We start from the raw sequence: 113414 nt of genomic DNA, 5'->3' as shown, positions 1-113414 counted from the left end.
CGGCTTCTGCGAATCCGCGCGCCGCGACACCCGCCGCGCCCCGGATCGTCCTCATTGACCTGCCGATGGCCGACATCTTTTCCAGCGAGAGCGATGCGTTCTGCGCCGCCGCCTGGTCCAGGCCCTGGCGAACCCACCTCCTGGAGGCATCGCCCGAAGATGCCGGCTACGGCCTGCGCGCCACGTTGGACCGTCCCGCCGCCATCGGTTCGCTCGTGACGCCGCTTGCGCCAGGCCTTGGCGCGGTACGCGAACGGGCCGCCTTCATCGAAGTGGGCTTCCCGGACGCCGAGCTGGAATCGGTTTCGGACCTGCAACTGTTCGCCGGCGCCAATACCGTTGCCATCCAGGTGGAGGGTGGCAGTTGGGAAGTCCTGCAGTACCAGGATGCCGAGGAAATCCGGCCTGCCGTCTGGCGCCTGTCGCGTCTCATCCGGGGGCAGGCGGGAACCGAGGACTTGATGCGCGCCGGTGCGCCCGTCGGTGCGACGGCCGTCCTGCTCGATGATTCGGTGAAGCCTGCCGGCCTGCGCGCAGGGGAAGCCGGTCTGGAACTGTCCTGGCGCGCCCGTGCGCTTGTCGGTTTCGGCACTTCCGCCGACGCGACTATCATCACTGGGGCCGGTGGTTTGCGCGCGCGCATGCCGCTGAGCCCGGTCCATTTGCGCGCCATGCGGATGGAGGATGGCGGCGTCCGCTTTTCGTGGATCAGGCGGTCACGCCTGCGCGCCGACGGCTGGGATGAGGTCCCGCTGGGCGAGGAACGCGAGTCGTATCGCGTCGTCCTGACGGACGGGACGGGAGTCCCGCAGGCGCAGGCGGATGTCGGCGAACCGGCGTTTCTGTGGCCTGCCGGTTCCGTTTCGAATGCGCTGTCGGCCGGTATGGCGCAGATCTCGCTTGGCGTGCGCCAGGCGGGCGGACTGACCGGCCACGGCCTGCCGGCAACCGCAACGTTTGCCTTGCCTTCCCTCATTCCCCAAGCCTGAAGAAAAAGGAACACAGTCATGAACGACACCAAGCCCTGGTACCTGTCCAAGACCATCTGGGCGTCCCTTGTCACCATCGCCACCGCGGTGGCGGGAATGGCGGGACTTCCCGTCGCGGGCCTCGACGGGTCCGCGCTCGCCGAGACGATCCTGCAGGCCGTGACGGCATTGTCCGGTCTCGCCGCCATCATCGGAAGGCTGTCCGCGCAGACCGTGATCGACTGAACGCGTCCAAGGCCATGGAACGGTGTGACCCTTGCCGGACAGCCGGTCCATGGCCTATCCATTCATGTCGCGTTCAGACGAGAGCCGCTATACCGTCCATCATGATGAAGAAACGCACCCCGATCCGCTTTCTTGCCGCCGCAGCGTTGGGCCTCGCCGCCATTTCGCCTGCCGCCGCCTGGAACCTGCCGCGTCCCGCTTCCGGGCCCGCCATCCATGCCATGCCGGTGGCCGGCGGCTGTTATGCCGTGGGCCAGCGCGTTGCCGCCCAGAAGGGCGGACAGCTTGCCAAGGCCTCCCAGGAAACCCGTGGCGGACAGTCGGTCTGCGTCATCGTGGTCCTTGTGCCGCGCGGCGGCGGCCAGCGTCCGAGCCGCCAGGAGGTCGTCGTTCCCTATCAATAGGCCTCGTGGTCCGGCGGATTGATCGCCGGATGAATTCGGGCACAATGACGGGGACCTGAAAGGAGGGACGACATCGATGCGCATACTGGTCGTCGAGGATGACGCCGATCTCAACCGCCAGCTTTGCGAGGCGCTGGCGGAGGCCGGATACGTGACGGATTGCGCGTTCGACGGAGAAGAGGGCCACTTCCTCGGCGATACCGAACCCTATGATGCGGTCGTGCTGGACCTTGGCCTTCCCCAGCTCGACGGCCTTTCGGTCCTCGAGCGCTGGCGGCGCGAAGGCCGCACGATGCCCGTCCTGATCCTGACCGCCCGCGACCGCTGGAGCGACAAGGTGGCCGGCATCGATGCGGGCGCCGACGACTACGTCGCCAAGCCGTTCCATATCGAGGAAGTGCTGGCGCGGGTGCGGGCCCTCATCCGCCGGGCCGCGGGCCACGCCTCTTCCGAGATCACTTGCGGTCCGTTGCGTCTCGATACCCGCAATTCGAAGGCCGACGTCAACGGCCAGCCGCTCAAGCTCACCTCGCACGAGTTCCGCCTCCTGTCCTACCTGATGCACCATCCGGGCAAGGTCATTTCCAGGACCGAACTGGTGGAGCATCTCTACGACCAGGATTTCGATCGGGATTCCAATACCATCGAGGTTTTCGTGGGCCGCTTGCGCAAGAAGATGGGCATTGACCTGATCGAAACCGTTCGCGGCATGGGCTACCGCCTGCGCGCCGACGCCGGCTGACGATATCGTCCGGCTGATGGGACGCTTTCCCAAATCGCTTGCCTTCAGGGTGACGCTGCTTTCCACCGTGCTTGTCGTCACGGCGCTCTTTGTCATCGCCACCATCATCGACACGCTGTATGGCCGCGCGAGCGAGCGCAATTTTGACCAGTTGCTGTCTGCGCACCTGTTCAACCTGATCGGTTCGGTGGGACTGGACAGCGAAGGACGGCTCGACGGTTCACCGGATTTCGGCGACATCCGCTATTCGCAGCCTGGATCGGGCTGGTACTGGTCGGTGGAGCCGGTGACAGGTGGCATCGAGGCGCCGCTGTCATCGCCGTCGCTGACCGGCACGATCCCGTCGCCGTCTGCCGCCGAGGTCGCCTTCGATGCCTTTTTCCGCCGGTCCTACGTGACCGACGGCCTTGCCGGGGAAAAGGTCCGCGTTTTCGAAAGCGAGTTCGAACTCGGCGGAACCGGAGCGGCGGCCCGTTTCCGGCTGATGGGAAACGAGAGCGAACTTCGCGCCGACATCGCCGCCTTCCGGCATCAGGTGTGGACCTATTTCGCGATCCTGGGCCTGGCGCTCGTCGCGATCAATGCCGCGGCCATGCGCTATGGCCTAAGCCCGCTCGATCGTGTGCGAAAGGCGCTGGGCGACATACGCGAGGGCCGGGCGCAGCGGCTCGAAGGGCCTTTCCCCCATGAAATCGAACCCTTGGCGGACGAGATGAATGCGTTGATCGAGAACAACCGGCGCATTGTCGAGCGCTCGCGAACACAGGTTGGCAATCTCGCCCATTCGCTCAAGACACCGCTGGCCGTCATCGTCAACGAGGGGCATGCGCTGGGCGGCGGCAAGGGCAGGGTCATCGGCCAGCAGGCCGAGGCCATGCGCGCACAGGTGGACCACTATCTGCAACGCGCCCGCATCGCCGCGCAGCGCGAGAGCGTGGTCTTCCGTGCCGACGCGACCGCCGTCCTCGCCCGCCTTGCGCGTGTTGTCGCCAAGCTCCATCCCGCAAAGGACATCGCGGTCGATCTTCCCGAAAAGCCGCTGGTTTTTGCCGGCGAGGAACAGGATCTGGAGGAAATCGTCGGCAACCTGCTTGAAAACGCGGTGAAATGGTCCCGCGCCTCGGTGTTGCTCGCACTGCGCGAGGACACCGGGAGCAGGCTTGTCGTCACAGTATCGGATGACGGCCCCGGCATTCCAGAGGGACGGGCCGCCGAGGCCCTCAAGCGCGGGCGCCGGCTCGATGAACGCGTCCCCGGATCGGGTCTGGGTCTGTCCATCGTGGCGGAACTGGTGAATGAATACGGCGGCCGGTTGTCCCTCGGCGAGGCAGCCCTGGGCGGTCTCGAGGCAAGGGTCGAATTGCCAATGGCAAGGGCATGATGCATGTCCTATTTCGGACATAAGCTAGGGTTAACTGGAACGTCGGCCTGAAACGAGGATGGAGGGCCCGAAACGAGGATGGATAGAATGCGTTTGATGCCGCTTCTGGCATTGGGACCAGCCCTGTTGGCCGCCGGATGCGCCACCGGTGGCGTCACAAGGTCGGCATTTGCCCCCGCCGAGGTCCAGCCGCGCGGGGCTGCTGCCGTGGAACGAAACCTGCTGGCACCGCTCGGTGGCGGGCTATTGGCCCAGGGCGAGGTTATCAGGCCCGGATCCCGCGACCAGCGCCGCGCGCTGGAAGCCGAATACCGGGCGCTGGAATATGCCCGTGGCGGCGAAAGCATCGAATGGGAAGGATCCGGCGTTTCGGGTACGGTGACTCCGGCACAGCCCTACCAGGTCGGTTCGCAGAACTGCCGGCAATATACGCATGCCGTGGATGCCGGAGGAAAGCTCTCTGAATTCAGGGGTGCGGCCTGCCGCAATCCCGACGGAAGCTGGACCCTCCTCAACTGAGGGTTCGCCTGTGGCGAAATGTGCCACGCATTATCATCTTTGCACTGGTTGGCAGCGGCTCTGGCAATGGCTAAATGAACGGCATGACAATCTGGATTGTAGCCATCTTCCTCACACTCGCCGCCGCGGTGGCGCTGTTGAGGCCACTGCTTCGCAAGCCCGTTGCCGCGGGCAACGCTGCGGCCTATGACCGCGAGGTCTACAAGGACCAACTCGAGGAACTGGAGCGTGACGAGGCGCGGGGCCTCATTTCGGGCCGCGAGGCCGAAGAGGCCCGTGCCGAGATCGGCCGCCGCCTGCTGAAGGCGGACGCGGAGGTCAGGGCGGCGCGCAGTGCATCGGAGTCGAAGATGGCAGGCCTCGTTGCCGGGCTGGCGATCCTCTCGGTTCCCCTCGTCAGTTGGGGCCTTTATGCGTCCATCGGCTCGCCTTCGCTGCCGGACCAGCCGCTTGCTATGCGGATGGAGAAGAACCCGGCCAACAGTTCAATTGCGGAACTGGTTGCCCGCGCGGAGGATCACCTGCGCCGGAATCCGGACGATGCGACCGGTTGGGAAGTGCTCGGCCCGATTTACATGCGGCTCGGCCGGTTCGATGACTCGGCGAACGCCTGGCGCAACCTGATCCGCATCAAGGGCGAGAACGCCGCCCGGCTCAACGGGCTGGGCGAGGCCCTTGGTGCAGGAGCCCAGGGCATGGTGAGTGGCGCCTCGCTCGAAGCCTTCCGCAAGGCGCTGGAGCTGGAGCCGGGCAACGAGAAATCGCGCTTCTTCGTTGCCGTGGGTGCCGCGCAGGCCGGACGCATCGAAGAGGCGCGTGCTGAATGGAAGAGCCTGAGCGAGGAGGCGGCCGACGGTTCGCCCTGGCGCCTTGCCGCATTGAACGCAATCAGGGAATCCGGTGGAGAGGTGCCTTCCGCTCCGCAAACCGCGCAATCGGGCAGCGCAAGCGAGCCGCGCGGCCCGACCGCCGAGGACGTTGCCGCAGCGCAGGAAATGAGCGCGTCAGACCGTCAGGCCATGATCGAGGGAATGATCGCGCAGCTTGACGACCGGCTGAAGGAAAACCCCGACGACGCGCCGGGCTGGCAACGGCTGATCCGGGCCTATGCCGTCATGGGCCGCAGGGACGACGCGCAGGCAGCGCTCGTCCGCGGGCTGAAGGCGTTCGAGGGAAATCCCGAGCAGGCGGGACAGCTGACCGCTTTCGCTCAATCGCTTGGCATAGCGGCGCCGGCCGCGTCGCAGTGAGGCAGGAAGAATGGCCATGACCCGCAAACAGAAACGCCTTTCCGTCATCCTCGGTGGTCTCGGCTTCCTCGGCCTGGCCGCCGGTCTCGTGCTGGTCGCGCTGAACCAGAAGATCGTCTTCTTCGTTACGCCGTCCGATCTCACCTCGATCGAGGCCCAGGCCGGGCAGCGCATGCGCCTGGGCGGCCTCGTCAAGGAAGGCACGGTCGTGCGCGGCGAGGGCACCAGCGTCAGTTTCGAGGTGACCGACACGATCAAGGACGTGCCGGTGAGTTATAACGGCATCCTCCCGGACCTGTTCCGCGAAGGACAGGGCGTCGTGACCGAAGGGCTGTTCAACGCCGACGGCCGTTTCATCGCCGATACCGTGCTGGCCAAGCACGACGAGAACTACATGCCCAAGGAAGTCGTCGACAGCATGAAGGAAAAGGGCGTCTGGCAGCATACCGAAGACGCCCAGTAACGCGGCAGGCGGGGGAGACTTGAACATGGTTGAGATCGGACATTTCGCACTGGTGCTGGCCCTTGCCGTGTCACTCGTCCAGTCGGTCGTGCCGGTCTACGGCGCGCGCACGGGCGACGAGAGGCTGATGGGCATGGCCGGGCCGGCCGCGCTGACAGTCCTTGCGCTCATCGCCATCTCCTTTGCCGCGCTCGTCCAGGCATACCTGACGTCTGACTTCTCCGTCCTCAACGTCGTCGAGAATTCGCACTCCGCCAAGCCGCTGATCTACAAGATATCCGGCACTTGGGGCAATCACGAGGGCTCCATGCTGCTATGGGTGCTCATCCTCGTCCTTTTCGGCGGGTTGGTGGCGCTGTTCGGCGGCAATCTTCCATCCAGCCTGAAAGCGCTTGTCATTGCGGTCCAGGGCTGGATCGGGACGGCCTTCCTCCTGTTCATCCTGTTCACCTCCAACCCGTTCACGCGCGTCGCCAGCCCGCCGGTCGAGGGACAGGACCTCAATCCGATCCTGCAGGATATCGGCCTCGCCATCCATCCGCCGCTCCTCTATCTCGGCTATGTCGGATTCTCCATCAGTTTCGCCTTTGCCGTTGCCGCGCTCATCGACGGGCGCGTCGATGCGGCCTGGGCGCGCTGGGTGCGGCCCTGGACGCTGGCGGCCTGGGTCTTCCTGACAGCCGGCATCGCGATGGGGTCCTACTGGGCCTATTACGAACTGGGCTGGGGCGGCTACTGGTTCTGGGATCCGGTCGAAAACGCCTCCTTCATGCCATGGCTCGCCGGAACCGCGTTGCTCCACTCGGCCATCGTCATGGAAAAGCGCTCCGCGCTGAAGATCTGGACGATCCTGCTGTCCATCATCACTTTCTCGCTGTCGCTTCTCGGCACCTTCCTCGTACGTTCGGGGGTTCTGACCTCGGTCCACGCCTTTGCCACCGATCCTTCGCGCGGCGTCTTCATCCTGATGATCCTGATGGTGTTCATCGGCGGTTCGCTCGCCCTGTTCGCCTGGCGGGCCGGGAGCCTTTCCGCCGGCGGGCTGTTCCAGCCCGTTTCGCGTGAGGGCGCGCTGGTGCTCAACAACCTCTTCCTGACCACGGCCACGGCCACCGTGTTTATCGGCACGCTCTATCCGCTGCTGCTGGAATCGGTGACGGGCGAGAAGATTTCCGTCGGCGAACCCTTCTTCAACCTGACCTTCGGGCCGCTGATGATCCCGTTGCTGATTGCCGTGCCCTTCGGCCCGCTTCTCGCCTGGAAGCGGGGCGACCTCTGGGCGGTCAGCCAGCGGCTTTTCACCGCCTTCGCCCTTGCGCTTGCCGGGGTCGCTTTCGTCCTGGTCTTTGTCGACAGGACAGCCTTGTTCGCCGCACTTGGAACCGGCCTCGCGGTCTGGCTGTTTGCCGGCAGCCTGACCGATCTCGCCTTGAAGGCCGGGGTCGGAAAGGCTTCCGCATCGGTCATGCTGCACCGGCTTCGCGGCCTTCCGGGTTCGGTTTTCGGTACGGCGTTCGGGCATTTCGGCCTTGGCGTGACGCTGCTCGGCATCGTCGCCGTGACCGCCTTCGAGACAGAGAACATCCTGACGATGGACAAGGGCGACACGCTCCCCGTCGCTGGCTACACGCTCCGTTTCGAGGAAATGGTGCCTGTCCGTGGCCCCAATTTCCAGGCTGAGGAAGCGCGCTTCTCGCTGCTTTCGGCGTCCGGTGAGAAGGTCGCCGACATGGCTTCTTCCAAGCGGGTCTACAATGCCAGCCGCATGCCGACGACCGAGGCCGGCATCCATACCTTCGTCTTCTCCCAGCTTTATGTGTCGCTGGGCGATCCCGCATCCAATGGCGGCATGGTGGTGCGCGTTTGGTACAAGCCGCTCGTCACGTTGATCTGGCTTGGCAGCTTGTTCATGATGTTCGGCGGCATCCTTTCGCTGGCCGACCGCCGCCTGCGCGTGGGCGCGCCCGCCAGGACCGGCCGCAAGCAGGAACAGGCTGGCGTGGAGGCGCGCGCATGACCGCTGCTCCCCGGCGATGGCTGGCATTCTTCGCAGCCTGCCTTTTCCTGGCGTTGCAGGCCGTTCCCGCGCTCGCCGTCCGTCCTGACGAGATGCTGGCGGATCCAGGTCAGGAACAGCGCGCGCGCGAGATTTCCGCCGGCTTGCGCTGCCTGGTCTGCCAGAACCAGTCGATCGACGACAGCGATGCGGATCTGGCACGCGACCTTCGCGTTCTCGTGCGCGAGCGGATCAGCGAAGGCGACACCAACGAGGAAGTGATCGACTTCGTTGTTTCACGCTATGGCGAATTCGTACTGCTGAAGCCCCGTTTCACGGCCCGGACCGTCCTTCTCTGGGGCGCTCCGCTGCTCGTCCTGCTTTTCGGCGGGGCGCTTGTCGTCGTGAGCATGAAGAACCGCCGCCGTCCCGCGCCCGCCGGACTGAGCGCGGAAGAAGACGCGGAATTGAAAAAGATCCTCAACGACGGCGACTGACCGCCGGTCCGGTTTCCGTCCTGCCCGGAAAAGGAGCACGCGCCATGGTCGCCACGTGGAGCCGGATCGAGTTTCCCGGACATTCGGGAGCGTCCCTGGCGGCCCGTCTGGAAATGCCGGACGGCCCGGTGCGCGCCTTCGCGCTCTTTGCCCATTGCTTCACCTGTTCCAAGGACATTCTCGCGGTCCGGCGCATCGCCGCCGATCTCGCGCGCGAGGGGATCGCCGTCCTGCGGTTCGATTTCACCGGGCTTGGATCGTCCGAAGGGGAATTCGCCCATACCAGCTTCTCCTCCAATTGCGGCGACCTGATCGCTGCGGCCGGATGGCTGCGCGAGAACCATGCGGCGCCGGCCATAGTCATCGGCCACTCGCTTGGCGGCGCCGCGGTGCTGTCGGTTGCCAAGCGGATTCCGGAAGTCAAGGCGGTCGTCACCATCGGCGCGCCGGCGGACGCCGACCATGTTCTGCGTGCCTTTCACGCCTCCCTGGACGACATACGCGAGAACGGATCGGCAGAGGTCGTGCTGGCCGGCCGCCGTTTCACGATCTCCCGCGATTTCGTGGAAGATGTCGAGGCATCCAGGGTCCGCGATGCTGTCGGCGACATGCGCAAGCCGCTTCTGATCCTGCATTCGCCGCTGGACGAGATCGTCGGCATCGACAACGCCGCCGCCATCTTCCAGGCAGCGCGCCATCCCAAGAGCTTCATCTCGCTGGATCACGCGGACCATCTGCTCACCGATCCCCGCGATGCGCAGTTCGCCGCATCGGTCATTTCCGGATGGGTCTCGCGCTACCTGCCGCAGGATCGCGCCCAGGGCGATGCAGCCCGCGAACATGTCCGCGTTTCCGAGACGGGGCAGGGGTCTTTCCAGAACGCGGTCCTGGCCGGCCGCCATCGTCTCTTCGCCGACGAGCCCGAAAGCGTCGGCGGGCTCGACACCGGTCCCTCGCCCTACGATTTCCTCTCCGCGGCGCTCGGCGCCTGCACGTCCATGACGCTGCGCATGTATGCGGAACGCAAGAATCTCGACCTCGGCCGCGTGACCGTCGATGTCAGCCACGCGAAGGTCCACATGGCCGATTGCGCCGAGTGCAGCGACGAGGAAAAGGCCCGCGGCGGCCGTATCGACCGGTTCGAGCGCATCATCACGGTCGAGGGCGGCGTTCCGGAGGATCTGCATGACAAGATTGTCGAGATCGCCGGGAAATGTCCGGTCCATCGCACGCTGGAGCATGGCTCGAAGGTGGCGACACGGATCAATGGCGGCGGCTCGTGATACCGGCCCGCCCACATTACAAAAGTTTCATTCCGCGGAAAGAGCGAGGTAATGTGACGTGACCTAGATATCCTTGCGAGGGCGCTCCGACAGCGCCGAACGAGGAAAGGAAATCGTCACATGACCTCAACCAGTTCAAAGCTGCGCATCCGCTACATGGCCGCTGCCGCCGCGCTCGCGATTGCCGCGGGAACGGGCATGACGTCCCTGTCGCCCGTCGCGCACGCCGAAGCCGTTCGGGTGGAGACGGCGCAGGTCAATCCGGGCTTCGCCGACGTCGTCGAGAAGGTCTCGCCCGCTGTTGTCTCCGTGCGCGTGAAGAGCGACATCCAGCCGACCAGCAACAACGGCTTCTCCTTCAATATCCCCGGCATGCCGGGCATGGAGGACCTTCCCGACGACCACCCGCTGAAGCGCTTCTTCCGTGAATTCCGCGGCGATGGCAACGACCGCAACTTCAACAACAGGCGCAGCGACCGCAACCAGCCCCGCCGCCTGCGACCCACGTCGCAGGGCTCCGGCTTCTTCATTTCCGAGGACGGCCTGCTGGTTACCAACAATCACGTCATCCAGGGCGGTTCGGCCTATTCCGTCGTCATGGATGACGGAACGGAACTCGACGCCAAGCTGGTCGGAACCGATCCGCGTACGGATCTCGCCGTGCTCAAGGTCGAGGATGCGCGCAAGTTCACCTATGTGGCCTTCGGCGATGACAGCAAGGTACGCGTCGGCGAATGGGTCGTGGCCGTCGGCAATCCGTTCGGCCTTGGCGGGTCGGTCACCGCGGGCATTGTTTCGGCACGCGGCCGCGACATCGGCGCCGGCCCCTATGACGATTTCATCCAGATCGACGCGGCCGTGAACCGGGGCAATTCCGGCGGACCGGCCTTCAACCTGAAGGGCGAGGTGATCGGCATCAATACGGCCATCTTCTCTCCGTCGGGAGGCAATGTCGGCATCGCTTTCGCCATTCCGGCCTCCATCGCGAAGGACGTGGTCAACGACCTGATCGATGACGGCTCCATCGAGCGAGGCTGGCTCGGCGTGCAGATCCAGCCCGTCACCGGTGACATTGCCGAATCGGTCGGCCTTGCCGACGCCAAGGGCGCGATCATCGCGGAGCCCCAGCCGGGCAGCCCGGCGCTTGCCGCCGGCCTCAAGGCGGGCGACATCGTGACGGCCGTCAACGACGAGACGATCGACAGCCCGCGGGATCTTGCCCGCAAGATCGCGGCCATCGATCCCGGCACGGATGTCAACGTCGCGATCTGGCGCAACGGTGAGGCCAGGAACGTCACCGTCAAGCTCGGCGTCATGCCGAAGCCCGACGAGATGGCCGGCAACGAGAACGGCCAGCGGGCGATCCCGGCGGAACCGGGCACGATGGACGAGTTCGGCCTGACCATGACGCCGGCCGACGATGGCAAGGGTGTCGTGGTGACCGACGTCGAGCCCGGCTCCGACGCCGAGGATCGCGGCATCCAGGCCGGTGACGTCATCGTGTCGGTCAACTCCAACCCGGTCAGCAGCGTGGCGGATGTGGAGAAATCCGTCGAGGAAGCCGGCAAGGCCGGCCGCAAGGCCGTCCTTCTGCAGGTCGAACGCAACGGCCAGAACCGCTTCGTCGCGCTTCCGGTCCTGCGTGGCTGACAACGAAGGCCTTGCCGCAACCGTTGGCCGGCGGATATCCGCCGGCCGGCAGGGCGCGGCGGGACGCAGCCCGGTTCGTCATGTCTGACAGGCTGCGCGGCAGCGGGTTTCCCATCGCCCGCTGCCGCATTCATTTCGGGGAGTGTGCCGTGGCAAATATGCAGTCCCAAATCGGCCGGGAATCCGTTAAGACCGTCGCCATGAAGATACTGGTTATCGAGGACGACCGGGAAGCGGCCGACTACCTGGCCAAGGCTTTCGAGGAAAGCGGGCATGTCGCGCATGTCGCGGGCGACGGCGAGACCGGATTCGCGCTCGCGGAAACCGGCGGCTACGACATACTCGTCGTCGACCGCATGCTGCCGCGCCGCGACGGCCTGTCGGTGATAGCGGGGCTGCGCGCGCGCGGCGTCGAGACACCGGTTCTCATCCTGTCCGCGCTCGGCGAGGTGGATGACCGCGTGACGGGCCTGCGCGCCGGTGGCGACGACTACCTCACCAAGCCCTACGCCTTTTCCGAACTGCTGGCGCGCGTGGAAGTGCTCAACCGTCGGTCCGGCGCCCGCGACAGCGAGACGGTCTACAGGGTTGGCGACCTTGAGCTCGACCGTCTGGCCCATTCGGTCCGCCGTGCCGGACAGGACATCACGCTGCAGCCGCGCGAATTTCGCCTGCTGGAATATCTCATGCGCCACGCCGGGCAGGTGGTCACCCGCACCATGCTGCTGGAAAATGTCTGGGACTACCACTTCGATCCGCAGACGAACGTCATCGACGTCCATGTCTCCCGCCTGCGGTCGAAGATCGAGAAGGGGTTCGATACGCCCATCCTGCACACCGTGCGCGGTGCGGGCTACATGCTGAAGGCTGGATGAGGCCATGCGCCTGCCGGCGATCCTGAACACGACCGCGGCGCGCCTGTCGGCGCTGTTTCTTCTCCTGTTCATGGTCTGCGCCATCGCGCTCGTCACCTACATGACCGCGTTGTCGGTGCGGATGCTCACCGGCCAGACACGCGAGGCCATCGACCAGGAAATCGCCCAGCTCAACCAAGTCTACCAGATCGCCGGACTGCCGGGCCTCGTGCGCGCGGTCGATCGCCGTGCCCGCCAGCCCGGAGCCAACCTCTTCCTCATCGCCGATCCCGCCGGCCGCATCCTGGCCGGCAATGTCGAAAGCCTGGCCCCCGGCATCCTCGACGAGACCGGCTGGACCGAGCGGCCGTTTTCCTATGTCCGGTACGGCGATCCGGGCGCCGTGCGCGAAGGCGGCGGCCCGCATCAGGCCATTGCCCGCGTCTTCGAATTGCCCAACGGGCTGATCGCCCTCGTCGGCAAGGACCTTGGCGAACCCGAACGCCTACGTGTCGTCGTCCGCAAGGCCCTCATCCTGGCGCTCGGCATGATGGCGCTCGGCGGTTTCCTGATCTGGTTCTTTGTCGGACGCCGGGCGCTCAAGCGCATCGACGCGGTATCGGCGGCCAGCCGGCGCATCATGGGGGGAGACCTGGCCGGCCGCCTTCCGGTCAGCGGGTCGGGCGACGAGTTCGACCGGCTGTCGGTGAACCTCAATGCCATGCTGGCGAGGATCGGCGAACTCAATGACGGCCTGAAGCAGGTGGCCGACAACATCGCCCACGATCTCAAGACCCCGCTCACCCGGCTGCGCAACCGCGCCGAGGCCGCGCTGGCCTCGGGAACGAACGAGGCGGAACTGCGCGCCGGCCTGGAACAGGCCATCGCCGAATCCGACCAGTTGATCCGCACCTTCAATGCCATCCTGATGATCTCGCGGCTCGAGGCGGGCAATGGCGCGAGCGAGCGCGGGCCGGTCGACCTGGCCGGCGTGGCCCGCGACGTGTGCGATCTCTACGAGCCGCTGGCCGAGGAGGCGGGCGTCACATTGGCCTGCGGCACGCTGGACGATGCCACGGCGACCGGAAACCGCGAACTGATCGGCCAGATGGTATCCAATGTCGTCGACAACGCGATCAAGTATGCCGGCGGCGAGGGCAAGGCCGCCCGCGTCACCGTGTCGGTGGAAAACGGCCCGCAAGGCCCTGTCCTGACCGTCAGCGACAACGGGCCGGGCATTCCGCCGGACGATCGCGAACGCGCCACGGAACGCTTCGTGCGGCTTGAGGAAAGCCGCAGCCTGCCGGGGTCCGGGCTGGGGCTTGCGCTTGCCAAGGCGGTGATGAAGTTCCACGGTGGGCGTCTTGAACTCGGCGATGCGGAGCCGGGGCTTGCCGTGTCGATGATCTTTTCCAGGGGGGAGCAAACCAGATGAGTGCCGGTGTCGGACATGCCTTCAAACCGTGGTTTGGTGATGGCCAGGCCGAACTGACCCCGCTCGACCCGGACCAAGCCAAGGCCGAACTCGCCGACATCGCCGGTCGTGCCCGCGCGGCAGACCTGGGCTCCCTGGCCGATACCCTTTCCGGCACCGCCGATCCCAATGCTGCCTTCATCGCTGCGGCATGCGATCTCTCCCCCTTCCTTCGCGATACCATCCGCCGCGACCCGGCCATGCTGCAGCGTCTCGCCGAAGAGGGGATCGAGGCACGCCTCGACGCGATCCTGGCTGCCATCCGGACGGCGGGAAGTGCCGAAGGCCAGAGCGAGACCGGCCTGATGCGCGACTTGCGCCTGCTGAAGGCCGAGGCCCACGCGCTGATCGCGCTGGACGACCTGGCCCATGGCGGCAATGCCCGCGTCACGGTCGCCCGCCTGTCGGCGCTGGCCGACGCGGCCATCGGTTCCGCGATCCGCTTCCTCCTGCTGGAGGCCGCCGGACGCGGCAAGCTCGACCTGCCTGACGCCGCCGATCCGGAAACGGGCTCCGGCTGGGTCATCCTCGGCATGGGCAAGCTTGGCGCCTGCGAACTGAACTTCTCCTCCGATATCGACCTCGTCGTCTTCTTCGATCCGCAGGCCCCAGCGGTGGGCGATCCGTGGGACGCCGCCGACACCTTCGTGCGCATGACGCGCCGGCTGGTGCGCATCCTGCAGGACCGCACCGAGCACGGCTACGTCTTCCGCACCGACCTGCGGCTGCGCCCGGACCCGGGCTCCACGGCGCTGGCCATCCCGGTCGAGGCGGCGCTGATCTATTACGAGGGCAGGGGGCAGAACTGGGAGCGCGCCGCCATGATCAAGGCCCGCCCCGTTGCCGGCGACATCCGAGCCGCCGAAGCCTTCCTGAAGGAATTGCAGCCCTATGTGTGGCGCAAGTACATGGATTACGCGGCCATTGCCGACGTCCATTCCATCAAGCGCCAGATCCACGCCCATCGCGGCCATGATGCCATCGCCGTGCACGGCCACAACGTCAAGCTCGGCCGCGGCGGTATCCGCGAGATCGAGTTCTTCGTCCAGACCCAGCAGCTTATCGCCGGCGGGCGGTTCCCCGAACTGCGCGGCCGCCAGACCATCGCCATGCTGCACATGCTGGCCGAACGCAAGTGGATCGAACCCGAAACGGCGGCGGAGATGGAGGAACAGTACTGGTTCCTGCGCGCCGTCGAGCATGCCATCCAGATCGTCGCCGACGAGCAGACCCACATCCTGCCGGAGGATGACGAGGGCATCCGCCGCATCGCGCTGATGCTGGGCTTTGCCGGTGGCGAGGCCTTCGCCGACCGTTTCCGCGCTGCGCTGAAGACCGTCGAACGGCATTACGCGGCCCTGTTCGAGACCGCGCCGCAATTGTCGGGCGACATGGGCAACCTCGTCTTTACCGGCGAGGACGACGACCCCGGCACCCTGGAGACGTTGTCGCAACTGGGTTTCGAACGGCCGAGCGACATGGCCCGCGTCATCCGCACCTGGCATTTCGGCCGCTACCGTGCCACCCAGTCGGCCGAGGCGCGCGAGCGCCTGACGGAACTGACGCCCGCGCTGCTCAAGACCTTCGGTGCCACCCGCCGGGCCGACGAGGCACTGCTGCGATTCGACGAGTTCCTGGCCGGGCTCCCCTCCGGCATCCAGCTTTTCTCGCTCTTGCAGACGAATCCGGCGCTGCTCGACCTGCTCGCCACCATCATGGGCGCCGCGCCGCGCTTGGCCGCCATCATCACCCGCCGACCCCATGTCTTCGACGGCCTGCTCGACCCGGCGCTGATTTCGGACCTGCCGACCCGCGCCTACCTGGCTGACCGGCTGGACACCTTCCTGGCCGGTGCGACCCTGCACGAGGAGGTCCTCGACCGTCTTCGCATCTTCGCCGCCGAGCAGAAATTCCTCATCGGCGTGCGCCTGCTCACCGGCGCCATCGACGCAAGGCGTGCCGGCAAGGCCTTTTCCGATCTCGCCGACCTGACGATCAGCGCGGCGCTGGACGCGGTGCAGGAGGAGTTTGCCCTGCGCCACGGCCGTGTGCCCGGTGCCCGTGTCGCCATTCTCGGCATGGGCAAACTCGGCAGCCGCGAACTGACGGCCGGGTCCGATGTCGATCTCATCCTGCTTTATGACCACGACCCCGATGCCATGGAGAGCGATGGCGCGAAGCCGCTGGCCCCGTCGCAATACCATATCCGGCTGACCCAGCGCCTGATCGCCGCCGTTTCCGCGCCGACAGCCGAAGGCGTTCTCTACGAGCTTGACCTGCGCCTTCGCCCCTCGGGCAACAAGGGGCCGGTGGCGACCCATGTGGAGAGCTTCTCCAAGTACCAGCGCACGGAAGCATGGGTCTGGGAGCACATGGCGCTCACACGCGGACGCATGATCGCCGGCGACCCGGACCTTTGCCGCGAGATGACCGCCGTTATCGCGGATCTTCTGGACGAGGCCGGAGCCGATGGCGCGAAGATCGCCAAGGAAGCGCGCAAGATGCGCAAGCTGATCGAGGAGGAAAAACCGCCGCGCGATGCCTGGGACCTGAAACTCGTGCCCGGCGGCCTGATCGATCTGGAATTCATCGCCCAGGTGGCGCGCCTGACAGGCAATCTGGACCTGCCGGAAGACGGGCCTGTTCCCACCGCGACCGTGGACGTACTGTCCATCCTGGCGCCGGACTTCGCCGATCCGGCGGTCCGCGACGACCTGGTCGAGGCGGCCAATCTTTACATGGGGTTGACCCAGATCCTGCGCCTCTGCCTGACCGGACCCTTCGAGCGTGACGATGCGCCGCCCGGACTGGTCGACCTGCTGCTGCGCAGCACCGACCTGCCCGATTTCTCGGTGCTTGAGGCGCATGTCAAGGAAATGTCGGATCGTGTGCGTAGGCATTTCCAATCACTTCTTGGCGTGAATGGCGGCTGAGGGCCGGCCAATGCCGTTCGCGCTTTCCAACGGGGCGCAGATGAGGAGAAAACGACCATGAAGAAAACGACGACGATCGCACTTGCCTTCGCCGCGCTTGCCGGCCTGACCGGCACCGCTGCCCAGGCAGACGACGGCCGCTACGGACGCGGTCATGGATATGGGCATGGCGGCTGGCATGATGGCGGCCGCCACATGGGAATGGACCGCCGTGGCGATGGTCCGGGCTGGCACATGCGCGGCGACGGCCCGCGCGGGGGCATGCGCGGCGATGGTCCGGGCGGGCGCATGTTCGCACGCGCCGATACGGACAATTCCGGCGATATCTCGCTGGAGGAATTCTCCGCCGCCATGGGCGGGCGCATACTCGGTGCCGATGCCGACGGCAATGGCGAACTCAGCGTTGGCGAGGTGACCGACGCCATCATCCGCATGCGTGCCGAGCGCCGTGCAAGGCGCATGATCGAACGTCTCGACATGGATGGCGACGGCAAGCTGACCACCGCTGAAATCGAGAACCGCCAGAAGAAGATCTTCGCGCTGATGGACCGCAATGACGACGGCAAGGTGGACCGCGACGAGATTGCGCGCTCCAGCCGGCATCACGGCGGCTGGCATCGCGGCGCTGGCTGGGGGCATCATCGCGGCTGGGGCATGATGGGCAATCCCGGCGCAGGCATGAACGATGACGGCGGCAGCTTTGCCGATGACGGCATGATGGACGAAGACGGCAGCGAGTGACCGCATCCGTCTGCCAAGCAATGAAAATGGGCCCCGGTGGAATCATTCCGCCGGGGCTTCTCAGGTGACAGGGCAGGCGATCGGTTTGCGCTGCGCGGTCAGGCCGCCATCTTCTCGGCCTGTGCGTGCGGGATTCGCACCGAGACGATGGTGCCGCGGCCTTCCCGCGAGCGGATCTTCAGCGCGCCGCCGTGAAGTTCCGCCAGCGAGCGCGATATGGCGAGACCCAGGCCCGAGCCGTTGTGGTTCTTGGAAAACTGGTTCTGCACCTGCTCGAACGGGCGGCCGAGCTTGCGCAGTGCGGCGCTGGGAATGCCGCAGCCATTGTCCTCGATGGTCAGCGTGACCGCGCCCGACATGTTGCGCGCACGGACCATGACGCGCCCGCCTTCGCCGGTGAACTTGACCGCGTTGGACAACAGGTTGAGCGTGATCTGCTTCATCGCCCGCCGGTCGGCAAACAGCGTGAGGCTGTCGGAAATCCGCGTTTCCATCGTGATGTTCTTGGCCTTGGCCTGCAGGGCCACCATGGAGACGGTTTCCTTGATCATCGGACACAGGTCGAAGCTCTCGTGGTCCAGCGTGAAGCGGCCGGCCTCGATCTTCGACATGTCGAGGATGTCGTTGATCACGTTGAGCAGGTAATTGCCGCTCTGGTGGATGTCGCGGGCATACTCCTCGTAGCGGTCCGAGCCCAGCGGCCCGAAAAGCCCTGATTGCATGACCTCCGAAAAGCCGATGACGGCATTGAGCGGCGTGCGCAGTTCGTGGCTCATGTTTGCCAGGAATTCGGACTTGGCAAGGTTGGCGGCTTCCGCCCGGTCCTTTTCGGCCTGGTACTTGCGGTTCAGTTCCTCCAGCTCGCGCGTGCGCTCCTCGTCGGTCTTGCGCATCAGCGAGAGGTCGTGGATGGTCGCCATCAGCCGCCGTTCGCTCTCCTGCAGGCGTTCCTGGTGGATCTTGAGCGCGGTGATGTCGGTGCCGATGGACACCGCGCCGCCGTCGCGCGTGCCGAACTCGTTGACCTGGAGCCACCGCCCGTCGGCAAGCTGGCGCTCCCATGTCGCCCCGCCATGGCCGCTGGCCATGCGCTTCTGGACCGCGAAAGGCGCCATCTGCGCCTCCACGTCGTCGCGATGGGTGCCGGGCTGAACATCGGAGGCTGTCAGGCCCATCTGTTCCAGATACTTGGAATTGCACAGCACGAGGCGGTCGTTCGCATCCCACAGCACGAAGGATTCCGGCACGTTCTCGATGGCCGTGCGCAGCCGCATGTCGGCCTCTTCCGAAGCCCGCGCCAGCCGGTGCTGCTCGGTGACGTCCACCGCGATGCCGATCAGGTGGGCTTCCGGCGCTTCCGGGTCCACGACCTTGGCGCGCGCGCGCATCCAAACCCAGTGGCCGTCGGCATGGCGCATCCGGAACACCTGGTCGATCTGGTCGATCTCGCGCCCGGCGATTCGGGTGGCGATCTCGAACAGGTCGCCGTCGTCGGCATGGATGATGCGCGAAACCTCGCCGAAGGAGAGCATGCCCTCGCTGGGTGCGTAGCCCAGCATGTCGTACATGGACCGCGACCAGTACATGCAGCCGCGCGACATGTCCCAGTCCCACAATCCGCAGCGCCCGCGCATCAAGGCCATGTCGACATGATCATGGGCCTTGGCGTAAATGGCGTCGGCGGCGCGCGCGCGGGCCGCCTGGCCGAAATAGGCATAGAGAATGACGATGAGCACGATGGCCGTGGTCACGAACAGCGTCACGTTGAGCGAAACCGTCTGCTTCCAGTCCGAAAAGACAAGCGCTTCGGGAACGATGGCCAGCGCACCATGGCTGCGGCCCGGTGCAAACGACATGGCAGCCAGTTGACGGCGGCCACCCATGTCGACCGTCATCACCCCGGCCTTCTCGCCGAACAGGACCAGCGGCTGCCCGCCGGAAAGAACCGAATCGAGGCTTCGGCCGACCAGCGGCTGGTTGGTGCCCACGGCGGCGATGACAGTCAGCGAATTGTCGGTGACGATGAGCGCCGAGCGGTTGTCCAGTGCGCCGAGCGCGTTGACGTCCTCGATGGCCGCAAGGACCTGCGATACCGGCGCCTGGTCCTCCAGTTGGGCGAGTTGGCTCGCCAGCTTTCCGGCACTCATCTGCAGCATCACCCGGGCGGTCTGTGCGGTTTCCTCGCGCTGGTCGAGCACGTCGATGAGGCGCACGCCGGCGACCATCACGAGAAAGATCACGATGAGGACGGGAACGGAACGCCGCAACACCGGCTCTGAGGCAATCAGGCGGCGATAGGCCGGCTTGGCGAGCATCTGCGCGGCACCGGTCAGCGTGGCCGCCCGCCCGCGCCTGGCCCCGCCGCGATAAAAGGTCTCCCGTCCGGTCGCGCCGAACGCGTCCGCCTTGGCCATGTCTGGCCTCCCCGTCTCTTTTTTGGCCGCTCATCGATTCGGTACGCCGCACAACCGAATCGCCAATAAGGAATCACTGGTGATTCGGCTTGTCCAGTACCCGGCGCTTAAAAAAGTCTGAACGGGTTGAAACCACGGGCCGGAGGCTTACGCGAGCGTGCGGTCCAGGATGTCCTTGAGGTCGGTCGAAAGACCGGGTTCGCCCGCCATCCGGACCAGCGCCTCGCGCGCCTTTTCCCGCCGCTGCGGCTCCAGCGAACGCCATGACCTGAGCGCCGTGGCGAGCCGTGCGGCGACCTGCGGGTTCATCTGGCCGATGGCCAGCACCGTGTCGGCGAAGAAGGCATAGCCCGCTCCGTCGCGACGGTGGAAGCCGGTCTGGTTGGCGGTGACGAAGGTGCCGAAAAGGGCCCGCACGCGGTTGGGATTGGACAGCGAGAAGCGCCGGTGGTCCATCAGCCCGCGAACCCGGTCCAGGGCCCCGTCGCCCGGCATCATCGCCTGGATGGAGAACCACTTGTCGAGCACGAGGTGATCGTCGCCAAACCGCGTCTCGAAGGCATCGAGCGCCGAAATCGCCGCGTCCGTTCCACCCGCCCTCTGGGTCAGCACCGTCAATGCGCCGGCCATGTCGGTCATGTTGGTGGCGGTGTCGAAATGCGCCTTGGCGAGCGCGGTGTCGTCGGCATCCGTCAGGAAGCCGAGCAGCGTCAGGCGCAACGCGCGCCGTCCGGCCTGCGCCGCGTCGGGAGAGAACGGACCCTCGTTCTCCAAGCCGTCGTAGAGGTGGCGGAACAGGTCGCCATTGCCGAGCGCGATCGCATCGCTGAGCACGCGCCGCGCGGCGTGGATGGCGTCCGGGTCCACGTCCTGGCCGAGTTCGCGGGCGATGTCGGCCTCGCCGGGCAGGGTGAGCGCCAGCGACCGGTAGGCCGGCTCCAGCGTATCGTTGCCGGCGACCGCGCCGGCAAGCTTCACCAGCCGCGCGTCCGCCCTCATCGCCTTTCCGCCGCGCGCCAGGCGCGTCAGCCGGATCAGCTCGTCGCTGAACAGCCGGTCCAGCGCCTGCCAGCGGGAAAATTCGTCGCTGTCATGGCTGGCGAGGAAGATGCGATCCTCCTCGTTCTGTTCCAGGGCCATGGTGACCGGCGCCGAGAAACCGCGCAGCAGGGACGGGACCGGACGCTCCGTGATGCCGGAAAGGCGGATCGTGTGCTTGCGCTTCTTCAGGTGAATGACACCGTCGCGCACCTCCGCGCCGTCGATGGCGGTGGGCGTCATGTCGCCGCCGTCCGGCCCGACAAGCCCGAAGGCCAGCGGAATGTGCATCGGCTTCTTGCGGTTCTCGCCCGGCGTCGCCGGGACGGATTGCTCGATGTCGAGCACGAATTCCCCGGCCCGGGCGTCATGGCTGGCCTTGATGGAGAGATGCGGCGTGCCCGCCTGATGGTACCACAGCGCGAACTGCTTCAGGTCGCGTCCCGACGCCTCCTCGAAACAGGCGAGGAAATCCTCGATGGTCGCGGCGTCGCCGTCATGGCGCTCGAAATAGAGGTCCATGCCGGCCCGGAACGCTTCGGCTCCCAAGATGGTGCGGATCATGCGCACCACTTCCGAGCCCTTCTCGTAGACGGTCGCGGTGTAGAAGTTGTTGATCTCCCGGTAGGCGCGCGGGCGCACCGGATGGGCAAGCGGTCCGGCATCCTCCGGGAACTGGTGCGATTTCAGAAGCCGCACCTCGGCAATGCGCTTGACGCCGCGCGAGCGCATGTCGGCGGAGAATTCATGGTCGCGATAGACCGTCAGTCCTTCCTTGAGGCAGAGCTGGAACCAGTCGCGGCAAGTGATTCTGTTGCCTGTCCAATTGTGGAAATACTCGTGCGCGATGATCGCCTCGATATTGGCGAAGTCCGCGTCCGTCGCCGTTTCGGCGTCGGCAAGCACGTACTTGTCGTTGAAGATGTTGAGGCCCTTGTTCTCCATGGCGCCCATGTTGAAGTCGGACACGGCGACGATGTTGAACACGTCGAGATCGTATTCGCGGCCGAACGCCTCCTCGTCCCAGCGCATGGAGCGCTTCAGCGCGTCCATGGCATAGGCGGCGCGCGCGCCCTTGCCGTGCTCGACATAGATGCCGAGATCGACGATGCGGCCGCTCATCGTTGTGAACGTGTCGCTGACGCGTTCCAGGTCGCCAGCCACAAGCGCGAAGAGATAGGACGGCTTGGGGAAGGGATCGTGCCATTCGGCAAAGTGCCAGCCGCCGCCCAGATCGCCCGCCGCACCGGGATTTCCATTGGAAAGCAGAACCGGGTGGCCCGCCGCCGGCGCCTCGATTCGCACCGAATAGACCGAGAGCACGTCCGGCCGGTCGAGGAAATAGGTGATGCGCCGGAAGCCCTCCGCCTCGCACTGCGTGCAATAGGTGCCTGACGAGCGGTAGAGGCCGGACAGCGCCTTGTTGGCGTCCGGGTCCAGCCGCGTGACGATTTCCAGTTCGAACCGGGCAGGGGGATTGGCAAGGGTCAGGCTGTCGGGCTGCGCCGTGTACCCGTCGTTCAGCAACCGGCCGTCCAGCTTCAGCGAGACGAGATCCAGCCCGTCGCCGTCAAGCACCAGCGGCGCGCCTTCGGCCGCGCCGTCGCGCCGTTCCACGCTCAGCACGGTGCGGCAGGTCACGTTGCCGTCCTCCAGGCGGAAGGTCATCCGGGTCTGCGGGATGAGGTAATCCGTCGGCCTGTAATCGGATAGCTTGAAGACCTGTCCTGTGTCGGTGCGCATTGCAGCCCTTTCGTTGGCGTCCTGCCGGTGTTATCGCTTGTGCCCCGTGGCATGGACCGGCGTGTCGGCCGGCCGAGCCTGTTTAGCCAATCGGGAGCAATCGAAAAAGCCTTTTGCTGACCCAGATAGGGTGCTGGCTGAGAGAGCAAGGGAGAGGGATGGCCATGGGCATGGCAAACGTGAAATTCGGTTTCGGGGCGTCGGCGCGCCGCGTCGAGGATCAGGCCTTCCTGACCGGCAAGGGCCGCTATACCGACGATATCACGCCGGAAGGCTGCCTGCACGGCCATGTGCTGCGCTCGCCGGTTGCCGCCGGCGCCTTCACGATTTCCGGGGAATCGCTGGAAGCGGCGCGTGCCGCGCCCGGCGTCCACCTTGTCCTGACCGGCGAGGATACGGCGGAACTCGGCGACCTCACGTCGCCCATGTTTACCGTCCTGCCGCAATTGAAGGAGGAGACGCCGCGCAATATCCCCGTCCTGTGCCGCGATACGGTGCGCCATGTCGGCGATGCCGTGGCCTTCATCGTGGCCGACAGCCGCGCGCTTGCCATGGATGCCGCCGATCTGATCGAGGTGGACTACGATCCCGTCGAGGCGGTGACGCAGACCGCAAGGGCGCTGGACAAGGATGCGCCGCTTGTCTGGGCCGATGCGAAGAGCAACCATGCCTTCACCTATCATCGCGGCTCGAAGGAGGATGCCGACGCTGCCTTTGCCAAGGCCACCCACGTCACCAGGGTCGCCTTCGTCAACAATCGTCTCGTCTGCAATTACATGGAGCCGCGCGCGGCCATCGGCGACTGGCGCGACGACGGCATCACGCTGACCACCGGCTCGCAGGGCGTGTTCGGCATGCGCCGCCTGCTCTGCCAGAACGTGTTCCGCATCGACCCGGAGCGCATGCGTGTCATCACGCCGGACGTCGGCGGCGGGTTCGGGCCGAAGACATTCGTCTACCGGGAATATCCGCTCGTGCTGGAAGCCTCGCGCAGGCTGGGACGGCCGGTGAAATGGACCGGCGACCGCTCCGAGCACTTCCTGCAGGACGCCCAGGGCCGCGACAACGTCGTGGAAGCCGAGATGGCCATGGATGCCGAAGGCCGCTTCCTTGCCTTGCGCATCAACCTGACGGCGGCCATGGGCGCCTATGCCAACCAGTTCGGCCCCTTCATTCCCTGGGTGGGCACGTCCATGACGACCGGCGTCTACGACATCCCGGTGATCGACGTGACGGTCGAGTGCGTTTACACCAACACCGTGCCGGTGGACGCCTATCGCGGCGCCGGCCGGCCGGAAGCCGCGCTCCTGATCGAAAAGCTGGCCGACCAGTGCGCGCGTGAAATGAACATGACGCCGGACGCCCTGCGGGCGGTCAATTTCATCCGCCCGGACCAGTTCCCCTACACCACCGCGACGGGCCGCATGTACGATGTGGGTGAGTTCGAGGCCCACATGCGCGCCGCCATGGAAAAGGCGGACTGGGACGGCTTCGAGGCGCGGGCGAGTGAAGCCCGCGCGCGCAGCATGATCCGCGGCATCGGCATGGCCACCTATATCGAGGCCTGCGCCTTTGCCGGTTCGGAACCGGCGCACCTGAAGCTGGAGGAGACCGGCGACGTCACGCTGTTCATCGGCACGCAATCAAACGGCCAGGGCCATGCCACGGCTTACGCGCAGTTCGTCGCCGACAAGCTGAACCTGCCGCTGGAGCGAATCCATGTGCGCCAGGGCGACACGAACGAACTGGCCAATGGCGGCGGCACCGGCGGCTCGCGCTCCATTCCGCTTGGCGGTGTCTCCGCCTCGCGCGCCGGAGAGGACCTGGCGGGCAAGCTGCGCAGGATCGCCGCGTCGGAACTGGAAGCCGATGCCGCCGATATCGAACTCGACGACGGCGTCGCGCGCATTGTCGGCACCGACCGCTCCATGTCGTTCGCGGCCATCGCGAAGGCGGCGAAGGATCCGCAAGACCTGAAAGGTTTCGGCGAGTTCAAGCAGGACGAGGCGACCTATCCGAACGGAACGCATGTCTGCGAGGTGGAGATCGATCCTCAGACCGGCGCGACGGAGATCGTGCGCTACACCATCGTCGACGATTTCGGCGCCACCGTGAACCCCATGCTGCTGGCAGGCCAGGTGCATGGCGGCGCGGTGCAGGGCATCGGGCAGGCGCTGATGGAAAACACGGTCTATGACGACAGCGGCCAGCTCATCACCGCAACCTTCATGGACTATGCCATGCCGCGTGCCTCGGACATGCCGGATTTCGATTTCCAGACCCGCAACGTGCCTTCCACCACCAATGCCATGGGCATCAAGGGCGCTGGCGAGGCCGGCACCATCGGCGCCACGCCTGCGGCGCTGAATGCCGTGACGGACGCGCTGTGGCGCGCCTGCGGCGTCTCCCATGTCGAAATGCCGGCCACGCCGGAGCGCATCTGGCGCGCCATCGACCAGGCGGGCGGCGTGAAGTGACGGGCGGGTAGGGAAACCATGGCCGCGCCCGCAGCCAGCGAAGTCGCGGACGCGGGACGTCCGCTCGTCGGCATCGGATTGAAGATGGCCTCGGTCACGGCCTTCGTGACCATGTCGGCCCTTATCAAGGCTGCCGGGCAACTGCCGCCCGGCCAGATCGTCTTCTTCCGTTCCGCCTTCGCCATCGTACCGATTTTCATCTGGCTGGCGCTGCGCGGCCAGATGCGCGGCGTGCTGCGCACAACCCGGCTGAAATCCCACATCCTGCGCGGACTGTTCGGCGTCACCTCCATGGGGCTGGGCTTCTTCGGCCTGACGCGCCTGCCGCTGCCCGACGCGGTGACGCTGAACTATGCCGGCCCGCTGGTCGTCGTCATCTTCTCCGCGCTGTTCGTCGGCGAGACCGTGCGCATGTTCCGCTGGACGGCGGTCGTTGTCGGCCTTGTCGGCGTGATCATCATTTCATGGCCGAAGCTCACGCTGCTCACCGCACCCGGCGGCATGGCCAATGACGAGGCGCTGGGCGTCATCGCCATCCTGTGCGGCGCGGTGATGACCGCGGCCGCGATGATCCAGGTGCGGGGCCTGGTCAAGACCGAGCGCACACCCACCATCGTGCTGTATTTCTCGCTGACGGCCAGTGCCGTGGGGCTGGCGACATGGCTGTTCGGCTGGGCCGACCTGACCCGCTTCCAGGTGATCGTGCTGGTCCTCGCCGGTTTTTTCGGCGGCATCGGCCAGATCCTGATGACGCAGAGCTATCGCCACGCGGAAATGTCGACCATCGCGCCCTTCGAATACACCTCGATGATCCTCGCCGTGGTGATCGGCTATCTGGCCTTCGGCGACGTGCCGACCGTCTGGACGCTGGCCGGCGGCGCCATCGTCATTGGCTCCGGCCTGTTCATCATCTGGCGCGAACACCGCCTCGGCCTCGAACGCCGCGCCGCGCGCCGCTTCCAGCCACCCCAGTAGGGGTCTGCTGCCCGCCTCTCACGCGTTGAGACGTTCCTCTTCCGGGACGTCCTCGATGCGCGGGTCGAGTTGCAGGCTTTCGGGCGTTTGCGGCACAACGGGCGTGACGGGCTGGAAGTCCGTCCGGTCTTCCGCCGCGACCGCCTCGCGCCGCATGGAGCGCCAGAACGCATAGCCGCCATAGACGGCGAAGGCGGCGCCGAGGCTCATGAAGACGCCGGACTTGCCGACCGCGTCGATGACCGGTCCGCCGGCCAGCGGACCGGCCGTGGTGCCGAGCCCGTAGAAGATGAGGATGCCGCCGGAAATCTTCACGAAATCCTCGGGCTGGGCGATGTCGTTGGCATGGGCGCTGGCCAGCGCATAGATGGGGAATAGAACCATGCCGAGTGCAAAGGTGAAGCAGAAGATGACCCAGGGCGTGGTCGGGGCGAGCAGCGCCGCCGGAAGGCAGAGGGCTGCCCCGAAGACGCCCGCGCCCGCCATCACGTAGCGGCGGTCCATCCGGTCCGACAGGCGCCCGATGGGAAACTGCGCGATGATCCCGCCCAGCATGGCGAAGGCGAGCATGGTGGCGATGGTGAAGTCGGAGAGATCGGCCATCTTGCCGTAGACCGGCACGAAGAAGGACCAGATGGAAAACACCATGCCGGCCATGAAGGCCCCCACCATGGCCGCGGGCGAGGCCCTGAAGAGGCCCTTCAGGTCGATGGTCACCTGCGTGATCGGCCGGGGCGATTGCGCACTGGTCAGCGTCACCGGCAGCACGGCGGCGGCAAACAGAAGGGCGCAGATCACGAAAAGCGTCTGCTGCGCCGGATCGCCGGCCGGTACGAGATACTGGCCGGAGGCGACCGCCGCCATGGAAACGATCATGTAGGCCGACATGACCGCGCCGCGCGTCTCGTTCGTGACGCGCTCGTTCAGCCAGCTTTCCAGCACCATGTAGCTGCCGGCGACGGACGCCCCGGCGATCAGGCGGAAGCCGGCCCAGGCGAGCGGGTCGACGACGAGGGCATGGAACAGCAGCGAGGCCACCAGAAGCGTCTGCATGGCGGCGAAGACACGGATATGGCCGACCCGCAGCACCAGGCGCGGAACCACGACGCAACCCGCCGTGAAGGCCGCCGCATAGGCCGCGCCGATCATGCCCAGCGTCATTGTCGACCAGTTTTCCACCGTTGCCCGCAGCGGGATGAGGATGCCGGCAAGGCCGACGCCTGCCACCATGAAGAAGGCGCTGAGCATCAGGGCGGCAATCGGGCGAATCTGTGCGAACATGACAATCCGGTGCGGTTCGAGTACTGGAAAGACGGGTGTTTTACGGCGCGTGCCCGGCGATGGGTCCCACGATTTGCATGGTCCCGGTGACGCGATTGCGACGCCTGCTTTCATATTCCCGCTGCAGGCAGGAAAAACGCGATGCGCCCCTGCCGTCAAGGGTTGTCCGGGAAACACTTGGTTTACCAGTTTTGATTGTATCGGAACTCACTTAACTTCAAATCATGTCCCCGTGTTCCATCATCCGGCCCGTCAAGCGGGGACGATGCGGATGAGAACCTATTGGAAGATCCTGCTGGCCCTCGTCGTGCTGGCGCTGGTCATGTCCGTTCAGGGCATGGGGCTGATTGTCGTGCTGTTCACCTTCGGGCTGGGCTTTCCCCTTGTCTACGCTGCGACCGGCGCCCTGGCGCTCCTGTGCCTCTACCCTTTCATGCGCGACCGCAACACGCATCCGGCCCGCGGAGCGATGCTGTCGGCCCTGCTGGCGGCGGCGGTCTTTGCCGGGCCGGCGCTTCTCGGCGAGCATCAGGCAGGCGAACTTGCCTTGCAGGCTGCCCGTCACGACATCGCTGCTGCCGGTTCGGCGGGTCCGGTTCATTCACTGGAAATCCGCCGTTCCCCGTCTGATCACGGCAGGCTCTTCGACGGCACCGATGCCTGTGGCAACGAGTGCCGCGCCCTCCTGCGGTCGGGACGTGTCGATTGGGTGCGTGTCGTCATGCTCGACATGCGTGGTAAGCCCCAGGATGCGCGGCCGGTTCGCCTGCGCCTCGGACGGGGGCAGGCATGTGCGGTATCCGGTATGCCGGGCAAGGCCGCCGAGACCTGCATCCTGCAGGCTGCCGATGACGGTGGGCCCGCGGATCTGGTGCTTGCGTTCGAAAGCGGTGGACGGAAACTCGTCGAGGGACTGGATGACAGCCGCTTTGCGTCGGCACGCCGGGTGTGGCGTGCGACGGCGAGCAGGCCCGGCGGACAAACGCCCGTCATGCGCCGCACGGCGGTCGATATCATGCGTCCCGTGCTGCCCGCCGTGCTCGGCCCGGAATTCAACGGCATGAATTCCGAGGGTATCCGCCTGATGCGCAAGACGGTGCGGCATGGCGAGGTTAGCCTTTCCGCCGCGCTGGAAGAACTCGGGCTGGGTGTCGATGCGGCCGCCATCGATGCCGAGCGCACCGCCGCCATCCGGCCTCCGGCCGGTCTCGCAACCGCCGGCCAGACCCGTGCGATGCTTGCCGTGCTCGATCTTCCGCAGAAGGAACCCTTCAGCCGTGACCAGGCCAGACCGGTCGCCGACTGGATCATGCAGGTGCGCCAGACGGGGGACTGGACGCCGGAGCAGACAGCCCTGTTCCGCCGTGTGCTGCTGGATGGGCGCATCCAGTCGCCGACATTCGCCGACCAGGTTTTCGTCCGCAATGCCACCCTTGCCCGGCAGTTGATGCCGGACCTGCTGGCTGTGCTGGAAGCGGAAGACGGAAAGGCCGTCTACACGCAGGCGCGCAGCATTGCCTATCGCCTGCCTGGTCTCGATCCGGCCCTCCTTGCGCCCCATGCCGCCCGGCTTGCGGTACTGGCGCGCCGCAACGACCGCACGGGCCATGCCGTGATGCTGTCAGCCGGCCGGCTTGGCATCGATCCGCGCCCGCTCCTGTTGCCGCTTGCCGGTGACCCGGAGACGGCCATTGTCCGGTTGCGTGCCGCATGCCTTGCCCAGGACCGTTGGGCCGGCGTGCTCGTACCGCCCTTGCGCGATGCCCTTGAGACCGTCGAGGGGAAGCCGGGGTTGAAGCGCGATATCGTCGACCGTGCCGCCCGCGCCCTGGCCCGCTTCGGCGAGGCTGATTATTTGCGCGCCACGCTGCCTCGCCATGGCTGGGACGACCGCAGGATCGGGAAACTCCTTCGCCGCGCCGGCAGCGGCCGGCCGGATGCTCCCGCCTGCTGATCCGCTCAACCGGTTCCGCTCTCCCGCAGGCGCATCTTCAGCGCCAGGAAATCCTTCCAGGCAAAGGCCTTGTGGGCCGGATTGCGCAGCAGGTAGGCCGGATGAAGCGTTGGCAGCACGGGCACCTCGACGCCGGACGGCGTGCGGTGGAGAAGCCATGTGCCACGCATGCGCATGATGCTGTCGTTGCGTCCGGTCAGCGCCGCCATGGAAGGCCGGCCCAGCGCCAGGATGACATGCGGCGCCGCAAGTTCGATGTGACGTTCCAGGAAGGGGCGGCAGATTTCCGTCTCGTGCGGCGTCGGCGTGCGGTTGCCGGGCGGCCGCCAGGGAATGACATTGGTGATGTAGGCGCTGGTCCGGTCGCGCCCGATGGCCGCGAGCATCCGGTCCAGCAATTGCCCGGACCGGCCCACGAAGGGCAGGCCCTGCAGGTCCTCGTCGCGCCCTGGCGCCTCGCCGATGACCATGAGACCGGAGGCCGGATCGCCATCCCCGAAGACGAAGCTCTTGGCGGTGAATTTCAGGTTGCATCCGTCGAAGCCGGAGAAAAGCGTCTTCAACTCGTCCAGGCTTGCCGCCGATCGCGCCATGTCGCGCGCCCGCGCGACCTGCGCCTCGTCAGGCACGGCGGCGGTCGAGGCGGGAACCGCGGGCGGCGGCGGCGCAGCGGCGGCAGGGCGGGTTGCTGGCGAACGTCCCGGCCGTCCCCCAGGCGGCTCCTGTTCCGCCCTTGCAGCCTGCTGCGCCTGCTTGAGAACCGCTGCCTCGGCAAACCGGTCCGCCGGGGTGTCGTCCAACACCCAGTCCACACCCGCATCGCGGTAGAAATGCAAGAGACCGGCCAGATCGTTCATGCAAGGAGCAGTGCCACGCCGGACAGCCCGGCGCAAGCATGCATCCGGCCTCGTGGACAACAGGCGGACCACGTGAGATATTGACGTGAACGTAAAAGTAAATATTAATACCGGATGTCACATGCCCGAATTCCACATGGTCCTTGTCCGTGCGGTTTTCTCGGGCTTTTCCTTGCGTTAAGGGCAGGGGATGATAAGGCAGTGGCCGGAGCGAGACGAAGCCGGCGGAGGAACCGATGAGCGAAATTGAACGCGAAAGCATGGAATTCGATGTCGTGATCGTGGGGGCAGGCCCGGCCGGTTTGTCGGCGGCGATCCGTCTCAAGCAGGTCAATCCCGACATTTCCGTCGTCGTCCTGGAAAAGGGCGGCGAGGTGGGTGCCCACATCCTGTCCGGCGCGGTCGTCGATCCCATCGCCATCAACCGGCTCCTCCCCGACTGGAAGGACGATCCGGATCACCCGTTCAGGACAGCGGTCACTGACGACCATTTCCTCTGGCTCGGACCTGCCGGTTCGCTGCGCCTGCCGAATTTCGCCATGCCGCCCCTGATGAACAATCATGGCAACTACATCGTCTCGCTCGGCAATGTCTGCCGCTGGCTGGCCGCCAAGGCGGAAGAACTGGGCGTCGAGATCTATCCCGGTTTCGCTGCCGCAGAAGTGCTGTATGACGACAATGGCGCGGTCATCGGCGTCGCCACCGGCGACATGGGCATCGGCCGCGACGGCGAACCCGGTCCCAACTATGCGCCCGGAATGGCTTTGCTCGGCAAGTACACGCTGATCGGCGAGGGCGTGCGCGGGTCGCTGGCAAAGCAACTCATCGCGAAGTTCGACCTGGCGAAAGACAGCGAACCCGGCAAGTTCGGCATCGGGTTGAAGGAACTCTGGGAAGTCAAGCCCGAGAACCACCGGCCCGGCCTCGTGCAGCACTCCTTCGGCTGGCCGCTGGACGGACGCACGGGCGGCGGCTCGTTCCTCTATCACCTGGAGGACAATCTCGTCGCGGTCGGCTTCGTCCTGCACCTCAACTACCAGAATCCCTATCTTTCTCCCTTCGAGGAATTCCAGCGCTTCAAGACGCATCCGGCCATCGCGCCGGTCTTCGAGGGCGGCAAGCGTCTTTCCTATGGCGCCCGCGCCATCACCGAGGGCGGCTGGCAATCGGTGCCGAAGCTCACTTTCCCCGGCGGCGCGCTGATCGGCTGCTCGGCCGGTTTCGTCAACGTTCCGCGCATCAAGGGCTCCCACAATGCCATGCTGTCGGGCATGCTTGCGGCCGAGAAGATTGTCGATGCGCTTGGCGAGGGCCGCGCGCAGGACGAACTGGTGGCCTACGAGGACGAGTGGCGCGCCTCCGACATCGGCAAGGACCTGAAGAAGGTGCGCAACGTCAAGCCGCTCTGGTCGCGCTTCGGCACCATGCTCGGCGTCGGTCTCGGCGGCCTGGACATGTGGACCAACCAGCTTTTCGGATTTTCCGTCTTCGGCACGCTCAAGCACGGCAAGACCGATGCGGCGGCAACCGGCAAGGCGAAGGATTTCAAGCCGATTGCCTATCCCAAGCCCGATGGCGTGCTGACATTCGACCGCCTCTCATCTGTCTTCCTGTCCAACACCAACCACGAGGAAGACCAGCCCGTTCATTTGCAGGTGAAGGATCAGGGCCTGCAATATTCATCCGAACTGAAGGAATTCGCCGGCCCGTCGACGCGCTATTGCCCTGCCGGCGTCTATGAATGGGTGGATGCGGAAGGCAATGCCATTCCTGCCGGCGAAATGACATCGGCCGGAAAGGAGGCGCGCTTCGTCATCAACGCGCAGAACTGCGTCCACTGCAAGACATGCGACATCAAGGATCCCAACCAGAACATCAACTGGGTGCCGCCCCAGGGCGGGGAAGGTCCGGTCTATCCCAACATGTGATCCCGCCGATCGGGACACACAGAAGGCAAGGCCCGGCTCGCGCCGGGCCTTTTCATTCCGGCAGGACGAGATCGGCGATGACCGGCAGGTGGTCGCTGCCCACGGACGGCCCCGCGCGAAAGGCCTGGATGCGTATCCCGCCGGAAACAAGCACGTGGTCGATGGGCAGGCCGGTCAACGGCCGCAGGACATCCGGCGCCGTGAGCGGCAGCCAGGTCGGCCGGTAGCCCGGCGCCACGCGCGTATGCGTCAGCCTGGCGACACGGTCGACCGAATGGCTCCACGGCGCCGCGTTGAAATCCCCGCCCAGCACCAGCGGGTGGGGCAGGGCGGCGAGCAGCGGCGAGAGCCGGTCGATATGGCCCGACTGGTTGATCGGCCAGGGCCATTTCAGGTGCAGGCTGGCAAAGGTGACGGGCGTGCCGCGAACGAGCAGGCGCACGGCGGCCAGACGCGAATCGGCGCTGCACAGCGTCGGCTCGCCTACGATGGCCGGCCAGCGGCTGAACACGAGAAGCCCGCCCTCCCATTCAGGGAACAGGCACGAAACCCTGACCGGGTAGTCGCCGGAAAGCAGTTCCGCAATCTGTCCCGGCCCGTCCCTGGCTTCCTCGACGAGGATCACGTCAGGCTTCGCGTCGCGCAGGAAGGCCGCGGCGCGGCCGATCTCGCCATTGTCCGAGCGCGCATTGAACTGGATGACGCGAAGCGGGTCCGACGCTGCCGCCGTGCCCGTTGTCGCGATACCTGGCAGGAAGGGCGCCGACGAAAGCGTCGCGGCGAGCACCACGCACATGCCGCCGGCAGCAAGGCGCCGCAAGCCGCTTGCAAAGGCCCATAGGCTCGCGAGCGCCAGCAGTGTGGCCAGATGCAGCCGGAAATGGGCAATCGAATCGAGCGCGGGATGAAGCGGGGCCGCCAGCGAGGCCAGGACGGCCAGGCAGAGCAACAGCATGAGGGCGCGCGGGAGGGGACGTGACGGGCTTGACGAGGCAGACATGGGCGCAACGGTTTTTCGGACGCCCGCATTCCTGCCATCGAAACCGGAACGAATGATGAGCCGCTTGATGCGGATTTTACCGAATGCGCCGGAAACCGGGCATCCTGTTGCGAGGCGGGGACGCTTGTGTTTTCATTCAGGCGTCGGAAAGGGACGTCGGGAGATTGCGCATGAGATTGCCCTGGTTGACTGGCCTCGCGGTCCTCGCCCTTGCCATGGGCGCTCCGGTATCGGCAGAAGCCAAGGCGCGCATCACCACCAAGACGAAGTATTATACCGTCCAGGGCGACACCGGCATGGCGCTGTTCAAGTCGATGAACCGGAACGGCCCGCGCCATGCCTTCATGAAGAAGGCCATGGCCCAGACGCAGTACAAGACCAGTCCGCGCGGCAGCATGACATGGAAGGACGGTGTCTGCCGCGTCGAGGATGGCGGCTACGATGCCGAGATCACCTATGTCTATCCGAAACCGCACAAGCGCCTGACCGGGGACATGGCGCGCCGCTGGAAGGCCTTCATGGTGCACACCATCGCCCATGAGAAGATGCATGGCCGAATTGCTGCGGAAATGGCCCATGCGCTGGACCGCCACATCCGCACCTTCGCCATGAAGGACACCAAGGGCTGCCGCAAGGCGCTTGCCCGGCTGCGCCGCGACGTCCAGGCCATCTACAAGCGTTACGACGACAAGCAGAATGCCTATGACGAGCGCGAGCACCGTGACGGCGGCGCGGTGGAAAAGAGCGTGCTTCGGCTGGTGAAGTAGGCCAAGGCCGTCAGCGCCCGTCGCGCCGTCTGCCAGCCCTACTGGAACGCGGTCTCGGTAAAGCTCCTGAGCTTTCTGGAATGCAGCCTTTCGCGCGGCATGGCCGCCAGCTTCTCCATGGTGCGGATGCCGATGTCCAGATGCTGCGCCACCTGCCGCTTGTAGAACTCCGTCGCCATGCCGGGCAGCTTCAGTTCGCCATGCAGCGGCTTGTCGGACACGCACAGCAGCGTGCCGTAGGGCACGCGGAACCGGAAGCCGTTGGCGGCGATGGTGGCCGATTCCATGTCCAGCGCGATGGCCCGGCTGACCGAGAGCCGCTGCACCGGGCCACGCTGCTCGCGCAGTTCCCAGTTGCGGTTGTCGATGGTCGCCACCGTGCCCGTGCGCATGATCTTCTTCAACTCGTAGCCCGACAGGCCGGTCACTTCCGCCACCGCCTCCTGCAGCGCCACCTGCACCTCGGCCAGCGCCGGGATGGGCACCCAGACCGGCAGGTCGTCGTCCAGCACGTGGTCCTCGCGCACATAGGCATGGGCGAGCACATAGTCGCCCAGCGCCTGGCTGTTGCGCAGGCCGGCGCAATGCCCGAGCATCAGCCAGGCATGGGGCCGCAGCACGGCGATATGGTCGGTGATGGTCTTGGCGTTGGACGGGCCGACGCCGATATTGACCATGGTGATGCCGCCATGGTCGCCCTTCTTCAGGTGATAGGCCGGCATTTGCGGCAGCCGCGCCAGCGCCGCGCCGGAGGAGGGCTCGCGTTCGCCAGCCAGCGTCACCGCATTGCCCGGCTCCACGAAGGCATCGTAGCCGCCGCCGCCCTGTGCCATGAGCTGGCGCGCGAACATGGCGAATTCGTCGATATAGAACTGGTAGTTGGTGAACAGCACGAAATTCTGGAAATGCCCCGGGCTGGTGGCCGTGTAATGGGCCAGCCGGTGCAGCGAGTAGTCGATGCGCTGCGCGGTGAACGGCGCCAGCGGCAGCGGCTCGCCCTCGCCGGCTTCATAGGTGCCGTTGACGATGTGGTCGTCGGTGGCGTTGAGGTCGGGAACGTCGAACAGGTCGCGCAGCGGCCGCGACACGCGCTCGGCAACGTTGGCTTCCACGTGGGAGCCTTCCGAAAAACAGAAGTGCAGCGGGATCGGCGTGTTGGATTCGCCCACGCTCACCGGCACGCCATGATTCTTCATGATCAGGCCGAGCTGGTCTTCAAGGTAGCCCAGGAACAGGTCCGGCCGCGTGATCGTGGTGGCATATTCGCCCGGCATCGCCATGTGGCCATAGGCCAGGCGCGAATCCACCTGCGCGTAGGAGGAGGTCGTGACGCGGATGTCGGGATAGAAGGCGCGCCAGCGCCGGTCGCTGCGCCCGGTCGTCGCGACCGTCTCGAAGGCGTCGCGCAGGAAGGTCGTGTTGCGCTCGTAAATTTCAGCCAGCGCCCTGACAGCGGCGGCGGGGTCGGTATGGTCGCGCCGCTGGATGCGTTCCGGCATGGCGACATCGGCAATGGGGGAGGGGTAGATTCGCTTTTCCATGACCCAGTCTAGTCAATCAAGTTGACAAGAAAAGGGGGACGGGAGCGGAAATCCGCGCCCGCCGCCGTGCTTTTTACAGGCGCGTCAGCGCGGTTCCGGACCGAACCGGTTGGGACCTTCGGTGCCGCGCTGGACGAAGAAGATCAGCAGCACGATGAAGCCGATCAGCGGGATGAAGACCAGGAGATACCACCAGCCGACCCTGTCGGTGTCGTGCAGGCGGCGCACACCCACCGCGATGGAGGGAATGAGCACGGCAAGGCTGAAGACGGCGCCGAGCAGGCCCGCTTCCGATCCTGCGCCAAAGAGCGCCATGTCGAGGAAACTTGCCACCATGGATCCCGCCAAGGTGAACAGCGCGAACCACCAGAATTCGGGGCGACGCGCCCGGCCCTCGAATGTGGCATACTTGGAGAAACAGGTCTTCACCGCGCCCATGAATGTGTCGGGGTCGGGTGCGTCCGGATCGCCCGCCATGCCCTCCTGCTGCGTTTCCTGCCAAGGGCCGCGCGCGGTTTGCGGCCCGCTGGCGGATGCATCCGCGCTTGTGGCTGGAGGTGGCGGTGCGCTGACCGGCGGCGGCGCCTCGCCGCCCCAATGGGCCGGCCGCACGCCGGAGGGAAGGGTTTCGGTGGCCTTCTGCCAGTTCTCCATGCCGGCCGTCCAGACCAGCGTCTCTGGCCGCACCAGGCCGCTCTCGGCCATGGCCCGCATCTGGTCCTCGCCCACCGGTCCGCGCCGTTCCTGTCCCTCGGCGTAATACCACTGCCGTTCATCCATGCCGGCTCACCCTCTCTTGCTTCGCCCCTTGCGCTACTGTGGCAGAAGTGCCGGCCGGGCCGCAAGTGGTGGTGTCAGCGGCACAATCCCCCGTCCACGTTCAGGCACGGCATCACGGCCGCATCCCAGGAACGGGCAGGGCGGGCGGTCTCGGCGACAAGGATGGACAGGCTGCTGCCGAGGGCGGCGGCAAGCAGGCAGACGATGGTGAAGCGGCGGGCAAGCATGAAACGGTGTCCCCTGACCTGATAGAATGCCGCATCCTGCCTGCACGGCGCTGAACCGGCCCTGATGGCGTCGTTCATCCACGGTTCAAGATGGTTGACGCCTGGCTTGCGCATTGCGCGCTTGAGGCGGGCCTGCGGCTGTGCTTGTCTCGGCCGCTATCCGGAGGACAAGAGCATGACCGCCATCCAGACCGCGCCGATCACGCTGCATTACTGGCCGACGCCCAATGGCTGGAAGATCACCATCATGCTGGAGGAACTCGGCATTCCCTATGAACTGCATTTCGTCGACATCCTGAAGGGCGAGCAGTTCGAGCCGGACTTCCTCGCCATTTCCCCCAACAACCGCATGCCGGCCATTGTCGATCCGGAAGGCCCCGGCGGCGCGCCGGTCTCTGTGTTCGAGAGCGGCGCCATCCTGCAATATCTCGGCCGCAAGTTCGGGCGGTTCTATCCGTCGCAGGAACGCGCGCGAATCGAGGTCGAGCAATGGCTGTTCTGGCAGGTCGGAGGCCTCGGGCCGATGTGCGGCCAGGCGCACCATTTCCGGGGCTACGCGCCCGAACAAGTGCCCTATGCCATCGAGCGCTACACCAACGAGGTCAACCGGCTTTACGGCGTGATGAACCGGCGCCTCGCCGACCGCGATTTCCTCGCCGGCGACTATTCCATCGCCGACATGGCCTGCATCGGCTGGGTGAAGCCCTACAAGCGGCAGGGACAGGACCTGAACGACTTCCCGAATGTCAAACGCTGGTTCGAGTCCATGATGGCGCGCCCGGCGGTCGAGCGCGGCATCAGGGCAGGCGAGGAGAAGCGGCTTTCCATCAACGAAATGACGAAGGACCGCGACGCCTGGAAGCTGCTCTTCACGCAAAAGGCGCGCTGAGCGCGCCGGGACCTCGCGCTCAGCGCTTCGTCCAGGTCTGCGTCTTGCAGAAGATCTTGAGCGCGCAGCCCTTCAGCTTCATCGAAGCGCCGGCGACCGTGGCCGAGCCGGAATAGGTCTTGTCATCGGCCGGATCGGTGATCGTGCCGGAATAGTCCCCGCCTGAACCGGACATCTTGCCGATGCGTTTGCCGCTGTGTTTTCCGCTCTTCAGCGTGATGCAATAGGCGCCGCCGCAGGGTGCGATTGCAGCGGTCTCGCCGCTTTGGGTGCGCCAGTTGCCCTCGATGGGATCGGCCATGGCCGTCACGGCCGTCATCGCCAGCATCGCGGCGGCAAGTGTAAGCATGCGCGTCATGTCATTCCTCCCGTGTCAGCCTCGTCGGGCACGTGTGCAAATTACAGCCAAGCCCGGTCCACAGGCAATCGGCCGGCGCGTGACGCTGCGTGAGGCGCGGGACGGGCGGTCTTGCGGTCTCCGCAGGACGGGAAAAACGGGTGCCGGCACCATCAGGCCGACTGTCTTGACCGCGATGTGCCTTGTTGCCGTGGTCAACGAATCCTTGATTTCCCGGAACGGCATTTTAGACGGATTTTGATCGAAAGCCCGCTTTGCCGCGGGTTCCGATGCTTAACGGAAACTGAGGTTTACGCCTTGTTTTCATTTTGTTTGTTTCAAATTAAGCACAAGTTTTTACGGCGGATTCAAGGCTCTGCGGCATCCTGAAAACCATGAAGCGCGGCCCTGGAATGAGGTAAGGCAACGGGTCGCGAACAGGGACACAGGGGATTGGAAAATGGCACGTTTTGACATGCACGAAGCCGGCGCCGGCGCCATGGATGCAACGACCCAGGCCGACATCCTTTTCGAGATGGGAATGATGTACGCCACCGGCCGCGACTGCGAGATGGACCTGGTTGCCGCCCACAAGTGGTTCAACATCGCCGCGATCAAGGGTTCGGCCCGCGCCGCCGCGCTGCGCTCCGAAATGGCCGGCCAGATGTCGAAGGCCGAACTCGCCCGCGCCCTGCGCGAGGCCCGCGAATGGATGACGATGCACTGATCGCCGGGCAGACAAGTTTCCAAGCCCCGCACCGCAAGAACGGGGTGGAACCGCCAGAAGGCGGAAACGGCCGGCCGGCAATACAAGAAGAAGAGGGCCTTCGCCATGCGAAGGACCCGGCCACGGACCGGCACTGCGAACGCGTATTTTCGGCGTGGGGACGCTCGGGGGACGCGCTTGGCAGGTGAAAGTGAGCCGCGACCGGCAGGGGACAGCCGGCGCGGCTCTTTTCTTTCCGGGCACCCAGTCGAGGCGCTCCGGCGTCAGTCCTGTTCCTCGAACCGCACAAGCACGGTGCCGTCCGTCACTTGCGCGCCCTGGGCCGCCACCTCCGCGATCACGCCGTCATGGGGCGCTGCGATGGTGTGCTCCATCTTCATGGCTTCCAGCACCAGCAGGGGCTGGCCCTTCGTCACAGTCGCGCCTGCCTCCACGTTCACCAGCTTGACCAGTCCGGGCATGGGCGCTGTCAGCCTGTCGGCACCGCCGCCGTCGCCGGCATCGGCGAACGGATCGCGCAGCGAGAAATCGATGGCATGACCGCCAGCGAACACCGTGACATGGCCGGGCCAGTGCACTGCCGACCGCGTGCCGAGCGGCAGCGTGACCGGCGGATGATCGCCCACAGAAACCCTGGCCGAGCGGCCGTCCGCCGGCGTCACCCGCGCCGGGATCGTCTCCTCGCCCCGCTTCAGTTCGACCGTGATGGACAGCGGATGGAAATGGCTGAATCCGGCCAGCGCGTCCCACGGATCACTGCCGGCCGCCGGCTTGAGCCCGGAAGCGGCAAGCGCGGCTTCCGCCACCATGGGCGCCGATGCGTCCGGTTGCGCTACGAGGCTCGCCTGGTCGCGCTCGATCAGCCCGGTGTCCACGTCCCCGGCGGCAAAGCCGGAATGGCGGGCAAGGGCGGCCAGGAAGCCGGTATTGGCGATCGAGCCGGCCACCTGGGTGGCCTCCAGCGCCTCTGCGAGCCCGTTGAGCGCGGCCGCCCGGTCGCTGCCTTGCACGATCAGCTTGGCGATCATCGGATCGTAGAACGGGCTGATGGAATCGCCCTGTTCAACACCGCTGTCGATGCGCACCAGCCCGCCCTTGACCGTAGCCGGGAAGGCGAGGTGATGCAGCGTGCCGATGGCCGGCAGGAAGCCGCGCGCCGGGTCCTCGGCATAGACGCGCGCCTCGAAGGCATGGCCGCAGAGCGCGATCTCGTCCTGGCGGCGGGGCAGCGGTTCGCCGGCGGCCACCCGCAATTGCCACTCGACGAGGTCCACGCCGGTGATGCATTCGGTCACCGGATGCTCCACCTGCAGGCGTGTGTTCATTTCCATGAACCAGAAGCCGTCGGGACGCAGCCCTTCCGAGCCGTCGACGATGAACTCGATCGTCCCCGCGCCGCGATAGTCGATGGCCTTGGCCGCCTTCACGGCGGCCTCTGTCATCGCCGCGCGCATCTCTTCGGTCATGCCGGGGGCAGGGGCTTCCTCGATCACCTTCTGGTGGCGGCGTTGCAGGGAGCAGTCGCGCTCGAACAGGTGGACGACATTGCCGTGGCTGTCGCCGAAGACCTGCACCTCGATATGGCGCGGCTTCTCGATGTATTTCTCCACCAGGACCCGGTCGTCGCCGAAGGCGGCCTTGGACTCGCGCCGCGCCGCCGACAGCGCGTCCTTGAAGTCCTCCGGCCGGTCCACCTTGCGCATGCCCTTGCCGCCGCCGCCGGCCGCCGCCTTGATGAGCACGGGATAGCCGATCTCGCTCGCCTTGGTTGCCAGCACCACCAGTTCCTGCGCATCACCGTGATAGCCCGGCACGACCGGCACGCCGGCCTTTTCCATCAGCCGCTTGGCGGCGTCCTTCAGGCCCATGGCGCGGATGGATGCCGCCGAGGGGCCGATGAAGACGAGGCCTGCCGCTTCCACCTTCTCCACGAAGCCGGGATTCTCGGACAGGAAGCCGTAGCCCGGATGGATGGCCTGCGCGCCCGTCGCCTGTGCCGCCGCGATGATGCGCTCGGCGACCAGATAGCTTTCCGCCGCTGCCGCCGGGCCGATAGGCACCGCTTCGTCGGCCATGCGCACATGCAGGGCACTGCTGTCGGCGTCGGAATGGACCGCGACGGTGGCGATGCCCATGCGCCGCGCGGTCCTGATGATGCGGCAGGCGATCTCGCCGCGATTGGCGATGAGGATCTTGGTGAACATGGATTATTTCTCCTCCATGGCAGCGCGATGCAGCGCTGCCGAATCATCATCGAAACAGCAGAAGGTGATGTGTTCGGGCAAGGCGTTCCGGGTCAGCCAGCCCTTTGCCTCGCGCATGGCGATGCGCGCCGCCTCGGCCTTCGGATAGCCATAGACACCGGTGGAAATGGCCGGGAAGGCGATCGTTCTCAGCCCATGGTCGCGGGCAAGGGCGAGGCTGTTGCGATAGCAGGCCGCCAGCAGGCCGGCTTCGCCATGGTCGCCGCCATGCCAGACCGGGCCGACCGTGTGGATCACGTGGCGCGCCGGCAGCCGGTAGCCGCCCGTGATCTTCGCTTCGCCGGTTTCGCACCCGTTCAGGCCGCGGCATTCCTCAAGCAGCGCCGGTCCCGCCGCCCGGTGAATGGCCCCGTCCACACCGCCACCGCCCAGCAGCGAGCGGTTCGCCGCGTTGACGATGGCATCGACATCGAGTGTCGTGATGTCGGCGGTGATGACGGAAATGCGCTCCATCCGGCTCACATCCTGAACACGCCGAACTTCGTTTCCTCCACCGGCGCGTTGAGCGCGGCGGAAAGCGAAAGGCCGATAACGTCGCGCGTCTTGGCCGGGTCGATGATGCCGTCGTCCCACAGCCGTGCCGACGAATAGAGCGGATGGCCCTCGCGCTCATATTTCTCAAGGATCGGCGCTCGGAATTCCGCCTCCTCTTGCGCGCTCCAGGTGCCGCCCTTGCGCTCGATGCCCTCGCGCTTGACGAGCGCCAGCACGGTGGCCGCCTGTTCCCCGCCCATCACCGAGATGCGCGCGTTCGGCCACATCCACAGGAAGCGGGGCGAATAGGCCCGCCCGCACATGCCGTAATTGCCCGCGCCGAACGAGCCGCCGATGATGACGGTCACCTTCGGCACTTTCGCGGTGGCCACCGCCGTCACCAGCTTGGCGCCGTCCTTGGCGATGCCGCCGGCCTCGTATTTGCGGCCCACCATGAAGCCGGTGATGTTCTGCAGGAACACCAGCGGGATCCGGCGCTGGCAGCACAACTCGATGAAATGGGCACCCTTCTGCGCGCTTTCGGAAAACAGCACGCCATTGTTGGCGATGATGCCGACGGGGATGCCGTGAACATGGGCGAAGCCGGTGACGAGCGTCGTGCCGTAATTGGCCTTGAACTCGTCGAACTCGGAACCGTCCACGGTCCGCGCGATCACCTCGCGCACGTCGAACGGCTTCGACAGGCTCTGCGGCACGATGCCGTAAAGCTCGCCTGGCGCGTGAAGCGGCGGAATCGGATCGCGAAGGACCAGGTTCATCTGCTTGCGCCGGTTGAGGTTTTTCACGATGCGCCGCACCATGGCCAGCGCATGGTAATCGTCCTGCGCGTAGTGGTCGGCGACGCCGGATTCGCGCGTGTGCAGGTCCGCCCCGCCCAGGTCCTCCGCCGACACGTCCTCGCCCGTCGCCGCCTTCACCAGCGGCGGGCCGCCCAGGAAGATGGTGGCCTGGCGGCGCACCATGATCGTCTCGTCGCTCATGGCCGGCACATAGGCCCCGCCCGCCGTGCAGGACCCCATCACGCAGGCGATCTGCGGAATGCCCCTGGCGCTCATGTTGGCCTGGTTGAAGAAGATCCGCCCGAAATGGTCGCGGTCCGGGAACACCTCGTCCTGGTTGGGCAGGTTGGCGCCGCCCGAATCGACCAGGTAGATGCAGGGCAGGTTGTTCTGCTCGGCGATTTCCTGGGCGCGCAGGTGCTTCTTGACCGTCAGCGGGTAATAGGTGCCGCCCTTCACCGTGGCGTCGTTGACCACGATCATGCACTCGGTGCCCTCCACGCGGCCGACGCCGCAGATGAGGCCGGCCGACGCGATGTCGCCGCCATACATGCCCCATGCGGCGAACTGGCCGACTTCGAGGAAGGGTGAACCCGGATCGATCAGCGCCGCCAGCCGCTCGCGCGGCAACAGCTTGCCGCGCTCCACGTGGCGGTCGCGCGCGTGGTCGGGCCCGCCGCGTTCGATGGTGGCGGCCTTGGCGGCAAGGTCGTCGACAAGCCCGCGCATGGCTTGCGCATTGGCCTTGAAATCGTCGGTGGCGGTTGCAACGGCAGAGGTAAGGGCGGGCATGTGGCTTTCCCTGTTCAGCTTTTCCTGCGGGCGATCCAGACCGTCTGGCCGACGGCCGGCAACGGTCCTTCCGCGATGTCGAAATGGGGTGTCAGCAGGCCGCGGACATAGGCATGGGGATGATAGGCGACGAAGGTGCGGCCGCCTTCCTTGACCCGGTCGCGCACGACCAGTTCGCCGGCATCGAAACGGGCCCGTTCCTCCGGCAGCAGACCGCCTGCCTGGTCGGGGCCGTGAAAGGAGGCCAGCAAGATGCCGCCGGGCTTCAGCACGCGCGCCAGTTCGCCGGCCCACGCCCGGTGTGCGGACTCCGACAGGTGCGTGAAGACAGAGATGCAATAGAGTCCGTCGAAGGCCGCGTCCGCGGCCGGCAGCGGCGGCATCAGGCCGTTGAGCGCGAAGGTGGCGCCCGGAACATGGGCCCGGCACCAGTCGATGGCGGCGGGATTGTAGTCGAAGCCGGTCATGCGGAAATGGCCCGGCATGGCCCGGACCAGCCGCCCCAGGCCGCAGCCCCATTCCGCCACGTCCAGGCCGGACAGGCCCGAATGGCGTTCGATCAGCGCCGCGATCTGGCCGGCATGGTTGGCCCCGCTCTCGGCATAGTGCCGGTAGGAGGTGTGGGCATACATGTCGTGCATCCACCACAAGGGCGGGGCAGCAAAGCCGGGATTGGCGCCGAGCCACGCCGCGTTGTCGCGGCGCGTGGCGAGCGCCGAGCGGGCGAAACGGAACGCCTCGGCCAGGGGCAGGAGGCCTGCCTTGCGCGCCGCCGAAACAAGTCTCTGCTTTCCCTGGCCCAAGGTTGCGGCTCCGTGTGAGGCGATTCGGCGAGGTTCCCACAAGGCCGGTGCCGCGTCGAGCCTTGCCGTTGTCTGCGATGCGCCAGACAAGCCCGTCACACCCCCTCCGCCATCATTTCGCGGCCGATCAGCATGCGGCGGATTTCCGACGTTCCCGCGCCGATCTCGTAGAGCTTGGCGTCGCGCAGCAGCCGCCCGGTCGGATATTCGTTGGTATAGCCGTTGCCGCCGAGAAGCTGGATGGCGTCCAGCGCGCATTGCGTGGCCTTTTCCGCCGCGAAGAGAACGCAGCCCGCCGCGTCCTTGCGTGTCGTCTCGCCCCGGTCGCAGGCAGCGGCCACCGCATAGACATAGGCGCGCGCCGCGTTCATCGTGGAATACATGTCGGCCAGCTTGCCCTGGACAAGCTGGAAATTGCCGATCGGCTCGCCGAACTGCTTGCGTTCGTGCACATAGGGGACCACGACGTCGAGGCAGGCCGCCATCAGGCCGATGGGCCCGCCCGACAGCACCACGCGCTCGTAGTCCAGCCCGCTCATCAGCACGGCCACGCCCTTGCCTTCCTCGCCGAGCACGTTCTCGAAGGGCACTTCCACGTCCTCGAACACCAGTTCGCCGGTATTGGAGCCGCGCATGCCCAGCTTGTCGAGCTTCTGGGCCACCTTGAAGCCCTTCATCTCCTTCTCGACCAGGAAAGCGGTGATGCCCTTCGAATGGGCGGCCATGTCGGTCTTGGCATAGACGACCAGCGTGTCGGCATCCGGCCCGTTGGTGATCCACATCTTGGAGCCGTTGAGCACGTAGCGGTCGTTCTTCTTGTCGGCGCGCAGCTTCATGCCGACGACATCGGAGCCCGCGCCCGGCTCGCTCATCGCCAGCGCGCCCACATGCTCGCCCGAGCACAGCTTTGGCAGGTATTTCTCCTTCTGCTCCACCGTGCCCCAGCGGTTGATCTGGTTGACGCAGAGATTGGAATGGGCGCCGTAGGAGAGGCCGACCGAGGCCGAGGCCCGGCTGATCTCCTCGATGGCCACCGTATGCGCCAGGTAGGTCAGGCCCGAACCGCCATAATCAGGGTCGGCCGTCACGCCGAGCAGGCCGAGCGCGCCGAACTCCTTCCACAGATGGGCCGGGAAGTTGTCCTCCCGGTCGATCTGCGCGGCCAGCGGCGCGATCTTGTCCTGCGCGAAACGGTGAACCATCTCGCGCAGTGCCTCGATCTCCTCACCAAGTCCGAATTTCATGGAATGATGATACATGGCGGTGCTCCTCCGAAGCGCCGACGAGGCGCAGGGTCATGGTCTGGTAGGTGTTGGTCACGTCGTCGATGGAAAGCCGGTCGTCGGGCCGGAACCACACGATGACGCCGGTAATCATCTGGATGATCGCCATCGAGGTCAGCGTCACGTCCTCGACGGCGAAGACCCCGGCCTCCTGGCCCTCGCGCAGGATCGTGCGCAGTTCCTTTTCATAGGCCGAGCGCATCTTCAGGATCTCGCTCAGGTGATCGTGCGAGAGGCTGCGCAATTCCATGTTGGAGACATGGGTCGCGTGCCGGCGCTCCACATGGAAGCGCACATGGTTGGCGATGAAGGCCAGCAGCCGGGCGCGCGGACCGCCATTGGCGGGCAGGGCGGCTTTCAGCGAAGCGGCCAGCCCCTCCATGTGGTCGCGCATCAGCTTGAAGAGCAGGTCTTCCTTGGCCGGGAAATAGCGGTAGAGCGCGGCCGCCTGCACGCCGACTTCCGCGGCAAGCTGGCGCATCGTCACGGCCTCGAATCCGTGCCGCGCGATCAGCGGCGCGGCCGCCTCGCGGATCGCCGCTTCCGTCCTCTCCCCGTCCGATCCGGCCGTGCGCGCCATGGTTCCTCCTGTCGACGGCATTAATAAAACGAACGTTCAATTATTTCAAGGCGTCTTCGCGGCTTGCCGCAATTTGCATGTGCGGTCATTGCGCCGTCACGGGGGAAGGGTTCACAATGGCGCTCCGACAAACCGCTGGCCGCGACACCCCATGAAGCCCGTTCTCGCCATCGCCCTCAATCCGACCATCGACGTGGCCTCGCAGGCCAGGCGGGTCCAGCCCACCTTCAAGATACGCACGCGCAACCAGCAGGTCTATCCCGGCGGCGGCGGAACCAATGTTGCCCGCGTGATCGCCGAACTGGGCGGTAGCGCGGAACTGGCTTACCTGTCGGGCGGCGCCACCGGCCCGGTCTTCGAAGGCCTGCTGGCGGGAACCGGAATCACGCTGCACGGCTTTCCGATGCAGGGCGCGGTGCGCATCTCGGTGACGATCTTCGAGGAGGAGACCGGCTTCGAATACCGCGCCGTGCCGGAGGGCCCGGAGGTGACCGGGGCCGAACTGGAACCGGTCTTCGATCTCGTGCGGAGCGTCAGGCAAGGCTACATCGTCGCCTCCGGCAGCCTGCCCCGCGGCTGTCCGTCCGATGCCTATGCCCGCATGGCCATGATTGCGGAGGCCAACGGCGTGCCCTTCGTGCTCGATACATCCGGCGATGCGCTGACGCAGACCCTTGAAAAAGCGAAGGTTTTCCTGCTGAAGCCAAGCATTGGCGAATTGTCTGCCCATGCCGGGCGCAAACTCGACGAGGATGGCGCTGTCGAGGTTGCCTCGGCCATTGTCGAATCGGGCGCGGCGGAGAACATCGCCGTGACCATGGGCCGCGACGGCGCCTTCCTGGCAAGCCGCGACGGCGTGATCCGCCGCCCGCCGGTGCACGTGAAGACCCAATCGGCCGTTGGCGCCGGGGACAGTTTCCTGGCCGCCATGGTGTTCAGGCTGGCTTCGGGCGCGGCCATGCAGGAAGCCTTCGAATACGGTCTCGCCGCCGGCGCGGCAGCCGCCATGACGCCGGGCACGGTGCTGTGCCGGAGGGCCGATGTGGAAGCCCTCTATGCCGGGATGCTTGGGCGCTGAACCGCTGCGTTCAGTCTGTTTTCTGCTGGTCGGCGAAATGCCGGTCGATATAGGCAAGCCAATGGCTGACATCGGCTTCCAGCGCGTGCAGGTCGCGCTCCAGTTCCTCGCGGACACCGCCCAGGACGCTGGTGCCGTCCTCCGGCAGTTTTTCCTGCAGGGCGCGTGCCCTGGCTTCCATGTCGGTCATCGAATAGGTGAGTTCGCCGTCCTTCACCAGTTGTTCCGCCGAGCGGGCCAACCGCTGGCGCAGCGCCTCGATCCGCTCGCCCAATTCCCTGATGCTTTGTTGCCCGGACATGATCGTCTCCTCTGCAGCCGTTCGGCGAAACCGCTACCCCCGCCGCCGTTGCCGCTCTCGTGGCGACCGGCACGGAACCACGCGGCTTCTGTTCCACATGGAGATCGTATGGCGGAACCATGGCAGGAATTGGAGCGGCACGATCCTGCATCCGGCAGGCCCGCAGGGTGCCGTTCAGGCGGCCGCCGCCGCCAGCGTGTCCGCGAGTGCCGCGGCGAACAGGTCGAGTTCGGCATCCGGCCCGCAGGAAATGCGGATGCAGCGGTCCAGCCCCGGCGCCATGGGCTTGCGCGCGAACACGCCGCGCTCCACCAGCCCGCTCATCACCGACAGCGCGAACGCGCCGTCGCGCCCGCAATCGATGGTGACGAAATTCGTCGCCGAGGGCAGGGCGGAGAGCCCGTTGCCGGCAGCGATGCCGGCGATGATGCCGCGCGCCCGCTCCACATTGGTGATGGTTCCGGCCAGGTGGTCATTGTCGCCGAGCGCCGCCAGGCAGGCCGCCTGCGCCATGCGCGTGATGCCGAAATGGTTGCGCACCTTGTCGAAGGCGGAAATGGCCTCCGCCTCGCCGATGCAATAGCCGCATCGCAGGCCCGCCAGCCCGTAAGCCTTTGAAAACGTGCGCATCCGCAGCACGTTCGGGCGGGCGGTGTCGAGCCCGGGCATGGTGCCGGCGGGCGCGAATTCGCCATAGGCCTCGTCCAGCACCAGCATGGTGGTCTCCGGCAGCGCCTCCATGAAGGTCTGCACCGCGTCTGCCTCGTGCCAGCTCGCCATGGGATTGTCGGGATTGGCGAAATAGACAAGGCCCGCGCCCTCGCGCTTCACCGCGTCGAGAAGCGCCTGCGGATCTTCCCGGTCGCCGGCATAGGGCACGGTGACGAGCCGCCCGCCGAAACCGCTGACATGGTAGTTGAAGGTCGGATAGGCGCCGAGCGAGGTGACGACCGGCTGCCCCGGCTCCACATATTGCCGCACGACAAGGCCGAGCAGCCCGTCAATGCCTTCGCCCACCATCACGTTTTGCGCCGCGACACCCAGATGCGCGGCCAGCGCTTGGCGCAGGTCGTGGTTTTCCGGGTCGCAGTATTTCCACATCCCGGGCGCCGCCGCCGCCATCGCGGCAATGGCCTTGGGCGAGGGGCCGAACCCGTTCTCGTTGGCGCCGAGCCGCGCCGCGAAGGGCCGCCCGCGCGCCCGCTCCTGCGTTTCCGGCCCCACGAAGGGCACGGTTGCGGGCAGGGATTGCACCAGCGGTGTGGTTTGCGGGCGAAGCGTCATGGCGTGATCCTCCTGGCCGCCTCCGCTTTACCAAGCCGCGCGCCGCGCCGGAAGCGCCAAATGAGAAATGGGATTGCCCCGAAAGGAAAACCGGGCGAACCCGGAATTCAATTGCGGCACACCGCAATCCAATTGCGGAACGAAAGACAACCGGGCGCCCCGAAAGAAAACGGCGCGCCCACGCCCAATTGAATTGGGCACAAAAAATCCGGGCGCCCCGAAAGGAACACGGCGCGCCCCAAAAAGAAAACGGGGCGTTCCCGCAATTCAATTGCGGCACAAAAAAACCGGGCGCGCCCAAAAAGAAAACGGGGCGCCCGAAAGCGCCCCGCAATCTGTTTCAACCGGACTTCTGATTAGAAGTAGCGGGTGAAGCGGATGAAGCCGGAGAACGAGCCGTCGACACCAGCAATGTCCACATCCTGGTAGGCCAGTTCCGAACGGACTTCGAAGTTCTGGACCGGGGTCCAGACCATCGACAGTTCAGCCGCCCAGGAGTCAACACCGGTGTTGATGTTGGTGGCGGTGAAGTAATGGTCGTTGTTGTACTGGAACGCCACGGACGCCGAGAAGGTCGACGTGAAAACGTGGTTGTACGAAGCCAGGATAGACCATTCGGCCGCACCGGCGCCACCGGGAACGGGGACCAGACGGGCAACGCCGTAGGAGTTGTCGCCGGAGGAGTAGTAACCGATCAGGCGCAGGTTGGAGCCGTTCATGTTCGGGATGTTGTACTGCATGCCGAGGGCAACGCCGAACTCATCCTGACGGCCAGCCAGGAGCGACATGTCGGAGTCGTAACCGACCGTGGCCCACACGGCGCCCCAACCGGCGTTGTAGGAGACCTTGCCGACCACATCCGGAACCCAATCGGCGGCAGCAGCAGCACCGGCGGTGCCGATGGCGCCATCGTCGTCATGCTCCAGAGAGAGCGTGGCGGCGAAGCCGTTGCCGGAGAAGGTGTAGGCGATCAGGTGACGCTGCTGGTAGCCGTAGTACATGCCCGTCCAGGAGTGCGAACCCCAGTTGGAAGCGCCGCCATTCTGCGAGTTGACGAAGGCCGACTCGGTGTAACCGATGCGCAGGCCGCCGAGCTCGAGGAAGGCCTGGTCGAACGTGACGTTGCCGTCAGCGTTGGTGCCCCAGGTGCCCTGCAGGCGCAGGTAGGAGCGCAGCGTGCCCCACTCGGTGTCCGAACGGGCGTCGATGTTCAGACGGCCGCGGGTCAGGACGTTGTAGCCCTGGTTGGTTGCGAGACCGTAGTGGTACGACGGGGAATCACCCAGGATCAGACCGTCGCTGTTGTGACCGCCAACCTGCATCCAGACATAGCCGGAGATGGACAGGCAGGTCTCGGTGCCCGGGATGTAGAAGAAGCCGGCGCCGTAGGCGTCGCAGACGCGGACATATTCAACCGGCTCGGGCTCATAGACGACAGCGTCGGCAGCCTGGGCGCCGGAAACCGCGACGAGAGCCGCAGCGGAGCCGAGAAGAAGGCTCTTGATGTTCATTGTTGACCTCCAGTCAAAGTTAAAAACGGGTCTGGGTACTTTAGCTGAAGGACAGCGTTTCCCTGCCCCATCCCCAATGTGCCGAAAAAGACGCGCTGTCCGCGCCCCTTCTTCGAGGCCGACAATACGCATGGCGTTTGCCCGTTCAACAAAGAACATCGCCTCGAAGGCCGGGCCGGATGCCGATGCACCCCTCTTGTTGCACAAAAGACACGCTTTCGGGGGTGGCGGTAACGCCTTGTTAACGAACGAAGCGATTTCCGGGCCTTTCCGTGATGGAGCGCCCTGTCGGCAAACCGGGCCTTTCCGGCGAGATTCCCGGAATCACTGGGGGAATCACGTGCCGCCCCGATGCGGTTTCCATTGCGCCTGGTCCGGCGTGTCCCCGAGGCTGTGGGCTTTGATGCAAAGCGGCGGCCCCGCCGCGCGGGCACAAGGAACGCGTGCGCGAGGGGTGCCAAGAAAATGGCGGGCGGGCGCAATGCCTTGTTGATTCTCCGGGGGCTTTTCTTTATCCACCGGCGCTGTGGAGAGGTGGCCGAGTGGTCGAAGGCGCTCCCCTGCTAAGGGAGTAGACGGGAAACCGTCTCGAGGGTTCGAATCCCTTCCTCTCCGCCATTTCGCAGGAGTTCGCGACTGTTCTCCGGACTTCGCGAAGATTCGCTGGAGCCTACTGCAGAACTACGTCCGCTTAGGATCGAGGCGCTAACCCTCGTCCCGCCTCCTTGACGCGTCGGCGATGATGTTCTCCAGCCGCGTCGCCCTAGGCCCAGTTCGCGACAGATTACGCAAGCCGAGGAAGCGAGGCTCTGGCTGCGCTGGCTCGAGAAAGGCGACACGCGGCTTGTCTGGCTTCGGGGCAAGGGCATGCCGTAGAAGCCGATCTGCTGGGAGCTTGGGATCAGTCGGGCAACAGCGAACCGACGCTGGCGATATGGCGTCACGGTCATCGTCTGACGGCTGAACGGGAAGCGGGTGCGGCGAAACCGGTCGATTAGCTTCCTGATAGAACGCGCTGAGCGCTCTGCAGCATCTTGAGGGAGGTCGGATCAATGTGTATCCATAACGAGACATGGCCAACAACTTGACTGCCGAAAAGGCTCTGATCTTCAGGATCACGCACAAAAAAAATCTGCCTTGGATCCTTAGGAATGGGCTGCACTGCAAGAATTCCGATGTTCAGGATCCCAATTTCGTTCGAATCGGGAACCTTGAATTGATTCAGCGCCGGACAGCACGGAATGTCCCCGTGCCGCCTGGCGGGACGCTGTCGGACTACATCCCGTTCTATTTCACGCCTTTCTCAATGATGATGTACAACATCAAGACTGGCTATGGGGGGATACGCCAGTTCCCGAACGCGGAGATCGTGATCATGGTGTCATCACTTCGGGGGCTTGCAGACCGCGGCGTAGCAACCGTGTTCTCGGATCGTCATGCGTACCTCCAGACTGCGCAGTTCTTCACCTCGCTCGACGACCTCGACAAGATCGACTGGGGCATCCTGCAGCGGAGGGACTTCAAACGTGACGTCGATGACCCCGAGAAGACGGACCGCTACCAGGCAGAGGCCCTTGTACACAGGCACTTGCCAGTTGAGCACCTTGCAGGCATAGTCTGCCTGAGTGAGAACGAAAAAGGAACGCTGGAACGGCAACGGGAGGAAGTTGGGCTCGATCTCAAGATCGTGGCGCGACCGGGTTGGTATTTCTGATGGTAACTTACACCCAAGGGAATCTTCTTGAAGCCGACGTCGACGCGGTGGTGAACACCGTGAACACGGTCGGAATCATGGGCAAAGGAATTGCCCTGATGTTCAAGGAGCAATTCCCAAGAAACTTCGAAGCCTATGCGCGCGCCTGCGATGCTGGCGAAGTGCGTATTGGGAAAATGTTTGTTACCGAGAACAAGGAACTCTTCGGTCCGCGCTGGATCATCAATTTTCCGACCAAGACCCATTGGCGAGTCAAAACCAAGATCGAATGGGTCGAGGATGGATTGAAGGATCTTGTCCGAGTAATTCGAGAGAAGAAAATTCATTCAATTGCAATTCCTCCACTCGGCTGCGGTAATGGCGGACTCGACTGGGGCGATGTGCGTCCTCTTATCGAGGTGGCATTGGCGGAACTTGATGGGGTCAATGCCATCGTCTACGAGCCAACTTCCAAGTATCAGAATGTCGCCAAGCGCACCGGTGTTGAGAAGCTCACCCCGGCACGCGCACTGGTGGCTGAGATGGTGCGTCGGTACTGCCTTCTTGGGATCGACTGCTCAATTCTTGAAGTTCAGAAGCTCGGGTGGTTCATCGAGCGCGGTGTCAGGCGATTTCAGGTGTCGGACCCGCTCAAGTTCGAGTTCCAAGCAAACAGGTACGGACCCTACTCGCACAATCTGACGAAGCTTCTCGATAGCCTCGATGGCAGCTATCTGCTGTGCGATAAGCGCCTTGCGGATGCTGATCCTCTGGACCTCATCTGGTTCAATGAGGCGAAGTACGACCGAGTGAAGGCATATTTGAATTCCGGTGAGGGCAAAGAATTCTCGCGCGTCTTGGAATGGGCCGCGACCACCATCGATGGCTTCGAGTCGCCTCTCGGCATGGAGCTACTGGCGACCATCGACTGGATGAAGCAGCACGACGGTATCGAACCAACCGTCGAAGGGGTTATGGAAGGTCTCAAGGAATGGGCTGGCGGCGAAGCAGCTGGCCAGCGCAAGTTGAAGATCTTCGACCCACGACTGGTTGCTATCGCCTTGGAGAAACTCGAGGCGTCGAACCGGCTGCCTGCCTGAAGATGCCTGTAGTTGTGGGGCAATAACGGCTGTCAAGTCTGCGCTGCTCCGCAGGACAATTTCTTGCGAGACAGCGCAAGGCAAGACGGATTGCCACTTCATCGTGATAAATAGCGATATACTTGGGAGAGGAGCGCGCCGGAAGACGCCGCGCCGCTGGCCTCCGGCGGCCAGCGAAGGGGCCGGCCGGGGTCCAATCCCCTAAACCACTGTTTTTGGCTTCTTCCTGGGCGTTTTCGTATGCTGGCGCGCAAAGCGCGGGACATGCCAGCGACAGGGCCGAATTTTTGGGACGCCACATGGAAGCCGCACCCACCCGAGCCCCGCGCAGACACCAACATACACGAGCCTTCCGGCCGGACATCGTTGGTGGCTGCGGGACCCACATGGAGTCCGGCGCGGCAAACCGGCGTCCGGAAGCCAACGGCATCCCCCTGACCGAGGCAGGCCCGTCACCACCACGATAAACGCAAGGGTGCGCATGCGGCAAAATGCGAAGGAATGGGCGGGAGTTGTTGGAGATACTCCTCCGCTTATCAGAGAGTTAGAGGGTGGGTCCTCCTACTCCGCCACTTCATCTGACCTTGCGCTGCCGCCCTGCGGGCTTCGCTCCGGCCGGGGCCTCGCAAAGGCTCGGACGGCCGTTGGCCTTGCGGCCCCTGCGGGTCCGAACGGTCTCTGACCTTGCGCTGCCGCCCTGCGGGCTTCGCTCCGGCCGGGGCCTCGCATCGGCCCGAACCGTCTCTGACCTCGCGCTGCCGCCCTGCGGGCTTCGCTCCGGCCGGGGCCTCGCGCTTTTGCCCAGCCAACCCGGATTTGACAGAAAGGCATGTGCATTCAGGCACCTGGCCGGCTGTTGCCTGTCCAGGGCGCTGTGTTGGCGTTCATCGTTGACTGGAGGTCAACAATGAACATCAAGAGCCTTCTTCTCGGCTCCGCGGCTGCCATGGTCGCCGCTTCCGCCGCCCAGGCCGCCGACGCTGTCGTCTACGAGCCCGAGCCGGTTGAATATGTCCGCGTCTGCGATGCCTACGGCGCCGGCTTCTTCTACGTCCCGGGCACCGAGACCTGCCTTGCCATTTCCGGCTATGTCCGCATGCAGGTTGGCGGTGAGACCTGGAAGGATGCCGGCGATACGGCGTCTTATCTCGCCAACGCATCCGGCGCTGCGGATGACACGACAGATGGTTACTCGATCCGTACCCGTGGCCGCGTGAACTTCGATGCCCGTTCGGATACGGAGTGGGGCACGCTCCGCTCGTTCGTTCGCATCCAGGGCACCTGGGGCACCAATGGTGACGGCAATGTCTCGTTCGATCAGGCCTTCATCGAACTTGGCGGCCTGCGCATGGGTTACTCCGAGTCGGCTTGGGCGCAGACCCAGAACGGCGGCGCCTCCAACTGGGGTGTGTCCGTTTCCGATACCGGCATGTACTACGGCTATCAGCAGCGTCACCTGATCGCCTATACCTTTGCCGGTAACGGCTTCGCTGCCACGATCTCGCTGGAGCATGATTCCGATACGCTCAATGCGGCGGGCACTGCTCTCGTTTCCAGTGCAGACGCGAACGATTGGATTCCGGATGTGGTTGGTAAGGTCTCCTACAATGCCGGCTGGGGCGCTGTGTGGGCCAAGGCTGCTTATGATTCGGACGCTTCGATTGTTGCCGGCCGTCAGGGTGAGTGGGCTGCTTCGCTCGGCATGCAGTACAACATCCCGAACATGAATGGCTCCAGCCTGCGTCTCGTCGGCTTCTATGCCTCTGATCCGAATGCCTATTCGGTTGGCTCCGAATGGTCCGTCGGCGCCGCTTACAACCATGTGTTCTCGAACACGTTCTCGGCTTCGCTCGGCTTCCAGTACTTGAACGATATCGATTTTGACGGCAATGGCCTTTATGACGGTGGCCCGGACGCCTGGGCGACGGAACTCTCCATGGTCTGGACCCCGGTCCAGAACTTCGAGGTCCGCTCGGAACTGGCCTATCAGCGCGCCGATACGCTTGACGGCACGTTCTCCGGCTACGTCCGCTTCACCCGCTACTTCTGATCTGAAGTCGGTGTGAACTGATCGGAGGCGCCGGCCGGTAACAGGGCCGGCGCCTCTTTCGCTTTTCAAATCAATGCGAAAGGAGACCGGGGGCTTTCGGCGAAAGCGCGCGGATGGTGCGAGGGAAGGGCCGGCGTGGCCGGGTGCCGGGCGGAACGATCCGCCGGACGGGACTCGACGCGGCCAGGCTTTGCCGCTAAGCGCCATGGCCGTGTGCGGCCCTGCAAGGGCGGAACCGGATCGGGCGTGCGGCCCGGCTGGCGTCCGGACGGGGCAAACGACTCTGCGTGGGGTGGACGCCGTGAGTGAAAGACGAAGCAATCCGCGGGGCCGCGCGCATGCGCCGGCCGTGCATCGGGCCATCATGTCCGGCCCGCGTGTCAGGATTGTCGAAAGCGTGACCGTCGGCGAACTGGCGCGCCGTTATCTGGACATTCTCTGGGAGGATGGACAGCACAAGCGCCATGTCGCCGCCTTCCTCGATGAAATCGACCTGCTCCTGAACCGTCAGGCGTTCAGTGTCTTTTCCGAGGACATGCTGGATGACGTTACCGGTCGCCTTCGCGCCAAGGGCAATTCCAATGCCACCATCAACCGCAAGATGGCGGCGCTGGGAAAGCTCCTACGCAAGGCGCGCAAGATGGGCGATGTCGTCGGCCTGCCGGAGTTCCGGCGCCAGAAGGAAAGGCAGGGGCGCATCCGCTTCCTCGAATGGGAGGAGGAGGACCGCCTGTTTTCGGCCATCCGCGCCCACGGCGAGGATGCCTGGCGGCTCTGTGTCTTCCTGGTCGATTCCGGCGCGCGCCTCGGCGAGGCGCTGGCGCTCACCTGGAACGACGTGCATGACGGGCGCGCCTCCTTCTGGGTCACCAAGTCGAACCGCAGCCGCACCGTGCCCCTGACCGCGCGCGCCCGCGAGGTGATCGCCATGCGCCGGGGCATGGGGCTGAAGGGGCCGTTCGCCATGCTCAACCAGCAGGCCTTCCGCTTTGTCTGGAACAAGGCGAAGAAGGAATGCGGGCTCGGCGCCGATCCCCATGTCGTGCCGCATATCCTGCGCCACACCTGCGCCTCGCGCCTCGTCAAGGGCGGGGTGGATATCCGCCGCGTGCAGATGTGGCTCGGCCACCAGACGCTGCATGTCACCATGCGCTATGCCCATCTCGCCGCCAACGACCTCGACGCCTGCGTCAACGTTCTGGAAGCCAACCGCATCGCCGCCGCCCGTGTCCCGGACACGGCGCGCGAAGACCGCGGCAGGGCATCGGCGACCGCCGGCTGACATTCTTCCGTTCTTTCCAACATGCTGAAATATGGTCAGGAAATGGGCATCTGCCTGAAAAGCGGGGAGCCGCCGGCCTCAAACTGTAGCGTCCGCGCAACACCGTCTGTTCCACGTGTTGAGCCGGCAAAAATATCGATTGCAAAGACCGCCGTCCGGGACCATCGGTTGATGAAACAGAGGCGTGTTGAAGCGCGTCCGGCAATTCGGGTGGCGACGTCCTGGAAACCAAGCACGGCCCGGCCTTCAAAGGCGGGTTTGTCGAGAATGGAGAGAGTGAACATGAACCTGAAGGGCCTTCTTCTTGGCTCCGCCGCCGCCCTGGTGGCCGTCTCCGGCGCCCGCGCCGCCGATGCCGTCGTCTATGAGCCCGAGCCCGTGGAATATGTGAGGGTGTGCGACGCCTACGGCGCCGGCTTCTTCTATATCCCGGGCACGGAAACCTGCCTGTCGATCGGCGGCTACGTCTATGTCCAGCTTGGCGCCACCAATGATCGCGGCCTGGTCACCGACACGCCGAACTATCACGGCTATGGCTTTGGCGGCTACAACGTCGCCACCCGCGGCCGCCTGAACATCGACGCCCGCTCCGACACCGAATGGGGCACGCTGCGCGCCTTCATCCGCCTGGAAGGCACCTGGGGCACCAATGCCGATGGCAATGTCGCCTTCAATCAGGCCTATCTGGAACTCGGCGGCCTGCGCATGGGCTACACCGAATCCGCCTGGGTGGATTCCATGAATGCCGGCGTCGCCACCTATGGCTCCCATTCCGATGGCGGCCTCTATTATGCCTACCAGCTTCGCCACCAGATCAACTACACCTATTCGGCCAACGGCTTTGCCGCCACGCTCTCGCTGGAGCATGACGATGACGGCTTCCTCGGCACCGCCGGTGCGGCTGCGGCCGCCGACTGGGTGCCCGATGTCGTCGGCGTCGTCTCCTACAATGCCGGCTGGGGCGGCGTCTGGGCGAAGGCCGCCTGGGACAGCGACTACATCCCGGTCGCCGGCCGTCAGGACGGCTTTTCCGCTCAGATCGGCATGCAGTACAACATCCCGAACATGAACGGCTCCAGCCTGCGCCTGCTCGGCTTCTATGCCGACACGCCGAACGCCTATGCGGTGGGCTCGCGGTGGTCGATCCTGGCCTCCTACAACCACGTCTTCACCGACACCTTCTCCGCTTCGGTCGCCGCGCAGTATTTCGGCGATACCAACTATGCCCTGGCCGGATCGCCCGATGGCTGGGCGGCGGAAGTCTCCACCGTCTGGACGCCGGTCGAGAATTTCGAGGTCCGCACGGAGACGGTCTATGCCAAGGCCGACGGCTTCGACGCCTCCGTTTCGGGCTTCGTCCGGTTTACCCGTTACTTCTGACCGGCGACGGCCTTTCTACCTTCAAGGGCCCGGCGCCATGCGCCGGGCCTTTTCGTCTGCGCCTGTGTCAGGGCGTGCACTTGCGCTTGCCCGTCCCTCCGATAAAGTCGAACCCATGGTGACGGGTGAGGGCGCCCGCCCGCAGCGACATGCCAGGGGTGACGATGTGTGACTGGAAGCGATGGACATGGCCGGGCATCATCGCCACGGTTTTCCTGACCGCGCTGGCCCTCTGGTTCCGCGCCGGGACCATCGAGAGCGACCTTGCCGCCAATATCGCCCATGCGCTCGGCAATGGCCATTGGGCCACCATTGCCATTGAAGGCCGTGACGTCACGGTTTCGGGCATCGCGCCGGATGAAGACCTCAGGGCCGAGGCCCTGCGCCTGGTGCGCGATGCCGGCGGCGTGCGCGCGGTGCATGACCGCACCGAGCTTGCCGGACGCGCCGAGCCCTACCGGTTTTCCGCTGTCAAGAACGCCACCGGGATCGTGCTGGCCGGCCATTTTCCCCAGGTTGACGCCCATGCCGCCGTGACCGGCGCAGCCGCCGAAGCCTTTCCCGGCTTCGCCGTCACCGACACCATGACGCTGGCCCGTGGCGCGCCTGACGGCTACACCAGCCAGGCCGAATTCGCTCTGGCGCAACTCGCCCGCCTTGCCACGGGCGAGGTGGACGTCACCGGCGACCGGCTGTCCGTGAAGGGGCGGGCTGCCGATGCTTCTGCCCATGCGGACCTCCGGCGCGATCTGTCGGGCATCCTTCCGGCAGGGCTGCAGGCCGGGTCCATCGAGATCGAACCGCCCGCCGGCGCCAGCGCCCCCGGAGCGGATGCAGGCAATGGCGGATAGGAAAGGAGACGGCACCATGTGGTATCTGGCCTCCCAGTTGTGGGTTTTCCTGGTTCTTGCGCTGTGCGCGGGCGCCGCTGTCGGCTGGATGACCTGCCGCAAGCAGGCCTGACGGACAAAGGAATTTCCTCCCATGACAGCGCTCATCGTCCAGTCCGCCCTGCTCATCGCCATCGCTTTCATCGTCGGCGCCATCGCCGGTTGTCTGGCCCGAAAGGCATTCGGCGCTGCCGGGAATGAGGATGGGGGCACCATCGTCGCGACCTATGGACTTGCCGGACCCGGTACGCCAGCGCCCGCCGCGCCGCCGCCGCGCCCGCAGGCACAGCCCGCGACCGCTCCCGAACCAGCGTCCGCGAAGGCCCCGGCGGCTCCGGCGCGGGAACGGGAATCGGAGGCCACGCCGGAGCCCGGCGCCGGTCCGGCTGCGGAACCTCCGGCGGAACCCGCGCCGCCTGCAGGCGGCGGGCCTGCACCCGACGACCTGAAGCGCATACGCGGCATCGGCCCGCAGAACGAGGCCCGCCTCCATGCCGCCGGCATCACCACCTTTGCCCAGATCGCCGGCTGGTCGAGGAAGGACCAGGCCGCCTGGGGCGAGCGGCTCGCCTTTCCCGGCCGCATCGAGCGCGAGGAATGGGTAAAGCAGGCCCGCGCCCTGGCGCGCGGTCAGGAAACGGCCTCCTCCGGGCGTTCCGCCAGCCGCAAGGCCGCATCGCCGGCAGATCAGTCAGCCGGTGGCGCCGCGCCGGAGGGCAAACCGCGCCTTCTCAAGGGCCCGCGCCGGGGCAAGGCCGACGACCTGACCCGCATTGGCGGCATCGGCAAGGCCATCCGGAACAAGCTGCATGAAACCGGCGTGTACCATTACGACCAGGTCGCGAAATGGAGCGATGAGGAAGCAGCATGGATTTCCCGTGCGATCGGCTTTCCGGGCCGCGTCGAACGGGAGGGCTGGAGGGAGGAAGCGGCACGGCTTGCCGCGCAACCGTCCGGATCGCCGCGTTCGGCAGGTGGTGCGGCGGCGCGCCGCCGCAAGCCGAAAGGCAAGTGAAGCGGCCGCCGGGCCGGTCAGGCCGGATCCTTGGCCGCCTTCGCCTTGCCCCGGTCCACGGACGCCAGGAAACCGGAGATGATACCGGGCAGTTCGCCGGTTTCCAGCAATGGCGCATGGCCCTGTCCTGCCACGGTCACGGTTTCCATTGACGGCGCATATTCGCGCATCCGTTCCATCGTGGACCTGGAAAACAGGCGTGAATTGGCGCCCCGAATCGCCATCAGCGGCATTGCCGTCAGGCCGACGAACTGCGGCCAGAGCACCGGCAGGGGCTTGGAAAGATCCAGCCCGGTCAACGTCTTGAGCAGGTTCGGGTCGTAGTCTGCGACTGGCTTTCCGTCCTCGTCGCGATAGATGGCGCGAGCGGAGCGCTCATGGTCGGCCGGCCCCAGCGCGGGAAAGGGTTCCTTCATCGCCCGGGCGACGATGGCGATGGCCTCGTCCCAGGTCCTGGGCTTTGGCGCCCGTTCCAGGTAGGTGCGGATCTGCGTCAGCCCTTCGCCTTCGATGACCGGGCCGACATCGTTGAGGATCCCGGCCTTCATCACGCCCGGGCGCATGCCGGCCAGGACATGCATGACAAGGCCGCCGCGCGAGGTGCCGATGAAGGCGCCATGCGCAATCCCCGCTGCCGCCAGGCCGGCCAGCACGTCGCCGGCCTCCACCAGGACGTTGTAATTGCGCCAGTCCGGGTCATGGGCCGATTCGCCGCGCCCGCGCAGGTCGAACACGATCACCTGCCGCGGTGCCTTGGGATGGGTGGAGAGATAAAGCGCCAGTTCATGGAAATCGCGCGCATTGCGGGTCAGGCCGGGAAGGCAGACGGCGGGCAAAGAATCGTGACCGGCTTCGCCATAGATCCGTGCATGCAGCTTCAGGCCGTCCTGCGCGCTGTAGAAAAGGTCGGCGTAACCGTCGTCGTTGGGCGTCATGAAAAGTCCGGTACCTGCTTTGGAATGTGGCGCGGAAAGGCGCCGCACGGCGAAGCGACTACCTAGCGCAACCGGGCCTTGAGGTCCAATCGTTCCTGAGAATCAGCCCGGAACGGACATATCAGCCGCCGCGGCCCGCCGTCAGGTCCTTCACCGGGTCCGTTCTGCCTGCAAGACGCTGCTTGTAGACCTGCAGGTTTTCGGTCACGCGCTGCACATAGTTGCGCGTTTCGCCATAGGGGATGCGCTCGATCCAGTCGACCGCCGCGTCGACGGTCATTCCCCGCGGGTCGCCATAGCGCCCGATCCATTCGGAGGCGCGGCGCGGACCGGCATTGTAGGCGATGAAGGTCAGCACGTAGGAGCCGGAAAACCGCTCCAGTTGCTGCGCCAGATAGGCAGCGCCCAGCGTTGCATTATAGGCCGGGTCGCTGGTCAGCCGGTCCCCGGAATAGGCGAGGCCGACATGGCCGGCCATTTCGCGCGCCGTCCCCGGCATGAGTTGCAGCAGTCCGCGCGCGCCCGCATGGGACACCGCCCCGGTATTGAACTCGCTCTCCTGGCGCGCGATGGCATAGGCGAGCGCCTTGCCGGCCGCATCGATGGCCGCCTCGTCGGGTATGGCGCCGGTGGGATGGGCAAGCCCGCCAACGTCAAGCCCCCGGCTGGCGGCGATCTTGCCGACGCGAAGCGCTGTATGGTGATCCTGCCGGCTTTCGGCCATGCGCGCCAGAAGCGCGATTTCGCCGCGGCTCTCCAGTTCGCCGGCCAGGTCGCGATAGAGCAATGTTGCGCGCCAGCCATGCCCCACCTCTTCCAGCCGGGCGATGGCCTGCACGGCCGCGCGCGCGGAAAACCGCCTGCGGTCATGCAGGTCCGCCACGGGCGGTTCGATGGCAAGGCGCGCCATGTCAAGCCGGGCCGAGGCAAGCTGGCCATAGAAGGTGGTGCCATACCGGGCAGCGAGACGGAAATGCGCTTCCTCGTCGCCCTCGGCGCCGGCCTCGACCGCCCGGCCTAGCCAGTATTGCGCCCGCGCATTGGAAATCGGCCCGTCGGCGATGGTCGCGATGGTGGCGAAATGGACGGCTGCCGTCTTCGGATCGTCGAGGAATGTGAGCGCAATCCACCCGGCATGAAACTCCGCGTCCGCCACGGTTCCCGGCCTGCCGCCACGCTGTCCCGCCGCGATCTGGTAGGCTGTACGGTATTTCTTCAGGTCCAGCATCTCGCGCGAAAGCGCGCGGCGCTCCACCCACCATTGGTCGAGGTCGATCAGTTCAGCCGGATCGGCCGGCGCACCGGCCATGACCTGCGCGGCTTCGGCGAAGCGGCCGGAACGCCGAAGGAAGCGGGCCAGCGCATAGGTGTAACCCGCGCTGCGCTCGCTCTCCGGCACCTTCTCCAGCAGGGCCGCTGCATTCGCATTGCCCCGGATGACAGCCGCCCAGGCCTCCTGCAGGGCAGGGCGGCCGCACAAGGGCGCCACCCGCCCCGCCGAGCGGATCCGGTCCTCGTAGAGCATGTATTCCTGCCTGTGGCAGTGGTCCGCCCTGGGGATCAGAGACCCGTAGCGGCCGAGAATCGCGAGTTCGTAGCGCGCGTCGAGCTTGGTCTCCCGCCAGAATTCGCCAAGGCGCCGGGCGGCCTCGCCGGCCTTGTCCTGGCCAAGCAGCGCGCCGGCAAGCGCCATCGCGCCCTCCGGCGTTTCCGGCTCCCTCGACGCGAAAACCCGCAGGATGGCGTCCGAGGATGCGCCCTCGCGCGCCAGCGCTCGTTCCAGGTGGCGGCGAATGGCATTGAGGCCGGGCCAGCCGTCCAGGTCGGCAATGGCCGATTGCAGTGCATCGGCGGAGAGATCCGACCCTCCATAGAGCGCGCTGGCCCAGGTCAGGATCGCCCGGTCGGGCGATTCCGCCGCCAGCGCGTCGCGAAAGCCGATGGCTCCGGCGGTATCGCCGCGCGACAGCGCATCCAGCCCGCTTCTGAGCGCCGGCATGTCCTCCGGCTGGGCAATCGGCGACGGCGAAGGCGCCGGAACCGTCCCGTCGCCAACCGTCATGGCACCGGTCACCGCGGCGGTCAGCGCGATCATTCCGGCCAGGGCCGGCAGGAGAAGCCGGGTGCTGAACATGGCGGCAACGCTCCTTCCCGATGGCATGGCGTCCGCGCGATGGATCCCATCGGAGCGCACACTGTGACGGATGCCCGTGAAAACAGGGTTAACGGGCGGTTACGCGGCCGCCAGGGCGAACGCTTTGCGGCGTGAAACCGCTCTTGCCGCACGCGCATGGCGAGACTATGGTGCCGCGCCTGTTGCCCGGCCGGAATTGTCCGTCCGCGCGCCGGCGCAAACCCGTAAAGTCATTCCTGGAGTCCACCGAAATGTTCAAAGGCTCGTTTCCGGCCCTCGTCACGCCCTTCACCGCCAGTGGCGCGGTGGACGAGAAAGCCTTTGTCGATCTGGTGGAATGGCAGATCGCGGAAGGCTCCAACGGCCTCGTCCCGGTGGGCACGACCGGCGAAAGCCCGACGCTCAGCCATGCCGAGCACCGCCGCGTCGTGGAACTCTGCGTCCAGACGGCGGCCGGCCGGGTGCCCGTGATCGCCGGCGCGGGGTCCAACAACACCCGCGAGGCCATCGGCCTTGTCGAACATGCCGAGGAGGTGGGCGCCAGCGCCGTGCTCGTCGTCACGCCCTATTACAACAAGCCCGACCAGCGCGGCCTCTATGAGCATTTCGCCGCGGTCGCCCGCGCCACCTCGCTGCCGATCATCATCTACAACATTCCCCCGCGCTCCGTCATCGACATGACGCCTGAGACGATGGGCCGCCTGGCGCACGACTTCAAGAACATTGCCGGCGTGAAGGACGCCACCGGCAAGATCGAGCGCGTCACCGAACAGCGGCTCGCCTGCGGCAAGGACTTCGTCCAGCTGTCCGGCGAGGACGCGACGGCACTGGGCTTCAACGTCCATGGCGGCGTCGGCTGCATTTCCGTCTCCGCCAATGTCGCCCCGCGCCTGTGCGCCGAGTTCCAGGCGGCCACGCTGGCCGGCGAATGGGACAAGGCCCTTGCCATGCAGGACCGGCTGATGGCGCTGCACAAGGCCATCTTCATGGTCTCCGGCGTGGCTGGCGCAAAATACGGCCTGTCGCGCATGGGCCGCATCGAAAACAACCTGCGCCTGCCGATGATGCCGGTAACCGACGCCGGGGCGGCGGCCATGGACGGTGCCATGCGCGCGCTCGGCCTGTTGAACTGACCGGCCGCAAGGCGCATTTAGACAGGATGAGCAAGGTCAAGTCGACAAACGGCAAGGTGATTGCCGAGAACCGCAAGGCGCGGTTCTCCTACGCCATCGAGGACACCATCGAGGCAGGCCTCGTGCTGACCGGCACGGAGGTGAAATCCCTGCGCCTCGGCACCGCCAACATCCAGGAGAGCTATGCCTCCATGGAGAAGGGCGAGTTCTGGCTGATCAATTCCTATATTCCCGAATACACGGAAGGGAACCGCTTCAATCACGAGCCGCGGCGCCTGCGCAAGCTGCTGCTCTCGAAGCGCGAGATGGCAAGGCTTGCCAAGGAAACTGACCGCGAGGGCATGACCCTTGTGCCGTTGAAGCTCTATTTCAACGAGCGCGGCCTCGCCAAGCTGCTGCTCGGCATCGCCAAGGGCAAGAAGATCCACGACAAGCGCGAGACCGAGAAGAAGCGCGACTGGAACCGCGAAAAGGCCCGGCTTCTCAAGCAGGGCGGCTGACCCGCCCGGCATCTCCGGCTCCTGCAAGCCTTCACGGACTCACCGCCCATACCGCGCCCAGGCGCCGCGCCGCGCATGGTCGCGGCATCCATTGTGGCCGAGTCCGCATGAAAAGACTTCCATATCATCATTTGTTCATGTATATGGTCTCCTGAATTCCTGTTGGAGGCCCCCCGCATGTTGTCCGGATTGATGAAGCGCTTCACCGCTGGTGCGTCCAATGTGATCGCCCATGACGATTTTGTCGCGGCACTCAAGGCGAAAACGCATGTCCTGGTCGATGTGCGCGAGGCCGGCGAGTTCCAGTCCGGACACATTCCGGGCGCCATCAATGTGCCGCTGTCCCGTTTCGACCCGGCCCGCATTCCTGCCGGCAAGCCGGTCATTCTGTATTGCGCCACCGGCGCACGCTCCGGCATGGCGGTCCGTTCGCTGCTCCAGGCCGGCCGCGAGGGCGTGGTCCATTACCGCCCGGGCGTGACGGGCTGGCGGCTCCAGGGCGGCAAGCTGGTCTGACCGGAGTTGACAGGCATCAAGGCGCAGGCGCGCGCCCTGCGCATGAATTGGCTACGGCGGCTGCGCGGCGTCGTGGCAGGCGTTTTGCCGTGCGGCTTTGACGAAGGAGGAAGCGATGGCGCATGTGGTGGTTCTCGGTGCCGGACTTGGCGGCACCATCATGGCCTACGAGATGAAGGATCAGCTCGGCCCGAATGACCGTCTGACCGTGGTCAACAAGGGCAGCACGTATTCCTTTGTTCCGTCAAATCCCTGGGTGGCGGTCGGCTGGCGAAAGCCTGAGGAGATCGAGGTCGATCTTGAGAAGACATTTGGCAAGCGCGGCATCGCGCTGGAACCGTGTGGTGCGAAACGCGTCCATCCGGCCGAGAACCGGATCGAACTCGAGGACGGCCGGTCGATTGACTACGACTATCTCGTCATAGCCACGGGCCCGGAACTGGCATTCGACGAGATCGAGGGCTTCGGCCCGGAATTCTTCACCCAGTCCGTCTGCCATGTCGACCATGCCTCGCAGGCCGCCGAGGCTGTGGAACGGCTGAAGAAAAACCCCGGACCGGTAATCATCGGCGCGGTGCAGGGTGCGTCCTGTTTCGGGCCGGCCTACGAATTCCTGTTCATTCTGGAAACGGCGCTGCGCCGCGCGAAGATCAGGGACCGCGTGCCGATGACCTTCGTCACTTCCGAACCCTATATTGGCCATCTCGGACTGGATGGCGTCGGCGATACCAAGGGCCTGCTCGAATCTGCCATGCGCGACAAGCACATCAAGTGGATAACCAACGCCAAGGTGAAGAAGGTCGAGGAAAGCACGCTGCACATTGACGAAGTGGGCGAGGACGGTCAGGTGAAGAAGGAAACGGCGCTGCCGATGGCCTTCACGATGATGCTGCCCGCCTTCCGCGGCGTCGACGCCGTGAAGGGCATCGAGGGGCTGACCAATCCGCGCGGCTTCATCCTCGTGGATGAGCATCAGCAGAACCCCACCTTCAGGAACGTGTTTTCCGTCGGTGTCTGCGTCGCCATTCCGCCCATGGGCCCGACACCGGTTCCGGTCGGCGTGCCGAAGACCGGTTTCATGATCGAATCCATGGTCACGGCGACGGCCCACAATATCGGAAACCTGATCAGGGGCGGCAAGCCGGACGCCAGAGGCACGTGGAACGCGGTCTGCCTTGCCGATTTCGGTGACAGCGGCATCGCCTTCGTGGCCCAGCCCCAATTGCCGCCGCGCAATGTCAACTGGTCATCGCAGGGCAAGTGGGTTCATGCCGCCAAGATCGGTTTCGAAAAGTATTTCCTGCACAAGATCCGGGCCGGCACGTCGGAACCGTTCTATGAGAAGCTGGCTTTGAAGGTGCTGGGCATCGACAAGCTCAAGGAAGTCCGCATGGACGACTGAGCGCCACGGATCCGTCATGGCGTTGAACACGGGCCGGGGGCGACACCTCCGGCCTTTTTTCGGTGCGGTCCGCAAATTCCGGTGCCGTCAGGCGAGATACCCGGCCACGTCCTCGAACACGCTGCGGAACATGGCCTCGGTGAGCCGTCCGGTATTCGTGTTGTAGCGGGAGCAGTGATAGCTGGAGAAGATGGCCGTCCCGCCGATCTCGCTGCGCGCGCCATGGCCGAAGGGATGCGCCGCCACGCGCCCGCCAAGCGCCCGGATCGTGGAATCATGGGCGATCTTGCCCAGTGTCACCACTGCCTGCAGGTTCTCGAACCGAGCGATGGTGGCAGACAGGAATTGCCGGCAGGTATTGATTTCCGCGCCGACCGGTTTGTTTTCCGGCGGAACGCAGCGCACCGCGTTGGTGACCGCCGCGCCGGTCAGTTCGAGGCTGTCGTCGGGCCGGGCCTCGAAGGTGCCGTTCGCGAAGCCGAATGCCTTCAGCGTGGTGTAGAGCAGGTCGCCGGCATAGTCGCCGGTGAAGGGACGGCCCGTGCGGTTCGCGCCGCGCAGGCCTGGCGCCAGCCCGACGACGAGCAGGCGCACATGGCTTTCGCCGCGCTGGTCGGCGAAGGTGGGAACCGGGGCATTATGCCAGTCCGGCTCGCGCGTGCGCCAGAGGGCAATGAAGTCATGCAGGCGCGGGCACAGCGCGCAATCGCGCGGCGGTTCGCTCCGCGCCGCGTAAGCGGCGGCCATCTCAGTAATCGTCGTCCTCGAAATCGTCCTCCGTCACCGGCGCGCGGCGCGGGGCGGCGCGCTCTGACGGATCGCGGCCGACCTTGTCCTTCAGGCTGGCCAGATCGATGAAATGGTCCGCCTGGCGGCGCAGGTCGTCGGAAATCATGGGCGGCTGAGACGTCATGGTGGAGACCACCGAAACCTTGCGGCCCTTGCGCTGAAGGGCATCGACGAGGATGCGGAAATCGCCGTCACCAGAGAAGATCACGAAATGATCGACGCTTTCCGACAGTTCCAGGGCATCAATGGTCAGTTCGATATCCATGTTGCCCTTGATCTTGCGCCGGCCCGAGGCGTCGGTGAATTCCTTGGCCGGTTTCGTGACGACCTTGTAGCCGTTGTAGTCCAGCCAGTCGATCAGCGGACGGATCGAGGAATACTCCTGGTCCTCCACCAGGGCGGTGTAATAGTAGGCGCGGAGAAGATACCCTTTCTCGTTGAAATGGGTCAGCAACTTTCGGTAGTCGATGTCGAAACCAAGCGCCTTCGAGGTTGCGTAAAGGTTGGCTCCGTCAATGAAAAGCGCGAGCTTCTCGCGGGGATCGAACATCTTGGTCACCTCGTTGTGGAATCGCACTTTTCCGGTGTTCGACGTTCCGGCGCATGCATGTCGTGTTTTTGTCTCTAGGGGCAGCACGTCACGCTTGAACTATCTGTTGTATCTTACGATGCCAAGGAAAATCGGATTTCCGCCATATTCTTTTCCGAGTTTGTGGCAAGGGAAGGGGTGCTGACGCCTTGCGTCGCGGACGTGTTTTCTGTATGCACCCGCTTTGCCCTCCCTCAGATGCACGGAATTGAAGAAAGAGGCATTCCATGGCCCGCGTCACCGTTGAAGATTGCATTGACAAGGTCACGAACCGGTTTGACCTGGTTCTGCTCGCCAGCCATCGCGCCCGCCAGATCTCGCAGGGTGCGCCGATCACGGTCGATCGCGACAATGACAAGAATCCGGTCGTGGCCCTGCGCGAGATCGCCGACGAGATGCTGTCGCCGGGCGACCTGAAGGAAGACCTGATCCACTCGCTGCAGAAGCATGTCGAGGTCGACGAACCGGAAGCCGACGTTCCGGCAGCCATCGACAAGCCGGCCGAAGAAACGGTGGAAGCGGCGATGGACGACACCGCGGACGAGCCGGTTGCCTTCGACCGGATGTCGGAGGAAGACCTGCTGGCCGGCATCGAGGGCCTTGTCGCGCCCGAGAAGAACGACGATTTCTGATGATGGGCGCCGCCGCGCGGCCTTCCGCCTGCGCGCCGGACGGATTATCACTGTGGCATGCGCCGCTCCGGAACCGGTGTGGCGCATGTTCTGTTTCGACTGTACGGGAACCTGAAAGCCCATGATGCGCCAGTACGAGCTTGTGGAACGCGTCCAGCGCTACAAGCCCGATGTCAACGAGGCCCTGCTGAACAAGGCCTATGTCTATGCCATGCAGAAGCATGGCCATCAGAAGCGCGCTTCGGGCGATCCCTATTTCTCCCATCCGCTGGAAGTCGCGGCCATCCTCACCGACATGCACCTCGACGAGTCCACCATCGCGGTGGCGCTCCTGCATGACACGATCGAGGACACCGACGCCACCCGCAAGGAAATCGACGAGCTTTTCGGCGACAATATCGGCAAGCTGGTCGAGGGACTGACCAAGCTCAAGAAGCTCGACCTGGTGTCCAAGAAGGCCGAGCAGGCGGAAAACCTGCGCAAGCTCCTGCTGGCCATTTCAGACGATGTGCGCGTGCTGCTGGTCAAGCTCGCCGACCGGCTTCACAACATGCGCACGCTGGACCACATGCGCGAGGACAAGCGCCGCCGCATCTCCGAGGAGACCATGGAGATTTACGCGCCGCTGGCCGGGCGTATGGGCATGCAGGACATGCGCGAGGAACTGGAGGAACTGGCCTTCCGTCACATCAATCCGGAAGCCTGGCGCATGGTCACCGAGCGCCTGGAAGGATTGATGAGCCGCAATGCCGGCGTCATCGGCGAGATCGAGCAGCAGCTTTCCGAGGTCTTCCAGAGAAGCGGCATCAAGGCGGATGTGAAGAGCCGGCAGAAGAAGCCCTGGTCGATCTTCCGCAAGATGGAATCCAAGGCGTTGTCCTTCGAGCAGCTTTCCGACATTTTCGGTTTCCGCGTCGTCGTCGATGCGCTGGACGACTGCTATCGCGCGCTCGGTGCTATCCACACCACATGGTCCATGGTGCCCGGCCGGTTCAAGGACTACATCTCCACGCCCAAGAGCAACGATTACCGGTCCATCCATACCACCATCGTCGGGCCGTCGCGCCAGCGCGTCGAATTGCAGATCCGCACGCGCGGCATGCACGCCATCGCCGAGTATGGCGTTGCCGCCCACGCCATCTACAAGGACAAGGCCACCAGCGCGCTGACCGACGGCCATGCCATTTCCCGTGATACCAACGCCTATGCCTGGCTGCGCCGCACCATCGAGCAATTGTCGGAAGGCGACAATCCGGAGGAATTTCTCGAGAACACCAAGCTGGAACTGTTCCATGACCAGGTGTTCTGTTTCACCCCGAAAGGCGCGCTGATCGCCCTGCCGCGCGGCGCCACGCCCATCGATTTTGCCTACGCCGTTCACACCGATGTCGGCGACACATGCGTCGGCGCCAAGATCAATGGCCGCATCATGCCGCTGATCACGGAACTGAAGAACGGCGACGAGGTGGAGATCGTGCGCTCCAAGGCCCAGGTGCCGCCCGCCGCCTGGGAGTCCGTGGTCGTCACCGGCAAGGCCCGCGCCGCCATCCGCCGCGCCACGCGCGCGGCCATCCGCAAGCAGTATTCCGGCCTCGGGGTCCGCATCCTCGAAAGGGCCTTCGAGCGCGCCGGCAAGACCTTCTCGCGCGAATCGCTCAAGCCGGTCCTGCATCGTCTCGGCCACAAGGAGATCGACGATGCGCTGGCCGCCGTCGGCCGGGGCGAACTGCCCTCCGGCGATGTCATGCGCGCCGTCTTTCCCGACTACAAGGACGAGCGCGTCACGCCGGCGCGCGCCGAGAAGGGGGCAGGCTGGTTCAACCTGCGCAATGCGTCGGGCATGGTGTTCCGCATTCCCGGCCAGAAGGACGCCGACGCCAATCCGCGCAACGCACTGCCGATCCGCGGCGTGCGCGGCGACCTGCCCGTCAATTTCGCGCCCGAGGGCGCGGTGCCGGGCGACCGCATCGTCGGCATCATGACGCCGGGCTCCGGCATCACCATCTATCCCATCCAGTCGCCCGCCCTGACCGCCTTCGACGACCAGCCCGACCGCTGGATCGACATCCGCTGGGACATCGACGAGGCCTCCGGCGAGCGGTTTCCCGCCCGCATCTCGGTCAATGCTATCAATGCGCCGGGCTCGCTGGCCGAGATCGCGACCGTCATTGCCGAATCGGACGCCAACATCCACAAGCTGACCATGGTGGAAACCGCGCCGGATTTCACCGAGATGGTCGTGGACCTGGAGGTCTGGGACCTCAAGCACCTGACACGCCTGATCGCCAGGCTCAACGAGACGGCCAGCGTCGGCCAGGCCCGCCGGGTCCACGGCTGACGCCGCGCCAAGGGGAACAGCGCCCATGACCATGACGACCGAAGACGTGCTTGCCATCTTCCGCGAGGCAGGCGCCGTCCTGGAAGGCCATTTCATCCTGACTTCCGGGCTGCGCAGCCCGGTCTTCCTGCAGAAGGCCCGCGTCTTCATGCATGCCGGAAAGACCGAGACCTTGTGCCGTGCGCTGGCGGAAAAGATCCGGCAGGCCGTGCCGGGACGCATCGACTACGTGGTCGGCCCTGCGATCGGCGGGTTGATCCCGGCCTATGAGACCTCGCGCCACCTCGGCGTTCCGGCCGTCTGGGTGGAGCGCGAAAACGGCGAATTCCGCCTGCGCCGCTTCGAGATGGAGGAGGGCGCCCGCGTCGTCATCGTCGAGGATATCGTCACCACCGGCCTGTCGATCCGCGAGACGGTGGAGGCAATGCGCAAGATCGGGGCCGAGGTCGTCGCGGCGGCCTGCATCATTGACCGTTCGGCGGGCAAGTGCGATGTCGGCGTGCCGCTCGTCGCCCTCGCCGAATACGAGGTGCCGGCCTATCCGGCCGACGCGCTTCCGCCCGAACTTGCCGCAATTCCGCCAGTAAAGCCCGGTAGCCGGAACATCTGAAAGCCTTGCCGGCCTTGCATCGGCAACAGGGCCTGGGCCGGCGGCTTTTTGCTTGCTCCGGCCGAACCGGAAAGCCTACATAGCGGCATCGGGTTCGGGTTTTCGCGCGGCGGGAAAGCGGCGGCCGAAAAGAAAGGTTTAACGGTCCGGATCTAAGGTCGGACCGGGGTTGGCGATGTTCGCCGGGGAATTGGGTGAATGCTATTCAGGCGGCGCAAGAAAGCGGATTTTATGGAACGTGCGCGCACGTTTTTCTGGCCCCGCCGGTCGTTCCTGCGCTCCGCCCAGTATTTCATCAAGCGCGTGCTGCGCCTGTCGGCCACGCCCCATGCCATCGCGGCCGGTGTCGCGGCCGGCGTGTTCGCCTCCTTCACCCCTTTCCTGGGTTTCCATTTCGTCATCGCGGCAGGTCTCGCCTGGCTGATTTCGGGCAACGTGCTGGCCTCCGCGCTCGGAACGGCTGTCGGCAACCCGCTGACCTTTCCCTTCATCTGGGCCGCCACGTTCAAGATCGGCCAGATCATCACCGATGGCGGCTTCGGCCAGGTCCACAAGCACATCAACCTGTTCAAGCTGTTCGCGGACCTCGAGTTCTCGCAGCTCTGGCAGCCGGTTCTCAAGCCCATGGCCGTTGGCGCCATTCCGCTCGGCATTGCCTTCGCCGCCGGCTTCTACTTCCTGACGCGCTGGTCCGTCGCCGCCTTCCGCGAGCAGCGCCGCAAGCGCCTGGCCGACCGTGCCCGCAAGCGCGCCGCGCGCATGGCGGCCCGCCATGCCGCCGGTCATCTGCCCCCCGACAACGCGGCGCTGGGCTGATGATCATCGGACTCGGATCGGACCTGATCGACATTCGCCGGGTGGAGCGCTCCCTGGAGCGCTTCGGCCAGCGCTTCACGGACCGCATCTTCACCGAGGTCGAGCGCGCGAAATCCGACCGCCGCAAGGAGCGCGCCGCATCCTATGCCAAGCGGTTTGCCGCCAAGGAAGCCTGCGCCAAGGCCCTTGGAACCGGCCTGTCGGGCGGTGTCTTCTGGCGCGACATGGGCGTGGTCAACCTGCCGGGCGGCAAGCCGACCATGAACCTGACCAATGGCGCGCTCGCCCGCCTGCGCTCCATGGTGCCGGCCGGCCACAGGCCGGTCATCCACCTGACGATCACGGATGATTTTCCGCTTGCCCAGGCCTTCGTGATCATCGAGGTGCTCCCCGACGCGCTGGAATCCTGACCCTGCGCGATGCGGGGCTCTTGCTGAGCCGGCGCGGGATGTGCGCCGTTGCAGCCGGCCTTTCGAGCCGCTAAGAGGAACGCCGGACTCAAAGAGGAAGACATGAGCGTGGCTGACAAATCCCAGAAGAAATCCGGTGGTCTCCTCGAGATCGTCAGCGTCATCGCACAGGCGCTGATCCTGGCCGTCATCATCCGTTCATTGTTCTTCCAGCCCTTCTCCATTCCCTCCGGATCGATGCGCCCGACCCTGCTGGAAGGCGACTACCTGTTCGTCAACAAGTGGGCCTATGGCTATTCGCGCCATTCCTTTCCCTTTTCGCCGAACCTTTTCGAGGGACGCATCTGGGCCGGCGAGCCCGAGCGCGGCGACGTGGTCGTGTTCAAGTTCCCGCCCGATCCCTCGCTGGATTACATCAAGCGCGTGATCGGCCTGCCGGGCGACCGCATCCAGATGCGCGACGGCGCCCTCTACATCAACGGCGAGGCGGTCAGGCGTGAAAAGGTCGGACAGATCGACAATCCGGACATCACCGAGATGAACCGCCCGGTGGATGTCTGGCGTGAGACCCTGCCAAACGGCGTCAGCTATGACACGCTCGACATAACCGCCAACGGCATCTCCGACACGACGCGCGAATTCACGGTCCCGCCCGGCCACTATTTCATGATGGGCGACAACCGCGACAATTCCAACGACAGCCGCATGAGCGTCGGTTTCGTGCCCTACGAGAACCTCGTCGGCAAGGCCACGGTGATCTTCTTCTCCGTCAGCGGCGGTTCGAGTCCGCTGGAAGTCTGGCGCTGGCCCTCTGACCTGCGCATCGACCGGCTCTTCACCGGCATCAACTGACCTGGCGGGAGAACGTATTGAGCCGCGCAAAAAGGACGGGGGAGGCACTGGCGGCTGAGATCGGGCGCCTGACGGGCCACCGGTTCGCCGATCCCGCCCGCCTGGAACGGGCCATGACCCATGCCAGCGCGCGCCGGACCGGCGGCGCCGATTACGAACGGCTGGAATTCCTGGGCGACCGGGTGCTGGGCCTGGTGATCGCCGAACTGCTGTTCAGCGCCTTTCCCTCCGCCAACGAGGGCGAGTTGTCGGTGCGCCTGAACCAGCTTGTCAGCGCGGAGACCTGTGCGGCGGTGGCCGAGGAGATCGGCCTGCACGAATTCATCATCACCGGTGCCGAGATCAGGTCGCTGGCCGGACGCAAGCGCATGAACCTGCGCGCCGACGTCATGGAATCGGTCATCGCCACCATCTATCTCGACGGCGGGCTGGATGCCGCACGCCCGTTCATCCTGAAACACTGGGCCGGACGGGCGAAGGCCGAAGGCGCGGGACGGCGCGATCCCAAGACCGCGCTGCAGGAATGGGCACACCGCCAGGGCGGCCTCGTGCCCGTCTATGTGGTTGAAAGCCGGGAAGGCCCGGATCATGATCCGGTCTTCGCCGTCAGCGTGACCGTCGGCAAGCGCGCGCCCGAACACGGGGCCGGCCGCTCCAAGCGGGCCGCGGAACAGGAAGCGGCCACGAAACTCCTCATTCGCGAAGGCGAATGGGAGGAGGAACAATGAACGAAGACACGTCCAGTCCCGCCGCGGAAACCCGCGAGACCCGCTCCGCCTTCGTCGCGCTCATCGGCGCGCCCAATGCCGGCAAGTCCACGCTTCTGAACCGTCTCGTCGGCGCGAAGGTCTCCATCGTCACCCACAAGGTGCAGACGACGCGCGCCCTCGTTCGAGGCGTCGCGATCAGGGATGCAAGCCAGATCGTCTTCGTCGATACGCCGGGCATCTTCAAGCCGCGCCGCCGCCTCGACCGCGCCATGGTCTCCACCGCATGGTCGGGCGCCCGCGACGCCGATATCGTCTGCTTCCTCATCGATGCCGAACGCGGCCTGAAGGGCGATGCGCTCGACATCCTGGAAAGCCTGAAAGAGGTGCGCCAGCCCAAGGTGCTGGTCATCAACAAGATCGACACGGTGAAGCGTGACAGCCTGCTGGCGCTTGCCGCGGCGGCCAACGAGGCGGTCGCCTTCGATGCGACCTTCATGATTTCCGCGCTCAACGGTTCAGGCTGCGACGACCTGATGTCCTGGCTGGCAAGCAAGGCCGTGCCGGGGCCCTGGTACTATCCGGAAGACCAGATCTCCGACCTGCCCATACGCCAGCTTGCCGCCGAGATCACCCGCGAAAAGCTTTATCTTCGCCTGCATCAGGAATTGCCCTATTCCTCCCATGTCGAGACGGAACGCTGGCAGGAGCAGAAAAACGGGTCCGTGCGCATCGACCAGGTCATCTATGTCGAGCGCGACAGCCAGAAGAAGATCATCCTTGGCCGCAAGGGCGAGACGATCAAGGCCATCGGCCAGGCCGCGCGCGAGGAACTGGCCGAAATCCTCGAACAGCCGGTTCACCTCTTCCTGTTCGTCAAGGTGCGTGAAAACTGGGGCGACGATCCCGAACGCTACCGGGAAATGGGGCTGGACTTTCCGGGCTGACGTGTGGAACGTCGGCCCATGAAGTGGAGAGACACAAGGAATTTCAGCGAAAGTTGCAGACTTTCGCGCTCGCGAAATTGCGTGGGGAAAAGCCGGTTTCAGCGAAAGTTGCAGACTTTCGCGCTCGCGAAATTTGCGTGGGGAAAAGCCGGTTTCAGCGAAAGTTGCAGACTTTCGTGCTCGCGAAATTTGCGTGGGGAAAAGCCGGTTTCAGCGAAAGTTGCAGACTTTCGCGCTCGCGAAATCGCGCTTGGGACAAGCGTCGTTTCCACTCTGGACTTCCCGCCGCATGAGGTAGATCGTCGGCCGATGGAGTGGAGAGACGAAGGCATCGTTCTGGGCACCCGCAGGCATGGCGAGACGAGCGTCATCCTGGAAGTGATGTCGCGCGCCCATGGGCGCCATCTGGGGATGGTGCGCGGCGGGCGTTCGCGGTCCATGCAGCCCGTCCTGCAACCCGGCAACCGGGTGGACCTGGCATGGCGCGCCCGCCTGGACGAGCACATGGGCACCTTCCAGGTGGAACCGCTGGAGCATCATGCCGCGCGCCTGTTTGCCAGCGCCACCGGCGTCTACGGCCTTCAGGCCTGCGCCGCGCATCTGCGCCTTCTGCCCGAGCGCGATCCCCATCCCCGTCTCTACGAGACGCTTGGCATCCTGCTCGGCCATCTCGACGACCCGCAGGGCGCCGGCGAACTCTTCGTGCGTTTCGAACTCATGGTGCTGGATGAACTGGGTTTCGGCCTCGACCTGGCCCGCTGCGCGGCCACGGGAACGGCCGAGGACCTGGCATGGGTGTCGCCGAAGACCGGCCGGGCGGTCAGCCGCGCCGCCGGCGAACCCTGGGCGGACAGGCTGCTGGTGCTGCCGGGTTTCCTGACGCGCGGCGCCGCCCGCCGCGCCGATGGCGAAGGCCTGGACCGCGCCCTGCGGCTGACGGCCCATTTCTTTGCCCGCCATGTCTGGGAGCCGAGAGGCATGACGGAACCGCAGGAAAGGGCAGGCCTTGCCCAGGCCTTGCGGAAGCATTTCGGCACGAATGAGGGCACGGCCGCATGAGCGGATGGCGCGAACGCTTGGATGAGGCGAGGCGGAAGCGCGAGTACGGCACGATACCGCTGGCCGATATCGCCCGCTATTCCGGGCTGGACCTGATGCGCCGGATGATCGAGGGAACCTATCCGCCGCCCTCCATCGGCGGCGCGCTGGATTTCGTGCTGACGGAGGCCGAAGAGGGCCGCGTCGTCTTCACCGGCTGGCCTTCCGAGGCGCATCTCAACCCGATGGGCACCGTGCATGGCGGGTGGGCGGCGACGATCATGGATTCCGCGCTTGCCTGCGCCGTTCACACCACATGCGCGCCGGGCGAGGCATCCACAACGGTGGAATTCAAGGTCAACCTGGTCCGTCCGGTCCTGCCTGGCATGGGCGAGTTGACCTGCGAGGGCAGGGTGGTCCATCGGGGCCGCAACCTTGCCGTTTCCGAAGCAACGCTGCGCGGCCCCGACGGCAAGACGCTGGCCTTCGGTACGGAAACCTGCTCAATTCTGCGCATGCCGGGTTGATCCGGTCGGCAACGGGAGGCGGGACCCGTGTTCTACATCGATTTCATGGAATTGCTCGTGCTGGCCGGTGTCTTGCTCGTCGGCTTCTGGGTGCTGCTCAACCGGTTGCGCAAGCTCGAACGCCGCGTGGCGGAAACCGAGAAAAGCCTGTTGGCAATCGCCGGCCGCTTCACCCCCGCCGGCCCTGTCCTTCCCGCCGCCCAGCGCGTTGCTGCGGACGCCGCCGCGCCGTCCGGCACCGGACCCGTGGCGGCAACGGTGCCGCCGGCCACGCCGCCTGACGCCGCCTTTCCGCCACCCCTTCCGCCGGACCTGCCGCCCGCGCGTGCCGAACCCGCCGAACGGCCCGCACGCTCCCTGGAGGAGACCATCGGCAGCCGCTGGGCCATCTGGGTCGGCGGTCTGGCCTTCGCGCTCGGCGGGCTCTTTCTCGTGCGCTACTCCATCGAGGCCGGCCTGTTCAGCCCTGCCGTGCGCATGGGCGTCGCCACGGTCGCCGGATTGGTGGCGCTGGCCGGCGGCGAATTCATCCGCCGCCGCGAAGGGCAACCCGGCCTCGCTACGGATCGCGCCGCCCATGTCCCCGCCATCCTGACCGCCGCCGGCCTTGCCATCCTCTTCGGCGTCGCCTTCGCCGCCCATGCCGTCTATGGCTGGGTCCCGTCTGCGGCCGGCTTCCTCATGATGGGGCTCGTCTCGCTGGCCGCCATCGCCTTGGCCATACCCCACGGCACCGCGCTGGCCGGCCTTGGCCTCGTCGGCTCTTTCGCCACGCCTGTGCTGGTGGCCTCGACCGAGCCCAATCCCTTCGCCCTGTTCGGCTTCCTGTCAGCCGTTCTCATCGCCGCCGCGGCGCTGGCCCGCCTGAAGGACGCGGCATGGGTGCTGGTGCTGGGTCTGGCCGGAACCGGTATCTGGCTCGTGCTCGACGGGCGCTTTTCCCCGTTGCCGTCGCCCTGGGCCAGCCTGATGGCGCTCGCCGCCATGGTCGCTGCCATGGGCGGGATCTGGCTGTCGCGCCGTCCGGCGCCGGAAAACCTCGGTCTTGCCATTGCCGGACGTACCGGCCTGCCGGTCTTCGCCGGTGCCCTGATCGCGCTGGTCGCCGCGCTGTACGGCCTCGGCCTGCAGGGCCTTGAGTTGGGTGCCGTGCGCCATGCCGCCGCCATCGCCGCCCTCCTGCTCGTGGCCATGGCGCTCTGGCGGCCGGGCGGCATACACGGTGCGCCGGCCGGCGCTCTATTGCTCTGCGGCCTTCTTGCCGGCTGGATGCTGACCCGCTTCGACGTGATCGGCATCGTCATCGACCTGTTCGACCTGCAGCAGGGCGGTCGCGTCGTCGCCATCGGCGCGGGACCGGGCGAGGGCGCGTTCCTCGCCTATGCAATCGGCTTCGGCCTGCCCGTGCTCGCTGCCGGCCTGCTCATGGCCTGGCGCCTTGCGGGCGCACGCCTGACCGCCATGCTGTGGGCCTTTTCCGCCGTTCTGGCTCCGCTTGTCACGCTCGCGCTCGCGGTGGGCAATTACGCCCGCTGGGACGAGGATTTCGCCTACGGCCCCGGCGCGCTGGCCCTGGCCGCGATCCTTGCCGCTGCCGCCTTCGGCATCTGGCGCCGCGAGGAAGGCGGACGCCCCTTGCTTTCCGCATCGGCCCTGCTGTTCCTTGCCGCGGCCCTGCCGCTCGGCGTCGCGGTCCATCTGCTCACCACCGCCGCATGGACCGGCATCGTGCTCGCCATCCTGGCGCTGGGCCTTGCCGCCTCGCTGGCGCGCGGCGGCCATCCCGTTTTCGCCTGGATCGCCGTCCTTGGCGCCGCCGCCGTGCTGGCCCGCTTCGGTCTCGATCCGTCCGTGGCGGGCCATGGCGACCTGTCGGCCACGCCGCTGCTCAACTGGCTGACACCCGGCTATTTCGGGCCGGCTCTGGCCTTCGCCGCCGCCGCGTGGATCCTGCGCCGCACGGATGCCGCGACACCGGCCCGCCTCATGGAAGCCTTTGCCCTGACCGCCGGGATGGCCGGGGCCGCCATGCTGGTCCGCCACGCCATGCAGGGCGGCGTCCTGTCTCTGGAAGGTCCGGTGACGCTCGGCGAACAGGCGCTCTATACGATCCTGCTGCTGGGCGTCTCGCTGGCGCTGGTGCGTCTCGATGACCGTGCCCCAAGCCCGGTCTTCCGTCTTGCCTCCATGGGCCTCGGCCTTGCCGGGGCGGCCATGGCGCTGGTCCAGCATCTCGTCGTGCTCAATCCCTATTTCACCAACCGCTTCGTCGGTGACTGGCCGCTGGTGAACCTTGTCGGGGCGGCCTATCTGCTGCCGGGCCTCATGGCCTCGCTCGTCGCCTGGCAGGCGGTCACGCGCCGCCCGCGCGTCTATGTGTTCGCCATGGCCGGCATGGCCGCGCTCATGCTCTTCGCCTGGCTCAACCTGGAAATCCGCCGCTTCTGGCAGGGGCCGTTCCTCGGCGACTGGAAGGGCGCCAGCGCGGGCGAGACCTACAGCTATTCCGCCGCCTGGCTTGTCGCCGGCCTCGCGCTGCTGGCCGCGGGCCTGCGCCTGGACCGGCAGGGCCTGCGTTTGGCTTCCGGCATCCTCGTGCTGCTGACCGTGCTCAAGGTCTTCCTGTTCGACATGGCCGAACTGGAAGGCGTGCTGCGTGCTGCCTCCTTCATGGGGCTCGGCGTCTGCCTCATCGGCATCGGCCTGTTCTACCAGCGGGTACTGGGCCGGGTGAGGGCGCCTACTGTGCCGGCTGAAGGGCAGGGCGGCTGACCGGCGCCTCGCGGATCGGCCAGTGCACCGCGGCGGCGAACAGGCCGAGCGCCACGCCGAGCCACCAGACGATGTCGTAGGAGCCGGTCGAATCGCGCAGGTAGCCGCCGAGCCATACGCCGAGGAACGAGCCGATCTGGTGCGACAGGAAGACGATGCCGCCCAGCATCCCCAGATGCCGGGTGCCGAAGAAGATGGCGACCAGTCCGTTGGTCGGCGGCACCGTGGAAAGCCACAGCAACCCCATGAGGATGGCGAAGGTGACGACCATGGCCGGGCTGTGCGGCAGGAGCAGGAAGGCCGTGACCAGCGCCGAGCGCGCCAGGTAGATATAGGCCAGGAAGACCGGCTTGGAGTGGCGCTGTCCGATCACGCCCGATGCCAGCGATCCGATGATGTTGAACAGCCCGATCAGCGCCATGGCGATGACCGCATAGCGCGCCTCGATGCCGATGTCGGCCAGATAGGCCGGGAAATGGGCGGTGATGAAGGCCACCTGGAAGCCGCAGACGAAGAAGCCCGCCACCAGCAGCACATAGCTCCTGTGCGCGAAGGCTTCCGCCAGCGCTTCCCGCACCGTCTGCTCCGCCTCCGCCTGGGCGATCGGCGACGACTTCGAATTACCTGTCAGCGGGATGGCGAGTACCGGGATGACCAGCATGAGCGCGCCCATCCACACCAGCGCATCGGCCCAGCCCAGTGCCTCGATCATGCCCTGCGACAGCGGCGCGAACACGAACATGCCCGCCGATCCGGCCGCAGTTCCCATGCCGAAGACCATGCTGCGGTGTTCCGCCGACACATTGCGCGCGAAAGCCGCCAGCACGATGCCGAAGGAACCCGACGCGATGCCCAGCCCGATCAGCACGCCGCCGCTGATATGCAGGACCGCGGGCGTTGTCGCCACCGACATCAGGACGAGGCCGGCCGAATAGAGGATGCCGGACAGCGCCAGCACCCGCCACGTCCCGAACTTGTCGGCGATGGCCCCGAAGACCGGCGTGCCGAGGCCCCAGAAGATGTTCTGGATCGCCATTGCCAGTCCGAAGGTCGTCCGGTCGAAGCCGCGATCCTCCAGCATGGGGATCAGGAAGAAACCCATGGCCGAGCGCGGCCCGAAGGTCATCAGCGCGATCAGGCAGCCACAGGCCACCAGGAGGACGGGAAAGGAACGTGCGGTGCTCGCGCTCGCGCTTTTGGCGGACATGGTCGGGATCTCCGGCATATGAGCGCCGGACAATTCCCGATCCCGGCCGTCAGGTCAAACGAAAAGCCGTGGGCGATCGGATCAGCCGTTTTGATCCGTTCGCCCGCCGGATCAGGCCGCGGCACCCGGTTTGGCTTGCGTGGGGATGTAGTGGATGTCGCGTTGCGGGAAGGGAATGGTCAGTCCCGCCGCCTCGAAACGCTCCTTGGCCAGATGTGTCAGGTCGCGGCTGGTCGTCCACCAGTCCGCTGTCGTCGTCCAGTAGCGGCAGGTCACATCCACCGCGCTGTCGCCCAGCCCGGAGACGAAGATGTAGGGCTCCGGGTCCGCCAGCACACGCTCGTCCTGCGCCATCAGGTCCCGGTAAATCTCCATGGCCTTGTTGATGTCGTCGTCATAGGCGATGCCGATGACGAGGTCGTTGCGCCGCGTCGGGTTGCGCGAGTAATTCGTCACCGCCTGGCTCCAGAGTTCGGAATTGGGCGCCAGCAGGAAGAGCCCGTCCAGCGTCTTGAACTCGGTGGCGAAGAGGCCGATTTCCTCCACCGTGCCCATGGTGCCGCCCGCCTGGATGAACTCGCCGTTCTTGAAGGGGCGCAGCACCAGAAGCATGATGCCTGCCGCCACGTTCTGCAGCGTGCCCTGTAGCGCCAGGCCGATGGCAAGGCCGGCCGCGCCGAGGGCTGCGATGATCGAGGCGGTCTGAACGCCGAATTGCGACAGTACGGTCACCAGAACGATGGCCAGCACGCCATAGCGCACGATCTTGGACAGGAACTTGCGCAGCGTCTCGTCGAAACCCTTCCAGGAGCCAAGGCCGCGATAGGCCCATCGCTCCATCATGCCTGCCACGATGAAGCCGATGATCAGGATGACGACGGCACCGATCACCGAGAAGGCGTATTGCACGACCAGCGCGGAAAGGCCGGTCATGGCCCCTTGCACGGCGGCGACCGTGCTTTCGGCGGAAAAGTCCATGAATTGCTCCTTGTGTCTGCCCGGACAAAGTAAATCGCCACGATAACGCACCACCGTCCGGGCGGTTCCGTCGCGGCCACAATTCAGCCGCAATGCGGGCGCTAACGCGTTTTGCTGCTTGCGCGGATGAAGGCCGCACGCAGGCGTCCGGCCCCATGCCGGTCCGACCGGCCTTGTACCCCACGCGTTGTACCCCTTGTGGCATCCATGACAACAGCCCTGCGCCGGGCCACGCAGTCCGATATCGAACAGCTGGTTGCCCTCGAAAACGCCGTTTTCGACGCGGACCGGATCTCGCGCCGTTCCTTCCGCCAGCTCATCGACCGCGAGACCGCCGAAACCATCGTCGCCGAGACCGGCGGGCGCATTTGCGGCTATGCCATGGTGCTGTTCCGCAAGGGAACGGCGGTGGCGCGGCTCTACTCCATCGCCGTCCTGCCGTCCGCCGGCGGGTCCGGGCTCGGCGCGCATCTGCTGGAAGCAGCCGAGGATGCCGCCTTCGGTCATGGCCGCATGGTGTTGCGGCTCGAGGTGCGCGAGGACAATGCCCGCGCCATCGGACTTTACGAGCGGCGGGGCTATCGCAGGATCGGCCGCTATCTGGACTATTATGCCGACCACACGACGGCGCTTCGCTACGAGAAGCTTCTGCGCGGTGCCACGCAGCATCGCACCTCGGTTCCCTATTACGAGCAGACGGCCGATTTCACCTGCGGGCCGTGCTGCCTGATGATGGCCTTGGCCCACTACCGGCCCGGCTTCCAGCCTTCCCCGCTCATGGAAATCCGCCTTTGGCGCGAGGCGACCACGGTGTTCATGCTGTCCGGCCCCGGCGGCTGCGAACCGCACGGCATTGCCGTCACCGCTGCACTGAACGGGCTCTCCGCCGAGGTCATCGTTTCGGAGGAAGGACCGCTTTTCCTCCAGTCCGTGCGGTCGCAGGAAAAGCGGCGCGTGATGGAACTCGCCCAGGCCGATTTCCGCCAGCGCGCCGCCGGCCTTGGCATTCCCGTGTCGGTGCGGACCTTCACCCTGGAGGATATCCGCACGGCATTGGCCGACGGCAAGCTGGTGGCCGTGCTCGTCTCGGGTTTCATCATGTTCGGCAAGAAGGTGCCGCACTGGGTACTGGCCATCGGCGATGACGGCGCCCACATTTTCGTTCACGACCCATGGGTGGAGGACGAGGCCGGCGAGACCGTTGCCGACGCGGCCAACATTCCCATACCCCATTCGGTCTTCATGGCCATGGCGCAGTTCGGCAAGCCGCCGCTGCGCGCGGCCGTTCTTCTGGGAGGAAAGCAGGCATGACATGGGTCATCCTGACCGGCAAGGCAAACGACATTGACCAGGCGCAGACCCCGCACAAGGTCATCACCATCCGCGATTACCTGACGCATCCCAACCTGTTTCGCGGCCAGCGGCCAAAGATCATCAATCTTGCCGGTTCCTATGCCTACCAGAGCCGCGGCTATTATGCCTCGCTGCTGGCCTCCTCGCGGGGCCACCGGGTCATTCCCTCCGTCGAGACCATGATCGACCTGTCGGAGCCCAAGCTCTACGAGAACGCATTGCCGGATCTGGAACAGGCGCTCAACGCCTCGCGCAAGGGTTTGGAGCCCTTCGCGGCCAACCGGGTCCGCTTCTTCTTCGGCATCGGTCCCTCGAAAGGCTGGGAGCGCTTCGGCCGCCTTCTCTTCGACTGGTTCCGCGCGCCCTCGCTGGAAGTGGTGATCGAGCCCGGCGAGTGGATCCGCATCCGCCGCATCGGCTTCCATCCGGTCTCGCGCATGGATGCCGGCGAGAAGGAGCGTTTCCTTGCCGCCCTGGAATCCCATACCGCGCGCGAATGGCGTGACCGCAAGTCGCGGACCCCGGCGCGCTATTCCTTTGCCGTGCTGGTCGATCCCAAGGAGGAATTGCCGCCGTCGAGCATTTCCTCGCTCAAGTACTGGGCGCGCATCGCCGCGCGCATGGGGGTGGAGGTCGAACCGATCACCAGGAAGGACCTGGCGACGCTGGCCAATTATGACGCGCTGTTCATCCGCGAGACCACGTCGATCTCCAACCATACCTACCGCTTTGCCCGCCGCGCCCAGCAGGAAAACATGCCGGTGATCGACGATCCGCTGTCGATGATCCGTTGCACCAACAAGGTCTACCTGCACGAACTGATGGGCGTGAACGGCGTGCCGGTGCCGCCGAGCGTCATCATCGCCGGCCCGGGCGACCTTGACCGGGCCGCCCGCGATCTGGGCTTTCCCATGGTGCTGAAAATCCCCGACAGCGCCTTTTCACGCGGCGTCAAGAAGGTCGCCGACCTGGATGCGCTGAAGGCGCTGGCAGCCAAGTGGCTGGAGGATTCCGACCTCATCATCGCGCAGAAATTCCTGCCCACCGCCTTCGACTGGCGCGTCGGCGTGCTGGGCGGCCAGCCGCTTTTCGTCGTGCAGTACCTGATGGCCAAGAAGCACTGGCAGATCGTCAACCATGAGACCGGCGGCAAGCCGCAGGAGGGCGGCTTCCGTTCCTTCTCGCTGGCCGAGGCGCCGCCCGAGGTGATCGACATCGCCGTTCGCGCCGCCCGCTGCATCGGCGACGGGCTTTATGGCGTGGACCTGAAGGAGACGCCGGAAGGTGTCGTCGTCATCGAGGTCAACGACAACCCCAATCTGGAACACGGCGTCGAGGATGCGGCCGAGAAGGACGCGGTCTGGATGAAGCTCACGCAATGGTTCATCGACCGGCTTGAGAGGCAGGGCTAGGCCCGGCGGCGGGGTTCAGCCTGCCACCAGCGCATCCACATCCAGCGGCAGCACGAAGGTCTGTCCCTGGTAGGCCATGTCGCCAAGGCCGATGGTTTCGATGGCGGTTGTCATCCGGCCTTGCCGGCCGAGCAGCGTGTCGGCCGTGCTGACCAGCAGCCGGTTCGGCGTCGCGGTCGTGGAATTGGCGCGGATATGGCGCGCAACCGTCATCTCGTCGAGATCGGGATTGAGTGCGCAGGCCGTGATGAACGCGCCCGCGGTGGAGCGCGATATGCCTGCGAAGCAGTGGATGACGAGCGGGCTGGAGCGATCCCAGGCACGCACGAAATCCAGCAATTGGCGCACATGCGCCTCGCCGGGCGGCGTCATGCCGTCCATGGCCATGTCGATGTCGTGCATGCCGAGAAACAGGTGGCGGTCCGCCGCCACCGAAACCGGTCGCGTGACAGGCGTTCCCTCGTTGATCAGCGTGACGATGTGGCTCGCGCCGTGCTGTTCGACGGTGTCGTGCAGCCTTGCCAGCGAAGTGACGACGATATGCGGCATGGCCGGCTCCTCCCCGAGGGCGCCCTGCGCCCGGTGCTCCCGCATTCCGCTGCGAATGGCAGCAAGGCGGTTCAGCGTTTTGTGTTGCGCGCCGCCTCGATGGCCTCGAAACGGGCGATGAATTCCCTTTGTACGATATGGGCGGGCTTCGGGTCGAGATCGAACTGTGCGGCAAAAAATCCGCGCGGCCGGCCGAAATATTTCACCGCTTCCCGTTCCGAGAAACCGGCCAGTTCGGTGGCCTCGAAATAGGCCGAGACGATGTCGGCGCGCTTGATGGCGGTCTTCAGCGTCCGCGCCATGCGCGCCGGCAGGCCGAAGCGCAGGTGGATGGCCTCCTGCAGGCGTTCCTCCACCACCTTGTAGCCGCCGCCCATCACCGCCTTGAAGGGCGAGATCATGTCGCCGATCACGTATTCCGGCGCGTCGTGCAGCAGCGCGGCCAGTTGCTGGTCGGCGGAAGCGGCAGGCACCATCGCCATGAAGACCTGTTCCACGATGAGGGAATGCTGCGCCACGGAAAAGGCATGGTCGCCCGCCGTCTGCCCGTTCCAGCGCGCCACGCGCGCCAGACCGTGGGCGATGTCCGCGATCTCGACATCCAGGGGCGAGGGGTCGAGCAGGTCGAGCCGGCGCCCCGACAACATGCGCTGCCAGGCCCTGGGCGGCGCTTCCGGCCGGTCAGCCATCGTCCGGCGTGTCCCCGGCCGTGTCGGGAAAGCGGTAGGTCACGTGCGGCGGAAGCGAAAGCGTCACCGCGACGCCGCCCGCGCTGACCGGTGAGCCGGCGTCCATGGCCGCCTTCACCCGGTCGATGCGCGCCAGCGCCAGGCCCGACGCGCCATCCACCGACCCCAGGGCGCCGACCGGCTTGCCGCCGGCCTCCAGCGCCGTGCCGGGCGCGGGCAGGGCGCCTTCGCCCGAAACGAGCAGGATGCGCCGGCGTGCGGTGCCGCGATGCTGCATGCGCGAGACCACCTCCTGGCCCACGAAGCAGCCCTTGCGGAAGGAGACGCCGCCGGTCTGGTCCAGCCCCGCGTCATGCGGGAAGGCGTCGCCCTCGGCGTAATCGCTCCCGGCTTCGGCGACACCATGGGCAATCCGCAGCGCTGTCCATTGCGCCAGGTCATCCTTGCCCTCCGGCGCGCCATAGTGGCGCCAGACCCCGATGCCGGGAAAACGCTTGTCGCGCAAGGCACCCGCAGGCGGTGAATCGGTTTCCCAGGAAACGGATGCAGCCGCCTGTTCCGCAACGCTGATCTCGACCTTTGCCCGCAGCTTGTAGAGCATCAGGCGCCGCGCGAAGTCACCTGCCGACGCGGCCAGGCAGTCCAGCCGGAAGGCATCGTCGCCGGCACGGCCGGCGAGGAAGTCGAACATGATCTTGCCCTGCGGCGTCAGCAGCGCGCCCGGCGCCAGGATGCCCGGTTCCAGGCCCTCGATGTCGCAGGTGACAAGATTGTGCAGGAAATGCGCCGCCTCCGGTCCCCTGACCGTGATGAGGGCGCGATCGTCCAGCAAGACGGATGGCATGGCGTGTCTCCGGTGTTCGGGAGCCATCATCTATGCGCCGCGCCCCCGTCCGGCAAGGGCAGGCAGGGCCGTTCAGTCGCCGGCCACGAAGAAGACCCAGCGTCCCTCCGGGGTGATGCCGGCACGGTAGAAGATATAGGCGCCGAAGGCCTGCATGTCCTCGTAGTCGCCGGCGGTCACCAGCTTGAACAGTTCCACCTTCTGCGGCGGCGTCAGCTTGTCCAGCGGCGTGGCGTAGAAATAGGGCCAGACATAAAGCTCCTGTTCGGTGCCCGGGTCCATGCGCACGAATCCCGCTTCCAGCACTTCCAGCAGGATGGCCAGGATTTCCTGTCCCTGCCCGTCGCCCGATGTGCCGCGCAGGAAGGCGATCGGGTCGCTTTCGATGCCGCCGAAGGACAGCGAGGTCATGTTTTCGCCCGTGCCCAGCAGCGGGCGCAACCGTTCCACCTCGCCGGTCCTGGCCGCTTCCATGATGAGTTCGCGCATCCTTTGCACCGGTTCCGGCAGGGCCGAGATGTCGCGCAGGATTTCCGGCACAGGAATGTCGCGGGGCCTTGCGGTTTCGCCACCGTCCGGATCGCCGGGTTCTTCCGTGCCGTCCGGCTCCGGTTGCGGCTCGTTGGAAAGGGCCGGCAATTCGTTCGGCAGGGGCACGGGTTCGACCATGACCGGCGGCGGCGCGGCCTCTTCGGCCGGTTGCGCGCCGTCGGAACCGGTTGCGGGCGCCTCGTCGCGCTTGAGTTCGCTCAGCGCGTTTGCCGGCAGGCCCGCGCACAGGAAGATGGACAGGGAAAGAAGAAACGCGATCGCCGCTCTGCCGGGACGAAGAGTCGAAATCATGTCAAGGATCTCCCGCTCAGGCGAGAGGAAACGACGAAAAGCCCGGCGCGTCAATGCCGCTGGATGTCGGGATCGAACCCGCCGTTGAGCGCCTGTTCGCGCATCCGTTCCAGCAGCGCCAGCACGGCCTGCTCGCCGGAATCGCGATGCAGTTCCTCGAGCGCGATGGCGACCGCGGTCTCCGCGATGATCTCGGGCTCGATACCCGCCATCAGCCCCGCGGCCCAGGCCTCGTCGTGGCATTCGGTTGCCGAAATCCGCTTTTCCTCGCGGATCATGGCGTCGATGTCGTTGGCTGATCCCTGCATGCTCTTGCCCCGGATTTTGACCCCAGCTTTTTAAGCCTCGGTTAAGACTTGTATCAGGGGCAGCGGCCTTGCACACCCCGTTGGTGAGGAAAAAGTTAACGGCGCGCCAAGATTCATGGTTTCCGGCCGGTTCACCCGCCGAATCGCACGACGATCTCTCGGCTGAGCGCCTCGCCTTCCTTCATGTAGTCCGCGATGGCCGCCATGGACGCATCGGTACAGGTGGTATGGATGGCCGCATAGCTGCGGTAACCCCGGTTGAAGGCCGCGACATAGCGTTTGCGGCGTTCCCCCTCGGGGGCTTCGGCCGCCAGCACCGCCTCCATCTGGTCGCGCCAGGCATTGCCCTTCTCGCCGCACAGGTTGCGCAGGTAGTGCAGTGAACCCAGCACTTCCGACAGGCGCAGCATCCGGTCGTCATAGGGCGCGGTCTGCGCCCCGGCGGCCATGGCGGACGCAAGCAGGAACAGGCCGGAAAAGGCGGCGCGGGAAAATCTCATGGGCCGGTTTCTGCACCGCTTTCGTGGCGCTGGCAAGGCATGCGGCATCACGCCATGCCTGCTATGGCGCGGGCCACCGCCAGCGTCGAATCGGTCACCGGCAGGCCGTCCATCTCGTCCAGCGTCAGCCATTCGGCGGTCTCGGCGTCGTCGCCGGCCAGCGGCGTTCCGCCCGCATAGGCACCGGTGTGGACGTGCAGCCGGTAGGTCACGCCGGCCCCCTCGCTGTCGAGATCGAGGACGGAGTGCAATGTCAGCGCACCGGCCGTCATGCCCGTTTCCTCCATCAGTTCGCGGCGCGCGGCCTCCTCCAGCGTCTCGCCTTCCTCCACGCGCCCGCCCGGAAAGGCATACTTTCCCCTGGCCGGGGCGTTGCCGCGCCGCACCAGCAGGAAACGGCCCTCGTTGTAGATGGCGACGGAAACAGCAGTGCGGATGGGAAGCGCGCTCATGCGCATCGTCTATCCCAAGCCGTGCGCGGATGCCACCGGCGCTTGACCGGAGCGGGGCCGTGGCGCAGTTTCGCGCCATGTGTGGACGCTTTGCATTGACGGCAACGCCGGAGGAGGTGGAGGCGGTCTTCGGCCTGGCCGGGATCGAGGCCTTTCCGCCGCGCTACAACATCGCCCCGACACAGCCGCTGCTCATCGTCGCCGCCGGTCCCGTGCCCGAACCCGGTTCCAACCTGCCGGACCGCGTTGCCATGCTGGCGCGCTGGGGCTTCACGCCCTCCTGGGTGAAGGACCCGCGCGATTTTCCGCTGCTCATCAATGCGCGCTCGGAAACGGCGGCGCAGAAGAATTCCTTCCGGGCCGCCATGCGCCACCGCCGGATGCTCGTCCCGGCCTCCGGCTTCTACGAATGGAAGCGCGACGGCAAGGCGAAGGCGCAGCCCTACTGGGTGCGCCCGAAAGGCGGCGGCGTCGTCGCCTTTGCAGGGCTCTGGGAGACCTGGGAAGGCCCGGAGGGCTCCGCCGTCGACACCGCCTGCATCCTGACCACGCGCGCGAACGCCGCCATTGCCCCGATCCATGACCGCATGCCGGTAGTCATCCGGCCGGAAGACTTTGCCCGCTGGCTGGACTGCCGCACGCAGGAACCGCGCGACGTGGCCGGTCTGCTCGAACCGGTGGAACCGGATTTCTTCGAGGCCGTCCCTGTCTCGACGAAGGTCAACAAGGTGGCCAATGGCGGGCCGGATGTGCAGGACGCCATTGACCTGCCCGATGCGCCGGAGCAGAAGCAGGAGGAGGCCGCGCCGGAGAAGAAGGACGGCGGCCAGATGTCGTTGTTCTGATCGCCGGAGTGTGCCCAGCGTGACTGCCGTTCTTCCTGCCGCCGTGTCGGGCTTCCTGCTCGGCGCGACGCTCATCATCGCCATCGGCGCCCAGAATGCCTTCATCCTGCGCCAGGGCCTGTTGCGCGAGCATGTCTTCCTGCTCTGCCTCATCTGCGCAATGGCCGACGCGGCGCTCATCGCCGCCGGCGTCGCCGGTCTCGGCACGCTGATCGCGCAGGCGCCGGTCCTGATCTGGTGGGTGACGCTGGGCGGCGCGCTGTTCCTGACGGTCTATGCGCTCATCGCGTTTCGCCGTGCCTTGAATCCGGGCGCGCTGCGTGCAGGCCCGGCGCCGGGCGGCAGCCTGAAGCAGGCGGTTCTCACCTGCCTGGCCTTCACCTTCCTCAATCCGCATGTCTATCTGGATACGGTGGTGCTGCTCGGTTCACTGTCGGCACGCTATGCCGGGCAGGCACGTCTTGCCTATGGCCTGGGCGCCGTCGCGGCCTCCTTTGCCTGGTTCTTCGCGCTCGGCTACGGCGCGCGCCTGCTCCAACCGTTCTTTGCCCGTCCGTCCGCCTGGCGTGTGCTGGATATCGTGATCGGCCTCATCATGGCCGGCCTTGCCGCAAGCCTCTATGCGCGGTTGTGAACGAACGGGAAGTTACGGGCAATCGCTGTCGCGCACATAGCGCGCCTTGACCCAGCCTTTCGTCACCCGGTCGCCGTCATAATGCGTCACGGGGCACCACCGGCTGCCCCAGGGCCGGGAAAGCGGAATGCAGGTGTCATCGAGGTGAATGATGCCGTGGGCCTGCGGTCGCAACCGGTCGACGATGCGCGCCGAGGCGGAAGGCCGTGCCCGCATGTTCAGCACGTCCCAAGTGGCAACGTTGACGACGTAAAGGCAGCCGGGCCCGGACGTGGCCTGGGCGGTGGCGGGCAGGGTGGCAAGGGCGAGAGCCATGGCAAGGCGTTTCATCGCGGTTCCTCCGGCAGTCTGTTCGCCCCATCGAAAAAGATACCACGGAGCCTGCCGGGAACAACGAAAAACACCCTTGCCTGGTGGTTTCGGCCGCCGCCGTCAGTGGCGCGGCTTGCCGCCCTTCGCAGCGCCGGTCCTGCCTGCATAGATCAGGGCGGCGGACAAGGCCGCGGGTCCGAGCTTGCCATAGCGCTCCGACAGGCCTGAATCGTTCCATCGGGCCTGTCGGGCCGGCGCTTTCGCCGTGGCGTTCTTGGTGCTTGTCTGTTTCATGGCGTCACCTGCATTTCGCTGGACTGGCTCCATCATGCGCGCCGGAATGAAACAGGTGGTTAATGGACCGGTTAACCGGGATTAACGCTTTTCGGATGCCGCGGGCTTCCTGGCACCCGCCTGCAGCGCCGCGCGAATGGCTGCCGGTCCGATCGCGCCGTAATGCATGAGCAGCTTGTCGGCGGGTTTCGGGCGGTCGGCGGCTTGTTTGCCGGACATGTCTTGTCTCCGTTGGTGTCAATGGCGTTACGTTTCGTCATGTGGTGGCCGATCTGGGCAAATCGGGGGCAAAAGCACGGCGTTTCGGAGAAATCGGAAAAGGGCGGTGCGGCATGCCGCGACTGTTGCGCAAACGCCACGCCCGCAGCGATTTTCCGGCTTGACCGGACCGTGTCCCTTGGCGATAACCCTCGGCCATGAAAACGGTTCTGCGCGTTCGCGCCATCTGCATTTGCGGGATCATTATCAGCTAGCACATCGCTGGCCGGCCGTTTTCGTCCTCACGACAAGCCCATGAGACAAACGCCCCGGCCAGCAGGCGGGCGGCATCGTGCCGTGCGCGAAGGGGAAAGAGGATCATGGCGGACAACGGCTTTCGCGGCCTTCGCATCACCAACACGCTGACGCGCCGGAAGGAGGACTTCGTTCCCGCCGACCCGGCCAATGTGCGCATGTATGTCTGCGGCCCCACGGTCTACGACTACGCCCATATCGGCAATGCGCGCCCCGCCATCGTCTTCGACGTGCTGTTCCGCCTGCTGCGCCATCTCTACGGGCCGCAGCACGTCACCTATGTGCGCAACATCACCGACGTGGACGACAAGATCAACGCCCGCGCGCTGCGCGATTTCGGCGCGGAGATCGACGCCGGCCGGATGACGCTGAACGAGGCCATCCGCCAGGTCACCGGGCGCACCTACGAGCAGTATCACAAGGATGTGGCGGCGCTCGGCTGCCTGCCACCGACCGAGGAACCGCGCGCCACCGAGCATATCGCCGGCATGGTCTCCATGATCCAGGACCTGATCGGGCGCGGCCATGCCTATGTGGCCGAGGGGCCGGAAGGCCGGGAAGTGCTGTTCGAGACCGGCTCCATGGCCGACTACGGGCAATTGTCCAAACGCAGGCTGGAGGACCAGCAGGCCGGCGCGCGCATCGACGTGAAGGACCACAAGCGCGCGCCCGCCGACTTCGTGCTGTGGAAGGAATCCTCGGCCACGGAACCCGGCTGGGACGGGGATTTCACCTTCGAGGGCAAGCCGGTGCGCATCCATGGCCGTCCAGGCTGGCATATCGAATGCTCGGTCATGTCCAAGGCGTTTCTCGGCGAGACCTTCGACATCCATGGCGGCGGGCTGGACCTCATCTTCCCGCATCATGAAAACGAGATCGCCCAGTCGCGCTGCGCCCATGGCACCAACGTGATGGCGAAATACTGGATGCACAACGGCTTCCTCCAGGTGGAGGGGCGCAAGATGTCGAAGTCGGAAGGCAATTTCGTCACCATCCACGAGCTTCTGGAGACGGAGAAATTCGGCGGGCGCAAATGGCCCGGCGAGGTGCTGCGCCTGGCCATGCTGATGACGCACTACAAGGAGCCGATCGACTTCTCCGTGCGGCGGCTGGAGGAGGCGGAAAATATTCTAAATCTCTGGCTCGGTATTGCCACGTCGGAGCCGGTCGAAAGCGCTCCCGACGCGAGATTCTTGGCCAGCTTGTGCGATGACTTGAACGTAAGTGCAGCAATATCAGAACTGTCTTCCATTCTGAAGGGCGGTTGGGCAGGTGATGAAGAACACGCTCAGTATTTTGCCTCGCTCAAATTGTTGGGCTTCGATATATTTGAGATCAAGGCAGCGCGAAGAAAATCCATTGAGCTTGCTGACAGCGAGATCGCGGCCATCGTCGAGACGCGCCTTGCCTTCATCCGCGAGAAGAACTGGGCCGAGGCCGACCGCATCCGCGACGAACTGCTGGCCGAGGGCATCCAGTTGAAGGACGGAAAGGACCCGGAGACGGGCGAACGCGTCACCACATGGGAAGTGAAACGGTGAGGGCGAGGCGCGCCAATCCCTCCCACTCGAGGGGGAGGGACGGCACCCGTCCGCCACGGCTTCGAAAGGGCAAGCATCCATGACACGATCCCTTTCCGGCGGTTGCCAGTGCGGCGCGGTGCGCTTCCGCGTCACCGGAAACCCCGGTACCTCGTCAGTCTGTCATTGCCGCATGTGCCAGAAGGCTTCGGCCGCGCCGTTTCTTGCCCTGGTCGGGCCGGGCGAAAAGCCGGTCGAATGGACCCGCGGGGCACCGGCCTGGTTCCGGTCGTCTTCCGCCGCCAGGCGCGGCTTCTGCGCCGCCTGCGGCACGCCGCTTGCCTATGATGCGCCGGACGGACTGGCGCTGACCGTCATCGCCTTCGACGATCCCGACGCCGTTGCGCCCACCATCGCTTATGGCGTGGAGGGCAAGCGGCCCTGGTGCGACGCCGTGCCGGACTTGCCGCAACGCGCCACCCTGGACGATATCGGGGCCGCGCCGTTTCTCGACACGCTCACGAACCTCCAGCATCCCGACCATGACACCAAGGAGTGGCCTCCCCATGCCGACAGATGAGCAGAAAAAGGCCACCGCCCTGCCGAAGTGGCTTCTCTACGGCCTCGTCGCCAAGGGCATTCTCGTGGTGGTGATCACGGCGGCCGTTCTGTGGTATGCGGGCGTATTCGGGTGAGGGGGCAGGCAGCATGACAAGAGAACGCATCCATCTTTTCGACACGACATTGCGCGACGGGCAGCAGACACCGGGCGTCGATTTCTCGGTCGAGGACAAGATCGCCATCGCGAAGATGCTCGACGAATTCGGTATCGACTACGTCGAAGGCGGCTATCCCGGCGCCAACCCCACCGACACGGCCTTCTTCGCGAAGAAGCGAACCCGGTCCGCGAAATTCGTCGCCTTCGGCATGACCAAGCGCGCCGGCGTCTCCGCCTCGAACGATCCGGGCCTGGCAGCCCTCGTCCAGTCGGCGTCCGATGCCGTCTGCTTCGTGGCCAAGAGCTGGGACTACCACGTGCGCGTGGCGCTCGGCTGTACCAACGCGGAAAACCTGGAATGCATCGCCGCCTCCGTCGAGGCGACCATCGCCGCCGGCAAGGAGGCCATGGTCGATTGCGAGCATTTCTTCGACGGCTACAAGGCCAATCCGGACTATGCGCTGGCCTGCGCGAAAACCGCTTGTGACGCGGGCGCGCGCTGGATCGTGCTGTGCGACACCAATGGCGGCACGCTGCCGGCCGAGATCGGCGAAATCGTGCGGGCGGTGATCGCCGCCGGCGTGCCGGGCGAGCGTCTCGGCATCCACGCCCATGACGACACCGGCCAGGCGGTGGCCAATTCGCTGGCCGCCATCGAGGCCGGCTGCCGCCAGGTGCAGGGCACGCTGAACGGCATCGGCGAGCGCTGCGGCAATGCGAACCTCATTGCCATCATTCCCACGCTGATGCTGAAACCCGCCTATGCGGACCGCTTCGAGACCGGCGTGACGGCGGAAGCGCTTGCCGGCATCACGCGCCTGTCGCGCAGCTTCGATGAATTGCTGAACCGCGCGCCGGACCCGCAATTGCCCTATGTCGGCGCGTCGGCCTTCGCCACCAAGGCCGGCATCCACGCTTCCGCGCTTTTGAAGGAGCCGCAGACCTATGAGCACGTGCCGCCGGAAACGGTGGGCAACACGCGCAAGGTCATGGTTTCCGACCAGGGCGGAAAATCGAATTTCATCAACGAGTTGAAGCGCCGTGGCATCGCCGTGGCCAAGGACGACCCGCGCCTCGACACGCTGATCTCGCTGGTCAAGGAGCGCGAGGCCCAGGGCTATTCCTACGAGGGAGCGGACGCGTCTTTCGAACTGCTGGCGCGGCGCACGCTGGGCGAGGTGCCGCATTTCTTCAAGGTGGAAAGCTTCCGCTGCATGGTCGAGCGCCGCTTCGACGCCAACGGCCAGTTGAAGACAGTGTCGGAGGCCATCGTCCGCGTCGAGGTGGATGGCGAGGAGAAGATGTCGGTGGCGGAAGGCCACGGTCCGGTCAACGCGCTCGACATTGCGCTGCGCAAGGATCTCGGCCGCTTCCAGGACGAGATCGGCGACCTCGAACTGGCCGACTACAAGGTGCGTATCCTCAATGGCGGCACCGAGGCCATCACCCGCGTGCTGATCGAATCGACCGACGCGACCGACGCGCGCTGGTGGACCGTCGGCGTTTCCGACAACATCATCGACGCCTCTTTCCAGGCACTGATGGATTCCATCGTCTACAAGCTGATGAAGAACCGCGAACTGGCAGGGCTGATGGCGGCGGAGTAGGCCGCCGGCCGCGTTCTCGCCCCGCCGCGCCGCATCAACGCGCTTCACTTCACCCATCAGCTTTTCTTGCTGGTCGCATCGCCCGGCCTGTGCGATGGAGCGGCCCTGGAGGGTCATCCATGGCTGACGAGACCGCGCCGCAGGCGGAAAACCGGGACACGCTGCAAGGCTTCCTGTTCGCGCTGGCAGCCTATCTCATGTGGGGCCTGCTGCCCTTCTACATGAAGGCGCTGTCCGATGTGCCGGCGGCTGAAGTCGTGGTTCACCGCATCCTGTGGTCGGTTCCCGTGGCCGGACTCGTGCTCGTCGTGCTGCGCCGCACGGCGGACCTGAAGACGGCGCTGAATTCCTGGGCCATGATCCGCATGGCCATGCTGACCGCGGCCATCGTCTCCTTCAACTGGGGCATCTATGTCTGGGCGGTGGGTAATGGACGCACCGTGGAAACGGCGCTCGGCTACTACATCAATCCGCTGTTCTCGGTGCTGCTTGCAGCCACGCTCCTGAAGGAGAAGCTGAGCCGCGCCCAGTGGACGGCCATCGCGCTGGCCGTGATCGCCGTCGCCATCCTGACCGTCGAGGCGGGCGGGCTTCCATGGGTCTCGCTGGCGCTGTGCGTCTCCTGGGGCTTCTACGCCTTTTTCCGCAAGACCCTACCGATCGGGCCGAACCAGGGCTTCCTGCTGGAAGTGCTGATCCTCTCGCCCTTCGCGCTCGGCTATCTGCTTTACCTGACAGCCATCGGCGAAAACCATTTCGCCGCCGGCGGCTGGGCCGGCATGGCCCTGCTGGCGGGCACGGGCCTCGTCACCGCCGTGCCGCTCATTTCCTATGCCAATGGCGCCAAGCTCCTGCGCCTGTCGACCATCGGCATCATGCAGTACATCGCGCCGTCGATGATCTTCGTCATCGCGGTCTTTGTCTTTCGCGAGCCCTTCGACGTCACCCGGCTCATTGCCTTCGGCTTCATCTGGGCAGCGCTGGTGGTCTACAGCTGGTCCATGGCCTCCGACGCGCGGCGCGCCCGTGCGCGGCTTCCCGACGTGGAGCCGGGCCAGAAGACCTGAACGGACAGGGGCGAGGGCGGCCCTGTCAGCCGCCGTCGGACCAGCGCGTGCGGTAGAGGTCGAAGCGGCGGTCGCGCAGGTTGCGCACCGAGCCCTGGGCGCGTGCCCATTGCACGGTGGCGAGATTGAGGTCCGCCACGGTGATCATCTCCACGTTCTCGCTCGCCTCCGCCGCGATGCCGTCGCGCGCGAAGGGGAAGTCGCAGGGCGTGAAGACGGCCGACTGGGCATACTGGATGTCGAGATTGGAGACATTGTCCAGGTTGCCCACCATGCCCGACGTCACGACATAGCTCTGGTTTTCGATGGCGCGGGCCTGGCAGCAATAGCGCACCCGCAGGTAGCCGTGGCGGGTATCGGTGTTGAAGGGCACGAACAGGATGCGCGCGCCCTGGTCGGTCAGGCGCCTTGCGATCTCCGGGAATTCCGAGTCGTAGCAGATCATCACGCCCACCGGTCCGCAATCGGTCTCGATCACATCCACGCCGTCGCCGCCCTGCACGTTCCAGGCCTCGCGCTCGTCCGGGGTGGGGTGGATCTTGTCGCGCACATGCACGGACCCGTCGCGCAGGAAGACATGGCAGACATTGCGGATTTCCCCGTCGGCGCCGCACACCGGATGCGAGCCGCCGATGATGTTGATCGCCCGCTGGATGGCCATCTGGCGCATCCGTTCCACCAGTGTTTCGGTATGTTCGGCGGCGCGCCGGATCGCCGGTTCGGGCGCCAGTTCCTCCTCTTCCACCGAGAGCAGTTGCAGCGAGAAATATTCCGGGAAGACGACGAAATCCGCACCGTAATCCGACGCCACGGTGACGAAATAGTCCACCGCCTTGTAGAATTCGTCCGTGACCGACAGGGTGCGCGCCTGCATCTGCACCGTGGCCACGCGCACCACTTCCGGATTGGCCCGTGTCACCGGCTGGTTCTCGATGGAGGCATGCAGATAGGGATTGCGCCAGACCATCAGCACCGCGTGGCCGCCCGACGGCTTGTCGTCGCCATTGTAGTTGGCCAGCGCCATGACCGGCTCGAAGCCGGCGCGCATCTGGAAGCTCATCACGCTGTCGCGGATGTCGCCTGCCATCACCGCTTCCACATAGGCCTGCGGATCGGGATAATGCTTGCGCCGGCGCGCAAAGCCCGGGATGCGCCCGCCAAAGGCGATGCCCTTGAGCCCCAGTTCGGTGGCCAGCCGTTCGCGCGCCTGGTAGAGCCGCTTGCCGATGCGCAGGCGCCGGTAGTCGGGATGCACCATCACCTCGATGCCATAGAGCCAGTCGCCGCCGGCGAAATGCTGGCTGGCATAGCCGCCGCCCGTCACTTCCGTCCAGCTGTGCGGACGCATCACCCGCGACTCGCGCAGGATGAGCGACGCCGCATAGCCGACCACGACGCCCTCGTAGAGCGCCACGAACTGGCCTTCGGCAAAGGCGTTGATGTGGCCGCGGATCATGCCCGGCGTATAGGCGGTCTCGTGCGGATAGACCCGGCGGCACAGCGCGATGATGCCGTCGATGTCGCCCTTGCGCGCATTGCGCACTTCCAGCGCCGGCCTTGTCGTGTCGGTCATCAGTCGGCTCCCGGTTCTGGCTGGACCTGAAGGCCGCCGCGGCGGCCGTCCTGGCTCACATGCGTTCGATGACGGCCGGTTCGCCGGCCGGTTTCTCCGCTTCCCCGGCCGCCTTGAGGATGGCCGGAACGATGGCGCCCACCTCGTCGATCACGAGCGGCTTCACCCGGTTCGCCGTGTGGATGAAGCCTTCGCTCATCATGTGGTCCATCATCTCCAACATCGGGCCCCAATAGCCGCCGATATTGCCGAAAACCATCGGCTTGGTGTGATGGCCCAGTTGCGCCCAGGTCATCATCTCGACGATTTCCTCGACGGTTCCGATGCCGCCGGGCATGGCGACGAAGGCACCGGACCGCTGGAACAGGGCATGCTTGCGCTCGTGCATGGTCTCCGTGACGACCAGTTCGTCGAGGTTTTCGCCGGCGGCTTCCGGCGCTTCCTTGCGCATCAGGAAGCGCGGGATGATGCCTGTCACCTTGCCGCCATGGGCGATGGCGCCTTCGGCGACGGCGCCCATGATGCCGCGCGTGCCGCCGCCATAGACGAGCCTCAGGCCCGCTTCCGCGATGGCCTGGCCAAGCTGGAAGCCCGCCTCGCGGTAAATTTCTCTGGCTCCGTCGGAAGAACCGCAATAAACGCAAATGGAAGAGATCGTGGTCATGGCCTTGTTTTGTCCTTGGCGGGGCATGGGGTCAAGAGTGCGGAAGGCGCCAACCCCCGGGTTTCTTGAGACCTCGGCCGATTGGGTCTAAAAGGGCGCGACAGATGATGACAAGGGTGTTGCGGACATGATTCCGGTCAAGGTCATTCAGTGGGCAGGCGTGGCGGTGGCGGTGGTTCTTGCCGCTGCCATTGCGTATATGGCCGGATACAGCCCCTTCAGCCAGCCCGGGCAGCCAGGCGGTGGCGAACCGGCGGCGGTCGCCGGCCGGCAGACGGAGGCGGCACCAGCAACGCCCGAAGCCGGAACGGGCGATGCCTCATCCTCGCAGGCGCCGGGCACCACGGCGCCGGCGGCGGCACCGGAAAGCGCCGCGCAACAGCCAGCCCGGGATATGGCGGCAGCGCCGCAGGTCGTCACGCCTTCCTTCGGCATCGTCCGGGTGGAACCGGACGGCTCGCTCGTGGTGGCGGGTTCGGCCGGCGCGGAAGCCGGTGTCGAACTGATCTCCGGTACCCGCAAGCTCGGCGAGACGAAGGCGACCCTTTCGGGCGACTTCGCCATCGTACTCGATGAACCGCTGAAACCCGGCGACTACCAGCTTGTCCTGCGCGCCACCGAGACCGACGGCCGCGCGGCCACGTCGCTGGAAACGGCCATTGTCGCCGTGCCCGAGACCGCCGATGGCCAGGTGCTGGCCCTTGTCGAGGAACCGGGCAAGCCGAGCCGCCTCATCACCACGCCCGCGCCTGCCGACACACCTTCCGGAACACCTGCCGGCGCACCGGCCACGGGGCAGGGCGGAGCACCCGCGCCGCAGGACAATGCCGCGCCCGCCGCCGAAGGCACAGGGCAAACGGATGGAGCGCCGGCCGGTGAGGCTGCCGCCGCGCCGGAATCCGGGTCCTCCGGTGGCGTTCCCGCTGCTTCCGGTGAGGCCAGTGAAGGCGCTGAGACCGCGCCGGCTGGCGATGCCGGGGCCGCTACCGCCGCCGCCGGTAAGGCGGATGAGGCAAACGAGGATGTGGCTGCTCCGTCAGGTCAGGAGACCGCTCCGGCCGTCGCGGCCGGTGAGCCCTCAGGCGTGGAGCAGCCTGAAGCGGGCGTCGAGACCGCCATGGCCGATCCTGCTGCCGGACGGGAAACCGCCACGCCGGGAACGGATGGCGGCGATGCGGCTGCGGAGCCAGCGCAAACCCCGCCCGTTTCAGCCCCCGCCAGTGCTGCCGGCAAGCCCTCCGTGCTCGTCGAGGCTGTCGAGATCGAGGGGCGCCGGATCTTCGTTGCCGGAGCGGCCTCGGGCGGCGAGCGTGTACGCGTCTATGCCAATGACATCCTTCTGGGCGATGCGCCGGTCACCGATGGCGGGCGTTTCCTTGTCGAGGCGACCCGCGACCTGCCCGTTGGCGACTATATCGTGCGCGCCGACCTGCTGGCCGCCAACAATGCCGACGTGATCGCCCGCGCCGCCGTTCCCTTCCAGCGTTCCGAGGGCGAGGCCATTGCCGCTGTCGCGCCGGCTGCGCCCCGGGAAACCGAACCGCGCCAGCAGACGGCATCGCCGGACAGCGCCGGGGGCGCAACGCCTGCCGGGCCCGCGCAGGGCGGCGATGGCGCAGCGGCCGGTGCAGCGGCCACGCAAACGCCGGCGACGGGCCAGGCCGCAGGCGCGGCCGGATCGGAAGGTCAACCCGGCGGGCAGCTTGCCAATGCCGGAGGCGGGCAGCAGGACTCCGGCCAGGTCAGCGCTTCGCAAGCCATGACAGCCACCGCACCGGCGCTTGAGGCCACGCAGGGCTCGGTCATCATCCGCCGCGGCGACACGCTGTGGCAGATCTCGCGCCGGGTCTACGGACGCGGCGTGCGCTATTCCACCATCTATCTGGCCAACCAGGAACAGATCGCCGATCCCGACCGCATCTGGCCGGGACAGGTCTTCCGTGTTCCCGGCGAGACGCCGGAAGGCGAAGCCGCCGACATGAGCACGGTGGAAACGCCGCCCGAAGACGGCGCCGAAGACTCCGGCGGCAAGTAGGTCAGGCAACGGGAAATCTCGTCCGGGCCGGTGCCGGGCAGGCCCCCCTTGCAATTCGCATCTTCATCGTATATCGGCGATAGACGATGGACAAGGCGATACGCATCCCGGTCCCGAATGCCGCATGCCCGCAAGGTGAGGACGATGCCGCCATGGCACGCCGTCTCTCCGCGCTGGCCAATCCGGCGCGCCTGCGTATCCTCAGGCGCCTTGCCTGTGCCGATGCCTGCTGCTGCAAGGACGTGGTGGAGACGACCGGGCTTGCCCAGTCCACCGTCTCGCAACATCTCAGGGTGCTGGTGGAAGCCGGTTTCGTCACCTACGAACCGGATGCCCAGCGTTCCCGCTATTCGCTGAACCGCGCGGCCCTGACCGGGCTTCGCGAGGACTTCGTTATCCTGCTCGCCGGCTGCTGCGCCGGCGCACCCGATTCCTGAACAGAAAGATCCGTCTTGGCCAAGACCGTTTCCGCCGATTCCGGCTCCACATTCCAGACCATCCGCAATCTCTGGCCCTACATGTGGCCGGCCGGACGTCCCGACCTGAAGATGCGTGTGCTCTGGGCGGCCCTGTTTCTCGTCGTCGCCAAGCTGGTCCTCATCCTCGTGCCCTATTTCTTCAAATGGGCCACCGATGCCTTGAACGGACAGGAAAACCTGCCCGGCGGCCTGCCGGCCTTCCTGCTGGCGCCCGTCGCCCTTGTGGTTGCCTACAACATCGCGCGCATCGGCCAGCAGGGCTTCAACCAGTTGCGCGACGCGCTGTTTGCCCGCGTCAGCCAGCATGCGGTTCGCCAGCTTGCGCACCGGACTTTCGTGCACATGCACAGGCTGTCGCTGCGCTTTCACCTGGAGCGGCGCACCGGCGGCCTGTCGCGCATCATCGAGCGCGGCACCAAGGGCATCGAGACCATCGTCCGTTTCACCATTCTAAACACCGCGCCGACGGTGCTCGAATTCGGCCTCACCGCCGTGATCTTTGCCGTCGCCTATGGCTGGGAATATGTTGCGGTGGTCGCGGCGACCGTCTGGCTCTACACTTGGTTCACGGTGAAGGCGTCCGACTGGCGCATCCAGATCCGCCGTGAAATGAACGATTCCGACACCGACGCCAACACCAAGGCCATCGACTCGCTGCTGAACTACGAGACCGTGAAATATTTCAACAACGAGGCCATGGAGGCGAGCCGGTTCGACCGCTCCATGGCGCGCTACGAGAAGGCGGCGACCCAGACCTGGACATCGCTCGGCTGGCTGAACTTCGGCCAGGGCGTGATCTTCGGCATCGGCATGGCCGTGGCCATGGTCATGTCGGCGATGGAAGTGCAGGCCGGCACGCAGACGCTGGGCGATTTCGTCTTCATCAACGCCATGCTGATCCAGCTTGCCATCCCGCTCAATTTCATCGGCTTCATCTATCGCGAGATCAGGCAGGGCCTGACCGATATCGAGCAGATGTTCGATCTGCTGGATGTCAGGGCCGAGGTTGTGGACAAGGCCGGCGCGGCCCCGCTGGCCGTCGATGCCGGCACGATCCGTTTCGAGGACGTGCATTTCGCCTATGATCGCGAGCGCGACATCCTGAAAGGCATTTCGTTCGAGGTGCCGGCGGGCAAGACCGTGGCCATTGTCGGCCCGTCTGGCGCCGGCAAATCCACCATTTCCCGGCTGCTGTTCCGCTTCTACGACGTGAAGTCGGGCGCCATTACCATTGACGGCCAGGACGTGCGCGACGTGACGCAGGAGAGCCTGCGCGCCGCCATCGGCATGGTGCCCCAGGACACCGTGCTGTTCAACGACACGATTGCCTACAACATCAGGTATGGCCGCCCGGATGCCAGCGAGGAGGAAGTGCGCCGCGCCGCCGAACTGGCCCAGATCTCCGGCTTCATCGAGAAACTGCCGGAGGGCTACAAGGCCATGGTCGGCGAGCGGGGACTGAAGCTGTCGGGCGGCGAGAAGCAGCGCGTGGCGATTGCCCGCACCATCCTGAAAGCCCCGCCCATCCTCATCCTCGACGAGGCCACCTCGGCGCTCGACACCCATACCGAGCAGGAAATCCAGTCCGCGCTCGATCTGGTGTCGCGCGGGCGCACCACGCTGGTGATCGCGCACCGCCTTTCGACCGTCATTTCCGCCGATTCGATCATCGTGCTGCGCGACGGGCTGATCGCCGAACAGGGCACGCATCGCGAACTGCTGGCGAGGAAGGGCCTTTATGCGGACATGTGGGACCGCCAGCGCGAGGCCACGGAAGCCGAGGAGCGCCTGCGCCGCGCCCGCGAGGAGGACGACATGGGCGTCGTCGTGCGCGTCAGGCCGGCCGGGGTCTGAGGGCAGGGACTTTCGCTTTCTCGCGTCTCCCCATGTGGAGGAAGATGACCAGGGAAGCGGGCGTGGCATCGGCTTCGCCCGCCTTGCGCCGGGCGTTTACCTTTCCCACATTCGCGTTTGCCCCGCCGCCCGCCCATCGTGTATGGCTTGGGCGACCGATCTTTCCGCAAGAGACAAGAAAAACACATGAGTCTTGCCGACACCATTTCCAGGACCTTCGTCCCCGTCCGCCGCGAGGGCTGGCCCTTCATCGCCGCCTTCTTCGTGGCCGCGCTCATCCTTGGCTTCATCTGGGATCCGCTGTTCTGGATCGGACTGGCGCTGACCGGCTGGTGCGCCTATTTCTTCCGCGATCCCGACCGCGTCGTGCCGCAGGACGACGACCTGGTCCTGTCCGCGGCCGACGGCGTGGTGTCTGCCATCGGCGAGACGGTGCCGCCACCGGAACTGGGCCTCGGCGACCAGCCGCGCCTGCGCGTCTCGGTGTTCATGAATGTCTTTTCCGTGCATGTGAACCGCGCGCCGGTGCGCGGGCGCATCACCACGGTGCGCCATCGCGCCGGCAAGTTCCTGAATGCCGAACTAGACAAGGCCAGCGAACTGAACGAGCGCAACGGGCTCGTCATCGACGGCCCGCATGGCCGGATCGCCACCGTACAGGTGGCAGGCCTCGTGGCGCGCCGCATCCTGTGCTGGTCCGGCGAGGGCGAGGACATCCGCGCCGGCGAGCGCTTCGGCCTCATCCGCTTCGGCAGCCGGCTCGATGTCTACCTGCCCGAAGGCTACACCCTGCGCGTCGCGCTGGGTCAGGTGGCGGTGGCGGGCGAGACCGTTCTGGCCGAGTTCAATGCCGCGCGGCCCGCGCCGGCGACCCGGACCGATTGACGTGCCCATGGATGCCTTTCCGCCTTTCGATCCCAATGGCGAGCCGGACGGCGACAATGGCGCGGACCGTCGCGGCCCGCGCCTGCGCGAGATCCCGCTGCGCCTGGTCTGGCCGAACCTGATCACGACGCTCGCCATCTGTGCCGGACTTACCGGCGTGCGCTTCGCCATCGAGGGCGAGTTCCAGCGCTCGGTCATCCTGGTCCTGCTGGCAGCCTTCCTGGATGGCATCGACGGCCGTGTCGCGCGCATGCTCAAGGCCACCTCCAAGTTCGGCGTGCAGATGGATTCGTTGGCCGACATCGTCAATTTCGGCGTCGTGCCCGCGCTCGTCATCTGGCTCTATTTCCTGAACCTTGCGCCGCAGGTGGGCTGGATCGCGGCCCTGGTCTACGCCATCGCCGCCGCCCTCAGGCTCGCCCGTTTCAATGTCATGTCGGAAAATCCCGGCCGCGCAGCCTGGCAGGGCGAGTATTTCGTCGGCGTTCCGGCGCCGGCCGGTGCGCTGCTCGTGCTGCTGCCGGTCTATCTCGGCCTTGCCGGTTTCGAGCCGGGCATGCCGTCGGCCTATGTCTTCTCGGTCTACACGGTGGGCATTGCCTTCCTTCTGGTCTCCCGCCTGCCGGTCTGGTCGGGCAAGGCGCTTGGCCTGAAGATCCCGCGCACTGCCGTCATCCCGCTCATCCTGGCGGTCGCGCTCGCCATCATGCTGCTGGCGGCCTTCACTTTCGAGGTGCTGATCCTGCTGGCGATCGGCTATCTGGCCGCCTTGCCGTTCTCTGCCATGGCCTATCGCCGCCGCGAGCAGCGGGAGCAGGGCGGGCCTACCGACGCCGGCAATGGCGGCTGAGCGTCAGGCCGCGTCACGCGGGCCGGAATCCTTACCCTCCATGCCGAGTTGCTCCAGGGCGATCATGCGCGCGCCGGCATAATCGGTCTTGCCGGAACCGAGCACCGGTATGTCGCCGACCTTGACGATGTCATGCGGGACCATGAGATCGGCTGCGCCTGCCTTGCGGCCGAATTCGCGCAGCTTTTCCGCATCGGCTTCCGTCGCCGTGGTGACGAGCACGATGCGTTCGCCGCGCCGCGTGTCCGGTACGGAAACGGCGGCATGGCGCTCTTCCGGCCAGAGCGACTGCACCAGCATTTCCACCGCGCCGAGCGACACCATCTCGCCTGCGATCTTGGCGAACCGCTTCGCCCGGCCCTTGATCGCCACGAAGCCTTCGCGGTCGATGGAGACGATGTCGCCGCTGTCGTGCCAGCCATCGGCAAGCGGGCGCAATTCGCCGGGGTGGTCGGCGGTCAGGTAGCCGAGCATCACGTTCGGCCCTTTCAGCCAGAGGCGTCCGCCCTCCGCGATTCCCTCCACCGGTTCGAGCCGCGTCTGGATGCCCGGAAGCAGCCGACCGACGGTGGAAAGGCGGCCATGGGTATGGGAATTGACCGCCACGACGGGGGACGCCTCGGTCATGCCGAAACCCTCCAGCACCTGCGCGCCGAACCGTTCGCGCCAGACCCGTTCGGTTTCCGGCTTTACCGCTTCCGCACCGGCGACCACCATGCGCAGCGAGGCGAAGTCCGTATCACGCGCCATCCGGGCATAGCCGTTGAGGAAGGTGTCGGTGCCGAACATGATCGTGGGCCGGACCTTGGCCACGGTGTGCGGAATGATCTTGTAATGCAGCGGTGAGGGGTAAAGGTACAGGTCAACCCCGGAAAGCATGGGAAGGATGGTGCCGCCGGTCAGGCCGAAGGAATGGAAGACGGGCAGGACGTTGAACAGCCGGTCCGCGGGGGAAAAGTCGATGCGCGCGGCGATCTGCGCCACGTTGGCCAGGATGTTGCGGTGGGACAGGACCACGCCCTTGGGCGTGCCTTCCGAGCCGGAGGTGAACAGGATGACGGCCGGATCGTCCGGCGCGGGCGTCACCGGCGGATTTGCCCACATCAGCGCACCCTGCGCCTTTTCGAAGATGGAGATGCTGTCGCGGATGTCCTCCAGCCAGTGCACCGCCGCCCCGGTCTTGTGAATGGCTTCCATGATGTGATCGAGACCGGCCTTCTCGATGAAGGCACGCGAGGTGACGATGTCGCCGATCCGGGCGGCACGGATGGCCGAGGCCACGTTTGCGGGACCGGCGGTGTAGTTGATCATCGCCGCCGGCCGTCCCGTGCCCTGCACCGCGAAGAAGGCCACCGCCACGCCATTGGCATTGGGCAGCATGAGGCCGAGCGGCCAGCCCGGCTTGCCCAGGCGTGCGAACCGCCGGGCCAGGATTCGTGCGCCGATCATGACCCGCTTGCGGCTCAGCGAACCGGTCAGCGGATCGGAGACCGCGTTTTCCCGCGCGCCAAACCGGCGGACGGCGGCCACCATGGCCGGATAGAGCGTGGTCCGGCTTGCCGCATTGGCGACGAACCGGACATCGGCCATCCGGTCGAAAAAGGCGTTGGTCGCCGTCGTGGTTCCAGGCCCGCCGCGCGCCATCATCTGGGCGACGGTCATCGCCGGGAGCGTGTGGATCTTCAGCGGTTGCAGCCGGTGGCGCGGCGCCTCGGCTTCCGGCACCAGCGAGAACGGCAGGTGGCGGGCGCCATCGATGATGACCGGAACGATGCGGGCTTCCGCCTTCATGGCGATCCGCGCCACCGCGCGGTAGAGCCGCAACGTCTTGCGGTCCGGTTCCACCGCGTGCGGCAGGTAGACGGCGAGACGCCCGCGCCCCTTGAGGTGGCGGACCAGCCGCCGCGAGACGAACACATGCTCGGCCTTGAAGGTGATGGTGCGGGCCAGTGCCCGGTAGGGCTCCATCCATCCGGCCCGGGCGCTGCCGGCGTCGAGGATATGTAGCGTGTCGGCGGGCAGCGCCGCCAGCATGATCGCCGGGTCGATGCGCGACTGGTGGAGAACGGCATAGACGACCGGCGCGGGTTCCTGTGCCGCTGCGCGGAGTGCGGTGTCATCGAGGCGCCAGGCCAGCTTGAAGGGCACCAGCCAGAACGCCTGCGCCAGCGTGTTGCGCCCGCCAAGCCACTGGGCAAGCACGGCCGCCAGATAGGCGGCCGCCACGAGGGCTAGGATCGACCCGGCCATGGCCATGCGCTTTCCTCCTCCGGAAGCACGCTGTCGCTGACCGGGCGTGCTCCCCTGATCTGCCGGAGGGTAACGCAGGATTTGCCGGGGTCAATCGGCCCGGATGCGGGAGGCCTGGTCAGGCGGGCCGGTTGTAGTCCAGGAAGCGGTTTTCCGGCACGTCGAACAGCTTGCCCGTTACCGTCAGTTCCGGATCGGCGAGCGCGGCGATTGCGCGCGCCACGGTATCCGGCGTCGGCAGAGTCTGGGGATCTTCCCCGGGCACCGCCTGGGCGCGCATGGCGGTACGGGTGGCGCCGGGATTGACGCTGTTGACGCGCAATTTCATGTTCTGCGTCTCGTGCGCCCACGACCGCGCCAGAGCCTCCACCGCCGCCTTTGATGCCGCATAGGGGCCCCAGAAGGCCTTGCAGCTATGCGCCGATCCCGAGGACATGATGATGGCGCGCCCTGCATCCGAAAGGCGCAGCAGCGGGTCCATGGAGCGGATCAGCCGCCAGGTCGCCGTCACGTTGACCGCCATGACCTTGTCGAAGACCTTGGGTTCCACATGGCCGATCGGCGAGATCGTGCCCAGCACGCCCGCATTGGCCGCCATGATGTCGAGCTTGCCCCAGCGCTCGAAGATCGCCGCGCCCAGTCTGTCGATGCCCGGATAATCCGTCACGTCGAGCGGCACAAGCGTAGCGGCACCGCCGCCCGCCTTGATCTCGTCGTCCAGTTCCTCAAGCCCGCCCTGCGTGCGCGCGACGGCGACGACATGGGCGCCGGCCGCGGCGAAGTGCTTTGCCAGGAAATAGCCGATGCCGCGCGATGCGCCGGTGACAAGGGCCAGCCGGCCGGAAAGGTCGGGGAGGTCGTTCATGGTCTTCCGTTCAGTTGTTGGCCGCCAGGATGGAAAGCTGGCGCACATTGTCCGCGCCTTCATGGTCGGTCAGGCGGGTGGGGTAGTCGGTGGTGAAGCAGGCATCGCAGAACTGCGGCGCCTCGCCGTTGCGCTGCGCCTCGCCGACAGCCCGGTAAAGCCCGTCGATGGACAGGAAACCCAGCGAATCGACGCGGATGAAATCGGCCATTTCATGGATCGACATGCGCGAGGCGAGCAGCTTGGCCGTCTCCGGCGTATCGACGCCATAGAAGCAGGAGGCCTGTGTCGGCGGCGATGCGATGCGCATGTGCACTTCCTTCGCGCCGGCATCGCGCACCATCTGCACGATCTTCTGGCTCGTCGTGCCGCGCACGATGGAATCGTCGACGAGGACGACGCGCTTGCCCTCGATCATGCGCCGGTTGGGATTGTGCTTCAGTTTCACGCCCATGTGGCGGATCGAATCGGACGGCTGGATGAAGGTGCGCCCGACATAGTGGTTGCGGATGATGCCAAGCTCGAAGGGCAGGCCGGCCTCCTGCGCGTAGCCGATGGCCGCCGGGACGCCCGAATCGGGAACCGGCACCACGAGGTCGGCATCCACCGGGTTCTCCCGCGCCAGTTCCATGCCGATCTGCTTGCGCACGCCATAGACATTGCGCCCCTCGACCGAGGAATCGGGCCGCGCGAAATAGACGTATTCGAAGATGCAGAAGCGCGAACCTGCGCTCTCGAAGGGAAAATGGCTCTCGATGCCCTTTTCGGTCACGACCACCATCTCGCCCGGCTTGAGGTCGCGCACGTAGCGCGCGCCGATGATGTCCAGCGCGCAGGTTTCGGAGGCAAGGATGTAGGCGCCGTCGAGATCGCCAAGGACCAGCGGCCGGATGCCCAGCGGATCGCGGCAGCCGACCATTTTCTTGTTGGACAGGGCGACCAGCGCGAAAGCGCCTTCGAGGCGCCGCACGGCGTCGATGAAGCGGTTGTTGAAACCCTTCTCCTGGCTGAAGGCGACAAGATGCAGGATCGTTTCGGTGTCCGATGTCGAGGAGAAGATCGCGCCCTGCTTCTGCAACTGCCTTTGCACGGTCATCGCATTGGTGATGTTGCCGTTATGGGCGACGGCAAAACCGCCATCCGCCAGTTCCGCGAACAGCGGCTGGACATTGCGCAGCCCTGCACCGCCCGTCGTGGAATAGCGCACGTGCCCGATGGCGCGGTGCCCGCGCAAGCGGTCGATCACGGCCTGCTTGGTGAAGGTGTCGCCGACCAGGCCGATATGGCGCTCGACGTGGAACTGCGACCCGTCGAAGGAAACGATGCCGGCCGCTTCCTGCCCGCGATGCTGGAGCGCGTGCAGGCCGAGCGTCACGATGGCCGCGGCATCCTGCCGGCCGAAAATGCCGAACACACCGCACTCGTCGCGGAACGCGTCCGCCTCGTTGTCCGGTGTGTCGTCAGTATGGAAGCAACGATCCGCGTCTGCCATGGTCTGCGGCCTTTCTGCCAACGGTAAACGTCAAATAGGCCGGAATCCGGTTCCGGCATGGCTGTCAAAAGCGCCCGTCCGCGCACTCCTGCGCTGCGGTCAGGTGTTGTCCTGACCTTCGGCGGCCGCGTCGTTCTCCTCGCTTCCGGATCCCGGCGCGATCCGGTTGAAGATCGAATTCTCCGGATCGTCGGGCAGCAAGGCCTGCAGCTTGGCGCCAACTGCCTCGAGCATCGGCCGCGACTTGGCGTTGACAACCCAAGCCGGCTGATTGTTCGCGACCAGCCAGTTGAAGAACAGCAGGCCGACGGCGACCACGAGAATACCCCGCGCCGCGCCATAGACAAAGCCCAGCGTCCGGTCCAGCGGCCCGACACGGCTGTCGATGATGAAGTCGGCGATCTTCATGGTGATGATCGTCACGATGATCAGCGCGATGAAGAACACGATCGCGGCCGCGCCGGCCATGGCGATCTTCTCATTGCTGATATAGGGCCGCAGGAAGGGCGTGACGAACGGATAGAAGAAATAGGCGGATGCGCCCGCCGCCACCCACGATGCGATGGATAGGATCTCGCGGGAGAAGCCGCGAACCATGGCCAGGATGGCGGAGACGAGCGTGAACGCGATGAGGACGCCGTCGAGAATGGTGATGGGCATGTGCCTTCAAAACCCTTGTGCCGGCGCGCCCGCGCCTCGGTGTCTTCACGCCTGCCGGTCCTGCCGCGTATCGCCGGCGATCCGCGTGACCAGGTCCAGGAGCGTTTTCGGCTGGAAACTGCCCATCTGCGCGGGCGCTCCGGCTTCCTCGCCCCCCGATGGCATGACCGCCTGGCCAAATCCCAGCTTTTCGGCTTCCTTGAGCCGGTGAGCGGCATGGCCGACCGGTCTGACTGCCCCGGACAGACTGATTTCGCCGAAATAGACGCTATTGGCGGGAAGGGCAATACCGGCAAGCGATGAAACAAGCGCAGCCGCGACGGCAAGGTCCGCCGCCGGTTCCGAAATGCGGTATCCGCCGGCCACATTGAGATAGACGTCGTGCTGCGAGAAGCGCACGCCGCAATGGGCTTCCAGCACGGCGAGCACCATGGAAAGGCGCGGCGAATCCCATCCCACCACGGCGCGGCGCGGCGTGCCGAGCGGCGAGGGCGCGACAAGCGCCTGGATCTCCACCAGAACCGGCCGGGTTCCCTCGATGCCCGCGAAGACTGCCGCGCCCGGCGCGCTGGCAGACCGTTCTCCCAGGAAGAGTTCCGAAGGGTTGGCCACTTCCGAGAGGCCGCGGTCTCCCATGGAGAAGACGCCGATCTCGTCGGTAGCCCCGAAACGGTTCTTCACCGTGCGCAGGATGCGGTGCTGGTGCCCGCCTTCTCCCTCGAAGTAGAGCACGCCGTCGACCATGTGCTCGACGACCCGCGGCCCGGCGATCTGGCCTTCCTTGGTGACATGGCCGACGAGCACGATGGCCGCGCCGGTTGACTTGGCATAGCGGATCATCGCCTGCGCCGAGGCGCGCACCTGCGTCACTGTCCCGGGTGCCGATTCGGCCAGGTCCGTCCACAAGGTCTGCACCGAATCGAGGATCACGAAATCGGGACGCGGGCCTTGCTCCAGCGTCGCCAGGATGTCCTCGACATTGGTTTCGGCTGCCAGTTCGACCGAGGAATCCGCCGCACCCAGCCTTTGGGCACGCAGGCGCACCTGCGCCACCGCTTCCTCGCCCGAGACATAGATGACGCGGTTGCCGCGCCTGGCAAGCGCCGCTGCCGCCTGCATGAGAAGCGTGGACTTGCCGATGCCCGGATCGCCGCCGACGAGCAGGGCCGAACCGCGCACGAAGCCGCCGCCGGTCACACGGTCCAGTTCCGCAATGCCGGTGGCGATGCGCGGCGCATCCTCGATCTCGCCTGACAGCGTGGTGAGCGCGACCGGCTTGCCCTTGCGCACCGAGCGCAGCGCCTGCGGCCCGCCGCCCACGCCGCCGCCCTGGCTGCCTTCCTCGACCAGCGTGTTCCACTCGCCGCACCCGTCGCACTTGCCGCTCCAGCGCGGATGCACCGTGCCGCAGGCGGTGCAGACGAATTGCGTTTTGATCCTGGCCATGCCTGTCCCGAATGTTCTTGTTGTGTTCTTTTGTCAGATCAGGCAGAGCGCGTCAATGCGGGCAACCCGTCAGCCCCCGACATGGCGGCGGTGATACCGGGATCCGAGGCTTGTGAGCAACTCGTATCCGATCGTGCCGGCCGCGCGTGCCGCATCGTCCAGTGTCACCGTTTCGCCGAAAAGCTCGATCCATTCGGCCTGCGCCAGGTCCGTATCTGGCACATCGGTGACGTCGAACATGGTCAGGTCCATCGTGACCCGTCCGATGGCGGGCACACGCCGGCCGTTGAGCGCGCCGGCAAACCCATGCGTCACGGTATCGCGCAGCGGAACGCCGCCGCCCGATCCCGCGCGGTGCCAGCCATCGGCATAGCCCGCGCCGCAAACGGCGACGAGGCTGTCGCGTGCAACGGTTTGCGAGGCACCATAGGAGACGCTTTCGCCTGCCTTGACGCGCCTGATCTGCAGGATACGCGCTTCCGCCTTCGCCACCGGGCGCACGGGATTGTCCATGCCGGTGACGGCCTCGCCGCCATAGAGCGCGATGCCGGGGCGGGTCAGGTCGAACCGGAAGTCGGGACCGAGGAAGACGCCGGCCGAATTGGCAAGGCTTGATTCAATGTCTCCGAAAGCGGTGCGAACCCGTTGAAACGATTCCAGTTGCATCCGGTTGAGCGGATGCTCCGGCGTGTCGGCACAAGCCAGGTGGCTCACCAGCAGGATCGGCGTCACGGTGTGGTCCCGCGCATTGCGTTCGGCAAAGGCCAGCGCTTGCGCCTCCGACAGGCCCAGCCGGTTCATGCCCGTATCGACATGGATCGCGCAGGGCCGGCGCGACCCGTGCGCCTTCCAGTAGGCGGACCAGGTCTCGATCTGGTCCAGCGAATTGAGCACCGGCACCGCCCCGGCCTCGGCAAGCACGGCGGCGCTCTCCATGTCGAAGATGCCCGAAAGCACGAAGACCTGCGCGCCCGGCAACACGCGCTTGAGGCGCACCGCTTCCTCCGGCACGGCCACGAAGAAGGTCTCGCAGCCCGCCCGCGAAAGGGCGCCGGCCGCTTCCTCCAGTCCGGTTCCGTAGGCGTCCGCCTTGACAACCGCGGCAGTTTCGGCGCCGCCGGAGCGCTCGCGCAGCAGGCTGTAATTGGCCGCCAGGGCATCCAGGTCGATGGTCAGCCGTGCCGTGGCGATGCGCGGATCGGACGATTTCAGGCTCACTCGAACCGCTCCGGCAGGCGGTCCTCTTCGGCGAGGTCCGAAAAGCGGGTGAACTGGCCCTCGAACGCGAGTTCGACAGTGCCGGTGGGGCCGTGGCGCTGCTTGGCGATGATCATTTCCGCCTTGCCCTTCACGCGCTCGAACTTCTCCAGCCAGGTGGCGTGTTCGGGCGTCCCTTCCTCCGGCTCGCGGTTCTGCAGGTAGTATTCGTCGCGGTAGACGAACAGCACCACGTCGGCGTCCTGCTCGATGGAGCCCGATTCGCGCAGGTCGGCAAGCTGCGGGCGCTTGTCGTCGCGCGATTCCACCTGGCGCGAAAGCTGCGACAGCGCGATGATCGGCACGTGCAGTTCCTTGGCCAGGGCTTTCAGCCCGGTGGTGATCTCGGTGATTTCCTGCACGCGGTTCTGGTTCGACTTCGATGACGAGCCCTGCATCAGCTGGACGTAGTCGATGACGATGAGATCGAGGCCGCGCTGGCGCTTCAGGCGCCGTGCCCGCGCGGTGAGCTGGGCAATGGAGATGCCGCCCGTCTGGTCGATGTAGAGCGGCACCCGCTGCAGCATTTCCGAACAGGCGACCAGCTTCTCGAAATCGGTCTCGGTGATCTCGCCGCGCCGGATCTTGGACGAGGAAATCTCGGTCTGCTCGGAGATGATGCGTGTGGCAAGCTGCTCGGCCGACATTTCCAGGCTGAAAAAGCCGACCACGCCGCCGCGCGCCGCCTTCACCGAACCGTCGGCCTGCTCGGCCGGCTCATAGGCCGCCGCCACGTTGAAGGCGATGTTGGTGGCGAGCGACGTCTTGCCCATGGCCGGACGTCCGGCAAGGATGACGAGGTCGGAAGGCTGCAGGCCGCCAAGCCGCCGGTCCACGTCGCGAAAGCCGGTGGAAATGCCCGACAGGTGGCCTTCGCGCTGATAGGCCGCGCCGGCCATGTCCACGGCAAGGCGCACCGCGTCGGTGAAGGTCTGGAAGCCGCCGTCGTAGCGCCCGGTCTCAGCCAGTTCGAACAGGCGGCGCTCGGCATCCTCGATCTGTTCCTGCGGCGCCATGTCCACCGGGGCGTCGAAGGCGATGTTGACCATGTCCTCGCCAATGGTGATCAGCGCGCGCCGGGTCGCCAGGTCGTAGATCGCCCGGCCGTAGTCCTCGGCGTTGATGATGGTCACGGCCTCGGCCGCAAGGCGGGCCAGGTAATGCGCGACCGTCATGTCGCCGACCCGTTCTTCGGCCGGCAGGAAGGTCTTCAGCGTGACCGGATTGGCGGCCTTGCCCATGCGGATCAGTTCGCCCGCCGTCTCGAAGATCTTGCGGTGCAGGGCCTCGTAGAAATGGACCGGCTTGAGGAAGTCGGACACGCGGTAGAAGGCGTCGTTGTTGACGAGGATCGCACCCAGCAGCGCCTGTTCCGCCTCGATGTTGTTCGGCGCCTCGCGGTAGAGTGCGCTGTCCTTGCTTTCCAGTTTGCGCGCCGCCTCGGCCATCACCTGTCCACCACCCTGTCTGCCAGTCTGTCCGTCATCGGGTTTAACGCGAAGCCTGCCATGCGCAAGGCGCCGCGCGCCGGATTCGCCGCCTGTCTGCGATACACCACGATACTCACAGGCTGGGGATAACTATTCCCGTCCGGCCGCACTTGCGCCTTGACGGCGGGCGGCTGCGAATCGGGACTGTCATTATCGGCGGCTGCGGCAAAAAGAAAAGCGCCCGGGCGTGATGCCCGGGCGCCGTAATCATCCGGCCTGAAGGCGGGATCAGGCGTTGTCCTCGTCTTCCCCGGCCGCAGCCTCGCCTTCCTCGTAGCCTTCCTCGTCGCCGGTGAAGAACTCGTCCGGGCGGGCGGCGTCGTTGATGTCCTCGCCATAGATCGCCTCGGCGGAGGTCAGATCCTCGCCACGCGCCTGCCGCGCGGCCTCGTCGGCGGAGCGGGCG

At 65.8% G+C, this 113414-nt stretch carries 106 protein-coding genes, 1 tRNA gene and 1 pseudogene (2 of these 108 only partly in view); 63 read left to right on the top strand and 45 right to left on the bottom strand.

Annotated features, from left to right (window positions below; genetic code table 11):
- From ACLB6G_RS07555 to ACLB6G_RS07480, 16 genes are all read left to right on the top strand, one after another.
- Positions 1–989, top strand: partial view of a baseplate multidomain protein megatron gene (locus tag ACLB6G_RS07555; RefSeq protein WP_410355532.1) — the end only. Its footprint begins 2899 nt before the window's first position; 989 of the gene's 3888 nt are visible here — the last part of the coding sequence; its start codon lies off the left edge, out of view; it ends in the stop codon at positions 987–989.
- 18 nt (positions 990–1007) lie between these two features.
- Entirely contained in the window at positions 1008–1214 is a 207-nt protein-coding gene (locus ACLB6G_RS07550; protein ID WP_410355531.1) for a hypothetical protein, read from the top strand.
- A gap of 101 nt (positions 1215–1315) precedes the next feature.
- Positions 1316–1618: a hypothetical protein gene (locus tag ACLB6G_RS07545; protein ID WP_410355530.1), complete on the top strand. Its 303-nt coding sequence runs from the start codon at positions 1316–1318 to the stop codon at positions 1616–1618.
- Positions 1619–1694: 76 nt separating this feature from the next.
- The gene (locus ACLB6G_RS07540) at positions 1695–2360 is read left to right on the top strand and encodes a winged helix-turn-helix domain-containing protein (protein ID WP_410355529.1); all 666 of its coding nucleotides are present in this window, start codon (positions 1695–1697) and stop codon (positions 2358–2360) included.
- 16 nt (positions 2361–2376) lie between these two features.
- Positions 2377–3741: an ATP-binding protein gene (locus ACLB6G_RS07535; protein WP_410355528.1), complete on the top strand. Its 1365-nt coding sequence runs from the start codon at positions 2377–2379 to the stop codon at positions 3739–3741.
- Between the two features lie 87 nt (positions 3742–3828).
- Positions 3829–4260, top strand: coding sequence for an RT0821/Lpp0805 family surface protein (locus ACLB6G_RS07530; protein WP_410355527.1), 432 nt, complete (start codon positions 3829–3831; stop codon positions 4258–4260).
- Positions 4261–4343: 83 nt separating this feature from the next.
- Complete coding sequence (gene ccmI / locus ACLB6G_RS07525; protein ID WP_410355526.1) at positions 4344–5510, top strand: c-type cytochrome biogenesis protein CcmI; 1167 nt, start codon at positions 4344–4346, stop codon at positions 5508–5510.
- A gap of 16 nt (positions 5511–5526) precedes the next feature.
- On the top strand, positions 5527–5973 hold the full coding sequence (gene ccmE / locus ACLB6G_RS07520) for a cytochrome c maturation protein CcmE (protein WP_410355525.1): 447 nt from the start codon (positions 5527–5529) through the stop codon (positions 5971–5973).
- A gap of 25 nt (positions 5974–5998) precedes the next feature.
- A complete protein-coding gene (locus ACLB6G_RS07515) occupies positions 5999–7990 on the top strand; it encodes a heme lyase CcmF/NrfE family subunit (RefSeq protein WP_410355524.1) in 1992 nt (663 codons plus the stop codon).
- Positions 7987–8466 carry a cytochrome c-type biogenesis protein gene (locus ACLB6G_RS07510; protein ID WP_410355523.1) on the top strand — a complete coding sequence of 160 codons (480 nt, stop codon included), beginning with the start codon at positions 7987–7989 and terminating at the stop codon, positions 8464–8466. Before ACLB6G_RS07515 ends, ACLB6G_RS07510 begins: the two co-directional genes overlap by 4 nt.
- 44 nt (positions 8467–8510) lie before the next feature.
- Positions 8511–9749: a bifunctional alpha/beta hydrolase/OsmC family protein gene (locus ACLB6G_RS07505; protein ID WP_410355522.1), complete on the top strand. Its 1239-nt coding sequence runs from the start codon at positions 8511–8513 to the stop codon at positions 9747–9749.
- Between the two features lie 120 nt (positions 9750–9869).
- The gene (locus ACLB6G_RS07500; protein WP_410355521.1) at positions 9870–11399 is read left to right on the top strand and encodes a DegQ family serine endoprotease; all 1530 of its coding nucleotides are present in this window, start codon (positions 9870–9872) and stop codon (positions 11397–11399) included.
- A 200-nt stretch (positions 11400–11599) separates the two neighbouring features.
- Entirely contained in the window at positions 11600–12274 is a 675-nt protein-coding gene (locus ACLB6G_RS07495) for a response regulator transcription factor (RefSeq protein WP_410355520.1), read from the top strand.
- A 4-nt stretch (positions 12275–12278) separates the two neighbouring features.
- Positions 12279–13688, top strand: a complete 1410-nt coding sequence (locus tag ACLB6G_RS07490) for a sensor histidine kinase (protein ID WP_410355519.1) — start codon at positions 12279–12281, stop codon at positions 13686–13688.
- The gene (locus tag ACLB6G_RS07485) at positions 13685–16660 is read left to right on the top strand and encodes a bifunctional [glutamine synthetase] adenylyltransferase/[glutamine synthetase]-adenylyl-L-tyrosine phosphorylase (RefSeq protein WP_410355518.1); all 2976 of its coding nucleotides are present in this window, start codon (positions 13685–13687) and stop codon (positions 16658–16660) included. The genes ACLB6G_RS07490 and ACLB6G_RS07485 overlap by 4 nt, the downstream gene beginning before the upstream one ends.
- A gap of 57 nt (positions 16661–16717) precedes the next feature.
- Complete coding sequence (locus ACLB6G_RS07480; protein WP_410355517.1) at positions 16718–17401, top strand: EF-hand domain-containing protein; 684 nt, start codon at positions 16718–16720, stop codon at positions 17399–17401.
- Between the two features lie 98 nt (positions 17402–17499).
- On the opposite strand, the gene ACLB6G_RS07475 is transcribed toward ACLB6G_RS07480, so the two are convergent.
- Both ACLB6G_RS07475 and pepN read right to left on the bottom strand, forming a co-directional pair.
- Complete coding sequence (locus tag ACLB6G_RS07475; RefSeq protein WP_410355516.1) at positions 17500–19815, bottom strand: PAS domain-containing sensor histidine kinase; 2316 nt, start codon at positions 19813–19815, stop codon at positions 17500–17502.
- Between the two features lie 147 nt (positions 19816–19962).
- Positions 19963–22596, bottom strand: a complete 2634-nt coding sequence (pepN, locus tag ACLB6G_RS07470) for an aminopeptidase N (protein ID WP_410355515.1) — start codon at positions 22594–22596, stop codon at positions 19963–19965.
- Between the two features lie 164 nt (positions 22597–22760).
- Between pepN and ACLB6G_RS07465 the strand changes: the two genes are divergently transcribed.
- Together ACLB6G_RS07465 and ACLB6G_RS07460 are read left to right on the top strand one after the other, a co-directional pair.
- Positions 22761–25073, top strand: a complete 2313-nt coding sequence (locus tag ACLB6G_RS07465; protein WP_410355514.1) for a xanthine dehydrogenase family protein molybdopterin-binding subunit — start codon at positions 22761–22763, stop codon at positions 25071–25073.
- An 18-nt stretch (positions 25074–25091) separates the two neighbouring features.
- Complete coding sequence (locus ACLB6G_RS07460; protein WP_410355513.1) at positions 25092–26048, top strand: DMT family transporter; 957 nt, start codon at positions 25092–25094, stop codon at positions 26046–26048.
- A gap of 18 nt (positions 26049–26066) precedes the next feature.
- On the opposite strand, the gene ACLB6G_RS07455 is transcribed toward ACLB6G_RS07460, so the two are convergent.
- Positions 26067–27329 carry an MFS transporter gene (locus tag ACLB6G_RS07455; protein WP_410355512.1) on the bottom strand — a complete coding sequence of 421 codons (1263 nt, stop codon included), beginning with the start codon at positions 27327–27329 and terminating at the stop codon, positions 26067–26069.
- A 271-nt stretch (positions 27330–27600) separates the two neighbouring features.
- Here ACLB6G_RS07455 and ACLB6G_RS07450 point away from each other — a divergent pair, with 271 nt between their 5' ends.
- Entirely contained in the window at positions 27601–29283 is a 1683-nt protein-coding gene (locus ACLB6G_RS07450; RefSeq protein WP_410355511.1) for a hypothetical protein, read from the top strand.
- A 5-nt stretch (positions 29284–29288) separates the two neighbouring features.
- Here ACLB6G_RS07450 and ACLB6G_RS07445 read toward each other — a convergent pair whose 3' ends face one another.
- Positions 29289–30140 carry a uracil-DNA glycosylase gene (locus tag ACLB6G_RS07445; RefSeq protein ID WP_410355510.1) on the bottom strand — a complete coding sequence of 284 codons (852 nt, stop codon included), beginning with the start codon at positions 30138–30140 and terminating at the stop codon, positions 29289–29291.
- Positions 30141–30376: 236 nt separating this feature from the next.
- On the opposite strand from ACLB6G_RS07445, the gene ACLB6G_RS07440 reads away from it, so the two are divergent.
- The gene (locus ACLB6G_RS07440) at positions 30377–32068 is read left to right on the top strand and encodes an electron transfer flavoprotein-ubiquinone oxidoreductase (protein WP_410355509.1); all 1692 of its coding nucleotides are present in this window, start codon (positions 30377–30379) and stop codon (positions 32066–32068) included.
- A gap of 52 nt (positions 32069–32120) precedes the next feature.
- Here ACLB6G_RS07440 and ACLB6G_RS07435 read toward each other — a convergent pair whose 3' ends face one another.
- Positions 32121–33023, bottom strand: coding sequence for an endonuclease/exonuclease/phosphatase family protein (locus ACLB6G_RS07435; RefSeq protein ID WP_410355508.1), 903 nt, complete (start codon positions 33021–33023; stop codon positions 32121–32123).
- Between the two features lie 215 nt (positions 33024–33238).
- On the opposite strand from ACLB6G_RS07435, the gene ACLB6G_RS07430 reads away from it, so the two are divergent.
- Positions 33239–33835: a DUF922 domain-containing protein gene (locus ACLB6G_RS07430; protein WP_410355507.1), complete on the top strand. Its 597-nt coding sequence runs from the start codon at positions 33239–33241 to the stop codon at positions 33833–33835.
- Between the two features lie 38 nt (positions 33836–33873).
- On the opposite strand, the gene ACLB6G_RS07425 is transcribed toward ACLB6G_RS07430, so the two are convergent.
- The 3 genes from ACLB6G_RS07425 to ACLB6G_RS07415 all read right to left on the bottom strand — a co-directional run bounded on the left by ACLB6G_RS07425 (position 33874) and on the right by ACLB6G_RS07415 (position 36383).
- A complete protein-coding gene (locus ACLB6G_RS07425) occupies positions 33874–35334 on the bottom strand; it encodes an AMP nucleosidase (protein WP_410355905.1) in 1461 nt (486 codons plus the stop codon).
- Between the two features lie 126 nt (positions 35335–35460).
- Positions 35461–36156: a DUF805 domain-containing protein gene (locus tag ACLB6G_RS07420; protein ID WP_410355506.1), complete on the bottom strand. Its 696-nt coding sequence runs from the start codon at positions 36154–36156 to the stop codon at positions 35461–35463.
- A gap of 74 nt (positions 36157–36230) precedes the next feature.
- Positions 36231–36383 carry a hypothetical protein gene (locus tag ACLB6G_RS07415; RefSeq protein WP_410355505.1) on the bottom strand — a complete coding sequence of 51 codons (153 nt, stop codon included), beginning with the start codon at positions 36381–36383 and terminating at the stop codon, positions 36231–36233.
- Between the two features lie 175 nt (positions 36384–36558).
- Here ACLB6G_RS07415 and ACLB6G_RS07410 point away from each other — a divergent pair, with 175 nt between their 5' ends.
- A complete protein-coding gene (locus ACLB6G_RS07410) occupies positions 36559–37272 on the top strand; it encodes a glutathione S-transferase family protein (RefSeq protein WP_410355504.1) in 714 nt (237 codons plus the stop codon).
- Between the two features lie 19 nt (positions 37273–37291).
- Here ACLB6G_RS07410 and ACLB6G_RS07405 read toward each other — a convergent pair whose 3' ends face one another.
- A complete protein-coding gene (locus tag ACLB6G_RS07405) occupies positions 37292–37630 on the bottom strand; it encodes a DUF2147 domain-containing protein (RefSeq protein WP_410355503.1) in 339 nt (112 codons plus the stop codon).
- A gap of 439 nt (positions 37631–38069) precedes the next feature.
- Here ACLB6G_RS07405 and ACLB6G_RS07400 point away from each other — a divergent pair, with 439 nt between their 5' ends.
- Positions 38070–38336, top strand: a complete 267-nt coding sequence (locus ACLB6G_RS07400; RefSeq protein ID WP_410355502.1) for a sel1 repeat family protein — start codon at positions 38070–38072, stop codon at positions 38334–38336.
- A 263-nt stretch (positions 38337–38599) separates the two neighbouring features.
- Here the strand turns inward: ACLB6G_RS07400 and ACLB6G_RS07395 are convergent, their stop codons facing one another.
- The 6 genes from ACLB6G_RS07395 to ACLB6G_RS07370 all read right to left on the bottom strand — a co-directional run bounded on the left by ACLB6G_RS07395 (position 38600) and on the right by ACLB6G_RS07370 (position 45332).
- Positions 38600–40540 carry an acetyl/propionyl/methylcrotonyl-CoA carboxylase subunit alpha gene (locus tag ACLB6G_RS07395; protein WP_410355501.1) on the bottom strand — a complete coding sequence of 647 codons (1941 nt, stop codon included), beginning with the start codon at positions 40538–40540 and terminating at the stop codon, positions 38600–38602.
- Between the two features lie 3 nt (positions 40541–40543).
- Positions 40544–41053 carry an O-acetyl-ADP-ribose deacetylase gene (locus ACLB6G_RS07390; protein WP_410355500.1) on the bottom strand — a complete coding sequence of 170 codons (510 nt, stop codon included), beginning with the start codon at positions 41051–41053 and terminating at the stop codon, positions 40544–40546.
- 5 nt (positions 41054–41058) lie between these two features.
- The gene (locus tag ACLB6G_RS07385; protein WP_410355499.1) at positions 41059–42666 is read right to left on the bottom strand and encodes a carboxyl transferase domain-containing protein; all 1608 of its coding nucleotides are present in this window, start codon (positions 42664–42666) and stop codon (positions 41059–41061) included.
- A 14-nt stretch (positions 42667–42680) separates the two neighbouring features.
- Positions 42681–43469 carry a class I SAM-dependent methyltransferase gene (locus ACLB6G_RS07380; RefSeq protein WP_410355498.1) on the bottom strand — a complete coding sequence of 263 codons (789 nt, stop codon included), beginning with the start codon at positions 43467–43469 and terminating at the stop codon, positions 42681–42683.
- Between the two features lie 95 nt (positions 43470–43564).
- A complete protein-coding gene (locus ACLB6G_RS07375; RefSeq protein WP_410355497.1) occupies positions 43565–44728 on the bottom strand; it encodes an isovaleryl-CoA dehydrogenase in 1164 nt (387 codons plus the stop codon).
- Positions 44694–45332 (bottom strand): TetR/AcrR family transcriptional regulator, encoded by a 639-nt coding sequence (locus ACLB6G_RS07370; RefSeq protein WP_410355496.1) that lies wholly within the window; start codon positions 45330–45332, stop codon positions 44694–44696. The genes ACLB6G_RS07375 and ACLB6G_RS07370 overlap by 35 nt, the downstream gene beginning before the upstream one ends.
- A 151-nt stretch (positions 45333–45483) precedes the next feature.
- Between ACLB6G_RS07370 and ACLB6G_RS07365 the strand changes: the two genes are divergently transcribed.
- Positions 45484–46410 (top strand): 1-phosphofructokinase family hexose kinase, encoded by a 927-nt coding sequence (locus ACLB6G_RS07365; protein WP_410355495.1) that lies wholly within the window; start codon positions 45484–45486, stop codon positions 46408–46410.
- A gap of 10 nt (positions 46411–46420) precedes the next feature.
- Here ACLB6G_RS07365 and ACLB6G_RS07360 read toward each other — a convergent pair whose 3' ends face one another.
- The 3 genes from ACLB6G_RS07360 to ACLB6G_RS07350 all read right to left on the bottom strand — a co-directional run bounded on the left by ACLB6G_RS07360 (position 46421) and on the right by ACLB6G_RS07350 (position 49506).
- Positions 46421–46711 carry a hypothetical protein gene (locus ACLB6G_RS07360; protein WP_410355494.1) on the bottom strand — a complete coding sequence of 97 codons (291 nt, stop codon included), beginning with the start codon at positions 46709–46711 and terminating at the stop codon, positions 46421–46423.
- A gap of 174 nt (positions 46712–46885) precedes the next feature.
- Positions 46886–47995, bottom strand: a complete 1110-nt coding sequence (locus ACLB6G_RS07355) for a pyridoxal phosphate-dependent aminotransferase (protein WP_410355493.1) — start codon at positions 47993–47995, stop codon at positions 46886–46888.
- A gap of 356 nt (positions 47996–48351) precedes the next feature.
- Positions 48352–49506, bottom strand: a complete 1155-nt coding sequence (locus ACLB6G_RS07350) for a porin (RefSeq protein ID WP_410355492.1) — start codon at positions 49504–49506, stop codon at positions 48352–48354.
- Positions 49507–50034: 528 nt separating this feature from the next.
- Between ACLB6G_RS07350 and ACLB6G_RS07345 the strand changes: the two genes are divergently transcribed.
- The 6 genes and pseudogenes from ACLB6G_RS07345 (at position 50035) to ACLB6G_RS07320 (ending at position 55631) form a co-directional block, all read left to right on the top strand.
- Positions 50035–50124: transfer RNA gene (locus ACLB6G_RS07345), tRNA-Ser, on the top strand.
- Positions 50125–50256: 132 nt separating this feature from the next.
- Positions 50257–50382: pseudogene (locus tag ACLB6G_RS07340) on the top strand (DUF6362 family protein); the annotation flags it as partial.
- 196 nt (positions 50383–50578) lie between these two features.
- Positions 50579–51220 (top strand): type II toxin-antitoxin system toxin DNA ADP-ribosyl transferase DarT, encoded by a 642-nt coding sequence (gene darT, locus ACLB6G_RS07335; RefSeq protein WP_410355491.1) that lies wholly within the window; start codon positions 50579–50581, stop codon positions 51218–51220.
- Positions 51220–52299, top strand: coding sequence for a type II toxin-antitoxin system antitoxin DNA ADP-ribosyl glycohydrolase DarG (darG, locus tag ACLB6G_RS07330; protein WP_410355490.1), 1080 nt, complete (start codon positions 51220–51222; stop codon positions 52297–52299). Before darT ends, darG begins: the two co-directional genes overlap by 1 nt.
- 907 nt (positions 52300–53206) lie before the next feature.
- Positions 53207–54349 carry a porin gene (locus tag ACLB6G_RS07325; protein ID WP_410355489.1) on the top strand — a complete coding sequence of 381 codons (1143 nt, stop codon included), beginning with the start codon at positions 53207–53209 and terminating at the stop codon, positions 54347–54349.
- A gap of 349 nt (positions 54350–54698) precedes the next feature.
- The gene (locus ACLB6G_RS07320) at positions 54699–55631 is read left to right on the top strand and encodes a tyrosine-type recombinase/integrase (RefSeq protein ID WP_410355904.1); all 933 of its coding nucleotides are present in this window, start codon (positions 54699–54701) and stop codon (positions 55629–55631) included.
- Between the two features lie 35 nt (positions 55632–55666).
- On the opposite strand, the gene ACLB6G_RS07315 is transcribed toward ACLB6G_RS07320, so the two are convergent.
- Positions 55667–55915 (bottom strand): hypothetical protein, encoded by a 249-nt coding sequence (locus ACLB6G_RS07315; protein WP_410355488.1) that lies wholly within the window; start codon positions 55913–55915, stop codon positions 55667–55669.
- Between ACLB6G_RS07315 and ACLB6G_RS07310 the strand changes: the two genes are divergently transcribed.
- The 4 genes from ACLB6G_RS07310 (at position 55914) to ACLB6G_RS07295 (ending at position 58916) form a co-directional block, all read left to right on the top strand.
- Complete coding sequence (locus ACLB6G_RS07310) at positions 55914–57011, top strand: porin (protein ID WP_410355487.1); 1098 nt, start codon at positions 55914–55916, stop codon at positions 57009–57011. The genes ACLB6G_RS07315 and ACLB6G_RS07310 overlap by 2 nt on opposite strands.
- 164 nt (positions 57012–57175) lie before the next feature.
- A complete protein-coding gene (locus tag ACLB6G_RS07305; RefSeq protein WP_410355486.1) occupies positions 57176–57862 on the top strand; it encodes a BON domain-containing protein in 687 nt (228 codons plus the stop codon).
- Entirely contained in the window at positions 57852–57974 is a 123-nt protein-coding gene (locus ACLB6G_RS07300) for a hypothetical protein (RefSeq protein ID WP_410355485.1), read from the top strand. Before ACLB6G_RS07305 ends, ACLB6G_RS07300 begins: the two co-directional genes overlap by 11 nt.
- Positions 57975–57995: 21 nt before the next feature.
- Positions 57996–58916, top strand: a complete 921-nt coding sequence (locus ACLB6G_RS07295; protein WP_410355484.1) for a hypothetical protein — start codon at positions 57996–57998, stop codon at positions 58914–58916.
- Positions 58917–58933: 17 nt separating this feature from the next.
- On the opposite strand, the gene ACLB6G_RS07290 is transcribed toward ACLB6G_RS07295, so the two are convergent.
- Positions 58934–59851, bottom strand: coding sequence for an alpha/beta fold hydrolase (locus ACLB6G_RS07290; RefSeq protein WP_410355483.1), 918 nt, complete (start codon positions 59849–59851; stop codon positions 58934–58936).
- Positions 59852–59972: 121 nt separating this feature from the next.
- Complete coding sequence (locus tag ACLB6G_RS07285; RefSeq protein ID WP_410355482.1) at positions 59973–61985, bottom strand: lytic transglycosylase domain-containing protein; 2013 nt, start codon at positions 61983–61985, stop codon at positions 59973–59975.
- 251 nt (positions 61986–62236) lie between these two features.
- Between ACLB6G_RS07285 and dapA the strand changes: the two genes are divergently transcribed.
- The 4 genes from dapA to ACLB6G_RS07265 all read left to right on the top strand — a co-directional run bounded on the left by dapA (position 62237) and on the right by ACLB6G_RS07265 (position 65536).
- Positions 62237–63118 (top strand): 4-hydroxy-tetrahydrodipicolinate synthase, encoded by an 882-nt coding sequence (gene dapA / locus ACLB6G_RS07280; protein ID WP_410355481.1) that lies wholly within the window; start codon positions 62237–62239, stop codon positions 63116–63118.
- 26 nt (positions 63119–63144) lie between these two features.
- Complete coding sequence (smpB, locus tag ACLB6G_RS07275; protein ID WP_410355480.1) at positions 63145–63618, top strand: SsrA-binding protein SmpB; 474 nt, start codon at positions 63145–63147, stop codon at positions 63616–63618.
- Positions 63619–63795: 177 nt separating this feature from the next.
- Positions 63796–64134, top strand: coding sequence for a rhodanese-like domain-containing protein (locus tag ACLB6G_RS07270; RefSeq protein WP_410355479.1), 339 nt, complete (start codon positions 63796–63798; stop codon positions 64132–64134).
- 115 nt (positions 64135–64249) lie between these two features.
- Positions 64250–65536 carry an NAD(P)/FAD-dependent oxidoreductase gene (locus tag ACLB6G_RS07265; RefSeq protein ID WP_410355478.1) on the top strand — a complete coding sequence of 429 codons (1287 nt, stop codon included), beginning with the start codon at positions 64250–64252 and terminating at the stop codon, positions 65534–65536.
- Positions 65537–65623: 87 nt separating this feature from the next.
- Here the strand turns inward: ACLB6G_RS07265 and ACLB6G_RS07260 are convergent, their stop codons facing one another.
- Both ACLB6G_RS07260 and ACLB6G_RS07255 read right to left on the bottom strand, forming a co-directional pair.
- Entirely contained in the window at positions 65624–66283 is a 660-nt protein-coding gene (locus ACLB6G_RS07260) for a uracil-DNA glycosylase (RefSeq protein ID WP_410355477.1), read from the bottom strand.
- Between the two features lies 1 nt (position 66284).
- On the bottom strand, positions 66285–66875 hold the full coding sequence (locus tag ACLB6G_RS07255; RefSeq protein WP_410355476.1) for a LabA-like NYN domain-containing protein: 591 nt from the start codon (positions 66873–66875) through the stop codon (positions 66285–66287).
- Between the two features lie 266 nt (positions 66876–67141).
- Between ACLB6G_RS07255 and rpoZ the strand changes: the two genes are divergently transcribed.
- The 11 genes from rpoZ to ACLB6G_RS07200 all read left to right on the top strand — a co-directional run bounded on the left by rpoZ (position 67142) and on the right by ACLB6G_RS07200 (position 78563).
- A complete protein-coding gene (rpoZ, locus tag ACLB6G_RS07250; RefSeq protein ID WP_410355475.1) occupies positions 67142–67546 on the top strand; it encodes a DNA-directed RNA polymerase subunit omega in 405 nt (134 codons plus the stop codon).
- A gap of 121 nt (positions 67547–67667) precedes the next feature.
- The gene (locus tag ACLB6G_RS07245) at positions 67668–69884 is read left to right on the top strand and encodes a RelA/SpoT family protein (protein ID WP_410355474.1); all 2217 of its coding nucleotides are present in this window, start codon (positions 67668–67670) and stop codon (positions 69882–69884) included.
- A 31-nt stretch (positions 69885–69915) separates the two neighbouring features.
- Positions 69916–70494, top strand: a complete 579-nt coding sequence (pyrE, locus tag ACLB6G_RS07240; RefSeq protein ID WP_410355903.1) for an orotate phosphoribosyltransferase — start codon at positions 69916–69918, stop codon at positions 70492–70494.
- 198 nt (positions 70495–70692) lie between these two features.
- The gene (locus ACLB6G_RS07235; RefSeq protein ID WP_410355473.1) at positions 70693–71310 is read left to right on the top strand and encodes a DUF2062 domain-containing protein; all 618 of its coding nucleotides are present in this window, start codon (positions 70693–70695) and stop codon (positions 71308–71310) included.
- Complete coding sequence (gene acpS, locus ACLB6G_RS07230) at positions 71310–71720, top strand: holo-ACP synthase (RefSeq protein ID WP_410355472.1); 411 nt, start codon at positions 71310–71312, stop codon at positions 71718–71720. Before ACLB6G_RS07235 ends, acpS begins: the two co-directional genes overlap by 1 nt.
- 102 nt (positions 71721–71822) lie before the next feature.
- Entirely contained in the window at positions 71823–72572 is a 750-nt protein-coding gene (lepB, locus tag ACLB6G_RS07225) for a signal peptidase I (protein ID WP_410355471.1), read from the top strand.
- A 17-nt stretch (positions 72573–72589) separates the two neighbouring features.
- Positions 72590–73300, top strand: a complete 711-nt coding sequence (gene rnc, locus ACLB6G_RS07220; protein WP_410355470.1) for a ribonuclease III — start codon at positions 72590–72592, stop codon at positions 73298–73300.
- Positions 73297–74226: a GTPase Era gene (era, locus tag ACLB6G_RS07215; RefSeq protein ID WP_410355469.1), complete on the top strand. Its 930-nt coding sequence runs from the start codon at positions 73297–73299 to the stop codon at positions 74224–74226. Before rnc ends, era begins: the two co-directional genes overlap by 4 nt.
- 309 nt (positions 74227–74535) lie before the next feature.
- Positions 74536–75285, top strand: a complete 750-nt coding sequence (gene recO, locus ACLB6G_RS07210; RefSeq protein WP_410355468.1) for a DNA repair protein RecO — start codon at positions 74536–74538, stop codon at positions 75283–75285.
- Positions 75282–75791, top strand: a complete 510-nt coding sequence (locus tag ACLB6G_RS07205) for a PaaI family thioesterase (protein WP_410355467.1) — start codon at positions 75282–75284, stop codon at positions 75789–75791. Before recO ends, ACLB6G_RS07205 begins: the two co-directional genes overlap by 4 nt.
- 27 nt (positions 75792–75818) lie before the next feature.
- Positions 75819–78563, top strand: coding sequence for a DUF2339 domain-containing protein (locus ACLB6G_RS07200; protein ID WP_410355466.1), 2745 nt, complete (start codon positions 75819–75821; stop codon positions 78561–78563).
- On the opposite strand, the gene ACLB6G_RS07195 is transcribed toward ACLB6G_RS07200, so the two are convergent.
- Together ACLB6G_RS07195 and ACLB6G_RS07190 are read right to left on the bottom strand one after the other, a co-directional pair.
- On the bottom strand, positions 78532–79770 hold the full coding sequence (locus tag ACLB6G_RS07195; RefSeq protein WP_410355465.1) for an MFS transporter: 1239 nt from the start codon (positions 79768–79770) through the stop codon (positions 78532–78534). The genes ACLB6G_RS07200 and ACLB6G_RS07195 overlap by 32 nt on opposite strands.
- A gap of 111 nt (positions 79771–79881) precedes the next feature.
- Entirely contained in the window at positions 79882–80748 is an 867-nt protein-coding gene (locus tag ACLB6G_RS07190) for a mechanosensitive ion channel family protein (protein WP_410355464.1), read from the bottom strand.
- A 207-nt stretch (positions 80749–80955) separates the two neighbouring features.
- On the opposite strand from ACLB6G_RS07190, the gene ACLB6G_RS07185 reads away from it, so the two are divergent.
- Together ACLB6G_RS07185 and ACLB6G_RS07180 are read left to right on the top strand one after the other, a co-directional pair.
- A complete protein-coding gene (locus tag ACLB6G_RS07185) occupies positions 80956–82059 on the top strand; it encodes a peptidase C39 family protein (protein WP_410355463.1) in 1104 nt (367 codons plus the stop codon).
- Complete coding sequence (locus tag ACLB6G_RS07180) at positions 82056–83513, top strand: RimK family protein (protein ID WP_410355462.1); 1458 nt, start codon at positions 82056–82058, stop codon at positions 83511–83513. Before ACLB6G_RS07185 ends, ACLB6G_RS07180 begins: the two co-directional genes overlap by 4 nt.
- Positions 83514–83528: 15 nt before the next feature.
- Here the strand turns inward: ACLB6G_RS07180 and ACLB6G_RS07175 are convergent, their stop codons facing one another.
- The 7 genes from ACLB6G_RS07175 to ACLB6G_RS07145 all read right to left on the bottom strand — a co-directional run bounded on the left by ACLB6G_RS07175 (position 83529) and on the right by ACLB6G_RS07145 (position 87698).
- Positions 83529–84062, bottom strand: coding sequence for a tyrosine phosphatase family protein (locus ACLB6G_RS07175; protein WP_410355461.1), 534 nt, complete (start codon positions 84060–84062; stop codon positions 83529–83531).
- Positions 84063–84133: 71 nt separating this feature from the next.
- Entirely contained in the window at positions 84134–84751 is a 618-nt protein-coding gene (locus ACLB6G_RS07170) for a YfbR-like 5'-deoxynucleotidase (protein ID WP_410355460.1), read from the bottom strand.
- Positions 84744–85595 (bottom strand): CAF17-like 4Fe-4S cluster assembly/insertion protein YgfZ, encoded by an 852-nt coding sequence (ygfZ, locus tag ACLB6G_RS07165; RefSeq protein ID WP_410355459.1) that lies wholly within the window; start codon positions 85593–85595, stop codon positions 84744–84746. Before ygfZ ends, ACLB6G_RS07170 begins: the two co-directional genes overlap by 8 nt.
- 72 nt (positions 85596–85667) lie before the next feature.
- Positions 85668–86438, bottom strand: a complete 771-nt coding sequence (locus ACLB6G_RS07160; RefSeq protein ID WP_410355458.1) for a hypothetical protein — start codon at positions 86436–86438, stop codon at positions 85668–85670.
- Between the two features lie 50 nt (positions 86439–86488).
- The gene (locus ACLB6G_RS07155) at positions 86489–86746 is read right to left on the bottom strand and encodes a hypothetical protein (RefSeq protein WP_410355457.1); all 258 of its coding nucleotides are present in this window, start codon (positions 86744–86746) and stop codon (positions 86489–86491) included.
- A 131-nt stretch (positions 86747–86877) separates the two neighbouring features.
- A complete protein-coding gene (locus ACLB6G_RS07150; RefSeq protein ID WP_410355456.1) occupies positions 86878–87246 on the bottom strand; it encodes a TIGR02301 family protein in 369 nt (122 codons plus the stop codon).
- A gap of 47 nt (positions 87247–87293) precedes the next feature.
- On the bottom strand, positions 87294–87698 hold the full coding sequence (locus ACLB6G_RS07145; RefSeq protein WP_410355455.1) for an NUDIX hydrolase: 405 nt from the start codon (positions 87696–87698) through the stop codon (positions 87294–87296).
- A gap of 77 nt (positions 87699–87775) precedes the next feature.
- Here ACLB6G_RS07145 and ACLB6G_RS07140 point away from each other — a divergent pair, with 77 nt between their 5' ends.
- Both ACLB6G_RS07140 and ACLB6G_RS07135 read left to right on the top strand, forming a co-directional pair.
- Positions 87776–88543 (top strand): SOS response-associated peptidase, encoded by a 768-nt coding sequence (locus ACLB6G_RS07140; protein ID WP_410355902.1) that lies wholly within the window; start codon positions 87776–87778, stop codon positions 88541–88543.
- Between the two features lie 19 nt (positions 88544–88562).
- The gene (locus tag ACLB6G_RS07135; protein WP_410355454.1) at positions 88563–89177 is read left to right on the top strand and encodes a LysE/ArgO family amino acid transporter; all 615 of its coding nucleotides are present in this window, start codon (positions 88563–88565) and stop codon (positions 89175–89177) included.
- A 12-nt stretch (positions 89178–89189) separates the two neighbouring features.
- On the opposite strand, the gene ACLB6G_RS07130 is transcribed toward ACLB6G_RS07135, so the two are convergent.
- The 3 genes from ACLB6G_RS07130 to ACLB6G_RS07120 all read right to left on the bottom strand — a co-directional run bounded on the left by ACLB6G_RS07130 (position 89190) and on the right by ACLB6G_RS07120 (position 90002).
- Entirely contained in the window at positions 89190–89507 is a 318-nt protein-coding gene (locus tag ACLB6G_RS07130; RefSeq protein WP_410355453.1) for an SH3 domain-containing protein, read from the bottom strand.
- A 102-nt stretch (positions 89508–89609) separates the two neighbouring features.
- Positions 89610–89783: a hypothetical protein gene (locus ACLB6G_RS07125; protein ID WP_410355452.1), complete on the bottom strand. Its 174-nt coding sequence runs from the start codon at positions 89781–89783 to the stop codon at positions 89610–89612.
- Positions 89784–89864: 81 nt separating this feature from the next.
- On the bottom strand, positions 89865–90002 hold the full coding sequence (locus ACLB6G_RS07120) for a hypothetical protein (RefSeq protein ID WP_410355450.1): 138 nt from the start codon (positions 90000–90002) through the stop codon (positions 89865–89867).
- A gap of 359 nt (positions 90003–90361) precedes the next feature.
- Between ACLB6G_RS07120 and cysS the strand changes: the two genes are divergently transcribed.
- The 5 genes from cysS to rarD all read left to right on the top strand — a co-directional run bounded on the left by cysS (position 90362) and on the right by rarD (position 95208).
- A complete protein-coding gene (gene cysS, locus ACLB6G_RS07115; RefSeq protein WP_410355449.1) occupies positions 90362–91837 on the top strand; it encodes a cysteine--tRNA ligase in 1476 nt (491 codons plus the stop codon).
- A gap of 79 nt (positions 91838–91916) precedes the next feature.
- Positions 91917–92396 carry a GFA family protein gene (locus ACLB6G_RS07110; protein ID WP_410355448.1) on the top strand — a complete coding sequence of 160 codons (480 nt, stop codon included), beginning with the start codon at positions 91917–91919 and terminating at the stop codon, positions 92394–92396.
- The gene (locus tag ACLB6G_RS07105; RefSeq protein WP_410355447.1) at positions 92383–92511 is read left to right on the top strand and encodes a hypothetical protein; all 129 of its coding nucleotides are present in this window, start codon (positions 92383–92385) and stop codon (positions 92509–92511) included. Before ACLB6G_RS07110 ends, ACLB6G_RS07105 begins: the two co-directional genes overlap by 14 nt.
- A gap of 13 nt (positions 92512–92524) precedes the next feature.
- Positions 92525–94141, top strand: coding sequence for a citramalate synthase (gene cimA / locus ACLB6G_RS07100; protein ID WP_410355446.1), 1617 nt, complete (start codon positions 92525–92527; stop codon positions 94139–94141).
- A 119-nt stretch (positions 94142–94260) separates the two neighbouring features.
- Positions 94261–95208 carry an EamA family transporter RarD gene (gene rarD / locus ACLB6G_RS07095; protein WP_410355445.1) on the top strand — a complete coding sequence of 316 codons (948 nt, stop codon included), beginning with the start codon at positions 94261–94263 and terminating at the stop codon, positions 95206–95208.
- A gap of 25 nt (positions 95209–95233) precedes the next feature.
- Here rarD and ACLB6G_RS07090 read toward each other — a convergent pair whose 3' ends face one another.
- Complete coding sequence (locus ACLB6G_RS07090) at positions 95234–96781, bottom strand: GNAT family N-acetyltransferase (RefSeq protein WP_410355444.1); 1548 nt, start codon at positions 96779–96781, stop codon at positions 95234–95236.
- Positions 96782–96836: 55 nt separating this feature from the next.
- Complete coding sequence (locus ACLB6G_RS07085; protein WP_410355443.1) at positions 96837–97445, bottom strand: LOG family protein; 609 nt, start codon at positions 97443–97445, stop codon at positions 96837–96839.
- 127 nt (positions 97446–97572) lie between these two features.
- Between ACLB6G_RS07085 and ACLB6G_RS07080 the strand changes: the two genes are divergently transcribed.
- The 5 genes from ACLB6G_RS07080 (at position 97573) to pssA (ending at position 103548) form a co-directional block, all read left to right on the top strand.
- Positions 97573–99480 carry a LysM peptidoglycan-binding domain-containing protein gene (locus ACLB6G_RS07080; RefSeq protein ID WP_410355442.1) on the top strand — a complete coding sequence of 636 codons (1908 nt, stop codon included), beginning with the start codon at positions 97573–97575 and terminating at the stop codon, positions 99478–99480.
- Between the two features lie 86 nt (positions 99481–99566).
- Complete coding sequence (locus tag ACLB6G_RS07075; protein ID WP_410355441.1) at positions 99567–99917, top strand: ArsR/SmtB family transcription factor; 351 nt, start codon at positions 99567–99569, stop codon at positions 99915–99917.
- 15 nt (positions 99918–99932) lie between these two features.
- Entirely contained in the window at positions 99933–101813 is a 1881-nt protein-coding gene (locus ACLB6G_RS07070) for an ABCB family ABC transporter ATP-binding protein/permease (protein WP_410355440.1), read from the top strand.
- A gap of 147 nt (positions 101814–101960) precedes the next feature.
- On the top strand, positions 101961–102698 hold the full coding sequence (locus tag ACLB6G_RS07065) for a phosphatidylserine decarboxylase (protein WP_410355439.1): 738 nt from the start codon (positions 101961–101963) through the stop codon (positions 102696–102698).
- A 7-nt stretch (positions 102699–102705) separates the two neighbouring features.
- Entirely contained in the window at positions 102706–103548 is an 843-nt protein-coding gene (gene pssA, locus ACLB6G_RS07060) for a CDP-diacylglycerol--serine O-phosphatidyltransferase (RefSeq protein ID WP_410355438.1), read from the top strand.
- A gap of 3 nt (positions 103549–103551) precedes the next feature.
- On the opposite strand, the gene ACLB6G_RS07055 is transcribed toward pssA, so the two are convergent.
- The 8 genes from ACLB6G_RS07055 to rplI all read right to left on the bottom strand — a co-directional run.
- Positions 103552–105804 (bottom strand): AMP-binding protein, encoded by a 2253-nt coding sequence (locus tag ACLB6G_RS07055; protein WP_410355437.1) that lies wholly within the window; start codon positions 105802–105804, stop codon positions 103552–103554.
- 112 nt (positions 105805–105916) lie between these two features.
- Positions 105917–106663, bottom strand: coding sequence for an SDR family NAD(P)-dependent oxidoreductase (locus tag ACLB6G_RS07050; protein ID WP_410355436.1), 747 nt, complete (start codon positions 106661–106663; stop codon positions 105917–105919).
- A 10-nt stretch (positions 106664–106673) separates the two neighbouring features.
- Positions 106674–108155 (bottom strand): amidophosphoribosyltransferase, encoded by a 1482-nt coding sequence (purF, locus tag ACLB6G_RS07045; RefSeq protein WP_410355435.1) that lies wholly within the window; start codon positions 108153–108155, stop codon positions 106674–106676.
- A 99-nt stretch (positions 108156–108254) separates the two neighbouring features.
- Positions 108255–108815 (bottom strand): CvpA family protein, encoded by a 561-nt coding sequence (locus ACLB6G_RS07040; protein ID WP_410355434.1) that lies wholly within the window; start codon positions 108813–108815, stop codon positions 108255–108257.
- 45 nt (positions 108816–108860) lie between these two features.
- Complete coding sequence (gene radA, locus ACLB6G_RS07035) at positions 108861–110261, bottom strand: DNA repair protein RadA (protein WP_410355433.1); 1401 nt, start codon at positions 110259–110261, stop codon at positions 108861–108863.
- Between the two features lie 69 nt (positions 110262–110330).
- Positions 110331–111479: an alanine racemase gene (gene alr / locus ACLB6G_RS07030; RefSeq protein ID WP_410355432.1), complete on the bottom strand. Its 1149-nt coding sequence runs from the start codon at positions 111477–111479 to the stop codon at positions 110331–110333.
- Positions 111476–112966, bottom strand: a complete 1491-nt coding sequence (locus ACLB6G_RS07025; RefSeq protein ID WP_410355431.1) for a replicative DNA helicase — start codon at positions 112964–112966, stop codon at positions 111476–111478. The genes alr and ACLB6G_RS07025 overlap by 4 nt, the downstream gene beginning before the upstream one ends.
- A 270-nt stretch (positions 112967–113236) precedes the next feature.
- On the bottom strand, positions 113237–113414 hold the 3' portion of the coding sequence (gene rplI / locus ACLB6G_RS07020; protein ID WP_410355430.1) for a 50S ribosomal protein L9. 431 nt of this gene lie beyond the right edge of the window; 178 of the gene's 609 nt are visible here — the last part of the coding sequence; its start codon lies off the right edge, out of view; it ends in the stop codon at positions 113237–113239.

Source organism: Zhengella sedimenti (assembly GCF_046506625.1).
Taxonomy (GTDB): domain Bacteria; phylum Pseudomonadota; class Alphaproteobacteria; order Rhizobiales; family Rhizobiaceae; genus Zhengella; species Zhengella sedimenti.
Note: the sequence above shows the minus strand (reverse complement) of the source record. Positions and strands in the feature narration are given on the sequence as shown.

Coding starts and splice junctions, on each gene's coding strand:
- ACLB6G_RS07550 (WP_410355531.1), top strand. CDS start 1,008: ATGAACGACACCAAGCCCTGGTACCTGTCCAAGACCATCTGGGCGTCC.
- ACLB6G_RS07545 (WP_410355530.1), top strand. CDS start 1,316: ATGATGAAGAAACGCACCCCGATCCGCTTTCTTGCCGCCGCAGCGTTG.
- ACLB6G_RS07540 (WP_410355529.1), top strand. CDS start 1,695: ATGCGCATACTGGTCGTCGAGGATGACGCCGATCTCAACCGCCAGCTT.
- ACLB6G_RS07535 (WP_410355528.1), top strand. CDS start 2,377: ATGGGACGCTTTCCCAAATCGCTTGCCTTCAGGGTGACGCTGCTTTCC.
- ACLB6G_RS07530 (WP_410355527.1), top strand. CDS start 3,829: ATGCGTTTGATGCCGCTTCTGGCATTGGGACCAGCCCTGTTGGCCGCC.
- ccmI (WP_410355526.1), top strand. CDS start 4,344: ATGACAATCTGGATTGTAGCCATCTTCCTCACACTCGCCGCCGCGGTG.
- ccmE (WP_410355525.1), top strand. CDS start 5,527: ATGACCCGCAAACAGAAACGCCTTTCCGTCATCCTCGGTGGTCTCGGC.
- ACLB6G_RS07515 (WP_410355524.1), top strand. CDS start 5,999: ATGGTTGAGATCGGACATTTCGCACTGGTGCTGGCCCTTGCCGTGTCA.
- ACLB6G_RS07510 (WP_410355523.1), top strand. CDS start 7,987: ATGACCGCTGCTCCCCGGCGATGGCTGGCATTCTTCGCAGCCTGCCTT.
- ACLB6G_RS07505 (WP_410355522.1), top strand. CDS start 8,511: ATGGTCGCCACGTGGAGCCGGATCGAGTTTCCCGGACATTCGGGAGCG.
- ACLB6G_RS07500 (WP_410355521.1), top strand. CDS start 9,870: ATGACCTCAACCAGTTCAAAGCTGCGCATCCGCTACATGGCCGCTGCC.
- ACLB6G_RS07495 (WP_410355520.1), top strand. CDS start 11,600: ATGAAGATACTGGTTATCGAGGACGACCGGGAAGCGGCCGACTACCTG.
- ACLB6G_RS07490 (WP_410355519.1), top strand. CDS start 12,279: ATGCGCCTGCCGGCGATCCTGAACACGACCGCGGCGCGCCTGTCGGCG.
- ACLB6G_RS07485 (WP_410355518.1), top strand. CDS start 13,685: ATGAGTGCCGGTGTCGGACATGCCTTCAAACCGTGGTTTGGTGATGGC.
- ACLB6G_RS07480 (WP_410355517.1), top strand. CDS start 16,718: ATGAAGAAAACGACGACGATCGCACTTGCCTTCGCCGCGCTTGCCGGC.
- ACLB6G_RS07475 (WP_410355516.1), bottom strand. CDS start 19,815: ATGGCCAAGGCGGACGCGTTCGGCGCGACCGGACGGGAGACCTTTTAT.
- pepN (WP_410355515.1), bottom strand. CDS start 22,596: ATGCGCACCGACACAGGACAGGTCTTCAAGCTATCCGATTACAGGCCG.
- ACLB6G_RS07465 (WP_410355514.1), top strand. CDS start 22,761: ATGGGCATGGCAAACGTGAAATTCGGTTTCGGGGCGTCGGCGCGCCGC.
- ACLB6G_RS07460 (WP_410355513.1), top strand. CDS start 25,092: ATGGCCGCGCCCGCAGCCAGCGAAGTCGCGGACGCGGGACGTCCGCTC.
- ACLB6G_RS07455 (WP_410355512.1), bottom strand. CDS start 27,329: ATGTTCGCACAGATTCGCCCGATTGCCGCCCTGATGCTCAGCGCCTTC.
- ACLB6G_RS07450 (WP_410355511.1), top strand. CDS start 27,601: ATGAGAACCTATTGGAAGATCCTGCTGGCCCTCGTCGTGCTGGCGCTG.
- ACLB6G_RS07445 (WP_410355510.1), bottom strand. CDS start 30,140: ATGAACGATCTGGCCGGTCTCTTGCATTTCTACCGCGATGCGGGTGTG.
- ACLB6G_RS07440 (WP_410355509.1), top strand. CDS start 30,377: ATGAGCGAAATTGAACGCGAAAGCATGGAATTCGATGTCGTGATCGTG.
- ACLB6G_RS07435 (WP_410355508.1), bottom strand. CDS start 33,023: ATGCTGTTGCTCTGCCTGGCCGTCCTGGCCTCGCTGGCGGCCCCGCTT.
- ACLB6G_RS07430 (WP_410355507.1), top strand. CDS start 33,239: ATGAGATTGCCCTGGTTGACTGGCCTCGCGGTCCTCGCCCTTGCCATG.
- ACLB6G_RS07425 (WP_410355905.1), bottom strand. CDS start 35,334: ATGCCGGAACGCATCCAGCGGCGCGACCATACCGACCCCGCCGCCGCT.
- ACLB6G_RS07420 (WP_410355506.1), bottom strand. CDS start 36,156: ATGGATGAACGGCAGTGGTATTACGCCGAGGGACAGGAACGGCGCGGA.
- ACLB6G_RS07415 (WP_410355505.1), bottom strand. CDS start 36,383: ATGCTTGCCCGCCGCTTCACCATCGTCTGCCTGCTTGCCGCCGCCCTC.
- ACLB6G_RS07410 (WP_410355504.1), top strand. CDS start 36,559: ATGACCGCCATCCAGACCGCGCCGATCACGCTGCATTACTGGCCGACG.
- ACLB6G_RS07405 (WP_410355503.1), bottom strand. CDS start 37,630: ATGACGCGCATGCTTACACTTGCCGCCGCGATGCTGGCGATGACGGCC.
- ACLB6G_RS07400 (WP_410355502.1), top strand. CDS start 38,070: ATGGCACGTTTTGACATGCACGAAGCCGGCGCCGGCGCCATGGATGCA.
- ACLB6G_RS07395 (WP_410355501.1), bottom strand. CDS start 40,540: ATGTTCACCAAGATCCTCATCGCCAATCGCGGCGAGATCGCCTGCCGC.
- ACLB6G_RS07390 (WP_410355500.1), bottom strand. CDS start 41,053: ATGGAGCGCATTTCCGTCATCACCGCCGACATCACGACACTCGATGTC.
- ACLB6G_RS07385 (WP_410355499.1), bottom strand. CDS start 42,666: ATGCCCGCCCTTACCTCTGCCGTTGCAACCGCCACCGACGATTTCAAG.
- ACLB6G_RS07375 (WP_410355497.1), bottom strand. CDS start 44,728: ATGTATCATCATTCCATGAAATTCGGACTTGGTGAGGAGATCGAGGCA.
- ACLB6G_RS07370 (WP_410355496.1), bottom strand. CDS start 45,332: ATGGCGCGCACGGCCGGATCGGACGGGGAGAGGACGGAAGCGGCGATC.
- ACLB6G_RS07365 (WP_410355495.1), top strand. CDS start 45,484: ATGAAGCCCGTTCTCGCCATCGCCCTCAATCCGACCATCGACGTGGCC.
- ACLB6G_RS07360 (WP_410355494.1), bottom strand. CDS start 46,711: ATGTCCGGGCAACAAAGCATCAGGGAATTGGGCGAGCGGATCGAGGCG.
- ACLB6G_RS07355 (WP_410355493.1), bottom strand. CDS start 47,995: ATGACGCTTCGCCCGCAAACCACACCGCTGGTGCAATCCCTGCCCGCA.
- ACLB6G_RS07350 (WP_410355492.1), bottom strand. CDS start 49,506: ATGAACATCAAGAGCCTTCTTCTCGGCTCCGCTGCGGCTCTCGTCGCG.
- darT (WP_410355491.1), top strand. CDS start 50,579: ATGGCCAACAACTTGACTGCCGAAAAGGCTCTGATCTTCAGGATCACG.
- darG (WP_410355490.1), top strand. CDS start 51,220: ATGGTAACTTACACCCAAGGGAATCTTCTTGAAGCCGACGTCGACGCG.
- ACLB6G_RS07325 (WP_410355489.1), top strand. CDS start 53,207: ATGAACATCAAGAGCCTTCTTCTCGGCTCCGCGGCTGCCATGGTCGCC.
- ACLB6G_RS07310 (WP_410355487.1), top strand. CDS start 55,914: ATGAACCTGAAGGGCCTTCTTCTTGGCTCCGCCGCCGCCCTGGTGGCC.
- ACLB6G_RS07315 (WP_410355488.1), bottom strand. CDS start 55,915: ATGTTCACTCTCTCCATTCTCGACAAACCCGCCTTTGAAGGCCGGGCC.
- ACLB6G_RS07305 (WP_410355486.1), top strand. CDS start 57,176: ATGTGTGACTGGAAGCGATGGACATGGCCGGGCATCATCGCCACGGTT.
- ACLB6G_RS07300 (WP_410355485.1), top strand. CDS start 57,852: ATGGCGGATAGGAAAGGAGACGGCACCATGTGGTATCTGGCCTCCCAG.
- ACLB6G_RS07295 (WP_410355484.1), top strand. CDS start 57,996: ATGACAGCGCTCATCGTCCAGTCCGCCCTGCTCATCGCCATCGCTTTC.
- ACLB6G_RS07290 (WP_410355483.1), bottom strand. CDS start 59,851: ATGACGCCCAACGACGACGGTTACGCCGACCTTTTCTACAGCGCGCAG.
- ACLB6G_RS07285 (WP_410355482.1), bottom strand. CDS start 61,985: ATGTTCAGCACCCGGCTTCTCCTGCCGGCCCTGGCCGGAATGATCGCG.
- dapA (WP_410355481.1), top strand. CDS start 62,237: ATGTTCAAAGGCTCGTTTCCGGCCCTCGTCACGCCCTTCACCGCCAGT.
- smpB (WP_410355480.1), top strand. CDS start 63,145: ATGAGCAAGGTCAAGTCGACAAACGGCAAGGTGATTGCCGAGAACCGC.
- ACLB6G_RS07270 (WP_410355479.1), top strand. CDS start 63,796: ATGTTGTCCGGATTGATGAAGCGCTTCACCGCTGGTGCGTCCAATGTG.
- ACLB6G_RS07265 (WP_410355478.1), top strand. CDS start 64,250: ATGGCGCATGTGGTGGTTCTCGGTGCCGGACTTGGCGGCACCATCATG.
- ACLB6G_RS07260 (WP_410355477.1), bottom strand. CDS start 66,283: ATGGCCGCCGCTTACGCGGCGCGGAGCGAACCGCCGCGCGATTGCGCG.
- ACLB6G_RS07255 (WP_410355476.1), bottom strand. CDS start 66,875: ATGTTCGATCCCCGCGAGAAGCTCGCGCTTTTCATTGACGGAGCCAAC.
- rpoZ (WP_410355475.1), top strand. CDS start 67,142: ATGGCCCGCGTCACCGTTGAAGATTGCATTGACAAGGTCACGAACCGG.
- ACLB6G_RS07245 (WP_410355474.1), top strand. CDS start 67,668: ATGATGCGCCAGTACGAGCTTGTGGAACGCGTCCAGCGCTACAAGCCC.
- pyrE (WP_410355903.1), top strand. CDS start 69,916: ATGACGACCGAAGACGTGCTTGCCATCTTCCGCGAGGCAGGCGCCGTC.
- ACLB6G_RS07235 (WP_410355473.1), top strand. CDS start 70,693: ATGCTATTCAGGCGGCGCAAGAAAGCGGATTTTATGGAACGTGCGCGC.
- acpS (WP_410355472.1), top strand. CDS start 71,310: ATGATCATCGGACTCGGATCGGACCTGATCGACATTCGCCGGGTGGAG.
- lepB (WP_410355471.1), top strand. CDS start 71,823: ATGAGCGTGGCTGACAAATCCCAGAAGAAATCCGGTGGTCTCCTCGAG.
- era (WP_410355469.1), top strand. CDS start 73,297: ATGAACGAAGACACGTCCAGTCCCGCCGCGGAAACCCGCGAGACCCGC.
- recO (WP_410355468.1), top strand. CDS start 74,536: ATGGAGTGGAGAGACGAAGGCATCGTTCTGGGCACCCGCAGGCATGGC.
- ACLB6G_RS07205 (WP_410355467.1), top strand. CDS start 75,282: ATGAGCGGATGGCGCGAACGCTTGGATGAGGCGAGGCGGAAGCGCGAG.
- ACLB6G_RS07195 (WP_410355465.1), bottom strand. CDS start 79,770: ATGTCCGCCAAAAGCGCGAGCGCGAGCACCGCACGTTCCTTTCCCGTC.
- ACLB6G_RS07190 (WP_410355464.1), bottom strand. CDS start 80,748: ATGGACTTTTCCGCCGAAAGCACGGTCGCCGCCGTGCAAGGGGCCATG.
- ACLB6G_RS07185 (WP_410355463.1), top strand. CDS start 80,956: ATGACAACAGCCCTGCGCCGGGCCACGCAGTCCGATATCGAACAGCTG.
- ACLB6G_RS07180 (WP_410355462.1), top strand. CDS start 82,056: ATGACATGGGTCATCCTGACCGGCAAGGCAAACGACATTGACCAGGCG.
- ACLB6G_RS07175 (WP_410355461.1), bottom strand. CDS start 84,062: ATGCCGCATATCGTCGTCACTTCGCTGGCAAGGCTGCACGACACCGTC.
- ACLB6G_RS07170 (WP_410355460.1), bottom strand. CDS start 84,751: ATGGCTGACCGGCCGGAAGCGCCGCCCAGGGCCTGGCAGCGCATGTTG.
- ygfZ (WP_410355459.1), bottom strand. CDS start 85,595: ATGCCATCCGTCTTGCTGGACGATCGCGCCCTCATCACGGTCAGGGGA.
- ACLB6G_RS07160 (WP_410355458.1), bottom strand. CDS start 86,438: ATGATTTCGACTCTTCGTCCCGGCAGAGCGGCGATCGCGTTTCTTCTT.
- ACLB6G_RS07155 (WP_410355457.1), bottom strand. CDS start 86,746: ATGCAGGGATCAGCCAACGACATCGACGCCATGATCCGCGAGGAAAAG.
- ACLB6G_RS07150 (WP_410355456.1), bottom strand. CDS start 87,246: ATGAGATTTTCCCGCGCCGCCTTTTCCGGCCTGTTCCTGCTTGCGTCC.
- ACLB6G_RS07145 (WP_410355455.1), bottom strand. CDS start 87,698: ATGAGCGCGCTTCCCATCCGCACTGCTGTTTCCGTCGCCATCTACAAC.
- ACLB6G_RS07140 (WP_410355902.1), top strand. CDS start 87,776: ATGTGTGGACGCTTTGCATTGACGGCAACGCCGGAGGAGGTGGAGGCG.
- ACLB6G_RS07130 (WP_410355453.1), bottom strand. CDS start 89,507: ATGAAACGCCTTGCCATGGCTCTCGCCCTTGCCACCCTGCCCGCCACC.
- ACLB6G_RS07125 (WP_410355452.1), bottom strand. CDS start 89,783: ATGAAACAGACAAGCACCAAGAACGCCACGGCGAAAGCGCCGGCCCGA.
- ACLB6G_RS07120 (WP_410355450.1), bottom strand. CDS start 90,002: ATGTCCGGCAAACAAGCCGCCGACCGCCCGAAACCCGCCGACAAGCTG.
- cysS (WP_410355449.1), top strand. CDS start 90,362: ATGGCGGACAACGGCTTTCGCGGCCTTCGCATCACCAACACGCTGACG.
- ACLB6G_RS07110 (WP_410355448.1), top strand. CDS start 91,917: ATGACACGATCCCTTTCCGGCGGTTGCCAGTGCGGCGCGGTGCGCTTC.
- ACLB6G_RS07105 (WP_410355447.1), top strand. CDS start 92,383: ATGCCGACAGATGAGCAGAAAAAGGCCACCGCCCTGCCGAAGTGGCTT.
- cimA (WP_410355446.1), top strand. CDS start 92,525: ATGACAAGAGAACGCATCCATCTTTTCGACACGACATTGCGCGACGGG.
- rarD (WP_410355445.1), top strand. CDS start 94,261: ATGGCTGACGAGACCGCGCCGCAGGCGGAAAACCGGGACACGCTGCAA.
- ACLB6G_RS07090 (WP_410355444.1), bottom strand. CDS start 96,781: ATGACCGACACGACAAGGCCGGCGCTGGAAGTGCGCAATGCGCGCAAG.
- ACLB6G_RS07085 (WP_410355443.1), bottom strand. CDS start 97,445: ATGACCACGATCTCTTCCATTTGCGTTTATTGCGGTTCTTCCGACGGA.
- ACLB6G_RS07080 (WP_410355442.1), top strand. CDS start 97,573: ATGATTCCGGTCAAGGTCATTCAGTGGGCAGGCGTGGCGGTGGCGGTG.
- ACLB6G_RS07075 (WP_410355441.1), top strand. CDS start 99,567: ATGGACAAGGCGATACGCATCCCGGTCCCGAATGCCGCATGCCCGCAA.
- pssA (WP_410355438.1), top strand. CDS start 102,706: ATGGATGCCTTTCCGCCTTTCGATCCCAATGGCGAGCCGGACGGCGAC.
- ACLB6G_RS07055 (WP_410355437.1), bottom strand. CDS start 105,804: ATGGCCATGGCCGGGTCGATCCTAGCCCTCGTGGCGGCCGCCTATCTG.
- ACLB6G_RS07050 (WP_410355436.1), bottom strand. CDS start 106,663: ATGAACGACCTCCCCGACCTTTCCGGCCGGCTGGCCCTTGTCACCGGC.
- purF (WP_410355435.1), bottom strand. CDS start 108,155: ATGGCAGACGCGGATCGTTGCTTCCATACTGACGACACACCGGACAAC.
- ACLB6G_RS07040 (WP_410355434.1), bottom strand. CDS start 108,815: ATGCCCATCACCATTCTCGACGGCGTCCTCATCGCGTTCACGCTCGTC.
- radA (WP_410355433.1), bottom strand. CDS start 110,261: ATGGCCAGGATCAAAACGCAATTCGTCTGCACCGCCTGCGGCACGGTG.
- ACLB6G_RS07025 (WP_410355431.1), bottom strand. CDS start 112,966: ATGGCCGAGGCGGCGCGCAAACTGGAAAGCAAGGACAGCGCACTCTAC.